Genomic DNA, 115,343 nt, shown 5'->3' on the forward strand with positions numbered 1-115,343 from the left:
TCACGATGTAAATCAAAGACGTATTGTATCTCTTCATTCGAAGCAAATGCTTCTTCGACTACTCCCCTTGAAGCTTCGTATGACTGTGAATAATCCATCCCGCTTTCATTAAGTTCGTCCATAATGTCTGTGTTGTCTACATTCGTCCCAATACCCTTCGCCTCCAGCGACTCAGATAACCGATCACTCACGTTCGTTATATTCACCTCATCATGATGTGCATGGTCTGGATCTGTTACGTCAGGTAAATGCGGGAGAAAGGATTCCCTATTATGCGAATTATAAATGAAAACTACATCGCTATCACCAGTACTAGGGCTTTCTTCTTCTCCTTCTTCAGGTGTTTCAGCCTCGATTGAGTCATCCGCTATCACTGCTTCCCGGTCCTTTAAAACCTCTTCCAATGGTGGGGAAGATTCAATAGATAGGTTTGTGTAATTAGTTCCTTCACCAGCGATAAGTATCTGACTAGCAAATGATGAAAATCCGGGTAATTCATTTCCAAGTAAACTCCTTGGATCATTTGGTTTGATGCTTGTAGCTATTTGAAAAAGGGTGGTTGATATGTTAGGTAACGTCTCACCCTCTGGATAAGCTTGTTTAAAAGCTCTATTTTCCATCCCTATTAAAGATAAAAATATAGAACCATCTATATCGCTTGTCCACTCCGTAATCGTATCAGATGAAAAGCGATAGGCCGGTTGTGCCGTGGTTGATATACCGATAGATACAAACAGAACAACAATACTGATAAGATACATCGCGCTCTTTTTATAAAGTGGGCTTATTCGTTTTTTTCCGCGGTGATTGCTGTCTCCTATAAGCATGGTTCCACCCTTCCTAAAGTCATGAATTAATCACTCTTTAAGTAACTCTATGACATAACTTCAGGAACTAGAACAAAATCTTTCTTTCATAAAATTTTAATAGAGAAGCACCTCTATCTTGTATAAGAAGTTAAATTATCAACATCAACTTTTTCATGTAAAGCTGCATTAATACCGTTTGCGATGACAGTTGCCATATCCTTCATAAATCCATCAACTTCTTTTGGTGTAACCATTAAATTATGTCCAATGGGTGTTAAAACTTCGGTTATAAGCTTTCTTTTTTCTTCTTCTGATAGACCACCTACTACACCAAGGAATGTATTCCTTTTTTCCTCATCAGGCAGGTCATCTTCCGTGAATTTTTTGTTACCAAAAGACAAACTAGCAGGAGCTATCGATTTAGAAGGTTTATCCTTTTCCTTAAATTCTCGGCCAAAATGTTTTAAAAGAAAATCTATCGTATCACTCGTGATCGTCACCGCATCAACGACAGTTGGAACGCCAACTGCCAAAACAGGCACTCCTAAAGTATCCTGACTTAACTCTTTTCGCTTATTCCCTACTCCTGAGCCTGGGTGTATGCCCGAATCAGATAATTGTATGGTCTCATTAACTCTTTCAATGGATCTTGATGCAAGTGCATCAATCGCAATAACAAAATCAGGATTGAATTTCTCTACTATACCGAAAATAATATCACTCGTTTCGAGGCCCGTTACTCCCATCACCCCTGGGGTAACAGCCGCTACAGGACGATACCCTTCCGAAACAGTTTCGTGCTCCATTTTAAACAAATGACTCGTTACCAGAACTTTTTCTGCTGCCATTGGCCCTAGTGCATCTGGAGTTACGTTCCAATTTCCAAGTCCGACTATTAACCCCGTGCTATCTGGAGATATATTATTTTTTTCCATTAACTGTTCCAATTCTTTAGCCAGAATTTTGGCCGCTAATTCTTGTCTGTCTGTATCCTGCTTTTTAACTCCATCTGCATAAATCGTTATATAGGATCCAGGCTTTTTATCAATTAAATCATCCACACCATCTTCTATTTCCACATAAGTTATTTTTATATTATCTTGCTCGCGCTCTTTTACTGTTACACCCTTAATTTGATTTTCTTGTTCTTGTTTTTTCTTTTCTTGTTTATCCTCTGTCTCCACATACATATCTCTAGCTTCAATAGCTAAATCTGTTCTGACTTGATATACTTTTTCTTCGTCTTCCATAATAGAAACATCCCTTCTCACAAGCTTTAATAGTAGAATTGACATTTAAGCGAAAAACATACAAAATCTTAGATTAAAATACATGGATACTTGAAAACACAGTTTTCCTTTGATAAAATATCTCTATCCACAAACAAAATGCAATTAGATTCAATTGTTGCTTTCAATGAGGATAAAATGTACGGTTATAATGCTATAATTACTAGGAGGTGAAATAATGGCTAATATCAAGTCTGCAATAAAACGTGTTGATACAAATAATAAAAAACGTGTAATTAATCAAGCACAAAAGTCAGAAATGCGCACGCAAATTAAACATGTTGAAAAATTAGTTGAAGCTAATGATGTTGAAAATGCTAAACTTGCATTACAAAAAACAATGAAATACATCGATAAAGCTATTCAAAAAGGTGTTATCCACCAAAATAACGGAGATCGCCAAAAATCCCGTTTAGCAAATAAAGTGAGTAATCTTAGCGCATAATAAAAAACGATCCATTTTATAAATAAATGGATCGTTTTTTATTATGCATTTGTTCCCACCGGAGTCACCACTCTTCCTTCACCCGAATCTGGTGAAGCGGTTGGATGTCAAAACACTTGCAACACTTAAAAGCAACAAAGGTTTTCGGTGGGACGAGTAAGCGAGTCCCAATGCTTACGAAAAGAGCCAATAATTATGATGCCTGTACTAAATCGTATAATAATAGTTCAAACGCCAGTTCTTTATCCATCTTCCCTTGTTTCATCGTAGCATCCGCATTCGCCAACTTATCAATAACGTCCTGCAACTTTTCAACTGGAAATTGCTTTTCTCTTTTAAGTGCAATCTTTATGACATATGGATGCGCACTAATCTGTTTCTCTAATTGACGTTGATTATAACCTTTTGCACTTAAAAGTTTCACACGTAAGATTACCCGAAACTGGAATGCTAATAACCCTATCAAAGCTATTGGTTCTTCTTTCATTTTTTCAAGATCCTTGTAAATAGCAATCGCTTTATGTAAATTACGTTCCATAACTGCATCTACAAGTCGTAATGAAGATCCGTTTACTGTATGGGCGATCAAATCCTCAGCAATAGGCTTTGTGATTATGCCATTCTCCCCAACATACATGGCGATTTTCATTAACTCGCTCTCTAATAAATGCAAGTTTGCCGAAAGCTCTGTTTCGAAGACCTCATAAGCATCATCTTCGATTGTAACCTTTAATTGACCAGCAATATTCTTTATCCATTTTGTTAACTCATAATCTTTAATAGGTTCACAAACAGCCACTGTTGCATTTTTCTTAAGTACTTTACTTATTTTTTTACGTTCATCGATTTTTTCATATGGTGCAATGATTACCAAAATCGAATAGTCTACAGGTGACTCTAAATAACGTTGTAAGATATCAAGCTCATGTTCAAAAGGAAGCTTAGTTGGTTTAGCCTTTAAAAATCCAGGATTACTCGCTATTATTAATTTCTTTTCACCAAAAAAAGGATATGTCTCTACATCAGCAATAACTTCCTGAATTGAAATTTCTTCCAGATCGTAAGTGGATAGATTTTCCATGTTATCTGCTAACACTTCTTTTGTAATTTGTTTCTTTAAGTTCTGTATAAAATAATCTTCAGATCCGTATAGTAAAAAAACAGATGACATTTGTTTCTTTTTTACTTGTTGTAACACTTCTAAATACGTCATACTATCCACTCCATTATTATATATAATCAATAGTAAAACGTAATTCGGTGAATAGCAAGGAAAGTATGTAGAGGGAAACCATTACAATTCCCCTCTCTAACATCTATATATAAACGTTTAAATAATAGCCCTAGAAACTACATTTAAACGATATTTGTGTTATTATATTATCCTGTCTAAGAAAAAGTATAGATGTTAAGTCTTTCTAGAAATGGAGAAATAAGATTTTCTAACAAAATTCATCCAAAAGTAGATTTTTTTTTACATTTAATTTATACTGATAATTGTATAGGAGGGATAGATGTGAACGAATTTGAACAAAATCCACAGTCTAAAAACCATGATGTATCTGATTCCATTAAAGGCTTTGCATTCTCATTTATTTTCTTTGTCTTGATCTTTGTGATAGGTGTAGTTGTAAGCGTAGTTGCTCAATAGACACGTACTCAAACACATAATAAACGGTTTAACAAAGAGACTGAACGTTAAGCACAGTCTCTTTTTGTGTTTCACTCAAACCCTGATACCCATATCCTATGGCACATACTTAAAAAACGTTCCTTGTTGATCATTCGTAAACTGATACTGTACAGCTCCATCCTTATCTGTCCGCAATATAGTCATTGCCTCTTCGCTCAGTGTTTCTAAAACTTCCAGCGTTGGATGTCCATATGTGTTATTTTCTCCTACAGCTATCAATGCATAATCAGCACTAATCCTCGATATAAATGTCTCATCTGTTGAAGTATTACTGCCGTGGTGAGCAACCTTCAAGACATCGACAGGTAAAGATTGATATGTCGTAATAATTTCCCTTTCCTCTGCTTTTCCTATCTCTCCAGAAAAAAGCCAGTCTTTTCGTCCAAATTCAGTATACAAAACAAGTGAATTCTCATTAGCAGAATTGTGATCTTTATATGGAGCAAGCACATAAAAGGGGTGATCTTCTACTACTATTATTTCATCACGTTTCGTTTGTTGTATTTGAATATCATGATTTTTCCATAACTCGATTGTATCTCTATCTAACTCATATAGATCACTAATTATTATTTGTTCTACATCCAGGTCCTCAAGCATAAAAGGAACACTTCCGACATGGTCTATATCTTTATGACTTAAGAAGACAGCATCTATATGACTAATGCCTCGTGAATCCAAGTAAGGTTTTATAACTTGTTTATAAGCACGATCAGATGGCTCCATGTCTTCAAAAGAGAAAGTCGCGCCTGCCTCAATAAAAATAACCCCTTGACGATATGGCAGTTCAATAACAAATGCCTCTGCCTGTCCAACATCAAGCATCGTAACCATTCCCACTGGTGAGAAATATGGACGAATAGCTACACAAATAATGAGTATTGTTATTGCGCAACCAAACCTAAAAGCTTGATTCAATTTTCCATGCTGCAATTGATTCATAAATATAAAAAATAAAATATAATAGAAAACTGCCACGATAATTGGCAATGGGCCCATTGTCCATGCAAAATTAGCATACGTATCCATAAATTCAATAAATGTTAGCACGATATTATGTATTTGTACAAACGCTTTATCAAAGAAAAGGACAAAAAAGGATGGAAGTGCTGTTAGTAGTAGTAATATAAACATAAAAGGAATAATAAATAAAGAAAAATAAGGTACAATGATCCAATTTAATAAAATGGATAATGGCTGAAAGGTTGAAAAGTAAGCTAACTGAAGAGGGAGAATCATCATTTGTGCAACAAAACCTATTTGAAGAACCTGCATAACAGAAATGTTTGTATTAGAAATCCATTGTCTGGATAATAACAATCCAAACGTAACAATAAAAGACAACTGAAAGCCTACGTGATACACAATGTATTTATCAACAACGATTAGCAAAAGAAATACGATACTAAACGTATCTGTTACACTGAATTTTAACTTCACCTTATTTAAAATAATAAAAATTAAAACCATTGTGCTAGCCCGCCAGACAGAAGGTTCCCCTCCTGCAATTAACGCATAAACAGGAAGGAAAAGCATCATAATCCATTGCGCTTTTTCCTTCGTAAATAAATTTAACTTAATCAGTGCAAAATAAACCAATGCAACAACTAAACCAATGTGCAAGCCAGAAATCGCCAATATATGTGACAGGCTCCATCTTTGAAATAATTCGATTGTATCATCACTTAACAGAGAGTCGTCCCCTAACACTATAGCAGTTAACCAAGATCCTGTTTCTTTACTTATATTAGCTTCAACCTGTTTTCGTAACATATCACGGATGTTGTATACCAGATGAAGAAATGCAGATCCTTCACATTGTATATCATCTAACGAGTTAAGGATTAATTGATAGGGGATCGCCTGTTTTAATAAATAGTTGCGGTAATCAAATTGACCCGGATTCGTACTTTGGTCGGGAAGTTCCATTTCGCCTTGTATTACACATGTTGCACCATATAGTATATCGGGATAATTTTCTAAGGAAGGAGGTTGACCTTGATTTTCAGGAAAATAAATAACTAATACCTTATTTTCAGAGCGATAATCTTGAAAATGAAAATCAATTTTATTTTGCGTAATCGTAATTGGGCTTTCAATTTTTCCTTTGTGCTGAATCGTTTCTGGAGGTGGTTTTACATTGGCTTCATTAATATCTGGAATGTAAAGTAGAAAAAAAAGAAAGAAGGTTAAGGATAGGAGGATTGGTACTTTCCCTAACCGTTCATCATAAAGTAAATAAAATAACCATATGGAAAAAATAGCAATGAGCCAATAATTATCGAAAAATATGGTAAGAATACTAATTGCAACAGAGATAGCAGTTAAATGCCAATATCCTTTCACTTTATCTAATCACCTTTTATCTGTTTAATTTAAATAACGCTTCTATTTCATTTTTTAGAATGGACAATTCCTGTTCACTATCTTCTGTAATCTCCAGTTTATCAAGTAGCTTTTTCACTAATTCTGCTTTTTCCTGATAATTTGTATCTACTGCCAGATAATTCAATTCCACTTTCTTTGTCTGAACACCAGCTTCTTGAAACAACGCTATTGCATATGCATCGTTTTTATAATCCTCTTTGTAATAAACATTATTTATTCCACTTTGAATGAGCTGTTTACAACATTGCAAGCAGGGAAAGTGAGTTACGTAGAGGTCAGCGTTATCTGTAGGCACACCAAATTTGGCACATTGTAATAAAGCATTTGCTTCTGCATGTACGGTGCGAACACAATGACCATCAACGATATAACAACCATCATCCATACAATGAGTGCTTCCGGAAACACTTCCATTGTAACCACCAGCTATAATACGTTTGTCTCTAACAATTGTGGCACCTACCATTAACCTTGGACACGTGCTGCGCAGCGCTAATAGATGACTTTGTGCCATGAAATATTGATCCCAAGATATTCTCTCCATGTATATTTCCCCCTATTGTATAATTTTCATTTCCCTTCGTTTACATTTCCTGGAATATGTCAATCGACCTATGGCACCTGGATAGCGTCAAGCAAGTTTTCAAGCGTTGTTTCACCAATACCAGAAACTTCAAGTAAATCCTCTGGGGTTTGAAATAAACCGTACTCATCTCTAAAATCGATAATTGCTTGTGCTTTAGAAGGACCGACGCCGTTTAGACTTTCAATCTCTTCTTGTGTTGCGTCATTAATTTTTACCTTTCCTGAATCAGTACTGGTATTATTCCCTTCTTGGGTCTCCTCTCCTTCCATTGGTATGGTAATACTCATTTCGTCTTGTACTTTTTGTGCGAGGTTTACTTGCGATTGATCTGCATCCTCAGTAAATCCACCTGCAATTTGAATAAGGTCATCGACACGATCGTCCGTATCCATTTCATAAACCCCGGGCTTGACTACAGCACCTTTTATATCCACGAATGCTACTGTTTCATTTGGACCTATATCATTATCTTGTTCGGGCCCTTCATCCAAAGTTGGCGTGACTGCATCAAATTCAGTATTGTTTTCTTCACCTCCACCTGCCCTAGTAAAAAATAGGAAAGCTAGAATGATGCCAGCAAGCGCTATAAAAAATGAACTTTTTTTAAGTAAATCAATCAATGGTAAATCACATCCTTTAACGTATTTTCGAGTAATTGCCTCTAAAAGCGATAGAAGACGGTGGCTTAGGTGAGACGCTGAAAGCCTTAGCATGATAAGACTCACCAGGCCCCTAAGGTGTGCTTAGTGTATTTCCTGCAACACTAAGTTGCGACTACACCACATCATAGAGATCTTATGTTAAAAAACAACAAAGACTTTTATACGCATATTCTTTTTAATGATTTTTAATAGGATTGGGTAAATGAAGAGGGTATTCTTATTATATACTAAATTCGACATGATTTTATATAATTCCTTCAAAAAAAATAAAGATCGGGAATTTTGAATTATACCGACCTTTTTTCAGCCAAAAAGAAAATTCTCTCTGAATTATCATCTATATTTTCGTCTATTAACTTAAAATCAGCATATATTTCAACATTTTCAAATCCTGCTGCTACCAATAATTGCTTATAAAATTCAATGGAGTAAGTTCGTTGATGATGATATTCATCAAATCTTTCATACATTTCCCCATCTAAGGAAAAAAATGTTAAATCATGGTACATCTCTCCAGGTTCATCTCCTTCTGAGCAAAACCATATATAGGAAGCATCATCCATAACATCTGCAAATATTTGATTGATATAATGTTGGTCTACGTGGGACAAAGAGTGAACATCAAAAATAAACAAACCACCATCGTTTAATGAATCCGCAGCTCGTTTAAAAACCGACTTTAACTCTTCTTCAGTTGTAATATAATTCATAACATCACAGTAACTAACAACTGCATCGAAATGAATCAGTCCCTCTAACTCTCTCAAATCCTGACATAGCCATTGAATAGAAAGCTTGTCTTTACTAGCCTTATGTTCGGCATAGGTTAGCATTTCTGTAGAATAATCAACACCTGTCATGGAATAGCCAGCCTTGGCCAGCCGTGTAGTGATTTCTCCTGTTCCACAGCCCAAATCTGCTATTTGTTCAATCTTTTTTCCTGATCTTTTAATAGCTGCTTGCGTGAAATTAACCCATTCGTTGTATGGGGCATGCATCATTAGCTTGTCATATACATAAGCCATTTGTTTGTATGCCATTTATTAACCTTCCTCACCGATGTGCAGGGGTACTCTAGCCGCATCTCCCCATAAACGCTCTAAATTATAATAATTTCGTTCGTCCTTATGAAAGATATGACATAAAACATCACCTGTATCAACCAATACCCATCGTCCTTGTTCCATTCCTTCAATACGCCCAACTGGTATATCCCTCTCGTCCATTGCCTGTTTAATCGAACGAGCAATCGCCTGTACTTGTCTTTCCGTGTTACCGTGACAAATGAGAAAATAATCTGCTACTAAGGAAACCTGATTCATATCTAAAGCAATAATGTCCTCTGCTCTTATATCATCACAAGCTTCTGCTGCTATTTGAATAACTTCATTGTTTTCCATTTATAAAATTACCTCCATCTAAACATCTAGTTAAGTCATTATACGCATGAAATGTATCTGGGTATATAGTTGCTTTTTTTTGCATCAGATAATGAATTGAGTTTCGTATCGCCATCAAGCATGCAAACTTCAAGTTTTTTTCAGCCATTTCCCTTACTTCATCAATTCCTGGAAAACTTCTCCCTGGCTCAATGTAATCTGCCAGATAGATGATCCTTTCCATTTTACTCATCTTTGCTCTTCCTGTTGTATGGTATTGAATAGCATCTCGTATTCCGGAATCTTTTATACCAAATTCCTGCTCAACAAGTACCGCTGCAACAGGACCATGCCATAGTTCATGATGATAGAGAAGTAGATCTTTCGACAGTGAACTGCTTGTGATCCTTCTTTCTAACTCATGTAACGGAAATTGTTTCGCATAATCATGGAAAATGGCTGCGAGTTCTGCTTTTTCCTTTGATTCACCGTATAAATCTGCAAGGTGGACCGCAGTCTCTGCAACACGTAATGTATGATCAAAACGTTCTTTGGTTAAGTGTGGTTTTACACGGGCTACTGCTTCACTTATTTCCATACAATTGATTCTCCTTAATATAGCTATAAACAGTATCGGGTATTAAATAATGAACCGTTTTTTTATTGGCTAATCGATTTCTTATTCCTGTTGATGATATATCAATTATTGGCATATCGACCTCAATAATTGGGTAATCCGTTTTTAACTTATAACCTGTTCTTTTAGCACCTACGAATTTTACCAGATTAATGAGGTCATCTATTCTATCCCAGTGCGGTAAGTATTCAACCATATCCGCTCCAATTATAAAATAGAAATCAATCGATGGATATTCAAGGCGTAATGCTGTCATTGTATCGAATGTATATGACTTCCCCAAGCGATCCACTTCTATTGTATTTATTTTAAAAGAATCGTTAGCTTCTATTGCTTGTTCTACCATTCCTATTCGATCTTCTACACTCGTTTTTGCTTCATCCTTATGTGGCGGCGTATAAGATGGAATAAACCATATTTCCTCTAAGCCCAGCGCCAATCGTGTTTCTTCAGCTATTACCAGATGCCCCAAATGTGGGGGATCAAAAGTTCCACCTAAAATACCAACTCGTTTCATATTATTCCCCTTTATGGCAGCCTGATTTGCTTATTCTCTTGAGATTCCTTATACAATACAATTATATTTCCAATAACTTGAGCAACTTCCGCATTTGTTCCCTCAGCTAATTGCTCTGCAACGGTATCTTTGTCTTCTAAACTATTTTGCAGAACATTTACTTTCATTAATTCCCTTTTTTCTAAGGCTTCTTTAATCTGTTGAATCATGTTCTCATTAACACCATCTTTACCCACCTGGAAAATTGGTTTTAATTGATTGGCTTCCGATCGCAAAAATCTTTTTTGTTTTCCTGTTAACATATTATCGTCCTTCCAATTTATGTTTTAATTGTCTGTCCATACTTCCCATAGGTACTTTAAGACCTGTCCATATTTCAAAAGCATATTGAGCTTGATATAAAAGCATCGTGTGACCGTAATGTAATCCGACACCTTTTTCTCCTGCTTCTTTCAAAAGTCTCGTCTCCAGTGGTTGATAAATAATATCACTAACGATACTCGTTTCCTTAAGTTCATTCATTTTAAACACAATATTATCAGGATTTGGTTTCATTCCTACTGATGTTGTTTGAATGATAACATCATAGTTCTTTATCATTTGTTCAGCCTGATCCAATGAAAAAATGTTAGTTGTTGTAGCATCGCTTTTTAATTTCGCTATTTCTGCAGCCTTTTCAGTCGTTCGATTCGTTATATCTATGTTTAAAAATCCAGACTGAACCAACGCATGATAAATACCTCTTGTTGCACCACCAGCACCAATTATAAGAATACGCTTTGCTTTATCCTGGTGGAAATTCGGGAATTTACTCTCTAAGGATCGCATATATCCTATTCCATCCGTATTATAACCGATCCACCTTCCGTTTCGATTAACAACGGTATTAACAGCACCAATCTTTTCTGCACTCTCGTCTATTTCATCTAAAAACGAGATGATTTTTTCTTTATAAGGAACGGTGACATTAAACCCTTGCACATTATCGTTCATTAATTGTTTGACTTTTAATGAAAAGGAATCATCTGGACTAATTTCGAAAGTGGAGTAGTCACCATTTAAATTTGCTTTTTCCAAAAAATGCTCGTGAATCCATGGTGATAGTGAGTGATTTATTGGATAACCAATGAGCGCTAAACGATAATACATAAGAACAAGATCCCCTCTCTTAAAGCAGTGATTTTCTTACCGATACAGCTACACCTTTAGGACTATGCGCAACCACCGTTATATCTTTCCCAGATACACTTACCCAACCCAATCCTGGAAAGACAATGTCTGTTTTATCTCCTGATAGGCGATGCGTATTTTTCGTTAGTTTTGGTACTATTTCCAATGTTTTCTTATTCGGAGGTGACAGCAAACCTCCAACATGATTTTTATATAGGTTATCCGCATTATCTAATTTTGTCCGGTGTATTGGAAGCTGATTTGAGAAATAACATACAAATGATTCTTTTTCTCCTTTAATAAAGTCTAATCTGGCCAAGCCTCCAAAAAATAAGGTCTGCTTACTTTCCAACTGGTAGACGCGTGGCTTGATTTCTTTTTCAGGATTAATCAATTTTAAATCTTGCTCTGAAACATAATGTGCCATCTGTTGTTTATTTACGATACCAGGTGTATCGATTAAGGAAGTTTCATCATCCAATGGAATCTCGATAAAGCCTAATGTTGTACCCGGGAAGTATGATGTTGTGATTACATCACCCATTCCACTTGTTTGCTTTATTAAACGATTAATAAAGGTTGATTTTCCTACATTAGTCGTTCCTACAATATATACATCCTTATTATCTCTATAATTCTCTAATTCAAATGTTAACTCTTCTATACCATCACCATTCATTGATGAGATTAAGAAAACATCCTTCACATTCACTCCTGCTTCTTTAGCAGAAGTTCTCAACCATTGTACAAGTTTTCGCCTATTGGTTGATTTAGGTAATAAATCAACCTTATTCCCTACTAACACAATTGGATTATCACCAATAATACGCGGGAGGCTCTTAATTAAACTTCCATCTACATCAAAAACATCAATAACATGTACAACAAAGCCATTTGTATCTCGGATGCTACTAACCATTTTCAGGAAATCATCATCCGTAATGGAAACGTCTTGTATCTCATTATAATGCTTTAAACGAAAACATCTTTGACACAGTACATCTTCTCTTTCAAGGGATGATTTTGGTGTATAACCAGGTGCTTCCTTATCGGATGTTTGAATAAGCACACCACATCCTTGACAATATATATTACTCAACATTATTCCTCCCAGCTTATTTTTCCTTTTTTACGCATATATTTTAAAATTCTTCGTTCAATTTTACGGTTAATCTTTGTTATTTTACCATCTGTTTGTACAATTGGAACTACTAAAATAGTATGAAAGCCTGCTATATTCCCCCCAAGAACATCTGTTAGTACCTGGTCGCCGATAACTACAACCTCTTCTTTCTTTAACTCCATTTTTCTAGCGACTGTTATAAAGGCCTTACTTAAAGGTTTACGAGCACTAAATACAAATGGGGTATTTAATGGGTCGGAAAAAATTTTAACGCGCTCCTCTTTATTATTGGAAATAATAGTAACTTTAATATTATAATCCTCCATCAATTTAAACCATTGTATTACTTCAGGAGTAGCGTCTTTTACATCCCAAGCCACTAACGTATTATCTAAATCCGTAATAATCCCCTTTATCCCTCTTTCATTTAACGTTGATGGTTGAATATCAAATATACTTTTAACATGTTCATTTGGCAAAAAATTTTTAATCACTATCCATACACCTCATCATTACTCAAATCATTAAGATTCTACGACTTATATTGTATCCTAATCCTATAATAACTTTCTATAATAATAAAGGGAAATTTATTACTATATGATAATCCACGTTAAATTTATACGTTATTTCCCTAACATTTGCAAAAACCGTTCGACAAATTCCTTCATTATTTGCATTGTGGATAACTTTACTCACATATTACAAGCTGATATAAAGGTTTATTCAGGTCATCCGAATTCTTTGTGCACAAGTTATCTACAGGCGCGTGTAGATAACTTGTAGCTTGTTACACGTTACTAATCATGTTAAATTATTAATAACTTAAAAAATAGATCGTATATAAACTTTAATTTATTTGGAGGGCTTTATTTATGAAATATTTGTCAGATGAATTGTTATTGGAATCTTATCATAAAGCAAATGAATTAAGTTTAAGCCCTGATTTTCTATCATTAATCGAAGAAGAAATAAATAGAAGGCATTTATGGTACAAAACTAAATGTAAACGGTCAAGGTCAGGTCAAGTTTAACTGTGTCCATTTAATAGGAAGAAATAAATAACCCCTATCTTTTTTTAAAAAAGATAGGGGTTATTTATTTTTCTCTATGCATTATTATGTTAAATTACTCGTTGTATAATATTTATTAAGCGTTGCTATTCAAGAAAGTATCGCAAATTTATAAGCTAAGGAGTGATCGAACTTATATTTATATAATATGATGATGTTACAAGTACTTTTTTAAATTTATTTACCCCATTTCTACCTATATTAATAGTTATTAAGAGATAGGGAATACTAGATGTGTCAAACATGCACGTCGTTTAATTTTAGGTTATACTTTTAAATAGTATAAAGAGAATCTCAGTAGAGTAAGAAAGTTTTTACGTAACGTAACTGTATTTATAAAGGAGGTATTTTACTTGACGGTTTTACATTGGGCTACAATTGCCCCCTTTTTGTTAGCCATTTTAATTCCATTTTTTTATAAGTATGCAAGGCGAATACATACAGGGTGGTTTGTTCTTATACTCCCCCTCGTTTTGTTTATTTATTTCTTATCCTATATCCCCGTGACATCGTCCGGTGATACAATTATGAATTCAGTACCATGGGTTCCTTCACTTGGGATCTACTTTGATGTTTACGTCGATGGGCTGAGTTTGTTATTTGCACTGCTTATAACAGGAATAGGAACGTTAGTTGTTTTATATTCGATTTATTATTTATCCAAGAAAAATGAAAGGTTAAATAATTTCTACGTTTATTTGTTAATGTTTATGGGAGCGATGCTCGGGGTTGTCTTATCTGATAACCTAATTGTCCTCTACGTATTCTGGGAAGTAACAAGTATTTCTTCTTCTCTACTAATCAGCTATTGGTTCCATCGTGAAAAATCTACGAATGGTGCACAGAAATCCATGTTTATTACTGTATTCGGTGGACTTTCCATGCTTGGTGGTTTCTCATTACTATATGTCATGACGGATACATTTAGTATTCGAGAGATAATTGCAAATGTGGATTTGGTCACAACGAGCAGCCTATTCTTACCAGCAATGATACTTATTTTGCTTGGTGCATTTACAAAATCTGCTCAATTTCCATTTCATATATGGCTCCCGGATGCAATGGAAGCTCCAACTCCAGTAAGTGCCTATTTACATTCAGCTACCATGGTTAAAGCAGGGATCTATCTTGTGGCACGGCTCACTCCTGTATTCGGAGGCAGTGCAGAATGGTTCTGGATTATTTCTCTTGTAGGTATCACGACACTTGTTTGGGGGGCTATTTCAGCCGTTAGGCAAAAAGATCTGAAATCCATTCTAGCCTTCTCGACTGTTAGTCAACTTGGTTTGATTATGACGTTACTTGGACTTGGTTCAGCTTCCCTCTATTTTGATGTCGGTGCTGAAGACACGCTTTACACAACAGCGATCTTGGCAGCTGTTTTCCATTTAATAAATCATGCAACCTTTAAGGGTAGTCTGTTTATGACAGCAGGGATTATTGATCATGAAACCGGCACACGAGATATCCGTAAACTCGGTGGTCTCATGACAATCATGCCGATTACATTTACCATCTCATTAATTGGACTTGCATCAATGGCTGGTTTACCACCATTTAATGGTTTCCTAAGTAAAGAAATGTTCTTTGAAGGAACGGTAAATGCTACACAATTTGGTATATTTAATATGGAAACTTGGGGCATGCTTTTCCCAGTTCTAGCATGGGTTGCAAGTGTACTTACATTTGTTTACTGTGCAATCATGTTCTTTAAGACTTTTACTGGAAAATTCAAGCCGGAGAACTATGACGTTCATGTTCATGAAGCTCCATTTGGCATGCTTATTAGCCCGATTGTTCTTGGTTCATTAGTAGTTATTTTCGGACTGTTTCCGAACTTACTAGCGTATTCGTTGATTGAACCGGCAATGGCATCGATTTTGCCAAACCTTTTAGAGCCTGGTCAGCAATTCGATGTAGGTATTTCTCATTGGCATGGAGTAAACACCGCTCTACTTATGACTATTGGTGTTATTGTTGTAGGAATAGTGATTTATCTGATGATGAAGAAATGGTCAAAACTGCCTTTCTATTTGAAAGAGCGCGATCCATTAAATAGGCTTTACGATAATGGTGTTTCTGGATTAATCAGTGGTTCACAAGCTGTAACACGTGCTCAAATGACTGGTTCACTTAGAGATTACTTTGTCTATATGTGTGGTTTTTCTATATTATTATTGGGTTATACCATGTATCGTTATGATGCGTTTGCAATTGATACAGCAAGTACGTCGTCAATTAGTCCATTTATGTGGATAGTTGCACTTGTATTTATCGGGGCAACCATTTCAATTGCGTTTGTTAATCACCGGATCACTGCAGTTATCGTAATAGGGATTATTGGATTTCTTCTCGCGCTCCTATTTGTTATATTTCGAGCGCCAGATTTAGCTCTTACACAATTATTGGTAGAGACTGTAACAGTTGTCCTGTTTATGCTAGTCTTTTATCATTTGCCGGATCTTCAAAGAAGAACCGCCAAGCTACGTTTTAATATCCTTAATTTGATTATTTCGCTTGGTGTTGGATCACTATTTACAGCTATTGCAGTCAGTTCCTTTGCACTTGGGCAAGATGCAAACTTTGAGTCGATATCCGAATTTTTCATTGAAAATTCCAAGGAATTAGCAGGTGGATATAATATGGTTAACGTAATACTAGTTGATTTCCGTGGACTTGATACATTGCTTGAAGTACTTGTACTTGGTATTGCAGCTCTTGGTGTTGTTACGTTAATTAAACTTCGATTTACAGGGAGGGAAGATGTGTGAAACAAATAAAATCCAATGATGTTATGCTTCGCACTGTAACTAGAGTTGTGACATTTATCATTCTCTCGTTTTCTCTTTATTTATTTTTTGCCGGTCATAATGCCCCTGGTGGCGGCTTTATCGGTGGATTAATGACAGCTAGCGCTTTGTTGCTGATGTATCTTGCATTTGACATGAAAACGTTAAGGAAAGCACTACCGTTTGACTTCACGGCACTAATTTCAATCGGTTTGTTACTTGCCATTGGAACTGGGGTAACGACAATGCTTCTTGGTTATCCATTTTTAACTCAATTTTTTGCTTACTTCCAGCTACCTATAATTGGAGAGACTGAGCTTACGACTGCTCTTCCATTCGATCTTGGTATCTTTCTAGTAGTAGTTGGGATTGCCTTAACGATCACTTTAACAATTGCGGAGGATGATAAGTAATGGAAATACTAATGTCTATCATGATTGGTGTCCTCTTTACGGTTGGTACTTATATGCTTCTTACTAGAAGCTTATTACGTGTTATCCTTGGTACGATGTTAATGTCACACGGGGCAAATCTGCTTCTATTTACTATGGCAGGGCTACAAAGAGGTGTAGCACCGTTGTTGGGTTCAGGAGCTGAGGCTTATGCCGATCCACTACCACAAGCTCTTGTTTTAACAGCAATCGTTATTAGTTTTGGGGTCACTTCATTCCTACTTGTATTAGCCTATCGAACGTATAAGGTGCATAATACGGATGATTTAGACCAATTAAGGGGATCTGTTGATGAATAATATTGTTATACTTCCAATTTTAATCCCATTTATTATTGGAGCAATTTTGATTTTATTTGCAAAAAAACATACCGTGCAGCGTGTGATTAGTGGAGTCACTGCTATTGGTATGCTCGTTATTTCAATTTATCTGGCCATTTATGTTTACCAGAATGGTATTACCACTCTAGAATTAGGAAATTGGTCAGCACCTTTTGGAATCGTACTTGTTGCTGATATGTTTGCAACTCTGATGCTCGTCTTGTCCAGTATCGTTGGTGTTGTATGCTTGTTCTTTGCATATCAAACCATTTCATCCGAACGGGAGAAGTATTATTTCTATCCTTTTTACTTCTTCTTGTTAACAGGTGTAAACGGTGCTTTCTTAACAGGCGATTTATTTAACTTATTTGTCTTTTTTGAAGTGATGTTGATTTCTTCCTATGTTCTTATTGTGATGGGTGGAACGAAATATCAACTCCGTGAATCGGTGAAATATGTAGTTATCAATGTTTTTGCTTCTGCTCTTTTTATTATCGCAATAGCATATATCTATGCTGTTACGGGCACGTTCAATATGGCACATATTGCGGAGCGAGTAGCAGAACTTGAGCAAACTGGTATCTTAAATGTCATTGCAGTACTCTTATTTATTGTCTTTGCAATGAAAGGGGCATTATTTCCTCTTTATTTTTGGCTGCCACGTTCTTACTATGGTCCGCCTGCAGCTATAGCTGCATTGTTTGGTGGCTTACTTACAAAAGTTGGTATCTATGCGATTATTCGTTCATTTACGTTAATATTTATTCATGATCCAACGTTTACTCATAAAGGAATTATCGCAACAATAGCTGGTTTGACAATGTTTTTTGGTGTTCTTGGAGCCGTATCTCAATTTGACTTCAAACGTATCCTTTCCTATCATATAATCAGCCAAGTTGGTTACATGGTTATGGGACTCGGAATTTACACGAGACTTGCAATAGCAGGCGCCATTTTTTACATTGCACATCATATTATTGTTAAGTCTGCTCTCTTTCTGTTTGCGGGAGCAACTCAACGAATTACAGGTACAACAGATCTGAAGCAAATGGGTGGTTTATTAAAGACGCACCCCTATCTTGCTTGGATGTTCTTGATTGGTGCACTGTCTTTAGCAGGAATACCACCATTAAGTGGATTCTTTAGTAAATTTCCGATTATACTATCAGGTTTTGAAGAAGGACAGTATGTTATTTCAGGTGTAGCTCTATTAGTTGGACTGTTAACGCTCTTCTCGATGATCAAGATTTTCAATTATGCTTTCTGGGGAGAACCAAAACACACAGAAGAACAAGCTAACTTCCCTGTCGGTAAGCTATTACTACCAATTGTCCCACTCGTTGCCTTAACTATTATTCTTGGCTTCGCAGCTGAGCCTGTTTTTCAATATTCATTGCAAATTGCAGATCAAATTATGGATCCATCGATTTATATCGAATCTGTTCTTAAGGAGTAGATACAATGGCTTATCAAATCTTATTAAATATTGTAATTGCGGTCATTTGGACATTCTTACAAAATAGCTACACGGGGATTGACTTTCTTGTAGGTTATGTAATAGGGATCTTTATTCTACTTGTCCTACGTCGCTTTTTACTTTTTGACTTCTATTTCAATCGCGTATGGGCGATTATAAAACTGACGTTGCTTTTCATTTATAAGCTATTAGCAGCGAATCTTGATATGATCAAAATAGTACTCAGTCTAAAGCTGGATATTAAACCAGGAATTGTCGCAGTTCCGACAAAACTTGAAACGGAATGGGAATTAACCTTACTCGCATCCCTAATCTCATTAACACCTGGTACCCTATCAATGGATTTCTCAGATGACAATAAAATTATTTATATTCATGCGATAGATGTTCCAGATAAGGAAGCAATGATTAATGAGATTCAAAATTCGTTTGAACATGCAATCATGGAGGTGACAAAATAATGTTTCAAGTAATTCTACAAGTGGTTCTAATTGTTATGTCCATCTCGTTGTTTGTTTGTTTTATACGAACCATCATTGGGCCTACATTACCTGACCGTGTTCTAGCTCTTGATTCATTTGGGATTAACTTAATTGGGTTTGTTGGGATGATTATGTTAGTTCAAGAGACTGTAGCGTATTCTGATGTTGCCCTAGTTCTCAGTATCCTTGCTTTTATCGGAACAATTGCCTTATCCAAATTTATTGAAAGGGGTGTTGTATTTGACCGTGAGTGAAATCATCATAAGTATTTTAGTTCTCATCGGTGGATTCTTAAGCCTCCTAAGTTCAATTGGGTTAATTCGCTTTCGTGACGTGTATGGCAGAGCTCAAGCTGCAACAAAAAGTGCAACGCTCGGAGTCATCTCTATTATGCTTGGCGTATTCCTGTTCTTTCTTGCACAGGGTCAATTTAATGGTAAGATTCTGTTAGTCATTCTGTTTGTTTTCTTAACAGCACCTGTAGCTGCCATGATGATTAGCCGTACCGCTTACTGGAAAGGTGTCCCATTATGGGAACAAAGCATTCAAGATGACTTAAAAGAAGTATACAATAAAAAAAATGAAAATGATGAATCAACATAAGTAAAAAATCGAACCTTGAATAATCCCAAGGTTCGATTTTTTTGATTGCTTAAAGTGAGCACTCAAAAAAGTACCTAATTCGAAACAAGAAGAGTTGGAGCGCAAATAACTTAATTATTTTTTAAGGACAGACACGAAACGTTGCGGTGCATCATAAAGATGTTATATAGACAAAAGCCCATGGAGGTGCATGTGTGTGTCCGGAATATTAAGTATGCTTGCACTACTCATCAAGGAGACCATCTTTTTCGTCTCCTACGTTAAAAACCACGCCTTTCCCCAGCCTTTACCACCAGATGAAGAAGCAAAATACATTGAACAAATGCAACATGGTGATGAAAATGCCCGAAATAAACTCATCGAACATAATTTACGGCTAGTTGCCCACATTGTAAAAAAATTCGAAAATACTGGCGAAGATCTGGAAGATTTGATTTCAATTGGTACAATAGGCTTAATTAAAGGAGTAGAAAGCTTTTCTGTTGATAAAGGAACGAAGCTTGCAACGTATGCTGCACGTTGTATTGAAAATGAAATTCTTATGCATTTACGGGCATTAAAAAAAGTAAAAAAAGATGTCTCCCTACAGGATCCAATTGGCCAGGATAAGGAAGGTAATGAGATTAGTCTGATCGATATTCTGGAAGCAGAGAATGAAAATGTAATTGAATATATTCAATTAAACATGGAGATAGAGAAAATGCAGGAATATTTTTCTATTCTTGACAATCGGGAACGAGAAGTAATCGTTTATCGTTACGGGTTAAATAACTATAAGGAGATGACACAACGAGAAATTGCTAAAAAATTAAACATATCACGAAGCTATGTATCACGAATTGAAAAGAGAGCATTAATGAAAGTATTTCATGAATACTATCGACAAGAGCGAAGAGGGTAAATATGGAGCGCTAATCATGTAGATTAGCGCTCCATATTTTTTAGATCTCTTTTATAATAGACATGATTAGTAAAGAGGCATTTTTCGCTGCCTTTTCTAGGAACTCATCAAATGAAATGGAAGATTGCTTTCCAGCTATATCAGATAAAGCTCGAATAATTACAAATGGTTTATTATATTGATAACAGACCTGTGCGACGGATGCTGCTTCCATTTCGGATGCAATCATCGTAGGGAATTTTTCTTTTACAAAGGCTACGCGAATTGGATCCTCCATAAAGGAGTCACCAGTAGCAATAATCCCTTCTTCATATTGTATATCCAATTCCTTTACCGCAGTTATGGCATTTGTAATTAGATGGGTATCTGCAGCATACATTGCAGGCATACCAGGGACTTGTCCATAGGCATAATCAAATGCAGTCACGTCAACATCATGATGTACAACCTCTGTTGAAATGACAACATCCCCTACTTCAAGGTTCTCAGCAAACCCACCAGCAGAACCTGTATTAATAACATGAGATGGAGAATAGTGTTCGTGCATAATAGTTGTAGCCATTGCTGCATTTACTTTTCCTATACCAGATTTCAATAAAACTACTTGTTTGCCAAGAAGTTTCCCACGTACAAATAAACAATTGGCAACGGTCCTTTCTTCCTTCTCAACCATCTTATCCAGCAATAAGGCAACTTCTTCATCCATCGCTCCGATGATTCCTATTGTCATTTAAATCCTCCTAAATAATAGCAAGCTATAGATCTAATTCATTTAAGACTTCCACTTTTGTTGGCTGCCATCCTTCATTATCCACCCATGATATATAGACACGATAAAACTCTGATAAATCTTCATCTCCAACAGTAGCAACGACTTGTTGATCTCCCCCGTTACCAACCCAATGTGTTCTCATATTACTTTGGTTTAAACCAGTAGCTTCTGAGGCTGCTACATCAATTTCAACACGATCTTGTGAACCATCACTATAATCAGTAGTAGTCTGAGGGCTTTCTTGCTCTGTACCCACCGGATCCCAATTACCTGTATAAGCTTCTATAACGTTATCGTCAGATGGTTCAGCTGGTTCTGTCTCTACATCCTCATCATCTTCACTAGCTTCTTCATTCAATTCATCATCATCATTTTCTTCTACACCTTCAGCAGCTTCATCATTACCATCTGCTGTATCCTCTTCTGGATTTTGTTCTGTGTCTGATCCTGTATCTGGTTCAGTTTCAGTATCTTCATTTTCAGTTGTTTCATTAATGTTGTCCGATTCTTCGTCATTATTACCACCAAAAACCCACATACCTAGTAAAATAATAATCAGAATACCACCAATTATGAGAAGAATAGATATAGATTTTGTGTTTTTTCTGCGTTTCTCATGTTTGTTCAGACGTGAATCATTGTTAAAATCATCCATCTTAATTTCCTCCCTATTTTATGTTTCTATATACTGAACACACACTTATATGTAAAATAGCAATAAAAGCGGAAAATTCTCCGATTTTATTGCTCATTACGAATTAATCAACCTTTACAATTTTTACTTGAATGTCTCCACCGGGTGTTGTCACAGCAACCTCTGTGCCAATTTCATGGCCGAGCAAACTTTTTGCCATTGGTGAATCGTTTGAGATTTTTCCTTCAAATGGATCGGCCTCAGCACTACCTACAATCATATATGTCTCTTCATCTCCATCAGGCAATTCTTTAAATGTTACCGATTTACCTAAAGACACAATATCCGAATTATCATTATCATTTTCAATAATAACAGCATTACGAATCATCTTTTCAACCTGAGAAATTCGTGTCTCAACAAATGATTGCTCATCTTTTGCCGCATCATACTCTGAGTTCTCGGATAAGTCACCAAAATCTCGCGCCTCTTTTATGCGTTCTACAACTTCTTGTCTTTTTTCCGTTTTTAACTGGTGTAACTCCTCTTCCATTTTTTCTTTACCTTCTTGTGTCATATAATAACTTTTCTCTATTGCCATTCCAAAAAACACTCCTTTTTATTCACATAACATACAAAATGAGCAATATTAGCATTTGCTCAGCCTACCAATCCTTCATTTTAAATATTAGAAAAAGATAAATATTATTATTCATTACTATGGCAGATTCCACTTAAATTTTCAATGGTTTTTATAAAATAATTATTATCTGTTTTTCGATAAAATCGTTTCAATTTTCGTGGCCATAATGTCGATTGCCACATGATTTTGTCCGCCTTCTGGAATAATAATATCGGCATAACGCTTAGTCGGTTCGATAAATTGAAGGTGTGAGGGCCGAACATTGTTCAGATATTGATCAATCACGGAATCCAATGTTCTCCCACGTTCTTTGATATCTCTCAAAAGGCGACGAATAATTCGAAGATCAGCATCCGTATCAACAAATACTTTTATGTCCATTAAGTCAATCAACCTTGGATCATCTAATATAAGAATTCCTTCTAAAATAATAACGTCTTTAGGCTCTACTTCTATAACTTTATCAGAGCGTGTATGAATTTTATAATCATATACAGGTTTTTCAATTGCTTGATGATTCATTAATTCATGAAGATGTTTTATTAATAAGTCATTATCAAAGGCGTGTGGATGATCATAATTTGTGTTAAGTCTTTCTTCTAATGGCAAGTGACTCTGATCCTTATAATAATAATCCTGCTCAATAACCAGAATGGTTTCTTCGGAAAAACGTTGCCCTATTGATCTTGTTACCGATGTTTTCCCACTTCCACTTCCACCTGCTACACCGATAACAACTGGCTTATTCCTCATGAAAGTGTTTCCCCTTTCCAGCTATTTTTAAGACTAATAGCCACACCATCACCAATAGGTACGATGGAAGTTGTGAAATCTGGATGTTTTGTGAGCCATTCATTATAGTTTTGGATTTTATTGACCATTTTTTCATGCCGAGAAAGGGCTTGTTTAGGATTAACTACATAGCCTTTAAACAATACATTATCGGATAGAATACAACCTTCTTCTGTTAACATTGGGCTAGCAAGCTCAAAATATCGCTTGTATTGTCCCTTTGCTGCATCAATGAAAATGAAATCGAATGTACTGTTTTCTTCTACCAGTTCATTTATTTTATCTAATGCATCACCATGAATGATTTTAATATTGCTTATCTTATGTTGATTTTTTATATTCACCTTTGCTTGGTGATACCGTGCCTCATCTTTTTCAATGGTCACAATTGATGTATCAGGATATGCTTCAACCATTCGTAATGCAGAATATCCGATAGCTGTGCCAATCTCTAATATTCTAGTCGGTTTTTTTAATTTTATTAATTGCATAACAAAATGCATACCAACTGGTTCCATTATCGGAACATTTTCTTTTTTGGCCTGTTCTTCTAAATCAATAACCCAGTCTTCTTGTTCAGGCAACCTTTTATTTAAATAACTTGTCAGCTGTTCTTCCATATAAATACCTCTTTGCTATTAACAGGAAAAGTATAATCAGGACATACAATTCCTTTTATCATTTATTCGATATATGCTTCTCTATATTCTAAATGTTCTTCGTGTGTTTCTGAATAATATACATTTCCTTCTCCATCATGTAGGAAATACAGGTAATCGGATTCTTCAGGATTAAGTGTTGCTTCCAATGCGCTTTCGGAAAAATTCGAGATTGGCCCTACCGGTAAAGCATCTATCTGATAGGTATTGTATGGTGAGTCAACTTCTAAATCCTCATACAATACGGTTTCCTTATGTTCTCCGAGTGCATATAATACGGTTGGATCCGTTTGTAAGGGCATTTCTTGTTCTAACCGATTATAAAACACGCCAGAAATGAGCTCGCGCTGTTCTTCACTTCCAGTTTCCTTTTCCACTAAAGATGCAAAAGTTAGCGTTTCATGGACATCAAAATCCTGGTTTTCCATTTCATCAAGATAAGGAGAGATAACAGATTCTGTTTGGTTAAGCATTTTTTCTACAACAGATGTAATAGGAGGTTCTTCCTCATGAAATTCATACGTTGATGCAAATAAATAACCTTCAAGCGGGGTTCTAATAGACGACTCCAGAATGTCTTCAGATAAAATAGTTGGATAGGTTTCTATTAACGCTTCAATGTACGCTGAATCATTTACTTGATCTAAAAAATCATCCTTTGTAAAATGCAGGTTTTCTGCATATTCATCTGCTATTTGATCAATCGTGAAACCCTCCGGTATTGTAATCCTATGAATTGGCTCTTGCATGACTCTTCCGCTTTTAAGAGACTCAATTAGTTCATCAGCCGACATAGCTGGTGAAAAGGTATATTCGCCAGCCTGGAAGTCAGACTGATTGTTAAATTGTGCATAAAAACGGAAGATCTGACTACTCTTAATTACGTCATTCTCTTCAAGTATTTCCGCTATAACAGAAGGAGTTGATCCGATGGGTATATCAACTTCTATTTCTTCCTCACTATCAGGATCAACTGGACCGAGTGCAGACTTAATATATAAATATCCCGAAGCTCCACCAACAACAAGGAGAAGAATGAGTGTCATAATTATTATTGCTACGACTTTTCGAACGGTTCTAGCTTCGCCGCTACGCGCAATTAAATTATCTTTGTATTTTCCTAATTTGTTCTTCTTTGACATCATATCCTCCTCTCACCACTCGGTTATTATACTAAAAAACAACTGGATATTCCATTATAATCATATATAGAATAGTAGCTGATGTCTAAGTTGACATCAGCTAGTTCCCTATTTTCTATAATTAAGATTCGTTCTCTTCTTCCGTTAATGTATGCAACATTTCTTCTACCATTTCCCATTCCTCATCAGATTCAATAGGAATTAGGGATAAGTCGTCGTCATCCTTTGTTTGTTCTTCGTAACGAAAGGCGTATACCTCAACTTCTTCTCCATCGTCTTCAGATTTATCCGCAGGAACTAAAGCGATATATGAGTGATTGGTTTCATCTACATCGAACGTAAATAAAACTTCAAATAAATGTTCTTCTCCATTTTCATCTGGAATGATGATCCGCTCTTTTTTCTCTAGTGACATTAAGTCTCACTCCTTTATTTTTGATCGAGATATCCTTGTAATATCATGATTGCAGCCATCTTATCGATAACTTTTTTTCTCTTTTTCCTACTCACATCGGCCTCCAGTAAGACACGCTCAGCTGCAATTGTTGTCAATCGCTCGTCCCACAATATTGTAGGAATTCCGTGGACATCTTCTATATGCTGTGCATACCTTTGAGAAGCTTCACCACGCTCCCCGATTGTATTATTCATGTTTTTAGGCAAGCCTACTATAGCCTTCCCTATTTCATGATCAGCTATAATTTGTTTTAACGATGTATCAGCAGATCCAATATCATTTTCATCCCATTTAATGGTTGTTAACCCTTGTGCAGTCCAACCTAGTGCATCACTTACAGCCACGCCTATCGTTTTAGACCCGACATCTAATCCAATGATTTTCATTTATTCTTCCCTTTGTTTGTCTAAATAAAACTTTACCAGTTCTTCAATCACTTCATCACGTTCAATTTTTCGAATTAAATTCCGAGCATCTTTATGTCTAGGTATATAAGCAGGATCACCTGATAATAAATAACCCACAATTTGGTTAATCGGATTGTACCCTTTCTCTTGCAATGCTGCATGAACAGTAAATAATATCTCTTTAATATCCTGATCAAATGGCTCTTCCGAAAAATTAAATTTCATTGTTTTATCAATTGAACTCATCGTGACACCTCATTCTTAGAATAACTTGGTATTCAATTACTAGTGAGTACCTCTGTTTTCTATGATTTAACTCATATAATTCCATATTATTTCTTTTCCATAGTCCATATTTTACCTTCATTTGATATTCTAACATGTTTATGGAAAATATTATATCTTTTTCTCTTGATAGAACACGGTCCTATTAGTAGTGTTCAAAATAGGGGATAAAAAGTACCGAGTCGGCTAAAGTCGCAGGCGTCCTGCCTGCACCGCCGAAACTAGCACGTCCTGGGACTGCGCGTAAATACTCGCCCCACCGAAAACATATGTGCGTCGAAAGTTCGAGGCGGCGCTTCGAGCAGACGATCTTGCACGCAGGAAAAGTGGTATTCCTTTTCCAAGGAGTGGAGAAACAAGCCAACGAGCTTCTCACGTGTTGTGGTGACTTCGACGTCGACTATTGACGTGTCATTTTTACCGGACTTTTTGAACAACACAACCTCTATTAGTAGTGTTCCTTTTCACTTATATATTGCTTAACAAAAGATAGTGCTTCATTTATTCCTTGTGGGTTCTTGCCACCAGCTTGGGCCATGTCCGGACGTCCACCTCCACCGCCTCCACAAAGCTCTGCTGCTTGTTTGATTAGGTTACCAGCATGGAATCCACGTTCTATTAAATCCTTCGATACACCTGAAGCTAATTGTACCTTTTGATTATTTTCTGTAGCCAATAATATTATTCCGGATCCTAGTTTCTGCTTTATATTATCAACCATGTTTCTTAATTGGTTCATATCCTCCACGTCTACTTTTTGTGCTAGGTATTGCACATCATTTTGGGATTCTACTTGATCCAATATTGAGGAAGTTTCAACGTTTGATAATTTAGCATTCAAGGACTCCTTCTCTTTATTTAACGTTTTTATTTCCTGAAACAAAGCCTCAATTCGTTCTGGGAGCTTTTCTTCATTGGTTTTTACTAATTGTGCTGACTCCTGCAATAGACTCATTTTATTATTTAATAATTCATACGCATGTTTACTTGTACACGCTTCGATTCTTCTAATTCCTGCACCTATTCCTGCTTCAGAAACAATTTTAAATAAACCAATTTCAGATGTGTTTTGAACGTGATTACCGCCACATAATTCAATGCTGTAATCTCCTATTTGCACAACGCGAACGATGTCCCCATATTTTTCTCCAAATAACGCCATTGCACCCATTTCTTTAGCCTCTTCAATTTTTTTATTGTCGATAACAAGTTGTATAGAGGTCCAAATTTTTTCATTTACGATCTGTTCAACTTGCTGTAATTCTTCTTTTGAAATGGCATGAAAATGAGTAAAATCAAAACGCATTCGATCAGGGGTTACAAGCGAACCAGACTGATTAACATGGCTACCAAGAACACCTTTCAATGCTTGATGCAATAAATGTGTAGCCGTGTGATTCTTTACAATGGATGAACGAAATTGTGTATCAACTATTGCCTTTACCGTATCCTTTGCATGTAACGTCCCATCTTTCACCTTTACACGATGAATATGATCCCCTTTGGGTGACTTTTGAACATCCTCAACATAGGCAGATGCATGATCTGTATATATCCATCCCTGATCAGCAACCTGTCCACCACTTTCTGCATAGAAAGGGGTTTCCTTTAACAATAAGAATACGTCACTTCCCGATTGAGCAGATTCTACTTTTTCTTTTCCATTTATCACTGCAGCAATTGTTGTTTCCACTTCTAACTGCTGATAACCAACAAATTCACTATCCACTTCGATTTCACTTAAAATGCCTTCCTGAACTTGCATAGAGTCCACTTTCTGCCGGGCATTCCTAGCTCGTTCACGCTGTTTGTCCATTTCCAACTTGAACCCTTGTTCATCTATTGTAAAACCTTCACGCTCTACATATTCTTCCGTTAATTCTTTTGGAAATCCATATGTATCATACAATCTAAATACATCCACACCCGGGAAAACGGTACTTTTTTTAACTTTCTCTTTTTCCATTATTGAAGTTAAAATTTCCAGTCCGTCATTTAGTGTTTCATGAAAACGCTCCTCTTCCACTTTTACGATATTATTGACCAGCTCTTTCTGCTTTAAAACTTCCGGATAGAAATCCTTCATAATTTCTCCTACCGTGTTGACTAAATTATACATGAAAGAGTTCTCAATACCTATTTCTTTCGCAAAACGAACGGCTCTTCGAAGTAACCTTCTTAGTACATATCCTCTTCCTTCATTCGACGGTACTGCTCCATCTGCAATAGCAAAACTTACGGTACGGATATGATCGGCAATTACTTTAAAAGCTACGTCACTTTCATTTCCAGACCCATAAGTTGTTGTTGCAAATTCCTCTATTTTACGAATGATCGGCATAAACAAATCTGTTTCGAAGTTTGTCGGGACATCCTGGATTACAGAAACGATTCGTTCGAGGCCAAGCCCTGTATCAATATTCTTTTTAGGAAGTGGTGTATACGTATCATCGGGGTTATGGTTAAACTGGGAAAATACTAAGTTCCATATTTCCAAATAACGATCATTTTCACCACCCGGATATAATTCTGGATCGTTTGGGTCGTTCCCATACTTTTCCCCACGGTCATAGAATATTTCCGTATTTGGACCACTTGGCCCTTCACCAATGTCCCAAAAATTTTCTTCTAGTCGAATAATCCGTTCCTTTGGAATGCGTATATCATTCAACCACATGTCGTATGCTTCATCGTCCTCAGGATGTACGGTCACCGCAAGTAACGCTTCATCAAAACCTATCCATTTTTCACTCGTCAAGAACTCCCATGCCCATTCTATCGCTTCTTTTTTAAAATAGTCGCCAATAGAAAAATTGCCAAGCATTTCAAAAAACGTATGGTGTCTTGCTGTGAAGCCTACATTTTCAATATCGTTTGTACGAATTGATTTTTGTGCGTTCACAATTCGAGGATTATCTGGAATCACACGTCCATCGAAATATTTTTTTAATGTTGCTACTCCACTGTTTATCCATAATAATGTCGGATCTTCTTTCGGTACTAATGATGCACTGGGTTCAACACGATGCCCTTTTTCCTTAAAAAAATCAATAAACATTTGTCTTACTTCATCCGATGTTAACTGTTTCATTTATAACCCTCCCATATTCTTATTAACGAGAGCTAAACTGCACTCCCGATTACTTCCAAACTTACAAAACAATAAAAAAATCCCATCTCTGCATCGATGCAGGGACGAGATATCGCGGTACCACCCTAATTATGAACAATTAATTTATCAATAATCATTCATCACTTCATCATGTTAACGGTGTGAAACCGACGGGTATTAACCGTACTCCAGTTTAGCTTTCCATGACTCTGCATTTAGGATTTTTTCCAGCCAAATGATTGAAAATCCCTCTCTTTTAAATCGAACATCATGTACTTAGAACCTTCAGACGCTTTAAATTATAAAGTAACTAATTATTTATCTTAGCGATAGTATAGAAAACTTTAGACTCAATGTCAATCATCACGTTGTCTAATTGCCATCACATGTTTCGTGATTACGTTCATTATTGTTAATAGTGGTACTGCCACAATCATTCCAATTACTCCAAATAACTGTCCACCAAGTAATAACGCAAATATAATGGCTATTGGATGAATATTAATACTTTTCCCAACAATATAGGGAGATAATAGATTACCTTCCATTATTTGGATAGCAAATATAGCAATCAATACAAAAATCACTAATTCCCCAGATGTCGCTAGCGTAATACCTACCACAGGGATTGCTCCAATTATGGGGCCAAAATAGGGAATGATATTTGTCAATCCCATAATAATTGCTAATAGTAGCGCATATTTTATATCTAAATATTGAAAAGCTATCCATGAAGCAAGACTAACAAAGAAACTAACGATTAATTGCCCCCGTATATAAAAACCCAAACTTTCGTCTATTGAATAAACCAACTTGCTTACCTGTACCTGATACTTTTTAGGAATAAATCGTTTGAAATATGATTTTATACTATTATAATCTTTCATGAAATAAAATACGAGTACAGGAATAACGGTTAAAAAAACGATCATATCAAATACTCTTGTAAAGCCTCCAACTAATTTATCCAGTATATTTTCCAGTCCGACTTCCACTCTTGTGATGAGTTGATCTATTTTGTCATGCACCGTCTCAGGTAAAAATGAAGTGTATTCATATATTTGATAAATTAAGCTTTCATACATACGAATAAGAACAGGCAATTGCTCATTTAAATCATGTAATTGATGCATTACAACAGGGTAGACACGATAGATTAAGTAAGCAGCACCACCAAAAAATAGTATGTAAATCATTAGAATGGCTAAACTTCTAGGTATATTATAACTGTTCAATTTTTTAATAACGGGGTAAAGGAGATAGGCAATTAAACAGGAAACAAGAAATGGCGATAGAAGTTGCATTACAAATGAAACAAGAGATCCATAGAGTGGAAAAAGTATAACAAGTAAGTATAAAAATAAAAACACAAAAATACCAATGATAAGCCAATAAAGGAGGCTTATCGCTTTTTTATTTCCAAACATTATTGATCTCCCCTTAGTACATAGATAATGAGGCTTTTGTAACTAAAGGTTATCATTATATTTTTCTTTCTTCTTCAGAAAATAAGTCATTAAGGGAACTTAAAGATCCGTCTGATTCAACTTGATGAATAGTTAATTCATTATTGAAAATTGACATTTCGATAAAACATGTCCAGCAATAATAGTTTTGTGAACCAATTTTGCCTATATCCTTTCCACTACAATTCGGGCATCGTGACATACGTATAACTCCTTAAATAAAGTTTATTACGTTATGCTAACCCTAAAATTAAAATAATATACATTAATTTACATAAAATCGTATGGTGTGATTTCTTTTTCATTAGAATCTTCATTAGAGATGAAGGTAATGGACTCCAGTCTTTCTGTCAATTGTGTCTTCAATGTTGTATATCGTTTATTCGTATCCATTGTGCGTACACCACGCAAGAATGCATTTTCTTCCCCACAAATAATTAAGGACTCTTTGCTTCTCGTAATTCCTGTATACAACAAATTTTTGCGAAGCATTCGATTGTATCCAGAAACAACTGGCAGGATAACAATTGGAAATTCACTACCCTGTGATTTATGGATCGATACGCAATATGCATGCATAATATTCACGTAATCTTTACGCTCATAAACGACTTCCTTACCTTCAAATAAAAGCACTAATTGTTCTACATTTTCTTTATTTTCATCCTCTTCAAATATAGCTGCTACTTCACCTATATCTCCATTATAGACCCCATTTTCTGGTTGATTAACAAGTTGCAGAACTTTATCTCCAACCCTGTACACCACATCATCATTAGCTTTTACTTCTCTCGTTCTTGAAGTCTTTGGATTAATTAGTTGCTGCAATTCTTTATTTATCGAGGTGATTCCAGCCTGGGAACGGTACATTGGTGCAAGCACTTGGATATCTTTTACATCAATTCCCTTGTCTTTAGCTTTAGCAAAAATTTTTGTAATGACGTCTATCAGTTGATATTCGCTGCATGGTATAAAGCTGAAGTCTTTATCATTTTCCAACTGGATATCTGAATCATTTTTAATTTCATGAGCAAGATGAATTATTTTAGAACCTTCTTTTTGCCGATATACTTCATTAAGACTAACAAATGGGATCATTTCACTGCTTAATAAATCCGACAACACTTGACCTGGCCCCACGGATGGGAGTTGGTCTTCATCACCAACAATAAGCACTTGCATATCGTCAGGAATTGCTTTAAACAAACTATTTGCAAGCCAAATATCCACCATAGAAAACTCATCTATAATTAAAAATTTGCCTGCCAATTGGTTATTGTGATTTTTTTCAAATCCATCTTTCCCATCCCAGCCTAATAGACGATGGATTGTTACGGCAGGGAGTCCGGTAGATTCATTTAAACGTTTTGCAGCTCTCCCTGTAGGTGCTGTTAACACAAAAGGAAAATCAGTTTCATTGTCATAATCATCTGGATTGAGCGTCATATCATGAATCGTGGCAAATGCATTAAGAATTCCTTTAATGACCGTAGTTTTACCTGTTCCTGGACCACCTGTAACAATCATAACTTTAGAATGCAGGGATTGATTAATAGCTTCAAATTGATCTTTTCCATAGCTTAATACTTCTTCGTCTTCGATATCGCCAATTATCTTCATTAATTCTGCTAAATTCGTCTCGTTCTCTATCGGTTTTGTCATAATTCTGTCTATATGGGAAGCAAATCCATCTTCTGCGTAATACAGGGATGGGAGATAAACATTTCCATTGTGAATGATAATTTTTTTGCTTCCATTTAATTCATTTAACCTATCCATCATTATTTCATCAGATAAAGAGGTATTGGAAAGCAAATCTAGCATTTGTTTCATACATTGCTTTAGTGGTAAAAAAACATGACCTTCCTGTATACTCTTTTGTAGCACATAAATACATCCAGCACCAATTCGATTTGGGTGTGTGAGCGAGATCCCTCTCTGTTTCGCTATTTCGTCTGCTGTTTGGAAACCAAATCCATCTATGTCAAATACGTACTGATAAGGATCTTTCTCCAAAATGTCAATCGCGGCTTCTTTATATTCTTGATATATTTTTTGCGCCATTTTTAAGCCAATACCATAGTGAGATAGAGAGATTACAATGTGTTCAAATCCCTGGTTTTCCTGGAGACTTTTAACCAATAAGTCAGCCGTTTCCCTTTTTACTCCCGGAACTTCTGTTAATACATCTGTATTATTTAGAATTTTGGATATGGCACTCTCACCCAAATGATCGATAATTCGAGTGGCTGTTTTATTACCAACACCATAAAATAAATCACTGGAAAGGTAGGCGATTAAACCGTCTTTCGTGTCAGGAATAAAGGTTTGGTAGGAATTGACTTTATATTGTAAACCAAATTTAGGATGTTTCTCGAAAACGCCATAGAAATAATAGGTTGTTTGTTCTTGTAAATTAGAAAAATAGCCCTTAGCAGTAATCTCTTTTTCTTTATAATTCTCATTTGTATCCTCGACTTTAATTTTTGAAATCGAAAAATGCTCTTTTTCATTATGAAAAATCGTATAAAGAAGTTTACCTTTTATATATCCATTTTCTTCATTCGATTGCATGTCTAATCCCATCAAAAACAACCTCACTATCTCCTACTTATCGTTTTCACTCATTGCTTCTTCTACGTTTTTCTTGCCATTGGCTGCAAGAAAATGATCTGGCTGTATGCGAAGCGCCTCATCGAAATGATCTAACGCTATTGATAATTGCTCATTAAATAAAGAAATCACGCCCAAATTATAATGGGCATCACTATGATCAGCATTCATTTTTAGAACACTTTCAAAAACGGGTTTAGCATCTGTAATATGGTCGCTTTGCGCTAGAGAAAGTCCATATTGAAATAGGGCTTCCTCATCATCTGGATCAAGTTCCGTTGCTCGCAGGAGATACGGTAAAGCCAATTTAAAATGTTCCTGATGTTGAAATGTCATACCAAGCAGATAATATACATCACTTTCAAGCAAACCTAGATCAATCGCTTTTTGGAAGTTTTCCTGTGCTTTTGGATAGAGTGACTGTTCAAAATACAAATTTCCCAAACCATAATATGCTGTAGCAACATGTTCATCTAATTCGATTGCTTTTTCAAAAAAACGTTGTGCACGTGTAAGGTCATTAATATGAAGTAATAGATTCCCAAAGTTGACATAGCCTACTGGGTCCTCTGGATTTTCTTCAATTATCTCTGTAAAGATGCCTGCTGCTTCTTCAAATTTATTTTCTTTCATATAATTAATTGCCTGCGTATTTTTATCCATACTAATAACTCCTTGCTTAACTAACCTACATAATTAAGCGATTTATTGTCTTTCACTATCTCGTCTATCGTTCCTCCACCCAAACATACTTCACCATCATAAAAAACAACGGCTTGTCCTGGTGTGACAGCTCGCTCTCTTTGAGCAAAGTGTACATAAACTTTTCCATCTTCTAATAGGCTGACTTGTACGTCACTATCCTGTTGACGATAACGGAATTTCGCAGTGCATGTAAAATTGTCTTCTATAAGATCTGGGTTAATCCAATTAACTTCTGTAGCTATTAACCCTTCTGAATATAGCATTTCATTAGAAAATCCTTGCTCTACATATAAAACATTCTCTTTCAGATTCTTACCAACCACAAACCAAGGATCACCTGAACCACCAATTCCAAGTCCTTGTCTTTGACCAAGCGTATAATACATTAAACCATCATGACGACCTTTAACTACACCATCCATTGTAGTCATCTCGCCAGGTTGAGCAGGTAAATATTCACTTAAAAAATCTTTAAAATTACGTTCTCCTATAAAACATATACCGGTACTGTCTTTTTTAGTAGCTGTCACAAGTCCATTTTCCAACGCAATTTCCCTAACCCTTGTTTTTGGTATATCACCTAACGGGAACATTACTTTGGCAAGCACTTCTTCCGATAATTGATTCAGGAAATACGTTTGATCTTTATTATCATCAAACCCACGCAGCATTTCATAGCGGCCATTATTGTTTCTAACTTGGGCATAATGTCCCGTTGCTAAATAATCTGCTCCGAGTGACATGGCATGATCTAGAAACGCTTTAAATTTAATCTCTTTGTTGCATATCACGTCAGGATTTGGCGTTCTTCCTGCTTTATATTCATCTAAAAAGTACGTAAACACTTTGTCCCAATATTGTTTTTCAAAGTTAACGGCATAGTATGGTATATCCAATTGATTACACACCCGTACAACATCATCAAAATCTTCCGTAGCCGTACAAACCCCAAACTCATCGGTATCGTCCCAGTTTTTCATGAATATACCAACCACATCATAACCCTGTTCTTTTAATTGTAATGCAGCTACGGAGGAGTCGACACCTCCACTCATACCAACTACAACGCGGATATCTTTATTGCTTTTCATTTTAAACACTACCTTTTATTAAGTTAATCGATTTACAATTTTTGCAACCCGTCTAGCTGCTTCTTTTACATTTTCCGTTGTATTATATATCCCAAAACTAAAACGAATTGAATTGGTTGTACATTCATTATTTTCACCGAACATTGCGGATAATACATGGGATGGCTCTACAGACCCGGCCGTACATGCACTGCCACTAGAAGCCGCAATACCCTCCAGGTCAAAATTCGTCAGAAGTGTCTCTACATTTGTGCCTGGAAAACTTATATTCACAATCGAAGCTATGGTTGAGTCATAATCCCCGTTTACTTCGAACTTAATATTATTTGTGCTTAATTCAGCAAGAAACTGCTGCTTGTGGTCTTGATAAAGCATGCTTCTTGATTCTTTGTTATCTATTGCCAGTTCAACTGCTTTTTTAAAACCAGCGGCGCCAACAACATTCTCCGTACCAGGGCGACGTTTTCGCTCCTGTTCTCCCCCAAATTGGAGGGCGTTTAATTTAATGTTTTCAGCAGCATATAGGAAGCCAATTCCCTTCGGCCCATTAATTTTGTGAGAAGAGACGGTTAACATGTCTACACCTAACTCATTCACATTAATATCCAATAAACCAAACGCTTGAACTGCATCTGTATGAAAATACGCTTGATGGTCTTTCAATAGTTCACCAATTGCTGTAATCGGTTGGATAACCCCTGTCTCGTTATTAACAAACATTATGGAAACGAGTATGGTTTCCTCTGTTAAAGCTTTCTTAAGGTCTTCCAATGCTATTTTACCATCCGAATAAACGGGTAAATAAGTTACGTCAAATCCCTGTTTCTCTAAATTTTCTACTGTATGCAGTGTTGCATGATGTTCAATTGTTGTTGTAATAATATGATTCCCTTTCGTCCGATTTCCTAACGCAGTACCAATAATTGCCAAGTTATCAGCTTCCGTTCCACCACTGGTGAAAATAATTTCTTTCTCATTCGCATGGATGCTCTTTGCCATAACACGTCTTGACTCATCCAACTGTTGCCTTGCTTTTCGACCAAAAGAATGAACACTAGAGGGATTACCAAACACTTCATGATATATAGGTAACATTGTTTGAATAACTTCTTCATCCATCGGTGTTGTTGCTGCATGATCCATATAGATTTCTTCCATGTTTAAAAATCCTTCCTAATCTAACTAATCTTTAAATATAAAACATATATGCTTCTTGAGGCTCGTTATCATTATAAGAACTTAAATCTTCTAATGTTGTTGTATCAAGCACATCCTTTACAGCATCACGTATTCTCATCCACAATCCCTGCTTTGCCGGCTCCTCATCTTCAATTCCCTCTACGGGCGTAATAGGCCCTTCAAGTACACGAATAATGTCTCCAGCGGTAATCTCCTTAGGATCATTGGCTAATACGTAGCCACCATATGCGCCGCGTACACTTTTGATAAGTCCTGCGTTTCGTAGTGGAGACGCTAACTGTTCCAAGTAATGCTCCGATAAATTATTTTCACGCGCAATCGACTTAAGCGATGTCGGACCATTTCCGTGCTGTTTTGCTAAATCAATCATTATTGTTAAACCGTATCTTCCTTTGGTCGAAATCTTCATTAAAATACACCTCTATTTTTAAATACATTCCATTATCATTACCATTCGTCCATTAATACATGATATTATAGCATGAAACCACTACTTCTTGCATTTTTACCGTTTCACAATTACGCTTAATTAACCAATCTATTATTATAATATAAAGGACGATTAAAATGAAGCAAACACCACTTGCCTTACGAATGAGGCCAGTACATATAGAAGAAATTATTGGACAGACACATCTTGTTGGCGAAGGGAAAATTTTAAATCGAATGGTTTTAGCTGAACGGTTAGCCTCGATGATTTTATTCGGACCACCTGGTACAGGGAAAACTTCAATGGCAATTGCATTAGCAAAAAGTCTGGATATACCTGTCAAAAAACTTAACGCCGTCGCCGATAAAAAGAAGGATATGGAGATCGTTGTGGAAGAAGCGAAAATGATGGGGCAGGTTGTGCTTGTCTTGGACGAGGTTCATCGATTGGATAAAGCAAAACAGGACTTCCTTCTTCCGCACCTTGAGAGTAATTTAGTCACTTTGATAGGTTGTACAACAAGTAACCCTTATCACTCCATTAATCCGGCAATTAGAAGTAGATGCCACTTATTTGAATTGCACCCACTAACTGCCAACGACATCAAAACAGCTGTGAAACGAGCGAAAGAGGACAATGAGCAGGGATTTGGGACAGAAGACATTACGATCACGGAGGAAGCGCTTGATCATTTTGCTAATAGTGCCAATGGAGACATTCGTTCCGCTTTAAACGGCCTTGAATTAGCTGTTTCCTCAACACCTAGTAACCCGGAAAATCAAATCGTTATTAATTTAGATACAGCTGAAGTATGCATGCAAAAGAAAAGCTTTTCCCATGATAAGGGTGGAGATGCTCATTACGATGTATTATCAGCGTTTCAAAAATCGATCCGTGGTAGTGATGTTGATGCCGCACTCCACTATTTAGCTAGATTAATTGAAGCTGGGGATCTGGAAAGCATTAGTCGTCGCATGATTGTAACGGCCTATGAAGATATTGGTCTTGCTAATCCACAAGCTGGACCGCGAGCGCTCGCTGCTGTCGAGGCCGCAGAACGGTTAGGTTTCCCAGAGGCTAGAATTCCATTAGCTGTGACAATTGTTGAATTATGCTTATCACCAAAATCAAATACGGCTTACAAAGCTTTAGACTCAGCATTGTCTGACATTCACAATGGAAAAAGTGGGGACGTGCCTGCACATTTAAAGGATTCGCACTACCAAGGTGCAAAAACATTAGGGAGAGGACTTGACTATCAATATCCGCACAACTATGAAAGCAGCTGGGTGAATCAACAGTATTTACCTGATTCTATAAAATACAAAAACTATTACAATCCTAAAAACTCTGGTAAATTTGAACAAGCTATCAAACAAGTTTATGAAAAAATCCAAAATGATAAAAACAAGAAGGTATAATTCCTATCTCTTCCGGTAACAATAATAGTAAATATATGAAATCTATGTAATTGTTATCGAGAAGGAGTTGAACCTATTGGTTAAAGTAAGACAGGATGCCTGGTCACATGAGGATGACCTATTATTGGCAGAAACGGTACTACGCCACATTAGAGAAGGTAGTACACAACTAAACGCATTCGAGGAAGTTGGGGACAAGTTAAACCGAACGTCAGCCGCTTGCGGTTTTCGTTGGAATGCAGAAGTTCGCATGAAATATGATAATGCTATTGATCTTGCAAAAAGACAACGAAAAGAAAAGAAACGAGCCATGGTGTCAAATATACCGAGGGTGAGGAAACCAGTTATTACACTACCAGAAAACTATGAGGGAGATACTGCTGGTAATGTCGAATTTGGTGAAATCACACCTCCAGCGTCGAAGGAACCATCTATCAATATGGGTATGGTTATTCAATACTTGAAAGAAGTGAAAAAAGACTATTACGCTTCAAACCAATCAAAAGTATCACTTGAACAAACGAAAAAAGAGAATCTTGGTTTAAAAGAACAAATAAATGCCTTGGAAAAGCAACTAGCCCAGACCGAAAGTCAATTATCTACCATCCAGGAAGATTACCAAACATTTATTCAAATCATGGATAGAGCAAGAAAGATGACGGTATTAGATGATCAAGGCTCAAACACAACGCCAGCCTTTCGAATGGATAAAAATGGAAACCTACAACAAATGGCTCAAGGTTCAAACGAACGAGCTCTGTGATAAAAGGTTTCACACTTAAAACGGACTCGGGTTATACACTTTGTTAAAAGCGTATAACCCGAGTCCGTTATCATTAACTTATCTCTTATGTATACAATCAATCCCAATCGTGCCGTCTAATTGTAAGTTTTGATCCCGCTTTAGGCAGGTGGGTGCTTTGCTCTAGGTTTTTTATGCTTCCTCTGTTTAAAAACGAGGCATGCATGCAACCCAGAAACGAGTTAAGCTCCCAAGTATATAGGTGTTCGGTCAAAACACTTTTAATAGACGAACACATCAGGATTGATTGCCTTCTTTCTTTGTAAATTCATCTTAACATAGGAAGTATCTTTTATCAATATTACTTTTCTAATTTGTTAGTTATCTTTTCTATTCACTTGAATAGATAACTCGTCTAATTGTGTATGGACTACTTCACTTGGTGCATCAGTTAATAAATCAGAAGCTGAAGCAGTCTTCGGGAATAAAATGGTGTCACGTAAATTCGTTCTACCTGCCAATAACATAACAATTCGATCTAACCCTAATGCTACCCCTCCATGTGGTGGTGTACCGTATTCCAATGCCTCCAATAGAAACCCAAACTGCTCCTGTGCTTCTTCTTCTGAAAACCCTAATACCTTAAACATTTGATCCTGTAGCTCTTTCTTGTGGATTCTTAAAGAACCCCCACCTAATTCATATCCATTTAGGACAAGGTCATATGCATTTGCACGTACATTGCTTGGATCAGTTTCCAGTTTATCGATATCTGCTTCGACCGGTGATGTGAACGGATGATGGGCAGCGAAATACCTGTCAAGTGATTCGTCATACTCTAAAAGTGGCCAATCTGTTACCCACAAGAAATTATACTTCGACTGATCGATCAACTCTAATTCTTGACCAAGTTTTAAACGTAAAGCACCAAGACTGTCATATACTGTAGACGTCCTACCAGATCCAAATAGCAACAAATCTCCATCGCTTGCAGAGGCATTCCATATTAGTCCAGCCTTTTCTTCATCAGATAAAAATTTAGCTATTGGCCCAGTCAGTTCATCACCATCTACTTTTAGCCATGCAAGACCCTTCGCACCATATATTTTTACAAATTCGGTTAGCTTATCAATATCTTTGCGGGAAAAATTTTTTGCTTGTCCTTTTACATTTAATAAACAAACCTTCCCACCCGATTCTATAGCACCTTGAAATACATTAAAGGTAGAGTTAGCAAGAACTTCTGATACATGAACGAATTCCATGCCAAATCTAGTGTCTGGTTTATCCGAACCAAAGCGATACATTGCCTCATCATAAGGCATTCTTTTTAGTGGTAATGATATATCGACATTCTTGACTTCCTTTAACACTTGTTGCATCATCTTTTCAGTCATTTCCATTATTTCATCACTTGATAAGAAAGATGCTTCGATATCAATTTGTGTAAATTCGGGCTGGCGATCTGCTCGTAAATCTTCGTCTCGAAAACACCGTGCAATTTGATAATACTTTTCAAATCCACCCATCATGATCATCTGTTTAAACAGTTGTGGTGATTGCGGTAATGCATAGAATTCACCTGGATGAACACGACTGGGAACCAGATAATCACGAGCTCCCTCAGGTGTGCTTTTTGTGAGAATTGGTGTTTCCATCTCCAGATATCCATCATGATTTAGAAAGTTTCGGACAGCTTGTGTAATTTTATGGCGAAGCTTAAAAGTCTCCTGCAACGAACTTCTACGTAAATCAATATAACGATATTTCAGACGCAAGTCTTCAGAAACGTCTGTGTCATCCTGAATCTCGAATGGTGGTGTTTTAGCTTTATTTAATAGTGTAATACCTGTTGCCATCACTTCAATTGTCCCTGTCTCCATGACTGGATTAAAGGTTGCTTCATCTCGTTTTAAAACGTTCCCTTTTAGTTCGATAACATATTCCGTACGTACATTCTCAGCTATTTTCAAAGCTTCTTCAGATGCATCAGGATTAAAGACGATTTGCACCACTCCAGATTTATCACGTAGGTCAATAAAAATCAAACCACCTAAATCACGCCGCGTTTGCACCCAACCTTTTAATAAAACCGTTTCGCCTATGTTTCTTTCACTCAGTGTACCAGCTAATATTCGTTCACTCATTGCCTGTTCCTCCTAAAAGCTTCTCTTGCATCGTTTCGACTAACTGTTCCATAGGAATGTCATCTTGTTCTCCAGTCTCCATTGACCTTACCTTAATGGTTTGGTTCTTAACTTCATCTTCACCTAAAATTAATACATACTTTGCTTTATATCGATCTGCCGCTTTAAATTGTGCTTTCATTTTACGGCCTTGATAATCTTTATCTACCTGAATTTTATTTTTTCTTAATTTATGAAGTAGTTTAACCGCTTCTTTTTCCGATTGTTCTCCAACTGCTACAAGAAAGCAGTCTAATTGTTTATCATCGGGGATTTCATTCCCTTCTGCCTCTAGACCCATTAATAAACGTTCGAGTCCCATGCCAAAACCTATTCCTGGGGTTCTGGGGCCGTCAAATTCTTCTACTAATCCATCATACCTACCGCCACCAGCTAACGTCGTAATGGACCCAAATCCTTCTGCTTCACTCATAATTTCAAAAGCAGTGTGATTATAATAATCAAGTCCACGAACCAAGTTTGGGTCAACCACATAATCTATCCCCATAACTGTTAAATAATCCTTTAACGTCTCAAAGTATTGATTTGAATCCTCATTTAAATAATCTAATATAGAAGGTGCCGTTTTCATTGAATAATGGTCTTGATCAGTTTTACAATCCAAAATTCGCAACGGATTCTGTGTCAAACGATTTTGACAATCGTTGCAAAGCTCATCGATATGTGGGGTAAAATGCTCCACTAATGCGTTCCGATGATTATTTCTACTTTCTTTATCACCTAACGTATTAAGAACCAATTTTAATGATGTTAAACCCAACTCTTGATAGCAAGTCATTGCCAGATCAATAACTTCAGCATCTATCGCTGGATCAGCACTTCCTAATACCTCCACACCGAATTGGTTCAATTGACGCATTCTGCCTTTTTGCGGCCTTTCATATCGAAACATATTCATAAAATAATACAATTTGACGGGCTGATTGGGATTACCAAATAGTTTATTTTCCACAAATGCTCGTGCAACCGAAGCCGTCCCCTCTGGTCTGAGTGTTAAGCTTCTTCCACCCTGGTCTTCAAATGTGTACATTTCTTTTTGGACGATATCAGTTGAATCCCCTACTCCACGCTGAAAAACCTCCGTATGTTCAAATAATGGTGTGCGAATTTCTCTAAAATGGAATCGGTCGCACACTTTCTTAATTTGATCTTCAACAAACTGCCATTTTCTAGCGTCTTCCGGTAGAATATCCACCGTACCTCGTGGCGCTTTCATACTCATTTGATTTTCCCCCTCCATACTTTATAATATAAAACTTTTATCACAGTTTAACGGGTAGGTCGACTATACGTCACATCCTGGGACTGTGCGTACATGCTCGTCCCACCGTGAATCATTGGGACTGTGCGTAAATGCTCGCCCCATCGAAAACATTTGTACGTTGTAACCCCCCACGGAATGAAGTTTCACTTTATGTAGTGGTTTTTTAAAGGAAGTGTCTTGTCCACTTTAATCGACCTGTCCGTTAAATTGAGCTAAGATAGAAAAAACCCCCGTCCCCTATTAAAATAAGGGACGAGAGTTAACCCGCGTTGCCACCCTGATTGATGCAATATGTTGCATCCACTCTTCACAGTTAACGCCTGCAAGACGTTTATACCTACTTATTTTTCAGTATAAATCCTTTGGAATGTCTTTCATTGGATCATTATGTGAAAATGTTTACAGCCTAAGACATTCTCTCTCTTCCCATATGTTTTCCAACTACTTTCTCCTTCAACGGCTTTTACTATTTTATTAACTATAGCTTATAGCCTTCCTTATTTGCAAAGGAAGATTATCATCATCGAGACTTTTAAAAATTGGCATTCGCCAAGCAAAGCCAAGATTTTCTCACTAACTTGAATGATTATTATATTAATCTTTACGTGTACGAATGTCAAGTCCGATTAACCTTTTTCTTTAACATTCTTACTTCACCTAACGATATACCTAACTCTTCCGCAATCTCCATGTGATTCGCATGTCCTTCTAATTCCATAAAGCGATGAAAGCTCACGCCGCTCATTTCTTTATTATTTAATGAATTCCACTGCTTTTCTTGAATTCGCAAGTAAGATTTCCTCCTCATTCCTCATGTGATAATAAATATTCCATTGTTAGCTTTGCCTAAAAGCAACATTTTTATTATACTTAGAAAAGGATTATGGTATAGGAAGGAGGAATTTTTTTGCGATTGAAAATGATGATAACTGGTCTAATTAGCATACTTTGCTTACTTATTCTATTGTCAATCCCTACCCATGCAGATGAAGCTGAAATAAACGTGGACAACCTAAATATACGAAGTGGTCCAGGTACAGACTTTGATACAGTTGGACAAGCTGATATTGATCAAGTGTATACGGTCATTAATAAACAGGATGAATGGGTAGAAGTTGAGCTTGATGATGGAACAGGCTGGATTACGACAGAATACATAACATTAAAAAGTGAACCCGAAGATTTCACTGAAATGACAATAACCATCCAACATGACAATACACAATTTCGTAATGGTCCATCTACAGATTATGAGATTATTCATTTCGCTGATACAGGAACTACCTATAATGCAATTGATCAAGATGGCGATTGGTATGAGGTAGAACACGGGGAAGCAAATGCTTTTGTTTTAAAGCAACTAGTGGATGGAGATAAATACAAATCCTCATCTGACTTTACAGGTAAAACGATTGTGATTGATGCAGGACATGGCGGACGTGATGTAGGAGCAATCGGCGCATCTGATACTTATGAAAAGGACTTTACTTATCAAACAGCACAGGAACTAGCTAATGAACTTACCACATTAGGAGCTGAGGTACTACTCACCAGACCATATGATGACTTTATATCACTGGGAAGCAGAGCAAGTTTTGCAAACACCATGGATACGGATGTTTTTTTAAGTCTTCATTACGATAGCATTCCTGAATTACCTAATGTTACTGGTACGGAAACTTTTTACTATCATGACCAAGATGAGGAGTTAGCAGAGTATGTTCAAGAAGAAATTATTAACGAAACAGGCACTAATGATCGCGGCACGAACCAGGAAGATTTGATGGTAATCCGGCAAACCCTTAAACCGTCTATACTATTGGAATTAGGTTTTCTATCCAATACCGAAGAGGAAGAACGCATTGAAACAAATTCATATCAAAAACAAATGGTAACAGGTATTGTAAACGGTCTAAGAAAATACTTTGCGAACGAATAAGTAGTAATGGGTGGCCTTTAGCCATTCCATTACTACTTTTCTTTACTATCCAATATTAGCGTTACTGGCCCTGTGTTGGTGAATTGTACATCCATCTTTTCTCCGAATTCACCGGTTTCAACAGAAATTCCTTGCTCTCTAATTAATAGATTAAATTCTTGGTATAGTTTATTTGCATATTCCGGTTTTGCGGCTCGCATAAAACTAGGTCTTCTCCCCTTTCGTGTGTCACCAAACAATGTGAATTGTGATATTGACAATACACTCCCTGCCACGTCTAGTAAGGAAAGGTTCATCTTTTCATTTTCATCCTCGAAGATACGTAGATGGGTGATCTTATTCACAAGATATTGCACATCCTCAAACTTATCCTCATGCGTCACTCCAAGTAGAACAACCAAGCCGTGTTCCACTTCTCCAACTATTTCTTGATTGACGGTTACGTTTGCATTATTTGCTCGTTGTATAACTGCCTTCATTGATTAATTCCCCTTTTACTCTTAACTATAGGACTTGTCTTTCCTCTTAAGGCTGTTTTTTTAAAGTTTTTGTTTTTGGCAGATAGGAAAATAAAACTTTCCTACTGTATAAGTGCAACTAAGGCACCCACCATTAAATGCTTGGTGAATGCCAAGTTTTCTAAACACAAAATATATAAAAGACGACGTACTGCTGTTTCTATAAGTGTTTGCTATAAACGCCGTTCGGGACCGCTCCGGGCGGATGCTTTCCGCAGGCACGGCCTTGCCCTGGCTAAGGGTCTCACCAGCCGCCCTAAGGTGCGCGAAATGTGTTTTCGTAGCGAATCCCTGCTCTCAACCAGCGTTTGCAAAAGAATTGTCAATGCGTCGTCTTTTACATCAACTGCGAAGTTTAAAAGCAACAAAGGTTTTCGGTGGGACGAGTAAGCGCAGTCCCAGTACTTACGAAAAAACTTAAAATTTATATTGTAAACCGAGTATTATCAATGTACTGTACGCGTAACTGTATAAACTTCTTTAATTTGTTTAATCCGATCAACAATTCTTCTTAAGTGAATGGTATCATGTATAAGAATGGTTATTTGAATGATGGCCATTTTATTTTTATCAGATCGACCATTTACTTGAGTGATATTCGTTTTTGTTTCATTCACTGCTTGCAAGACCTCATTTAATAAGCCCCTACGATCATATCCAGATATTTCTAAATCAACATGATATTGTTTTTTTGCTGCCTGGTTACTTTCCCATTCTACATAGAGGTAACGTTGTTTTGCTTCTTCCGTTTGAGCATTTGGGCAGTCCGTTCTATGAACAGACACACCTCTTCCTTTTGTTATATATCCAACAATTTTATCACCAGGTACTGGATTGCAGCATTTGGATAACCGAACCAGTAAGTTATCGACACCCTCTACTTTAACACCAGAATCTTTTTTATCTAACTTTTTATTATCTTTAACATCGGTTTTAACTACTTCCAGCGTTTCTTCCAGATTATGTCCTTCTTTTCTAGTCTGTCGGATTTTTTCTGTAAGTCGAGTTGCAACCAATGCAGCAGTTAGGCCTTGATAACCAACAGCTGCGTACATATCTTCTTCATTGGTAAAACTAAATCTTTCGTAGACTCGTTGCAGGTTATCCTGTGTCAATACTTCTTTAGGTTCGATGGATAATGCACGTATTTCTTTCTCAATTGCATCTTTACCTTTGATAACATTCTCATCACGACGCTGTTTCTTAAAAAACTGTTTAATCTTGTTTTTCGCTTGTGATGTTTGGGTGATCTTTAACCAATCCTGTGAAGGTCCATAGGAATGTTGGGATGTCATTACATTTACAATATCTCCATTGTTCAATTTGTAATCAAGCGGCTCCATCTTACCATTCACTTTTGAACCAATGGTTTTATTTCCCACTTCTGTATGAATTTTATAAGCAAAATCCAGTGGTACGGATCCAGAAGGAAGTTCAATTACATCGCCTTTAGGTGTAAATACGTACACCGTATCGGAAAACAGGTCAACCTTAAGTGATTCTATAAATTCCTCTGCGTCATTTGTTTCATTTTGCCACTCTAATATTTCTCTGAACCACGTTAGCTTTTCCTCGAATGACTGTTTATTATTGTTAACTTGACGTCCTTCTTTATATGCCCAATGTGCTGCAATTCCATATTCGGCAATTTCATGCATTTCTTTCGTTCGTATCTGTACTTCCAGTGGATCACCTTTTGGCCCAATGACTGTTGTATGCAGTGATTGATAGAGATTTGGTTTAGGCATCGCGATGTAATCCTTAAACCGTCCCGGCATTGGTTTCCAGCAGGTATGGATAATTCCTAAAACGGCATAACAATCCTTAATACTGTTGACAATAATTCGAACTGCTAGTAAATCATAAATTTCGTTAAATTGTTTATTTTGCTTTATCATTTTCCGGTAAATACTATATAAATGCTTTGGTCTCCCAGACATATCGGCTTCAACATTAACATCTTTAAGCTGATTTGAAACCTCACTCATTACTTCTTCAATATAAGATTCACGCTGTTCCCTTTTTTGTTTCATTAATTGCACAATACGATAATATTGCTGCGGATTTAAGTACCTTAAAGCTGTATCTTCCAATTCCCATTTTATTGCTGATATACCTAAACGATGTGCTAATGGGGAAAATATCTCCAGCGTTTCATTGGAAATACGTCGTTGTTTCTCTGGGCTTAAATGTTTTAGTGTCCGCATATTATGCAAGCGATCTGCAAGCTTGATTAGGATGACGCGAATATCTTTCGCCATCGCAACAAACATTTTTCGGTGGTTCTCTGCCTGTAGCGCTTCCTTTGATTTATATTTAATTTTACCCAACTTTGTTACGCCATCAACTAGCATCGCTACTTCCGCGTTAAATGCATCTTCCAACTCCTGGAGAGTTATAGCTGTATCTTCAATAACATCATGCAATAAACCGCCAGCAATTGTTTCTGCATCCATGCCCAACTCAACTAAAATTCCAGCTATTTGAACCGGATGAATAATATAAGGCTCGCCAGATTTCCGGTATTGGTCTTTGTGAGCATCTGCTGCAAATTCATAGGCGCGACGAATAAACGTAGTTTCGTCTTCCGTTAAAAACTGGCGAGCTTCGCTTATAATATCTTCTATTGTTAAAATATCGTCTTTTGCCATTTAATCACCTTTATTCATTGCTTGAGATCATAGAATTAAAATTGATACTTTTAACGTATTAAATAGTTTCAATTATATGCTTTTTCTTACGCTATGTCCATCTATTATCGATTTTAAAGCTAATAAATGTATAAGAATAGGTCTGACGATACAATTAGCCTCGTCAGACCTATAGATAATAGTTAATAACTCATTAATTTCATGACGTCATACCCTTTAAGATTTTTCATTCCATCAAGGTAGCTAAGTTCGATTATAAATGCACACCCCACTACAATACCGCCAAGTTCTTCAACTAATTGAATTGTTGCTTCTATTGTACCACCAGTTGCAAGTAAATCATCAGTTATTAATACGCGTTGCCCTGGTTTGATTGCGTCTTTATGTATAGTTAAGACGTTACTACCATATTCCAACCCGTAATCTACTTTAATTACTTCGCGAGGTAGTTTCCCTTCTTTTCTTACTGGTGCAAAACCTACCTCTAATGCATAGGAAACGGGACAGCCAATAATAAAGCCACGAGCTTCCGGACCAACAACAATGTCTATTTCTTTTTCCTGAGCATATGCTACAATTTCGTCTACCGCAGACTTAAATGCTTTCCCATTATCCATTAACGGCGTAATATCCTTAAATTGAATTCCTTCTTTTGGCCAATCTTCTACTATTTTAACATATTGTTTATAATCCATGGGTTAGCTCCTCCTCGGGACTTTCCAAATAGCTCATGCAATCTGCGAACCATTGTTTTAATTCCTGATAGTTTGAATAGTATAATGTTTTTTCTATATCTGCTTTTAGTAAACGTTCTTGGTATAAACGCGAATCTTGTAGATCTCTTTTTACAGGGTTTGAGTTTATCTCAATAACTCCATTTTCTATCTTAACAAATCCTAGTTCAAAAAACACTTTTGATATAAAGATTATATTATCTTTATTCCATCCTTTCGCTTTCATGATAGTCGTTAACTCCTGTTTTAAGTCTACTTTTTTTCTTTTTTGAATAAATGCATAGAACCATTTAAATTCTTCTCTGGATGGAAAAGCTTTCAAATACGCACTATCTTCCACATAATAACATGCGTGTATATTGACAGGCTTCGTTGCTTTGATAATTTCTCTCAAGTGATTTAAATCCATCGGTAAATCAAAAATATATAATACATCCACTTCTTGTACGGTACTAAGCGTAGAATTGTATGAAATCTGCTCAGACATTGAAGATAGTTGGTCCGTATGATTACTGATGATTAAATTTCTATTGTTCCTTTCATATGACGAGATATCAACATGCTTCTTGCCACGATGATCAAACAATTGCCATTCCTCAATTTTCATATCACGCATTATAATTTGTGGTTTTTTATTCCCATTCCATTCATTTATTCCTAACTCACCTACAATGGAAATGGGTGTTTGTGGTGAAATATGAGTGTATAGATCTCCCATGCCAAACCCAATGCCTTCAAGTGATTTATTGTCTTGTTTAAATTGAAGTTTAAGATGGTTTTTCAGGCTTCCGATTTGACGCGCATCATGAGGAATTTCCTTTATTTGAAAGGCAGGTTTTGGATTTTTCATTCCAAACGGTGCCAACTGATCAATTTCACTAACCAGTTCTTCGTTAATTTCAGGAATCGTAAGTGATTTACTTATTTCAACCACCTGTTTAAAATCCTCTTCAGAAAGCTGTTCGTTAATAAGTCTATTTAGTTCGTTTTGTATCAACTTCATGTTATCCAAGGGGATTGACATACCTGCTGCTTGGGAATGTCCACCAAAATTCGTGAAATAATCCCGGATTTTCATACAATTTTGGAAAAGGTCAAACGCAGGAATACTTCTTGCAGAACCTTTTAGCTGAGAGGTCTCAGGCTTTACAACCAGTACAATCGCTGGTCGGTCATACTTTCGAACAAGTTTTGACGCAACAATACCAAGGACACCTTCATTCCATCCTTCTTTTGCAACAATAATAACATCTTGTTTTTCATCCGTTTCTACCATTTCTTCTGCTTCTTTCACTATATCGTTAACAATCTTTTGTCTTTCCTGATTTATACGATGGATCTCTTCGGCTATTTCATCTGCCTCATCCTGATCCTCTGTCATCAACAACTGAACTGCTAGATCTGCATTTTGCAACCTTCCAACTGCATTTATTCTTGGACCTATTGAGAATCCAACATCCTCTTCGCTAACGTTTCCTTCTATTTCACTTACGCGTTTTAAAGATATAAGTCCGGGGTTAATTGTTGATGTAAGGGAGCGTAATCCATAATAAGCCAAGATTCTATTCTCATCGACTAATGGAACCAAGTCGGCGATGGTTCCGATTGCAGTAAATCCTAAAAGGTGCTCTGGAAAATAGCCGAGTAATTGTTCAGAAAACTTAAAAGCTATACCAACTCCAGCCAGATCTTTAAATAAATAATCAGGTGAACATTTCGGATGAATAATCGCATAAGCATCTGGTAGTTCCTGTACTTCATGGTGGTCTGTAATGATTAAGTCAATACCTAATTCTTTCGCTACAGCAGCCTCATGGACAGCAGCTATTCCAGTGTCAACTGTAATGATTAAGCGAAATCCATTTCTGTATGCTTCGTGAAACGCTTCTTCATTCGGTCCATAACCTTCTGTGAATCGATTTGGTATATAATAATCACAATCCGCACCAAGTTCTACCAATGCTTTTAATAGAACGGTCGTTGAACTTACACCATCAGCATCATAGTCTCCGTACACCAGAATCTTTTCTTGATCTGCTATTGCTCTATGTACACGCTCAGTAGCTTTATCGATAGAATCAAGACTTGACGGGCTTTGTAAATCATCTATATCAGGTGATAGGAACGTTGAAGCTGACTCTGTTGTGGTAATACCTCTTTGTACTAGTAGTTCTTTTAAAACGGGGGATAAACTACGTAAATTATCCGTCCCTTGTAATGTATTATCCTGTATGGTATTAAATTTCCAATTTGCCTTACTCTTTATCATTATTTCACCCCTGACTAATCTATTATACTAGACTGAGACAGGGGTGGCAATTAGAATTATTTTTTATTATTTTCGTTTTTTTCATTTGAAGAATCTTCTTCAGGATCTATTTCCAGTAGATCGTTTTCTTGAAGTTTCGTGCTCATTTTTTTATTTTCAACTTGCAGCTTTTTAACTTCGCGTTGCAATTGATACATTTTCAAGACACCAACAGATGCAGTAATAATTCCACCCATCAATACGGAGAACAATATAATCAATATTAGCGGGGACTCGCCACTCCAAAATAAATAATTAACTTCAACTGGATCCACATTTGTTACGGCGAACACCGCTATAATAATCACGAAAATAATAGCCAGAATAACGTATGACTGTCCTCTCATACTATTCAAACCCTCCTTCCTTATATTCAATATAAGTTACCGTACCCTTTTTATTCTGTAGTTAAGCATGCCCCCTTGTTACAACTCGTCTCGTAACAAGGGGGCAAGAAATTATACTTGTGGTCCTTCCACCTTTTCTTTCTTTGTGAAATCCACAGGCCTTTTCTTAATCATTTTCCCACGCCACACTAACCAAAGTTGCGCTGCAATAAATAAGGAAGAATAAGCACCTGCTAATAAGCCCACTGCTAAAGCAATTGCGAATCCTGTAATTGATTCGGCTCCCAAAAACAAGAAGGCTAAGACAGCAGTCAATGTTGTGAGCGTTGTATTAATACTTCTCGTTAATGATTGTACGATACTTCTATTTACAATCGTAGCAAGTTCTTTATAGGTTGTTATTTGTTTTCTCTTCTTACGTAGATTCTCTCTAATTCGATCAAAGATTACGATTGTGTCATTTATGGAATAACCTACAATTGTGAGTACAGCCGCTACTATCGTTACATCAAATTCTATTCGGGTAAAACTAAACACGGCCATCATGATAAACACATTATGCAATAATGTAATAATCGCTGTAATAGCAAAAAACAGTTCAAACCGTATTGCTACGTATAACACCATACCCACAAAGGCTATTGACATTGCGTATACAGCATTCTTAACAAGCTCTTCCCCAACGATAGGTGATACAACACTCACACTTGGCTGTATACCATACCTTTCATCAAAAAACTGCTGGACCTCAGCTACTTTTTCTTCTGAAAGCACTGTATCAAAACGCGTAACTGCGATGTCATTATTATCACCTGAAAGTACAATTGATTCCGCCACTAAGTCTAGAGATTCAAACCCTTCTTGTACTTCTTCGGTTGTTAGGCTATTATCAGATACCACTTCAACACGCGAGCCGCTTGAGAAATCGACTCCTGGGTTTAATTGAAACAATGAAAGTGATATTCCACCCAGTACCAAAATTGCGATTGATGCTTTTAAAAATTTCTTCCGATGTTTTACAACATTCAATTCACGATTAAAGATCGTTGGTTCTACTTCATTTTTATCAGCAATATCCCTAATTTCCTCTTTTTTCACACCAAACCAGCCTGTACGCTTTGATAAAAAGCGGCTCTTTACCCATAAACCTAGTAAGAGTCTTGTACCAAATACTGCAGTAAGGAAACTAACTAAGATACTGATTATTAACATCGTTGCAAACCCTTGTACAGAGCTTGTACCGAAGATGAATAGAATGGATGCAGCTAATAAGGTTGTAATATTAGCATCAATTATGGTTGATAAAGAGTTTTTTGTTCCAGCTTTAAATGAAGCCATAACCGATTTACCTGTTCGTAGTTCTTCTTTAATTCTCTCAAACGTTATAATATTAGCATCCACAGCCATACCCACACCTAAAATTAAGGCAGCAATTCCAGGAAGTGTCAGCACACCGTTCATTAACGTAAAGATTAATAAAACTAAATAGATATAAACACTTAAATTTATAGCCGCAATTAATCCAGGAAAACGATAGATGGCCATTACAAGTAAAAAGACTGTCCCTATCCCTATAAACCCAGCGAACACTGTTTTATTTAATGCTTCTTCACCAAACTGTGCTCCAACCGAATTTGAGTATAGTTCCGTCATATTAACAGGTAAAGAGCCCGAATTAATGACATCGGCTAATTGTTGAGCAGATTCCACTGTAAAGTTACCAGTAATTTGTACATTGGTTGTATTTAAAGTCTCTGTCACCCGTGGAGCAGATACAAATTTAGGGTCTTCCTTCATTACTTCTTCCTCATAAGAATCCCCTTCTTCGTAATCCATCCAAATTACCAAATGGTTATCCGGCACTCCCTTTTCTCTAATTTGCGTGGTTACTTCACCAAATTTAGAAGCATCTTGTAATTGCAAGGTTACAATTGGTGAATTTGTTGTCTGATCGAAATCCTGTGTTGCACTTCCTTCATTTACATCTGATCCATCTAACAGCTCATTATCATCTACATCACGGAAGGAAAGCCTGGCAGATGTTGCCAACATTTCTCTGGCTTCTGTTTGATTTTCAACCCCAGCCAACTGAACACGTATCCTATCTTCCCCTTCAATATCTATGTTTGCTTCACTGATACCGAGACGATTAACACGATCATTTAAAGTTTGTACCGTTCCTTCTAATAAATCCCTTGACACATCTTGGCTTTCATCCACTGGTTCAATCTCATACAAGACTTCAAATCCACCCTGCAGATCCAGCCCTAAATTTATATCTTTTGTAAGTCCTATAACCGTTGTTCCAATCGTTCCCAGTAGTACTAGTACGATCAGAAAAAAGGCAATTATTCTGCCTCTCATCTTCATCCGCCATTTCCTCCCTTAGTCGCACGGGTAATATGTATGTAATTTCCTCACGATTCCACTTCATCTCCACCTGTTAAAGCCGAAATAGAAGCCATTAAATCATCATCCTGATATGCATTTACGGTCAAGTAACTTAAATAAATATTCGACCCAAGGTGAAAAACATCCTGCACGATTTCATGTAGTCGTTTATTTGGATTACCTTTCCAGACCTTTTGCACAAGACAATTCCAAATATCTTCCTCTGTTGCTTTTGAATATCCCATTACACGAAACTCATTCACTTTACTATCCAAAGCAGGTTTAACAAACGGTTTCCACTCATTAATTGTTTGTTCCATATCCACGATAAATCCCCCTATATCTGGAGTATATTTTTCTTCTTGTCATGCTTGGACTAAATACTTGCATATATATCATTGTATATGAAATTTTATTTTTTGAGAAGGCAGGTCTTAGGTAATGACCAAACAAACTTTTCTACAAGGTGCATTGATTTTAATTTTTGCTGGCATGATTACCAGATTTTTAGGGTTTATTAACCGATTAGTCGTTGCCAGGATGATGGGTGAAGAAGGTGTTGGCCTCTATATGATGGCCTTGCCAACCCTCTTTCTAGTCATGACGCTTACCCAGCTGGGGTTGCCTGTCGCTATTGCAAAACGTGTAGCTGAAGCTGAAGCAAACAATGACCAGGTTAAAATCAAAAAAATATTAATCGTATCTTTAATTATAACAGGAATATCCAGTATCGTGTTTACAATTGGCATGGTTCTGGCAGCGCCATTTATTGCTACAACCTTGTTGACAGATGATCGTACATTATTTCCTTTATTAGCCATAAGTCCAATTGTCCCTATTGTAGCTATTTCTTCCGTACTTCGTGGTTACTTCCAGGGAAAACAAAATATGAAACCACAAAGCTATGCGCAAGTAATTGAACAAATTGTCCGTATTACATGTGTGGCTATTTTTATCAATCTATTATTACCTTTTGGCGTTGAATACGCTGCTGCGGGTGCAATGTTTAGTATCATACTTGGTGAATTTGTTTCCTTACTATATATGATAAATAGGTTCAAGCGAAAGAGAACAATGAGGATAAGGCCACGTTTTTTTGCGTACCTAAACTCAAGCAAAGATACCGTAAAAGAGTTATTCTCGATTGCACTCCCTAGTACTGGTAGCCGTTTGATCAGCTCTTTTTCCAACTTTCTTGAACCAATATTAGTTGCACAAAGTTTAGCCATTGCAGGGATTTCTACCTCGATGGCTACCAAACAATACGGTGAGTTGACTGGATATGTACTCCCATTATTATTTCTACCTACATTTATCACCCAGTCTTTATCTATCGCACTCGTACCCTCTATTTCGGAGGCAGCTGCAAATAGGGATAGAAAGTTAATTCACTACCGAATTCATCAATCTATTCGCATTTCTTTTGCATCAGGTGCTATTGCTACAATAGTGTTATCGCTTTTTGCTGTACCAATATTAACATATATGTATGGCACTGGTAATGCAAGTAGGTTTTTGACTTTTATGGCTCCTTTCTTTATCTTACTGTATATTCAAGCGCCTTTACAAGCTGCCTTGCAAGCCCTTGATTTGGCTAAGCCTGCAATGTGGAATAGTTTGATCGGTGCAGGATGTAAGTTCATTGTGCTCGTATTTTTAGCTTCTAATGCTAAGTTTGGGATTATGGGCGTTGCGGTTGCGATGTCAGTCGGCGTTGTACTAGTTACACTATTACATTTAGTTGCATTACAAAAAGAAATCGGTTTCTTCCTCCCTTTTAAAGACATTAGTAAAATGATTGCCTTAATCTTCATGACATGGGGTATGGGAAGTATATTTAAAAATTTATACGAAAATATGAATCCAAATATTATAATTTTTATTCTATTACTATTTCTATTAACATGTGTTTATATTGTATTTTTATTTTTATTACGATTTATTACGAAAGAAGAATTGAAACAGATACCTATTATTCAAAAATTCGTTTAAAAAGGCTATTTTCTAAATGAGTGGGACTGCGGTTACTCGTCCCACCGAAAAGAATTGTCACTACATCGTCTTTTGTATCAATTGCGATGATTTAAAAGCAACAATACTTGCGAAAAGAGTTTTTAAAAAAAGGTGGCACTTATTATTTCATAATAAGTGCCACCTTTTTTTAGGTTTGTCCAATATATGGCAATAAATAACGTAAATATACATAGATAGAAGAAATAATCATCGATAATAAAACAAATGGAACCCCGTATAACATAAAACGTATAAACGGTATCTTTTGATTCTCCCCCTCTGCCAATCCTGCAACCACGACATTAGAAGAAGCTCCAACTAGTGTTGCGTTTCCGCCTAAACATGCTCCTAATGCAAGCGACCACCAAATAGGATCTAAATTCACCATTCCATAACTTTCAAATTCTTGAACTACTGGAATCATTGCTGCTACAAAAGGGATATTATCAACAATACCCGAAAAAATTCCTGAAACCCATAAAATTAACAAAGCTGTACTTGCATAGTCTCCATCTGTTGAGAGAATAATTCCTCTGGCGATTTCATCGATGACCCCTACCTCCCTTAATCCTCCTACCAATGTAAAAAGACCAATAAAGAAAAATAATGTCACCCATTCTACCTTAGCAAAAATATGTTCAGTGAATAATTCTTTCTCTGTTAACAGCATTAGCAAAATTGCCCCGGATAAAGCAATTACCGTCATTTCCATATGTAGGAATGAGTGTAATAGAAAACCGGTAATTGTCATTAATAAAACAGTAATGGATTTGTAAAGCATAGGTGATTTTATGAGATGTTCTTGTGCATCAATTTGCAGCAATTCATCGACATTTGTTTCCAAATTTCGTAATGAGTTACGGAAAAGAAAGTATATAACCACGAGCATCACCATGTACATAATTAACGCCAGTGGAGCTAAATGGATGATAAATGATAAAAACGTAAGATGTTCCACAGCTTGACCTATCATAATGTTCGGTGGATCCCCAATTAAAGTCGCTGCCCCCCCTATGTTCGAGCTAAAAATAATAGTAAGTAAAAAGGGGAACGATGGCAATTCCAACATCTTTGTTATTTTTAGCATAATTGGTACAAATATTAAAACAGTTGTAACATTATCCAGTAATGCTGATCCGATTGCCGTTAAGATACTTGCTCCGATCAGTAATGGCAAAGGGGAACCTCGAACTTTTTGCGCAAAACGAATGGCAATAAAACTAAATAGACCTGTTTTTTCAGTAATTGAAATAAGCACCATCATAGAAAATAATAACGCTATGGTATTCCAATCAATATAACTCATAAAAACATCATCTATTGTATAAATACCCGTAAGTAATAAAAGTGTTCCACCTGAAAGTGCCACAACAGCTCTATTTATTCGATCCGTCATAATAAAGAAATAACTAACTAGAAAGATAATTGTCGCAAGAATGATATCCATTACACACCTTCTTTCAACTAAAATAGCTTTTATAAATATATATGCAGTAAAAATCAAAATATTTTTCGTCTATTTTATAAATGAATGAATAAAATAGTGTAAATGGACAAACATGAAGGGGGGATTTTTCATGAAAACAAATCAGTTCACCGCCTTAATGTATGGGTGGATCGTTGTATTTGGCTTAATTCTTATTGCAAGTCTAATTCTGGCAGCATTGCTTAGCTTCACAACTTTTGATGAGCCTACAATAACCTGGGTTACACTAATTATCGGAATCATTTCATTGCTTCTCGGTGGTATTACAGCAGGAGTTAAAGGAAAATCAAAAGGTTGGGTAATTGGGGCCACAGTCGGCTTAGGGTTTTCATTTTTTATCTTTTTAGTGCAATATCTAGGCTACCAGCAACTATTTTCCTTGGAGCAATCCATACATCATATTGGCTATATTGCGGCTGCACTTTTCGGTGGTGTAATTGGAGTCAATGTCGTAGATACTGCGGATGAATAATTTTTCGGTGTGGGTTTTACTTCCATGAAAATAAATCATTTTCATCATTATTGGTGAAGTTTCCATTCATGATTGGCTACCCGTTAAACTACGATACTGAACAAAAGCGCAAGCGCCCGTTTAGCAACGTACAAACTGGACCACTTCGCAATGAGATAAAGGAAACATGCCCCTTCATAGGGGTATGCCGACGTTGGGAGCAAAGCCCGGTTTTAGTTGGCCTTCCTTAAGCCAAGTGAGTCGATGTTGACTTTCACCACAAGGGTATAAGTGCGACTTTACTTCTGCCTACGCCTCCGGCTTGGCAATCAGTAAGTCTTCTTTATCGTAGTGGAGGAGTGTGAAGTTTGATAGTTGCTGGGCGCTGGAGCTGGACGTGGCTATTCCAGTGTATAAGTTATCCACAGCTTTTAAATTCTATAGTTTACTATGCAATAAAAAAGAAGTTAATACAAAATGTATTAACTTCTTTTTTATTTATTGCTTAACTTCTCGAATTGCTGAACGGTCATATGTAAGCTTGATACCGTCATTGGATGCGATAACTACTGTATCTTCATCAATCGCATGAATTACACCATGAAAGCCACCAATCGTTATAACAGAATTACCTTTTTGTAGATCTGATTGCATTTGTCTTACTTGCTTCTGTTTCTTTTGTTGCGGACGAATTAACAAGAAGTAAAATATAACGAACATTAAAATTATCGGTGATAATGATAATAACATTTCCATTTCGTTTTTCCCCCCCTTTCACTTTTTCTTTCCCTTTAAAAGTTCTTTGCATTCGGCTTATTGAAACCATATTGTTCAAAGAATTCTTCTTTAAAGTCACCAAGCCGATCTTCGCTTATCGAAATTCGTACTTGCTCCATTAATTTTAACAGAAAATACAAGTTATGATAAGTAGTAAGTCTGAAACCAAATGTTTCATTACATTTTATTAAATGACGAATGTATGCACGGGAATAATTTTTACATACATTACAATCACAATTTTTATCAATCGGACCAAAATCACGGGCATACTTTGCATTCCTTACAACTAAACGACCGCTTGATGTCATGCATGTTCCATTGCGTGCAATCCTGGTCGGTAATACACAATCAAACATATCTACTCCACGAATTGCCCCGTCTATTAAAGAGTCGGGTGAACCAACCCCCATCAAATAGCGTGGTTTATTCGTCGGCATTAACGGTGTGGTAGATTCAAGCACACGATTCATTACATCTTTTGGCTCACCTACGGAAAGACCACCAATTGCATAGCCCGGTAAATCCAAGCTAGCTAAATCCATCGCACTTTGTTTTCTTAGTTCTTCATACTCGCCACCCTGAATAATTCCAAATAAACCTTGATCACCAGGCCGGCTGTGAGCTTCTAGAGATCTCTCTGCCCAGCGTGAGGTTCTTTCTACAGATGCTTTCATATAATCATATGTGGCAGGATATGGTGGGCATTCATCAAAAGCCATCATGATATCTGACCCGAGTGCATTTTGTATGTGCATCGCCTTTTCTGGTGATAAAAACAGCTTTTCTCCATTTATATGGTTACGAAAATGAACGCCTTCTTCCTTTATTTCACGCAGGTCACTTAAACTAAATACCTGGAAACCACCTGAATCTGTAAGAATAGCTCTATCCCAGTTCATAAATTTATGCAGACCACCTGCTTCCTGTATGATATCATGACCTGGGCGCAACCATAAATGATACGTGTTAGAAAGAATAATATTCGCATTCATTTCCCTTAATTCTTCTGGGCTCATTGTTTTAACGGTTGCCATTGTTCCCACTGGCATAAATGCAGGTGTATCGAACGATCCATGTGGAGTATGAACCCGTCCAAGCCTTGCACCTGTTTGTTTACATGTTTTAATAAATTCATATGTTATAGGTGTCATTATATTCGTTCCTCTACTATAAAATTAACATCGCATCTCCAAAGCTGAAAAATCGATAACGCTCTATTACAGCTTCATTATATGCTTTAAGCGTCGTCTCTTTATCCGTTAAAGCACTAACAAGCATAATTAAGGTAGACTTTGGTAGATGGAAATTTGTAATTAATCCATCAATTGCCTGAAATTTGTATGGTGGATAGATAAATATATCCGTCCAACCGCTTGTTTCCACAAACTCTCCCTTATTATCCTGGATAATGGTCTCAAGCGTCCTCGTTGAAGTTGTACCAACAGAAATAATTCTTCCGTTATTCTGCTTCACATTTGTTAGCAATTCGGCAGTTTCTTTTGACATCTGATAAAATTCAGCATGCATTTTATGATCATCAATATGATCCACGCTTACTGGCCGAAATGTACCAAGACCAACATGTAACGTAATAAAAGCAATTTTCACTCCAATTGATTGAATCTCATCTAACAATTCATTTGTAAAATGTAATCCTGCTGTTGGCGCTGCAGCAGAGCCTTCTTCTCTTGCAAAAACAGTCTGATACCGCTCTTTTTCCGGCAGCTGTTCTTTTATATACGGAGGTAGTGGCATTTCTCCAAGTCCATCCAGAACTTCATAAAAAATTCCTTCATAGGAAAACTTAAAAATACGACCACCATGATCTTTAAATCCAGTGCAAACTGCTTTCAGCTTACCCTCACCAAAACTAATTTCTGTTCCAAGTTTAACTTTTTTTGCTGGTTTTGCTAATACTTCCCAATGATCTTCTTCTATTTGGTGAAGCAACAATATTTCCACATTTGCTCCAGTATCTTTTTTTACTCCGTAAAGTCTTGCAGGTAAGACACGGGTATCATTTAGGACGAGGCAATCCCCTTTTTTAAAATACCCTTTAATATCTGTAAAATGTTTATGGTTTACGTCCTTCGTATCTCGGTTTAAAACGAGCATACGAGAAGCTGTTCGATCCCATAATGGGGTCTGCGCGATCAATTCTTCTGGTAAATCAAAATCAAAATCTTCTATATTCATGGTGAATCTCCTTATTTAAAGTAAACCTGCATCTAGTGGGTTCTCTAACGAAACCTTCCAATTATAAAAAAGATCAGTGTCAATACAATGCTTACAACGATCGATGTCATGATCGGAAAATGAAAGGAAAAATTTCCTCTTCTAAAGCTAATATCCCCTGGCAGCCTACCAATGAATGTCCAAATAATACCGATGATCAGAAAAACAATACCTAGAATGATAAAAAGTTTTCCAATAGACATTATGTATCATCCACTTTCATTCCAAAGTGCTCATATGCTTTTGAAGTTACCACTCTTCCCCTTGGTGTACGCTGAATAAATCCGATTTGTAATAAATATGGTTCGTATACATCTTCAATCGTTTGAGATTCCTCACCAATCGTTGCGGCAATTGTATCTAAACCAACTGGACGGCCTTGAAAGCTTTCCATGATCCCTTTTAGAAGCTTATGATCCATATGGTCAAGTCCTACATCATCAACTTGAAGCATCTCCAATGCAAGGTTAGTTGTTTTTAAGCTAATTTCAGTTTCCCCTTTAACTTGCGATATATCACGAATTCGCTTTAGTAATCGATTTGCGATACGCGGTGTCCCTCGCGACCTTCGAGCTACTTCGGCTGCGGCAATATCTGTAATTGTTGTTTGAAAAATAGATGCTGTTCTTTCTACAATCAGTTGTAAATCTTCAGGTTCGTAAAATTCCAACCTACTTAAGACTCCGAAACGGTCCCGAAGTGGTGCTGACAAAAGACCTGCCCTTGTGGTAGCACCTACTAATGTAAATGGTGGTAGATCAATTCGAACCGACCTAGCACTTGGCCCCGTTCCAATTACAATATCAAGAAAGAAATCCTCCATTGCAGGATATAGAACTTCCTCTACCGCTCTAGGGAGTCGATGAATCTCATCGATAAATAACACATCACCAGGTTCTAGTGAGGAAAGAATCGCAGCCAAATCACCAGCACGTTCAATAGCAGGCCCAGAGGTCGTACGAAAATGAACACCCATCTCATTTGCAATTATCGCTGCTAATGTGGTTTTGCCAAGCCCAGGTGGCCCATACAATAATACATGATCAAGCGGCTCTTCACGCATTTTAGCGGCTTGAATAAATATACTTAAATTTTCTTTTATTTTATGTTGACCAATATATTGATTCAGTGTTGTGGGCCGGAGGCTATACTCAATCGATGATTCTTCGTCCTGTAATTCTCCTGCAACCATGCGCTCCTCCATCATTATCCCCCCTTATTAACTTTTCATTAATAATGCTAGTGCCTTACGAATAATTTCATCTGTATTTGTACTATTTTCTTTTTGCAATTCAGGAATAACAGCTTTAATTTCTCGCTCTGTATAACCTAGCGCCTTCAATGCTTCCTGCGCTTCCATTAATTGCTCTGTTCCATTTGTTTCCCTGCCTTCATGCGTGTCTGTTTGATTCGATATAGTTAGCATGGCGGTCAATTTACCTTTCAAATCCAAAATAATCTGTCTTGCTGTTTTTTTGCCAACGCCTGGAAAGCTTGTTAGAAACTTGTCGTCTTCTCGTTCAATAGCAGAAACAAATTCATCTACATCAACAGAAGCTAATATCGCTAAGGCGCCTTTAGGGCCAATTCCAGATACCAATATTAGTTTTGTGAAGAGATACTTTTCATCTTCATTTTTAAAGCCATACAACACTTGTATATCTTCTCTTACATAGTGATAGGTATTAATCTGTACTTCCTTATTTAATGAGGACTGGAACACGAAAGGATTTGCGCAAACTATCTCATAACCAACACCATGAACCTCTACCACAACTGAATCCTCTTGTATATATGTAAGATTTCCCCTTATATATGCTATCATACAACCTTCTCCTTTACATTCCTACCCTATTTTACCACACCTATAGAGCATTTAAAAAACTTCTATTTCCTAATACGAAATAGAAGTTTTTAATTAACTCGATTCCTCTAAGTTGTGATAAATATCCTGGACGTCTTCACTTTCCTCTAATGCTTCAATTAAATTCAACATCTTTTCTTCGTCGTCTTCAGCTAAACGATTATAGGTTTGAGGAATAAAGGTGACTTCGCTGTCCTCAATTGTGTATCCGCCTTTGGTTAGATGGTCCACAACTTCTTGAAAAGCTTCTGGAGTTGTGTAAATCTCATATGCACCATCTTGCGTAACAATATCTTCAGCTCCTGCCTCAATTGCTTCCAACGTCATTTCATCCTCGTCAATTGCATCGCCTTCATTCACAATAACGATGTATCCTTTTCGATCAAACATAAATAATACACTGCCATTTTCACCTAAATTACCATCATTCTTCTTAAATGCACTTCTGACTTCTGATGCAGTACGGTTTTTATTATCGGTTAGTGCATTCACAACAACAGCAACTCCCCCTGGTCCATAACCTTCATAGGTGATCTCTTCATAACCTGCTCCATTCAAGTTACCTGTTGCTTTATTAATATTTCGTTCAATGTTTTCATTTGGCATGTTGTCCGCCTTAGCCTTATCAATTGCAGTTCTCAATGTAGGGTTCATACCTGGATCTCCACCATCCTGTTTCGCTGCAATATAGATTTCTTTCGCATGACGCATGAATGTTTTACCTCGTTTAGCATCCTGTGCGTTTTTTCTTCTCTGTATATTTTTCCACTTAGAATGACCAGCCATCGGACATTCTCCTCTCTAGGATTTTCTTCCTTACTATATCAAATATATGCATATAGACAAAAGAAAAACCTTTGCATGCAAAGGTTTTAATCATTCCTATGAAAAAAATCAGCAATATAATCTTCTACATCATAATAATTCTCTTCGCTTCCAGACCTAGCATTTAAATTTTTCCTTTGCTCCCAGTAGACTTGATCTGTATATAGAACAATTTCTTTATCGGGCATCATTTCACTAATATCAGTTTCAAGTGATTCCGTTATATTGTGTTTAACATATTTTTCTTTTAATTTAACTGCTACAACTACGCGGTCGTCTAATGTAGTAACTTGGGCTTGAACAACATCGTTTCGATTTTTCAATTCAGTAGCGAGCCTTTCTGTTTCTTCATTTGTATATGGATCAGAGTAACCTCCGCTATAATCCGAAGCATTAACCCCTTCTTGATTACTCTGTCGATAACCACCTTGTTCGCCAATTGTTTGGCCGCGTTTGTCTAACCTGTTTGCTTGTTCCCCTTCAGTCTCGTAATGCATTGGAGAAGTATTTAAATTTTCCTCTGTATCTTGCGTGTTCTCATCCGTATTGCCACATGCCACCATAAAAATAGTCAATAACAGTAAAGGTATTAAGATCTTCTGATACATAAAAAAACCTCCCTTATAACTAGTTTGTTTAAGAGAGGTTTTTTTACACAGTTAATTTAAGGTAATCATTTACTTCTGTTAAATTGAGGTAGTGGATCTCGTTTATGTGCTGAGCTCTTGTGCAAATTCTCGATAATTTTTTTATCTTCCTCAGGGATCTTTTCACCTTTCAAATATGCATCAATTTTGGCATACGTTGTACCTATCTCATCTTCGTCCGTTTGCCCTTCCCATAAATCTGCACTAGCTACTTTGTTAACCAGTTTATCTGGAACGCCTAAATATGCTGCCATGTCTCGTACTTCTTGTTTCGTGTACTCAACGAGTGGCAAAATATCAGCTCCTCCGTCACCGTATTTGGTGAAATAGCCTATATACCATTCAGCAGCATTGTCTGTTCCAACAACTAAATAATTATAATTTGCTGCTAAAGCGTATAACGTACTCATACGTAATCTGGCTCTAAGATTAGCCCCTGCTAACTGATCACTATCAACATTAAATTGATCTTTTTCATTTAACTTAGATGTAATTTGTGAATACATATCATCATGAGTTTGGGTTAGGTCGACGGTAATGGAGTCAATTCCAACGTTTTTTATAACGTTTTTGGCATCATCGATATCAGATGATTTCGTTTGAATCGGCAACATTACTCCTAATGAATCATCAGGAAACGCCCGTTTCATGAGATGCGCAGCAACTGCGGAGTCAATTCCACCACTTACACCTACTACTAAACCGTTTACACCTGCATTCTTTACTGTCTGCTGCAACCACTGTACAATCTGATCTACTTCTTTTTCCATTACTATCGCTCCTTTAACAATCATGAATCTTCTTTTAGTTTAGCATTAGTTTAGCGTTTTTCACAAAATCCTGTCGTTTCACCCATGTTTTTTCCATTTGAGATAAATAATGAGAGGGTGAAGATACAGGTTTCTTGTACAGGAAGTGTAACCATTCTCTTAGTATATCACTCGGAATAAAGACCGCATACAACCATGGTTTAATTTCGCTATCTTGGACCATCTTAAAGGATAGAAGTTTTTCTGGATCCCACCTTAAATAGGGAAGAAATCGTTGGCCTAGTTGGATATAATCATACAAAGGGGTGGTGCATTGTAATAAATCAAAATCAATTAGATACGTTCTTTTGTCTGTTTTATTTCTTAGAAAGTTATGAGACGCTACATCTCCATGTATCCACCTCCCTTGATTTTTAGCTTTTCTTTCATATTCTTCCCACGGAAATTGAGTTACAAACCGCAAATGAGTGACTGTTGTTTGTACTATATCCTTATATAGATTTTCAAAACCATTTTCTTTGAAAATGGAGGATGTCTTCTTAAATAATAATAGTCGCTGATACCATCGAATGAACAACAACTCTTTTGTTAAGGGTTTTTCTAAATGAATCCCTTGTGCTCTATAATGGAATTCCTGCAGACTCGTTACCACTTGTTTTCGATCCTCTGTACTATTATAGTCTAATTTCTTCCCTTGAATAAATGGAGAAATTGTCCAATAATAATTATTCATACTTATTATTTTTCTGCCATTTGGATAGCCTTGAAAAGGAATAACGTTGGACTTTCCAATTCCGGTAAAGAAATCCCATTGCTGTTCAACACTGTCTTTTTTATTATGTCTTTTCAATAAAAATTCCTCACCGTCAGTCGTTTGAATATAGAAAACGGTAAAATTTATACAAAAAAGATCGTGAATAGACAATCCTCCCTCTTTAAACAAAAAAGAAGAGAGACGATCTTTAACTTCGTCTCTTTGTGTAAGATTGGGATTATTCATTTAAATCAGGATCCTCATCTTCTCTGTAATGAGGTGTTGAAAATTCCGGATAAGCTGGTGGCGTTGGATATGGATGATTATCCATTGTACCGTGGTTGCCAAAATGTGGTGGATACATGTTATTTGGTGGCACTTGTTGTTGTGGCATGGATTGCGGCATTTTTTCTGGCATTTTCGGCGGCATTTGTTGTGGCATGGATTGTTGCGAATTAAAATCCGGTTGGTAATGCTGAAATTCATCTCCAAATGGCATCATTTGGTGGTGCTGGGATGGGACGCGTTTATTGCAACCACAATCCTCCTTTTGCATGGGAGGACCTGCCATTTGGAAAGATGGGTCTGGATGTACCATTGGATGCTGCGGCGGACCGTAAGCTTCTGGCAACGCCCCCATGGCAGGAAACGGAATGGGTGGGTAATAAGGATGCACAACATGACAACACATTGGAAGCATATGCATTGGTTGAGGTTGTGGCTCTGGTAACATTTGTGGTTTAATATGTTCTTTTTCTTTTATAGGTAATTCTTCTTGTGGCTTCGTATATTGTGGCATTTTTGGAAAATTGACGGTTGTATGGTGGTGGAACTTCTGCTGCATTACAGGCATTTGTTGTTTATCCTTTTCGATTAGCATTGGTTTTTCTTTTGGAATTGGCATCGGTTTTTCTTGTTCGATTGGCATTTGCTTTTCTTTTGAAATCGGCATCGGTTTTTCCTTTGAAATTGGCATTTGTGGTAATGGCTGGACTGGAATTTCCGGTTTTAATGCTTTTGGCTTTGCTTTATCGTCTTCTGTAATAACCGGCATTTTTTTTGGAGTAGTGTCTTTGTACGGATGCTGCGTGTCTGGTTTCTGTTTCACTGTTTTTGATGAACCGGGGATCTTCACCTTCATACCTGGCATGATCATGTCTGGACTGGAGAATTGCGAATTAAGTTGTTTAACCTCCTCGAAATCCACTCCGTAATCTTTAGATATTTCCCACAATGTATCGCCTTTTTGAACAATGTGTATTTTCAAAACAAATCAAACTCCTCTCATTTCTGTAACTGGGCTAATTACTCTATATCAACATATGCAAGAAATTGAGAAAAGTTGAGACTTAATTTTAAAAACCGTTAATCTCAAAAAAGAAACTAACGGTTAAAACGATACACAGACCAATGTTTGAATGGTTAGTAGTACAGTATTCTATGCTTAAATATTCATATGATAAACGGGGTATGTCCCTAATATATTGACTTGACATCCCAGTGCTTCTAATTCTGCCTTCACACCAGGAAAAAGGACATCATCGAACGGTTGATCAACATCCACGATAAAGAAATAATTTCCCAGCCCTGTTTTCGTTGGCCTTGATTCAATTTTTGATAAGTTCATTTTCCGCCATGCGAAAGCTGATAAAACTTGATGTAATGCACCTGAATGATCGCTAGGTAAGGTAATTAAAAGGGTCGTTTTATCGGACTGCACAGGATGTTTAATAGCCATCTGCTGTTTATCCTTTGTTAATACAACAAAGCGCGTATGATTATTTGAATAATCATGAATGTTTTCTGCAGCTATTTTCAATCCATACTCCTCGGCTGCCAACTTATTTCCGATAGCAGCTACGGAACTACTACTTTCACCTACCATTTCAGCTGCCTTCCCTGTTGAAGCTGCAAAATGAATCGTTGAACTTGCTAAATGCTGATGTATATACTGATGACATTGTGCTATAGCATGACTATGAGAATGAACTTCTGTAATTTCAGAGAGTTCACCCGAAAATGCAGGATGTACAAGTAAATGTTGCTGTATTGGAACTACTATTTCCGCCATTATAGGTAACCTTACTTTATGGACAAGGTAATCTACCGTTAATTGCACCGTCCCCTCTATCGCGTTTTCCAATGGAACTACACCAATATCTATTTGATTTTGATCAACAGCATCTATACATTCAGGTATCGTATCAAAGCTTTGTTTATTTTCCCCATTAAAAGCAGTATCCACTGCTAACTTTGTAAATGTCCCCTTAGGACCTAAATATCCTATTGTAGTCAACTATCTTCTCTCCCTATTGTAACCAATAATTTATCTATTTATATAAATGTTGGTTTTATTCAATAAATTCAAATTCAAAATCCAATAATCGAATGGTGTCTCCATCATTCGCTCCCCGCTTTCGTAATTCTTCGTCAACACCCATACCACGTAATTGCCTTGAAAAACGCTGAACAGCTTCATCTCTTGCGAAATCAGTCATTTTAAATAGTTTCTCAATTTTTTCACCTGATAGAACAAACGCACCATCCGGATCACGCGATATTTGGAATGGGGCATCTTCTACTTGATAACGATAGACAACCTTTTCCTCTGTAGGCTGTATTTCGGTTGCTACTTTTGGAATCTCGTCCAATGTGTCTGCAATTGCAAATAAGATATCTCGTAAACCTTCTTTTGTAAGTGCTGATATCTTATAAATTGGTAAATCTTCTCCTAATTGTTCTTTAAAGTCCTGTAAATTTTCTTCAGCACCAGGCATATCCATCTTATTTGCTGCAATAATTTGTGGTCTATCCATTAATTTTGGATCGTATTCTTTCAATTCCTGATTAATCTTCACATAATCATCATATGGATCTCTTTCTTCTATTTTAGCCATATCAACGACATGAACAATTACTCTTGTCCGCTCAATATGACGAAGAAAACGATGGCCTAACCCAACGCCCTCATGAGCACCTTCAATTAATCCAGGCAAATCTGCCATTACAAAACTTCGTTGGTCACTTGTATCCACCACGCCAAGATTAGGGGCTAAAGTTGTAAAATGATAATCTGCAATTTTAGGCTTAGCGGCACTAACGACAGATATAAAGGTCGATTTTCCTACGCTAGGAAATCCTACAAGTCCTACATCTGCCAATAATTTCAATTCTACTTTAATATTCTTTTCCTGACCAGGCTCGCCGTTTTCGGCCATATCCGGCGCAGGATTACGTGGTGTAGCAAAACGCGAATTTCCACGGCCACCACGGCCACCTTTAACGATAACAGCCTGTTGTTCATGGGTTGTTAAGTCTGCTATCACTTCATCTGTTTCTTCATCTATGACAGTAGTTCCTGGAGGCACTGGAATAATCAAAGATGTAGCATTTTTACCATGCTGATTTTTACTCATCCCATTTTCGCCACGTTTACCTTTAAACTGACGATTATAGCGAAAATCCATTAATGTGTTAAGCCCTTCATCAACCTCAAAAATTATGTCAGCCCCATTACCAGCGTCACCGCCAGCAGGGCCACCTTTTGGAACATATTTCTCACGACGATATGCTACGAGCCCATTACCACCGTCACCAGCCTTCACATATACGCTTACCTGATCTACAAACATAATTGTTCACCTCATACCTTACATGGAATCGAAAATTCACATAATATACCACTTGTTATTTCGTTTACATGTACTGTTTTATTTTGCTCCATCTGATCTAGATTTAGTTTCAGACGATCTCCTTCATCAATGAAAAGACTAACTTTTATTTGTGAAGATTTTTTAATTTCATTAAGCTCCAGCGTTAGATCATATAACTCTGTATCATCAGTTGCTTTAACAAGGCTCGTTATAACATCCTGACACTGTTCTACCAACTGCTTATCTATACGTCGCAAATCTATATTGTCTGTATGTATTTGATAGGTTATGCGTAAATTCATGTAGGTGGTATTAAAACGAATCAGCCATAAAATAAACATAGGTGCATTTAAGCTCATTAATTTACGTTCCTCATTATAATGATCCATACTCTCTTTTAATTTAGCCTCTGCTTTTTCTGCTTTCCCTATACTTAAATAGCCTTGTACAATTTGCAAATGGTTCATTAAATCATGTCTATAATATTGTAAGACTTCTAAAGTTTGCTCACTTTCCATGTGTCTCCCCCCGTTAGAGTATAGCAGAAAAAAAGAGAAACTTCATGCCGTCACTTAAATTTTTCTGCAGATAGGACATTAGCCTAAAAGCTTAACGCATGCCACGTTTTCTAAGAAACAAGAAAACTCCAACCACTATGTTGGTTGGAGTGTTATAAATCATTACTTAAGCTTCTTGAGCTTCTGGATAGACACTTACCTTTTTACGATCACGGCCGTAACGTTCGAATTTCACAACACCATTTACCTTAGAGAAAAGTGTATCATCCTTACCGATGCCCACGTTTTCACCTGGATATATTTTTGTACCACGTTGACGGTATAAAATGGATCCACCAGTTACAGCTTGGCCATCAGCACGTTTTGCACCAAGTCGTTTAGATTCGGAATCGCGTCCGTTTTTTGTACTACCTGCACCTTTTTTCTGAGCGAAAAATTGTAAATCTAGACGTAACATTGATTTGCACCTCCTTATTTATTTCGTATCCTCATAAACTGATTATATTCCATTTCAATTGACTGTAATGAAATTAGCATTCCTTCAAATAAGAGCTGAACATTATCCATTGTTGCTTTTTCCAACGAACGGGGAAGGCTAACATAAAGATAGCCACCTTCATCTCCCTGTTCTATGTTCAGGTCTGCTTCACATAATTGCATTACAGCATTAACTGCTCCAATGGACACAGCTGAAACACCTGCACATACTAAATCGTATCCATATGGCCCACTCTCAGCATGTCCAGTCAATTCAAATGCTGTAATTTCATTATTTGATCGATATACAGTTACATGAATCATAATTGAATATCCTTTTATAGGTTAATTTTATCAATTACTAATTTCGTATATGGTTGACGATGACCCTGCTTACGAGAATAGTTTTTCTTAGGCTTGTATTTGAATACAGTAAGTTTTTTCTGACGACCATGCTTTTCAACTTTTGCAGTTACAGACGCACCTTCAACATATGGTGCCCCTACTTTCACATCGTCTCCACCTACGAAAAGAACATTTTCAAATGTAACAGAATCGTTTGAATCTGTATCAACTTTTTCTACGTAGATTTCCTGACCTTCAGTTACTTTTACTTGTTTACCGCCTGTTTCAATGATTGCGTACATACATTGCACCTCCTTAATTAACTCAGACTCGCCATGCAGGTACCCTTTACGAGTTTATGACCTGATCTGCGCGGTTGTAGCACTGGTGCTACGATTTATTAACGTATTTTATATTACATGGTATCCAGCTATTTGTCAATATTAGGTGGAACATTTCTAGGAAATATAGTAGACAAGTTCACCGATGGTTTTATTATAATGCTTCCCATGAAAAAACAGGAGCAAACAATCACCCTCGTCAATAGATTGTCGCTTGTTATTTGGGCCTGTAATGTAAATGGAATGCTTATTATCACGTCTGAAATAACCAAGTACATCCTTTAACGGTGTTTCAGATTCCACAAGGATGGGGCTTACAGCTGTAACAGCTGTATTTCCTTCATAACGGTTTAATAAAAAGCGCATGAAAACATAATACCGGTTTTTCCATTCCGATCTGTTTTCCATAAAAAGAAATAGCATAATGAAAAACGCACTTAATGTAAATGGAAAAAAGATTAGTTGAAAGAGTATGATGACTAAACACGCTGCCATTGAAAATAGAATAACCCAATAATATGCTTTCTTATATGGTGAAAATGCAGATAAGCATAAAAATAAAAGCTTTCCGCCATCCAACGGCCAGATCGGTAATAAATTAAATAGAAGGATTACGGTATTATAATAAAAAATTAATTCCAGTACAGAAGAAGGAACGAAACCAACCGGCGTCAATAAAAATAAAAGAAAATATATAATTAAATGTTGAAATGGGCCGGCAATAGTAACAAGGGCTTCTTCCCGAATCGGTTTATTCCCATGCTCTTGTGTATCCATGACACCACCAAACACCCATAGCATAATTCCTTTAATTCGCCAATTAAACACCTTAGCTACGATATAATGACCAAGTTCATGAAACAATACAATGGATAAAATGATAGCTAATTCCATAAATGTACCTGTGACAAAAGAGATAACCAAAAACACCATTAATACTGGATGAATATGGACTTTAGGCACATAATCACGGAGCATCGTCAACTTGGATCACCTGTACCGGATCAATGTAGTCGTTTTCTTGTTCAATCGAAAAATAAACCGTATCGTTAGCTGTGGTTGGTGTGAACTGACCTATTCTTTGGTTACTTCTTACAAATTGGTATAAATGTACATCAACATCACTTAGGTACCCATAGGTTGATTCACTCCCATCTGGATGTTGAACTACTATTGTATTATTTGTTTCCTGATCATTTCCTGCAAAAATAATTACACCATCACGTAATGCTGATACGTCCGATGTTTCTTCTGGTGCTATCATGATTCCAGTACCATTAACCTGAAACGTTTCCGTTACGCTCCCGCTTACTGGCAATGCTAATGAATCATCATCGCTAATAGCGACTTCTTGATTCTGTTGTTGTGGATTAAGAGCTAATGGAGCACCAAACGCTTCCTGATACCATAGATTCACTTTAGCAAAAGGAAATTCCTGTGTCAGTGCAGTGCTTGTCCATTCTTTTGGCTTATGTAGCCAACCTGCGTCTGTCTGTCCCAGCAAAGCAACACCAAAAAAAAGCATGACAGACAACGTACCTTTTAAAATCATACCAGAAGCAACTTTACTTTTCGTATTCGATTCAAATGCAGCATCTGAAAAGCTAGGAAAGTAACCATGCTTTTCTTCCTCTTGAGGGAAAGGCGGAAATAGTTGTTTCTTCGATTCTTCTTTCGTAGTCAAACCACGCGTTTTCTTACGTTTTTCAATTGATTGACGGACTTTTTTAACCCCTTTATTCATTAGCCTCACATTCCTTCTCATACATTTATATAATTCTATGAGAAAGCGGTTCAGTATATGAATTTAAAAGATGTAATGAAGGGTTATTTCATTACATCTTTTATTGACCCTGTATTTATTTTATATAGTAAGCATTATGATCGAACGCCAAAAAACTTTTTCATTTTCTTAAATACACCCTTTTCATCCTCCAACGATTGTAAAGGGACTGTTTCACCTAAAATTCTCCTGGCAATATTTCGATAAGCAATAGATGCTTTTGAGCTAGAATGTAAGGCAACTGGTTCTCCGTTATTGGATGCTTTAATAACTTCATCATCATCTGTAACAATTCCCATAAGGTCAATAGAAAGTACTTGAACAATTTCATCCACTTCTAGCATATCTCCACTCTTCATCATATGACTTCGTATTCGATTAATCGTTAAGCTTGGTGGATCCATATCCTCTTTTTCCAGTAAGCCGATAATCCGATCAGCGTCTCTGACACTAGATTTCTCTGGTGTTGTCACAACAATGGCTCTATCCGCTGCGACTACTGCATTTTGAAAACCTTGTTCAATACCTGCTGGACAATCGATAATAATATAATCGTATTCTTGTTTCAATTCTGTCACGATTTTAGTCATGCCCTCCGTTGTAAGAGATAATTTATCACTCGTTTGTGCTGCAGGTAATAACGATAAATAGTCAAAACGTTTATCCTTAATAAGAGCTTGCTTTAAATTGCATCGTTCTTCTATAACATCCACTATATCAAAAATGATACGGTTTTCCAGTCCCATGACTACATCAAGATTCCTTAGACCAATATCTGTATCTATTAAACATACTTTTTTCTCCATGAGTGCCAAGGCGGTACCGATATTTGCCGTTGTTGTCGTTTTACCAACGCCACCTTTTCCGGAAGTAATGACGATTGCCTCACCCATTTTGTATCCTCCTTTCGAATCCAGTTATTTCTTTTCTCTTATGTGCAAGTACATGTATTCGATCAACAATAATTTTATCCTGACCTTCATCAATAAGGCCACACTCCATATACACACCCTCCGATTCATAATCAGGTGCCCTGCTAATATAATCGGCGATTCGGAGTTGGTTTGGTTTCATGTAAGATGCGGCTATGAAAGCATTACCATCTCCCTCTGCCCCTGCATGAGCGATGCCATACAAACTTCCCATCACATAAATATTCCCTGTTGAAATAACTGTTCCACCAGGATTTACGTCCCCAATCAACAAGAGATCTCCATTAACACTGAGAACTTGTCCAGATCTAACAATCCGATTAAAAGATTTGATTTCAGTTTCTTCTTTCCATAAAAGTGCATCATGCCTGCGAATAACATCTGATTCAAAAGCATGTATGGTGAATCGATTTTCTTCATTTATTATATTTCTTAATTGTTCTTTTTGCTCTTCTTGTAAATAACGATCTCCTGATTTCACGGTTACCGAAACGGTTGGTTCATCGTCTTTGGGGCGACTTGCCTCGATTTTTTCGGTAAGTTCATGAATAGCATCGCTAAATGAACATGACTCATCTATAAATAATGTGAGTCCATTCCTTGTACCTTTTATAGTTACAAATTGTTTCTTATCAAGCAATGTTAATCACCTCATTAAAAGTCCCTCAAACCTCATCATTTCAGAATGATTTCTTTCCAGATAATTGTTCTTTCCCCCAGCTGGCGAACGGTTTCATTAAAACCGGATATAAGAATACCAGAAATAGAAGGTTAGCTAATATAGTTGGTACTAATCGACTCATTAAATAATCCGCCCACAGCATATCTACAAGTCCTACTGTTGAATAGATCATATTAATTGATAGATCTGCCAACGTTATTCCAATAACTGCCAGTAATAGTGTTACTAAAATATTTCCATGAAGCAATTTTCTTAGTCCCTGAATAATATAGATGACAAATGCGTATGAAAACATGTAAACTCCAAGTATTCCCGTGTACACAATGTCAATTAACAAACCAAAAATGAACGCATATAACACCGAGTAATAGGTATATTCTCTGTCATAAAAAACGGATATAAATAGTAAAATTACAAGTACCCAGTGTGGAACTATTAATAAATCACTCATTATTAAACCTGCAGGTAAAAGCTCTAGAGCAACACCTTCCAATATAAGAAACAAGAAGAGGAGAAAAGGTAGGTATAAGCGTTTCATTACCCATCCCCCTCATCTTCCAGTGCTCTGTCCACAACAATAACCTGATTTATATCATACATATTAGCAGCTGGTTCTACTAACGCTGTCCGCGTCAATCCGTATTGGTCTGGAACAACGTCTTTAACTGTACCGATCGGTAACCCAGCAGGAAAGACCCCGCCCATACCTGATGATACAACTAACTCCCCTTCTTCAAGTTCATCATCCGATTCTTCAATGATTCTGAATAAAAGTGAATCTGTTTCTTCATCAAATCCCTCTATCATTCCATTTATATCCTGCTCTTCTTCACGGGAAATGGTTGCAGAAATTCGATTAAGCTGATCAAAACCGGATAGCAATTGAACAGTCGAAGTAAATTCATTCGTAGACTGTATTTTCCCAACCATTCCTTCAGCTGTAATAACTGCCATATTTCTTGCTACTCCATCTTGTTGGCCCTTATCAATCGTGATCTGTTCAACCCAACGCTCGGGTGAACGGGAAATTACGGTTGCTTGAATCGGATCATAATCCCTGATAGAATCTGTAACATCCAACGTATTTCGCAGCTCTTCATTCTCTTCTTTGATTTCTTGTACTTCATAAATAAGACTTTTATACTCGGATAATTGTTCTTTTAATAATTGATTCTCATTGTACGTATTTCTTACGTCATCAATGTTTGTAAAAACATTTGTGACGAAGTTAACGGGCGTATAAATAACAGTTTGCGCCCAACCAACTGTATCATTTATAAATTTTTCAACCGTACTAAGGTCTTCTCTTTCTCTTAATGAAAATCCAATTAAAGAAACAAGAACAATAAACCCTATTAAAAGAATAAATAATTGTCTCTTACGAAAAAATGACATAAAAACACCTACTTAATCAATCGATGGACGAGAGGATACATTTGGGTGGGACCGAAAATGCTGAATGTATTCTAATGATTTACCTGTTCCAATTGCCACACCATCCAGTGGATTTTCTGTCACAAAAACAGGCATCTTCGTCGCATCACTTATGACATGATCTAAATTTCTTAAGAGCGCTGCGCCTCCAGATAAAACTATACCGCGATCCATAATATCTGCAGATAATTCAGGTGGCGTTTTTTCTAACGTGTTTTTAACTGCTTCTACTATTGAATCAACTGTATCTTTTAGCGAATCGGCTATTTCCTGTGCTGTTACCGATATTGTTTTCGGTAACCCAGTTAGTAGATCACGTCCACGTATCTCCAACTCTTCGTCCACTGTAATCCCGCCGGCAGAACCAACATCCATTTTAATGGATTCAGCGGATCTCTCACCTATCATCAAGTTATAATGTTTACGAATATATTGGATGATGGAATCGTCCATATTGTCACCAGCTGTACGTATGGATCGGCTAGTCACTATTCCGCCTAATGAAATAACCGCGACTTCTGTCGTCCCACCACCGATATCAACAATCATGCTACCTGTTGGCTCCCATACAGGTAAACCAGCACCAATCGCAGCAGCAAAAGGCTCGGCAATTGGAAATGCATCTTTTGCACCTGCTTGTTTCGTAGCATCAATAACCGCACGTTCCTCTACCATAGTAATTCCTGATGGCACACAGATCATGACGTCCGGTTTCCTCGCAAGAAAAGAACGATTCTTCATTGCTTTTTGAAAATAATATTTCATCATTACTGCGGTTGTATCGTAATCTGCAATAACGCCATCTTTCATTGGTCGAACAACAGAGATATTCCCTGGCGTTCTACCAATCATCTTTCGCGCTGAACCTCCTACTGCTTCTACATCACCGGTTTTAGTGTTTTTGGCTACTACTGTAGGCTCTCGTACAACGACACCTTTACTTTTAACAAAAACCAGTGTGTTTGCAGTACCTAAGTCTATTCCTAAATCTTGTGATAAACTAAATCTTCCCAAAAAAAATCTTCCTTTCCCAGTTACAATTCGTTTATTATATGTAGCTTTACTATATCGATGAATTTCAAGTGATGCGATAAACATCCATTTCTATTTTGTCATGTTATGAATTATAAGTGAAATCCTACATCTTTGCTAACAATTTAATAAGCGCCACTTTCAACGAAAAATCGAAAAATGGCGCTACATTATAGCTCGTCTATATAATTATACGAAAAAAATAGTAAAATAGATAGTGTTAGAGGTATCCTTTTTCTTTTAAAGATACAAATTTTCTATCTCCAATAATTAAATGATCCAAAAGTTCTATGCCAATCATTTTTCCTGACTCAACTAAACGTCTTGTAACATGGATATCTTCTTGGGAAGGTGCTGGGTCGCCAGAAGGGTGATTATGTGCGACAACAATCGAAGCTGCTGATCGTTTTACCGCTTCACGAAAAACCTCCCTAGGGTGTACGATGGAGGCATTTAGACTACCAATGAAAATAGTTTGTCTGTGGATAATTTGATTTTTTGTGTTTAGAAAAAGAACAACAAAATGCTCTTGGTTTAAGCTACGCATCTCCTCCATTACATAATCTGCACCGTCTTCTGGTGACCTTATAACATAACGATCATTGGGGCGATACTGATTCATTCGTTTACCAAGCTCTATAGCAGCCAGCATTAACACCCCTTTAGCTGTTCCGATTCCTTTTATTGCAATTAACTCCTCAATTGTAGCGTCATTAAGCAATTTCAAGCCTTCGAAATGCATTAATACACGATTAGATAAGGCCATTACCGATTCTTCCTTTGTTCCACTTCCAAGCAAGATGGCGAGTAATTCCTGATTTGATAAATGACTGGAACCTAATTTTAACAGACGTTCTCTTGGACGATCTTCTTTAGGAACATCCTTAATCATAATAGATGAAACTGACATTATTTACCCTCCTTAACTAAGCTATATCTATCTTATAGCGTTAAACAAAGGGAAACAAATCACTAAAATCAGGTTTTAAAGTACATTTCATCCTCCAAATTTCAAACATCCCTAGTTGAAGATTCAATTATGCATGTATCATTCATTCACGAAATGAAAAATTAGTATTTAACAATTTAAAGTTATGTTTAATTTATCACTCGATCATATTGGTACCACATATTTAATAAAATGTTTTGGGCTTTTGATCCCTCTGCCTGTTCCATTTCATCCAAAAAACTAGATATACTTTCATTTAAAGAAGCGAGTCTATCCGTTTCTTCGGGGTAATTTTCTACTAAACCTTCCCATTCGTCTACTATAAATATTTCTTCATTCTCCAATGAACCTAAAGCTTCATGCCAATTTTCTTCAAAAGCCTGCAACCATTCAGCCTCCTCTTCTATAAGTTCGACTTCCCTCTCCGCTGTATTCCATTCTTTACCAAAAACTTCAAATCCTTCTTCTGCTGTTATATCGTTTGCAAATTGCTTTGCTTGATCATCCGTATTTGCTAATCCTACTAGAAGAAAATATTGATCATTTACTTCCCAAATAAGGCTGTGTAACCCTGCTTGATCATAGTTTTCTACCCACTCATCAGCATTTTCCATTTCCGAAAAAACGCCACCTTGTAACACATATGCATCGATAGATCCATTTGAAAAAGTAGATAGGCCAGCTTCGGTATTATTACCGTTATCTTCATTATCCACACCGGCAACAGGCAAGTTATTATTACCTTGTGCTATATCGCTTTCGATACCAACAAACATTCGCAACATAATGATACCTAAAATCGAACCAATCACAACTGCAGAGCTGATAGCTAACATTACTGGTTTGAATGGCTTTAATTTTATTTTCTTATTAAATGATTTTTTTTGATTATTATTCGTTTCAGTTTGTCTAGCAAATATGGGAACTGGATCATCTCCAGCATTTTGTAGGGTTGCTGCTTGTTCGCTATCAAATGGTTTATGATCTTTATAGTTTTCATCATCCCATGCGTTTTTTGTATATTTGTTATCCACTTACTTCCCCTCCATCGCTAGATTTATTCTACTCTAGCATAGTAGAGGTAAAAAGTAAGACGAATATTGTCACACTACTAAAAAAATCGTTCTACAGAATATTCTTTTCTTCTCATTCACGAAGATACTTTCTTACCATAGCAATAAAATGTAAAGATCCAGTTATGAAATACGCGTGCTTCTTATTCTGCAACATCATGTCTATAGCATCTTTCCAATTTGTAACTGCATGTTTGTCTAAAACATTTGTCGCTTCGTATAATACATCTGCTCGTGCTGCACGAGGATGGTCAAATGAAGTTAATGTAATAGAAGAAAATTCATTGCTAAACTGCTTTAACATTGTTTCAAGTTCCTTGTCCTTAAAGCCTGCGAATAAAAGATGCTTCTCTTTATCATTATAATTTTCTGCAACAGTTTGTAGAAAAACTTTAATTCCTGCTGGATTATGCGCACCATCCAATATCATCACAGGATTACGCTTAACAAGTTCGAATCTACCTGGAATCTGTGTACAGCTTATTGCTGCTATTGCCTTTTTAAAATCGATAGAGTAGCCATGTTCCCTTAATTTTTTCAAAGCCATATAAGCAATTGATGCGTTTTTTATTTGATGTTCGCCCTGCATCTGAATAGAGGTCTCAATAGGTGTAAAATCAGCACCTAGTTGATCAAGCGTTGTCTCATGGATCTGCGCCTCTTCTTTCATAACATGTAACGCTTCTTTATCCATATCACCAATGATTACGGGGGCTTTATTTTTTATTATACCTGCTTTCTGATAAGCAATCTCTGCTGATGTATCCCCTAAAAAAGCAGTATGATCTCTTGAAACATTTGTTATAATAGATAAAATAGGTTGAAAGCAATTGGTGGTATCCTCACGCCCGCCCATACCAGTTTCAATAAGTGCAATATTTGTATTTCTTGAGAAATAGAGGAATGCTAATACGGTAAGAATTTCAAATTCAGTTGGCGCATCCCCTTCTTCATCTAACTGCATAATGGCAGGGTGAGCATCATTACATAATGTCAGAAATTCCTCTTCGTTCATGGAGCTATTGTTTATAAATATATGACCGGTTAATCCAGTGAAGCTAGGTGACGTAAACACACCAACTTGATAGCCATTAGCCATTAAAGCATTTTTAATAAAATGAACGGTAGAACCTTTCCCATTTGTGCCAGCAACGTGTATCGCATGCATCTTTTTCTGTGGATTATGTAACAAATTTAGTAATGCGTTTATTCTTTCTAATCCCGGTTTTATACCTAACCTTTTCCTTTCTTCAAAAAACACTTCGATTTGTTGGAAATTCTTAAACATATAGTCACCCCTTTTCAATAATATACTGTCAGTTTTACATAACCTTTGCTTTTCTTATACTAAAATCTCTTTAGAAATGATAAACTTCATATATAATAAAATAGTATAGCAGAAAGGATATCATCAAATGAAGCTTCAAGGTTGGATTATATATAATGGAAGCTTACCTGGTACTAAATTTTTAGATTTTGCGGAGTGGATACAAGCAGCTGCAGCCAGGAAATATAGCCAGACAACTATTTATAAAAATAATGAGTTGTTATCTTTTCTAAGTACCGATCTATTGAAACTTTTAAAAGAAGATATGAATTCTTTGCCAGATTATGTCGTATTTGCAGACAAGGATATCTATTTAGCAAACCAACTCGAATCACTTGGCGTTCGGGTATTTAATCGTGCAGAAGTAATCCAAAATAGTGATGATAAAATCGCTAGCTATCAGCAACTAGCCAGACAGAACCTACCTATTCCTAAAACAATCGTAGCCCCAAAGGTTTTTACCAATGTACAGGTGGACACCGATAGTGTCAATCTGGCTATCGATCAACTAGGATTTCCAATGATTATTAAAGAAGCTTTTGGCTCGTTTGGAGAACAAGTTTATTTAATACATACAAAAGAGGAATTAGTGACATGCGTACAAGCATTACAAGGTAAAGCATTTATGTTCCAGGAGTTTGTTTCATCTAGTTATGGGAAAGATATTCGCCTTCATGTTGTAGGTGACCAAGTGGTAGCAGGTATGAAACGACAAGCTGCAAATGATTTCCGAGCCAATGTCTCTTCCGGCGCAACGATGGAAGCTTATGACCCAACAGATGAAGAGAGGAAATTAGCTATTTCAGCTGCAAAAGCATTAGGTGCTGATTTTGCAGGTGTGGATTTATTATTTGGTCCAAATAATCGCCCCATTATCTGTGAAATAAATTCAAATGCGCATATTCGAAACATGTATGACTGTACGGGAATAAATGTAGCGGATTTTATTATCGACTATATTCTTGATACGATTAACAAAAATTGAGGTGAGCACATGAAGCATGGATGGTTAATATACGCAGAAGCTAATGTTGAAGAAAATAGATCCTATATTAATTGGATGATTGCAGAAGCGCAGATGCAGAACGTATCACTTGAACTTGTTATAAGAGAACAATTAATAATCGGTATTGAAAACCAAGAGCGAACAATCAAAGTGGATAATAAAGAAGTACATAAACCAGACTTTGCTATCATCCGTCTAATTGAACCCTTGCTGAACCTTCATCTGGAAACATGTGGCATTACTGTTTTTAACTCATCTTCTATTTCAAGTATTTGCAATAATAAAGCTCTAACTCATCACCATATCATCGACCAGGATATTCCAATGGTTGACACTATATTTGCTCAGAAAGATACGGTATCACAAACGCCACCCATGCCCTATCCCTTTATCATAAAAGAAACATCTGGTAGGGGTGGTAAACAGGTTTATTATATACAAGATAAACAAGACTGGTTAAATCGTATTTCAAGTATTGCTACAAACGACATCATTATTCAAGCCTGTAACGTACAACTCGGAAAAGATTTACGCGTGTTTGTGATAGGAAAAGAGATCATTGGTGCTGTGTTACGTGAAAGCACCGATGATTTCCGATCTAATTTTAAACTTGGTGGCTCTGCCCGCATGTATCAACTTCATGCACATGAACGTTCAATCATTTCTAAAATCATTCGCTCTTTTCATTTTGATATGGTTGGTATTGATTTTTTAATCGGCTTAAATGGGGAACTACTTTTTAATGAAATCGAGGACGTTGTCGGATCACGAACGCTAAGCACGGTTAGTGACCTGAACATCTTAGAAAAATATATCACACACATTACGGATAAATTAAAAAGTGGAATTTCAACGGATAATTGAAATTCCACTTTTGTTCTTGCATAGGAATCTATAGAATTTAAACGCTGTGGATAACTTATATACTGGAATAGCCACGTCCAGCTCCAGCGCCCAGCAACTATCAAACTTCACACTCCTCCACTACGATAAAGAAGACTTACTGATTGCCAAGCCGGCAGGCGTAGGCAGAAGTAAAGTCGCACTTATACCCTTGTGGTGAAAGTCAACATCTACTCACTTCGTTCGTCGTGTTTCCTTTATCTCATAGCGGAGTGCTCCAATTTGTACGTTGCTAAACGGGCGCTTGCGCTTTTGTTCTTATCCTTTTAATTCTGCCAAACGTGCTTTCACTTTCGAGTGTTTTTCTAGATAATCCTGTTCTTTTTGTTTTTCTGCATCAACAACCTCTTGAGGTGCTTTTTTTACAAATCCTTCATTTGCCAGTTTTTTCTGTACACGCTCCACTTCTTTATTCCATTTCACAACCTCTTTTTCCAACCGCTCTATTTCCTTTTCAAAGTCAATTAACCCTTCGAGTGGTAAATATATTTCAGCGCCTGTTACTACAGCTGACATTGCCTTTTCTGGAATATCTAATTCAGAGGCTATCGTTAATTCACTTGGATTACAGAATCGTTCCAAGTAGTCCTTATTATTCTTGAGTTCTTGTACAATCTCCTCGTTTTCAGCTTGTATTAACAATTTGATTTGTTTAGACATCGGTGTATCTACTTCTGCACGAATATTACGAACGGATTTAATTATCGATACAAGCCGTTTCATTTCTGTTGAAGCTGTCTCGTCATGAAACGCATTTTTTACTTCCGGCCAGCTAGCAACTGTAATCGATTCTCCTTGATGCGGCAATTGCTGCCAAATTTCTTCGGTAATAAATGGCATATACGGATGCAACATACGCATGGTTTGATCCAGAACATAGGCGAGCACGGAACGCGTTGTGTTCTTTTTTGCTTCATCTTCGCCGTTTAATGGTAGTTTTGCCATTTCGATATACCAATCGCATAGCTCATCCCATATGAAATTATATAGATACCGACCCGCTTCACCGAACTCGTATTTATTTGTGTTTTTTGTAACATGATCGATCGTTTCATTTAGGCGAGTTAAAATCCATTTATCTGCTAATGTCTTCTCCCCTGATAAATCGATATCCTCATAGGTGAATCCTTCCATATTCATTAGCGAGAAACGGGAAGCATTCCATACTTTATTAGCAAAATTCCAAGTAGATTCCACCTTTTCCCAATGGAAGCGTAAATCCTGACCAGGAGTGGAACCTGTTAATAGGAAATAACGTAGGGAGTCAGCCCCGTATTTATCAATAACATCCATTGGATCAACACCGTTCCCTAATGATTTACTCATTTTACGTCCATCTGCATCACGGATTAATCCATGGATAAGTACATCCTTAAACGGTCTCTCTTTTGTAAATTCCTTCGATTGAAAGATCATTCGCGCTACCCAGAAAAAAATGATGTCATAGCCCGTTACCAATACGTCGGTTGGAAAATAACGCTTAAAATCATCGCTTTGCTCATCCGGCCAGCCCATTGTTGAAAAAGGCCATAAAGCAGAGGAAAACCATGTATCTAAGACATCTTCATCCTGTTCCCAATTCTCACTATCACTGGGTGCTTCTTTTCCTACATAGATCTCTTTTGTCTCTTTGTGATACCAAGCTGGGATACGATGCCCCCACCATAGCTGACGAGAGATCACCCAATCACGAATATTTTCCATCCAGTGTAAATACGTTCTTTCAAAACGATCTGGCACAAAATTCACTTTTTCTTCACCATTCTGAAGGTTGATTGCTTCGTCTGCCAGTGGCTGCATATTAACAAACCATTGTGTCGATAAATATGGTTCAACAACGGCACCACTTCGTTCAGAATGTCCAACCTGATGTGTGTGATCTTCTATTTTAAATAATACATCCTGGTCCTGAAGGTCTTTAACAATTTGCTCGCGGCATTCAAAACGGTCAAGTCCTTCATATTTACCAGCATTTTCATTCATTGAACCGTCTTCATGCATCACTAAAATCCGCTTCAAGCCATGACGGTTTCCAATTTCAAAATCATTTGGATCATGTGCTGGTGTTATTTTGACCGCACCAGATCCTAACTCCATATCAACATATTCATCCGCAACAATTTTAATCTCACGACCAACAATCGGTAATATAACCGTCTTACCTATTAAATGCTTATAACGGTCATCTGTGGGATGAACAGCAACTGCCGTATCACCTAACATCGTTTCTGGTCGTGTTGTAGCGACTTCAATCATTTCGTCACTGTCTTTTATTTTATATTGCATATGATAAAACTTCCCATGCAGTTCCTCATAAATCACTTCGATATCAGAAAGGGCAGTACGTGTCTTCGGATCCCAGTTTATGATATATTCCCCGCGATAAATATATCCTTTTTCATATAGCTTAACGAATACCTCTTTTACAGCACCGGATAACCCATCATCCAATGTAAACCTTTCCCTTGAATAATCAAGTCCTAGGCCTAATTTTTCCCATTGTGAACGAATGAAATCTGCATATTCCTCTTTCCATTCCCAGGCTGTCTCCATGAATTTCTCGCGACCTAACACATGTCGGTTAGTCCCCTGTTCTTTTAACTTTTCCTCTACTTTGGACTGTGTAGCAATACCTGCGTGATCCATACCAGGTAACCATAATACATCATATCCTTGCATTCGTTTCATTCTAGAAATCGTATCTTGCATTGTCGTATCCCATGCGTGTCCCAAATGCAGCCTGCCAGTTACATTTGGCGGTGGAATAACAATGGTATAGGGTTCTTTCTCCTGATCACCTGTTGCTTCAAAATATTTGCCTTTTAACCAAAATTGATAACGGTCTTTTTCAACAGCCTGTGGATTATATTTTGAAGGAAGTGATGTGTTTTGATCGTTATTCATACTGAAAATCCTCCTTGTTTCTTAATTGAATTCAAAAATACCCTCCTCATCCTTAATAAAGGACGAAAAGGGTATTTCCGTGGTACCACCTTTGTTTACAAATAAAAAAAATCCATTTGCACACTCAATTAATGGATAACGGCCAATAACCGACATCCTCCTACTACTAAGCGCGAAACTTATGTTTCGGAGAAGTTGCATCAAGGGTGACCTTCCAAAATAGGCATTCCTGGGAAACGTTTCAGCTATTGGTTTCCTTCTCTTTAGGTGCTATTTTGTACTCTTCCCTATCATCGCATTTTATTTGTTGATCGACTAAGGACGATACTATTTTCGAACATCCTCTAATTATTACTTTTATTTTATCCATAATGGTGTGCTTCGTCAACTATTACTCATGATTTTGCACAAAACAGGTGTCTATTTACATATTATATAACGAATTAATCGATCGGCTACCCCATCCTTATAGGGTAAAAGCCTTCGTTTTTAACAAAAAAGCTGTTTTCTAAAAGATGTTGTTTTTAACACAAAAGATATAAAAGACGACGTAGTGAACATTCTTTTGCAAACGCTAGTTGAGATCAAGGATTCGCTACGGAAACACATTTCGCTTTCCGCGGGCGGCTGGTGAGCCTCCTTGCCCCGGCAAGGGGTATGCCAACGTTGCCCGCAAAGGGCGATTTTAGTTGGCCTTCATCATTTAACGCACTGTGGGGTCTCACCTAGGCCTTTCTCCCGCAGGAGTCTTCATGTGTTTCCTCCGCTGGGTGTTCCGGTTACTGCCGCTAAATTGCATTAGTAATCAATATTCAAAACATCCAACCGCCTCACCAGTTCGGGTGAGGGAAGGGCGGTGACTCCTGCGGGAACAATGGTTTTCGGTGGGGCGAGCATTTACGCGCAGCCCCAGCACGTGTCCGAAGACCCCGCAGAGTGGTTTTCTCGAGGAGGCTGAGGCCGTGCCCGCGGAAAGCATCCGCCCGGAGCGATCCCGAACGGCGTTTATAGCAAATACTTATAGCAAACAGCAGTTACGCCGTCTTTTATTTCAACTGCGAAGATTGAAAGCAACAATTATTTTCGGTGGGGCGAGTAACCGCAGTCCCAACACTTTCGAGAAGAACCTTAACAAATGACATCTATAAACACATTTTAGTTCTAACTATACAAGTAAGAGAGGTGATTAAGTTGGCGCGTTATTATCGTTTTAGACTACCACCATGGGCTAGAACTTGTATTATTGTTATTGAGCAAGCAACATTACCCATTTTGATTTTTCAATTAATCCGCACAATGATATTTCCAACGTCATTAGACGTTTTTTTACTAGGGGTTTTAGTAACTTTATTTATAGCTTTTTATTTAAAATGGATTTAGCTTTCAAGGTCATCCATGGAAAACGTTTCATATTCCGCTTCCACAAATTTTGACCATTGTAAGCCAAATAAAATTTGGCGGTACGCATGCTGTAAGTTTATAACTTGATTAACCATTGAATCCTTCGAACCGTTCGTCACATACTGTTGAATTAGTTTGACGTAGTCCGATGGATTTAATAAATGAATTGTAAGTAAATATAATTCGTTTTGGCTCAGTTTATTTTCATTGTAATAGGTAGAGAACTGCTCCATGAAAAGGTTTATAGGTTGATCGTAAAATGAAACTTCTTGTTTAAAAAACAACGCTAAATCTACTACTGCATTGTCGAAAAAAGAATTCTCCCAATTTATTAGATGCGTATTACGTGTATGTGAAAAATTTAAATTTCCGTGACACAAACTATAATTCCAAGTTATCTCTTGTTCTTGTTCCTCAATAAACTGGTCAATTCGTCTATTGATTTCTTTTAATGCAAATTCTATATCACGATAGTGTGTACAAACCAATAATTCAAATGGTGACATATATCTGTTCTGTTCAAACTGCTCGACAAACTTAAGCAAGTCTCGTTGTGTTATCTCACAAAAACGTTTGTATGTATTAAAATCGCTTGTTAAATTTCCGGTGGATATCGATTGTGACTGTTTTGTTTTGGCATGAACAGTTCCTATGCTTTTATAAAAGTAATCAATTACCTGGCTACTACTCTTTGTTTGTTCTGTTTCTATCCAGGGGGTTAAATAGAAGATCGTTTGATCCATTTCTACGTACAGGTTACCATTCTTCGTTAAATATACTGGTAAAACAGTAGAAACCTGCTTGGAGAATGCTAGATGATATACATTCTCCCAATTTGACACAGATTCTTTGGATAGTAAACTACTTTTCAACGCATAATCACCTTGTCCATCACTTACTCGAATTAATCGATCTGTTACGTGTTCTATATTTAATGGATGAATAGCATAAGCATTTAACACTTTTTTAATTATTTCCATTCATTTCACCACCTGGATAGGAAAAATTAGATACCCCTTGAAAACGTATACCAAGGGGCGTAAATTAATTACCTATTAATATCTGGAATATATAGCATTTCACCTTCTACCACTGCATAATTATCATCTATCTGATTTTGTTTCATTAATTGTAACGCAGTAATATCATAGCGCTCGGCAATCGTTTCTATCGTATCTTGACTTTGTACGATGCAAAGCCTCATCTGTGTATACTGTTCTTCTTCTGTACCTCTGAACATATCAGATAAATAACTTACATTCTCAAGCTTCTCGGAGCGACTTTCCGTGCTTTCTTCATAATAAAATTCAGAGGATGATTCAGATTCGAAAACAGAAGGGGGTGGATTAGGGTTTTCTGACATATCTATTGAACTAGACTCCTCTTCCTGAGAAGAAATAGTATCAAAGAATTCCTTTAATGTTTGTGATTTTTTGGATTTCCAACGTTCACTCTCCATCGGCTCTTGTTCCTCTATAGATAATTCAGGAACATGCTCTGGATGCTCTGGCTCTATAGCGCTAGGTGATTCTATTTCCTTCTTTTCTTTAATCTCAAACTGAAAGGCCTCATCGATCGGTTCTGTCACTTCTTCCTGCTCTTCCTCTTCTTCACGAACCTCTGTCGCTTGGCTATTAATCCCATCAATTTCAATGGTGGAATATAACTTCAATTGACTTTTATCAGGTATCTCATAATCAAATGATTCAATACTTACGGTTACATCGTTTAAATCAGTTACACGGTATGATGGAACAGAAATTTCAACAGGGAATCGGTGGGAAAATCTTGCTGAGTCATCTTCCGTATCGATCACACTTTCTACATAACGATGAGATTGAAAATTATCTAAATCACTAAAATCATTATCTTCTTCTGAATCCACCACCTTTTGATATTCACCGTTCAACTCAATTACTCCTCGAATTGAAATGTACTCATTAAAAGATTGAATAGATATTTCTGGATCTAATGAAATTCCTCTCATTTCTGCAACTTCCTGTCCCTTTTCAAAATAGAGAGATTCATTTAACTCGAAGCTGAATACTGATTGGTCATTCGACAAAGTACTTCCTCCCTTCAACATGATCGTTTTACTTCATATGTCTTAAGAATTATATGAGTGAAAATGGAAAGATATGCTTATATAGTAAAAAAAGCTACTCCGACTAGGAAGTAGCTTTTAAACCTTCATTTATTTTTCAATTTTAGAAAATGCATTTCGTACTGCCTGAATCGTTTTATCGATGTCCTCATCTGTATGTGCCGTTGACAGAAACAATCCTTCAAACTGAGACGGTGGCAAGAATATACCTTCTTCAATCATTGCCCTATAGTATTGAGCGAAATAATCAAGATTAGACTTCTGAGCTGTTTCAAAATCTACAACAGCTTCATCTGTGAAGAAAACACCAACCATTGATCCTGCCCGATTAATTTGCAGTGGTAATTGAAAATCATTTGCAGCTTGCTTGAAGCCTTCGATTAGCTTATCCACTTGCTGATTTACTTCCTTATACGAATCTTCAGTTAAGGCATTTAAGGTCTCATAGCCAGCAGTCATTGCTAATGGGTTCCCGGACAATGTCCCTGCTTGATAAATAGAGCCAGTTGGAGCGATATTTTCCATAATGTCACGTTTACCACCATAAGCACCTACTGGAAGTCCACCACCGATTACTTTTCCTAGACAGGTCAGGTCTGGAGTGACACCAAAATACCCTTGCGCACAATTAAAGCCTACACGGAACCCTGTCATCACCTCATCAAAAATTAATAAGGTACCATTATCTTCCGTAATGTTTCGTAAATCCTGTAAGAAATTATTCTCTGGTGGGACAACTCCCATATTACCAGAAACAGGCTCAACAATCACTGCTGCAATATCATCACCATATTGTTCAAAGGCATAACGTACACTTTCTACATCATTATATGGAACTGTTATTGTATTTTTAGCAATAGATTCCGGAACGCCTGGACTATCTGGTAATCCTAATGTGGCCACACCTGATCCTGCCTTAATTAGCAATGAATCCCCATGCCCATGATAATTACCTTCAAATTTTAAAATTTTATTTCTTCCTGTATAACCCCTGGCAACACGTAATGCACTCATCGTTGCCTCTGTTCCGGAGTTCACCATTCGTACCATTTCGATTGAAGGGACACGTTCAATGACCAGTTCTGCAAGTTTATTTTCCAGAGTAGTTGACGTACCAAAGCTTGTCCCATTTGCAACTGCTTCTTGCAACTTTGTGACAACACGATTATGGGCGTGCCCTAAAATAAGTGGCCCCCAACTTAACACATAATCAATATATTCATTCCCATCAATATCAACTATCTGTGACCCTTTCCCATACTCCATAAAAATTGGTGACATACCTACTGATTTAAATGCACGGACTGGTGAATTCACACCACCAGGCATCAAATCAACCGCTTCCTTATATGCATCTACAGAGTTATCAAAACTTTTCACGATTCATCACCCTAACTGCAAATTTATTTGTTCTACTATTGATTCAACCATTTTGCTACATCTTTTGCAAAATATGTGATGATAAGATCTGCGCCTGCACGTTTCATGGCGGTTAACTTCTCCATTACCAACTCTTGCTCGTTAATCCAGCCATTCAATGCTGCAGCCTTCACCATCGAATACTCTCCACTAACATTATAAGCAACTACTGGGGCGTTAGATTTATTTTTTACGTCTCGTACAATATCAAGGTAAGTCATGGCAGGTTTTACGATCAGAAAGTCTGCGCCCTCTTCCATATCTGATTCAGCTTCACGTAATGCTTCTAAGCGATTTGCTGGATCCATTTGATAGGTTTTACGATCACCAAATTGTGGTGTACTATCAGCAGCATCCCTAAAAGGGCCATAAAACGCTGATGCGTATTTTACTGCATAGGACATAATCGGAATGTTCGTATACCCAGCCTCATCTAGCGCTTGACGGATAAACGTTACAAATCCGTCCATCATATTTGATGGTGCAATGATATCTGCACCTGCTTGTGCTTGTGATACAGCTGTTTTAGCTAATAGTTTAAGTGATGCATCATTATCAACATCACCGTTATGAATAACTCCACAATGACCATGTGACGTGTATTCACATAAACACGTATCTGCGACCACGAGTATTTCTGGATATTCTTTTTTGATGGCTCGTGTTGCTTCCTGGACCATACCATCTTCGATAAAAGCACCAGTCCCTTGCTCATCCTTTTCTTTAGGTACACCAAAAAGTAATATTGCTTTAATTCCCAGTTCATTGATCTCTTTTAATTCTTCATTTAATCGGTCAAGTGAGACTTGGAATACACCAGGCATGGATGGAACTTCCTGTTTAATATTTTCACCTTCAATAATAAACATTGGATAAATTAAATCTTCTGTTCGCACGTGGTTTTCACGGGTTAAAGACCGCATGGAACCTGATGACCTTAACCTTCGATGCCGCTTAAAATCCTGATTTGTTGTCATTATCATAATCCCTTCTGAGCGATAAATTCACTGATACATGTCAACATGCCATCTATTGTAAATTCTTCTGCTGTTATAATTGTAGTAAAACCTAATTCACGCGCTCGCATTTCGGTTGTCGTACCGATACATACACACACTTCATTACCTGAGTGTACCATCGTCATTTCAGTAAATGCTTCAACTGTTGAGGGGCTTGTAAATGTTATAAAGTCGATATCATAATCCCTTGAAACGGCATTTAAACGCTCCGTCATTTGATAATTATAGGTTATTTCATAAACTTCCATCGAGTCATAAGCAACTCCATGCTTTGAAAATTCTACAGGAATAACATCTCTTGAACGATTTCCCCGCACAAGTAATATCGGATTATCAACTGTATATCTATTTAAGAATTCACTTGCCATTACAGTAGCGTTATACGTCGTCGGTATAAAATCTGCTGTGAATCCATAAGTTTTTAGTACATTGCCCGTTTTATGACCAACAACAGCAAGCTTTTTATCTTTTAAAACTCCAGTATCTATTTGATACTCGCTTGCTAACTGAAAAAAATAATGAACACCGTTCGTACTTGTAAAAAATATCCACTCATACATGGTTAAATCCTGAAAAAACCGTCTATTATCCGTATGATTTTTACCTGTAAGTTTCAAAAGAGGAACTTCTATTGGTTTTCCGCCATACTTCAATACCTTTTCTGTAAACTCATTAGCTTGCCTTGCTTCTCTAGTTATCAGGATTTTCTTCCCATGTAATGAATTCGGCATTACTGATCAAGCTCCTCTTTCACTCGATCTATAATCTCTTTTCCACCCCGGTCAATCATTTTATTCGCAGCTTCTTCACCCACAGATTCAGGGTCTGTACCCCGAGCTACTTCTTTAAGAATCTCTTCCCCGTCTGGTGTACCTACTAATGTTGTCAAAACAATTTCCTGTCCTTCTAAATAAGCATAGCCCCCAATTGGAACCGAGCATCCACCCTCTAGCAGATGAAGAAACGTTCTTTCCGCTTTAACCGTTTTCGTTGTTCGATCATCGTTAATCCTTGCTAATATTTCACGTAGCTCATGGTCATCCTCACGGCATTCTATCGCTAATGCACCCTGACCGACTGCTGGCACACAAACATCTGGTTCGAGATATTCGGTTATAAGATCTTCACTTAAACCAACGCGTTTTAAGCCGGATACAGCCAAAATAATTGCATCATAATCTTCTTCGTCGAGTTTACGTAAACGCGTTTCAATGTTTCCCCGAATCCATTTAATTGAAACATCAGGTCTTTCTGCTGAGATTTGAGCCCCTCGCCGCAAGCTGCTTGTACCTACTATCGCTCCGCTAGGTAAATCTTTTAAGGCTACATTATTTTTTGCAATATAAGCATCGCGATGATCCTCTCTGATTGGAATGGATGTGATCACCAGACCTTCAGGCATCTCTGACGGCATATCCTTCATGCTATGTACAGCTAGGTCAATCTCATGATCATAAATAGCTTTTTCAATTTCTTTAACAAATAGACCTTTGCCACCTACTTTGGACAATGTAACATCCAGAATACGATCACCTTTGGTTGAAATCTGATGTACTTCAAATTCGTTTTGAACACCTGCAGCTTGTAACGCATCTATTACCCAATCCGTTTGCGTTAACGCTAAATTACTTTTTCTTGACCCTACCGCTATTTTACGCATCTAAAAAACCTCCAATAGTAAATCACCATACACGAAATGACGAACCAAAACGAAATAACCAGAATGCTATAAAGCAAAACCTCATTCAGTAAGGTGTCTCCCTCACTGAATGCTTACTAATCTACATACTGCTTAATCTTTCTATCATTGGAAATGCAATTTTATTATCTGTTTTTTCATCTTTGTTTAGTCTTGTAAGTGTATTATTATTTTTTGCTTGTTTATTCAATTCAGCCTTTACTTCTTCTTCAATGCCAAATATATCCACAAACAGATCTAACGATTCCTCTGCTTTGTCCCTTGCAGCTAATTCTTTTGCTTGTGTAACGGGTTCTTTTAATAATTGATTAATAATGCTTTTCGTATGCTTATTTAATACTTTTTTCTCACGTACTGTTAAGTCTGGTATTTTTCGTTCAATACTTTGCATGGTTTCAGCTTGAATGGATAGAGCTTTTTGACGCAAACCAGAAATGATGGGGACAACTCCTAATGTCTTCACCCACTCTTTAAAAGCAACGATTTCCGCTTCAAGCAAAATTTCTACTTCTTCTGCTGCAGCTTTTCGAGACTCTAAATTTCCATCAACAATATGCTGTAAATCATCTATATCACGTAAAAAGACATTCTCTATCTCACTTATCTTCGGATCAAGGTCTCGTGGCACAGCGATATCGACCAAAAGTAATGGGCTTTCGTTTCGTTCCTTTTGTATTGGTTCTAACATTTCCTTTGTTAATAATACAGAATCTGAACCAGTCGAACTTATAAGAATATCTGCATGCTTTAAAACATCTGCTAAATCATCTGCATGTGCAGGCTTTGCATCGAATTTTGCAGCTAACTCCTCTGCTTTTTCAAATGTTCGGTTTAGAACTGTAATATCTGTTGCACCTGAACCTTGAAGATTTTTTGCAGCCAATTCTCCCATTTTTCCAGCACCTAATATTACAACATGTTTATCCTTTAGATTACCAAATATCTTTTTAGCCAGTTCAACTGCAGCAAAACTTACCGAAACCGCATGTGAACCGATTTCAGTATCCTTTTGTACTCGTTTTCCAAACGTAATAGCCTGTTTAAAAAGTTCATTAAAGATCGTTCCGGTCGTATCCATGCTTTGTGATGTTAAAAATGATTTCTTAACTTGACCTAAAATTTGTGTTTCCCCTAAAATCATTGAATCAAGACCGGTAGAAACACGAAACAAATGTTCAAATGCACCATCATCTTCCGTAATTCTTAAGTAAGAAGAAAAATCCTCCTTCTCAATTTCAAACCAGTCTGATAAAAATTGTTTTATATAATAACGACCTGTATGAAGTTGATCAACCACTGCGTATATCTCTGTACGATTACATGTAGAAATAATCACATTTTCCAAAATACTCTTTTGCGCCTTTAGTGCTGTCATGGCATCATGAAGAGATTGTTCTGAAAATGTGAACCTTTCCCTAATTTCTACAGGGGCTGTTTTGTAATTGAATCCAACTTTTAGAATATGCACTTTATCTACCCCCAATAAAACTTTAGGAATATGTTCAATAGAACATACCTTTAAAAAACGTATTAATGTATATTATATCACATTATACGGTTCACTTTTTTTGAAATTGTGAACAGATTCTGAAACAATGTGATAAGATCAAACGTATATATAATATGAACTCGAGGGTACTTTATCATAACAGTATATAATTAGCAAGAAATCACGTTACTGTAGACTAGAGGTGTATCAATGAAGAAAAAAAATTCGCTTGCCGCTTACATATTAATCGGCATTGGTATATTTTTTCTACTAAGGCAGTTAAGAATTCCAATTTTGACTGACTTTTACTCATTACCTACGCTACTAATAATTATAGGCTTATCACTAATTATTTATAGCTATAATTCGAAGAAATATCAAAATTTGTTTATTGGTACGATTATTTTAGGGATCGGTATTCATATTCACGGCTTAAATCACTATCGTTTTTGGATAGATCATTGGGCTATTTACCTTCTCATTATCGGCATTGCATTTCTCATTCGTTATCTGCAAACAAAGGATGGACTATTTGCTGGCATTGTGCTCATAGGCCTTTCGATTCTTTTAATTTTTTCAATTGAACTTCCTGAATGGCTTGCATGGGTCTACGTAGTAATTGATTATATAGAAGATTACTGGCCAATAGCCATTATTATTATTGGAATTTATTTATTAAAGAAGAAAAAATAACCGTAGTTATGAAAAGACTCTCTGCAGGAAACATATTGTTTTCAACAGAGAGCTTTTTTTGCATAGGAAACTATAGAATTTAAATACTAGGATAACTTATATACTTAAATAGCCACGTCCAGCTCCAGCGCCCAGCAACTATCAAATCTTTACGGTGGGGCGAGCATTTAGCGCAGCCCCAAACTTCACACTCCTCCACTACGATAAAGAAGACTTACTGATTGCCAAGCCGGAGGCGTAGGCAGAAGTAAAGTCGCACTTATGCCCTGTGGGTGAAAAGAAGACTTGCCGATTGGCTCTGCCAGAGGCTTAGGCGCACTTATACCCTTGTGGTGAAAGCCGGCATCGACTCCCTAGGCTTAAGGAAGGCCGACTAAAACCGGGCTTGCGCTCAGGCGTCGGCATACCTCTATGAAGGGGCATGTTTCCTTTTCGCTTTCCAAGCATAAGATTCACTTTGACTTTCGCCACTACTGGCGATAAGTCAAGTTCATCTAATCTCATTGCGGCAGTGGAAGTTCAACTAAAACCGCCACTTTGCGTGGCAACGTTGAACCACCCGCATCGCTGAGCGCAGTTTGTACGTTGCTAAACGGGTACTTGCGCTTTTGTTATAAATATGTTCTAAGAAGTCTCCAAGCTTCGTCCTTCCCTTCAGCAGTTTCTGATGAAAAAGGAAGGACATAATCTTCTGGATCCACTTCTAAGGTCTCTTTCGTACGTTTCAGATACTGAGTCCGCTTACTCTTCGGAATCTTATCCATTTTCGTAGCAACTACAAGAACGGGAAGCTCAAAGTGTTTTAAAAACTCATACATTTGAATATCATCTTGAGTCGGTTCGTGACGGACATCCGTGATTAATACGGTTATCTTTAACGTATCCCTACTTTGAAAATACTCTTCCATCATGCCTCCCCATTTTTCTCGCTCTTTTTTCGATACCTTAGCATACCCATAACCCGGAACATCGACAAAGTAAAAGGCATTATTCAATTTATAAAAATTTAATGTTTGTGTCTTTCCAGGCGTAGATGAAGTCCTTGCTAAGTTTTTGCGATTAATCAGCTTATTAATAAATGATGATTTACCAACATTAGAACGGCCGGCTAACGCTATTTCTGGAAGTCGGTCATTTGGATATTGCTTACTACTTACTGCGCTAATCACAATCTCTGCATTATTTACTTTCATGATTTTCACCCACCAGTGCATGATCTAACACTTGATCCAAATGGGCTGCTTTTATAAACGTTAGATCATTTCGTACGCTTTCTGGTATATCATCAATATCTTTTACATTCTCATCTGGTATGATAATCGTGGTAATTCCAGCCCGGTGAGCACTCAGCGATTTTTCTTTCAAACCACCGATTGGCAGCACACGTCCTCGTAGAGTTATTTCACCAGTCATACCTACCTCTTTCTTAACTGCTCTTCCTGTTAAAGCTGATACAAGAGCAGTAGCCATTGTTATACCTGCTGATGGCCCGTCTTTAGGTGTCGCTCCTTCAGGAACGTGAATATGAATATCGTATGTTTCATGAAAATCAGAAGCAATGTTTAATTCATCCGCCCGTGAGCGAATATAGCTAAATGCAGCTTGGGCAGATTCTTGCATAACATCGCCGAGTTTTCCTGTTAACGTCAGTTTTCCTTTGCCAGGATAGTGTGAAACTTCTATCGACAATGTATCTCCGCCAGCTGCCGTATATGCCAGGCCTGTAGCTGTTCCGATTTGATTCTCCTGCTCCATTAGCCCATAACGGTAAAGTGGCTTGCCAAGTAATTCTTCCAAATTTTTCTCCGTTACGATTACCCGTTTCTTTTCATCAGAAATGATTTGTTTAGCAGCCTTTCTACACAGTGTGGCAAGCTGTCTCTCAAGGTTTCTAACTCCAGCTTCACGCGTATACTTACGAATTAGTTTTAATAATCCATCATCACGGATTTGCATGTTTGCTTTTTTTAATCCATTCTCTTTTAACTGCTTGTTCAATAAATGTTCTTTGGCAATATGCAGTTTTTCTACTTCCGTGTAACCAGCTATTGAAATAAGTTCCATACGATCTAATAATGGGCCTGGGATATTCGTAACATAGTTCGCCGTTGCAACAAATAACACATTGGATAAGTCGTAGTTCTCTTCAATAAAGTGGTCACTGTACGTGTGATTTTGTTCCGGATCCAGCACTTCAAGCATTGCTGATGAAGGATCACCACGAAAATCGTTTGACATTTTATCGATCTCATCCAATAAAAACACTGGATTAATCGTTTCTGCTTTTTTCATTCCCTGTATGATTCTACCTGGCATTGCACCAATATACGTTCGGCGATGTCCTTTTATCTCAGCTTCATCCCGAACACCACCTAAAGAAGTTCTAACAAAGTTTCTATTTATCGAACGCGCAATGGACTTCGCTAAGGATGTTTTCCCCACTCCTGGAGGGCCTACAAGACAAAGAATAGGACCCTTAATAGAGTTTGTTAGCTTTTGCACGGCTAAATATTCTAGTATCCGTTCCTTAACCTTCTCTAGACCGTAATGATCCTCATCAAGTATTGTTTCCGCATTATCAATTTCAATTGTATCTGTTGTTTTCTTCGTCCAAGGTAATGCCAGCAGCCAATCTAAATAATTACGAATAACCGAGCTTTCCGCAGAACTTTGTGGGACTTTCTCATACCTACCTAATTCCTTTTTAGCCACCTCTTTAATCGAATCCGGCATATCCGACAACTCTATTTTTTCACTCAATTGTCCAACTTCACTGGTTTTACCTTCTTTTTCACCTAGTTCTTTTTGGATAGCTTTCAATTGCTCGCGCAAGTAATATTCTTTTTGTGTTTTTTCCATGGAACTTTTTACACGCTTGCCAATCTTTTGTTCTAAATCCAGTACTTTTTGCTCATTGGAGATCGTCTGAATTAAATGTTGGAGCCTTTCCTTGATATCTATCATCTCCAATAAAGTCTGCTTATCTTTAATTTTTAAAGATAAATGAGATGTAATAATATCAGACAACCTTCCAGCTTCGTCAATATCAGAAACCGTTGCAAAGGTTTCCTGTGTTATTTTTTTAGAAATTTTTATGTATTGCTCAAACTGATCTAATAACGTACGCATTAAAGCCTCTTCTTCATTTGCTTCTTCTGCATGTACATCTTCTAATTTTTCAATTTCTACTTCAAACGCTTCATTATCCGTGTCCATAAATTGTACAATTTCCCCGCGATGTATCCCTTCAACCAAAACACGAATGGTTCCATTTGGAAGTTTTAGCATTTGTTTTACTTTTGCCAAGGTTCCGATCTGATAAACGTCTTTGGTTTCTGGTTCTTCCAAACTGACTTTCTTTTGAGCTGCAAGAAATATGGTTTGATCACCCATCATCGCTTTTTCCAATGCTGCAACAGACTTATCTCTTCCTACATCAAGGTGAATAACCATCGATGGAAATACAAGTAATCCGCGTAATGGAAGGAGGGGGAGTTGGATCGTGTCTTTTATCATTATATGTACCTCCGTCTTATGTAATATCTTTATGCTTGCATATATCTTTAAAGTTTATAGAAGAACGATGCATTTGTAAATCTATAAAGTAAAACTTCATTCAGTCAAGTTTTCGGCGCACAAATGTTTTCGATGAGTAATAGTATGGCGCCCTCAATCTTGTTCCTTAAAGCTTATATAGGCAGTAAAGCTGTGGTAACACTTCAATTTTTAAATAATTAAACTTAGTATTACCTCATTTTTCGGCGTTAATCGTAAAAGTGAAAAAAACTGACTAGGTACATAACTCTCTGTGGATAAGGAGCTATATGCCTAGTCAGTCTCAGATTTTTACTTGTTTCTTTTACTTAGGCGCTTTCTCTCGGAAGTGTGTTATCTCCTTCTTTTACAGTCCCGTCCTTAAGCACAAGCTTAGGGCTACCATTTTCTTCTTTTACCGTGCTTTTCGTTATAACACATTTTTCTATATCATCTCTTGACGGTAATTCATACATTACGTCGAGCATGATACTTTCAATAATGGAGCGTAAGCCACGTGCACCTGTTTTACGCTCAATTGCTTTTTTAGCCACTTCAACAAGCGCTTCTTCCTCAAACTCCAATTCTACGTCATCCATTTGGAATAACTTCTCATATTGCTTCACAAGTGCATTTTTCGGTTTCGTTAATATTTGAACTAATGCATGTTCATCTAAAGGCTCCAAACTTCCTACAACTGGAATTCTCCCTATAAATTCTGGAATTAAGCCATAACTCAGAAGATCCTCTGGTAATACTTTTTGCAATAATTGTCCGACACCAAGATCTTGGCCCTTATCATTTGATCCACCAAATCCAATTACGGTTTGACCAAGACGACGTTTAACAATTTGGTCAATACCATCAAAGGCACCACCAACAATGAATAAAACATTCGACGTGTCAATTTGAATGAATTCCTGATGTGGATGCTTACGTCCTCCCTGTGGCGGAACACTAGCTACAGTACCTTCAATGATTTTAAGTAGTGCCTGTTGTACACCTTCACCTGATACATCACGCGTAATAGATGGATTTTCAGATTTACGTGCCACTTTATCAATTTCATCAATATAAATAATACCTTTTTCTGCTTTTTCAACATCATAATCAGCTGCTTGAATCAATTTCAGAAGAATATTTTCTACATCTTCACCAACATATCCAGCTTCTGTTAAGGAGGTCGCATCTGCCATAGCAAATGGAACATTAATGATTCTGGCAAGCGTTTGAGCTAGAAGTGTTTTACCACTACCTGTTGGTCCAAGCATTGAAATGTTACTCTTTCCAATTTCCACATCATCTGCAGCACTAGTTGAATTCACACGTTTATAATGATTGTAAACAGCTACAGACATATTCTTCTTAGCTTTCCCCTGACCAATAACATAATCATCTAGCGTTTCCATTATCTCTTTTGGCTTTGGAATTTCTTTCATTTCTGTTTCTTCTTCTGTACCTAATTCTTCATCTACAATTTCTGTGCAAAGTTCTATACATTCATCACATATATAAACGCCCGGCCCGGCAACTAATTTACGTACTTGATCCTGACTCTTTCCACAAAATGAACATTTTAATTGCCCTTTTTCTTCATTAAACTTACGCATATAATTTCACCCCTAAAAGTTTAAATCTACTCCTAAACCCTATATTTTAGGATTCAACTTTAAAGTCATCATATCAGATCAAAATTAAAAAACAAAACAAATACACTTCTCATGACTCTAAATTCATTAAAGCTATAATGGCTTAAAAGTCAAACCTTACTACACCTACTATATGTTACTTCCCAAAATAAAGTCGTTAAGTTAGATATTAAAATAGGTAAAACACTAACAAGATGCGACGTAGCGCATCTTGTTAGTATTTTCCTAATGTGTAAATACACTTATTACTATTGTTCTACAGGCTTACTTTGCTCTACCAAGAAGTCAATTGCTTTTCTAAACTTAAGATCATCTTTGATAGCATCTGAATTTCCACCAAGCATTTGTTTTAATTGCTCTTTTTCTACTCCATACATACCAGCCATGTTCTCAAGCTCTGCATCTACATCTTCTTCCGTTGCTTCAAGGTTTTCTTCATTAACAATCGCTTCTAATGTTAGGTTTGTCTTTACTCTCTTTTCAGCATCTTCTCTCATTTGCTCTTTTAATGCATTTTCGTCCTGACCAGAAAATTGAGCATACATTTCCATTGTCATTCCTTGTTGTTGAAGACGCTGTTCAAATTCTTTTACCATTTGATCAAGCTCCGTTTCTACCATTGCTTCAGGTACATCTACTTCAGCATTGTTAGAAGCTTGTTCCAATAACGATTCTCGTTTTTCATTTTCAGCATTCTGTTCTTTTTGCTCTTCAAGTTCAACTTTTTTCTTTTTCTTCAATTCATCAAGTGTTTCCACTTCTTCATCAACATCTTTTGCAAATTCATCATCCAATTCCGGTAGTTCTTTATACTTCACTTCATGAATTTTTACTTCGAATGCAGCTGCTTTACCAGCTAGGTCTTCTGCATGATATTCTTCAGGGAATGTTAATTCAACGCGAACGTCTTCTCCCGTTTCTTTACCTATTAATTGTTCTTCAAACCCTGGAATGAATTGTCCGGAACCAATTTCAAGTGAATGGTTTTCTCCTTTTCCACCGTCAAACGCTTCTCCGTCCATGAATCCTTCAAAGTCCATTACTACTGTGTCGCCTTCTTCAATAGCACCTTCTTCTTTTACAACTAGCTCAACATGCTCGTTAAGCAAGGTCGTTATGGATTCTTCAACTTCTTCATCCGTCACTTCTACAGATTGGCTTTCAACTTCCAATCCCTTGTATTCTCCAAGAGTAGCTTCTGGTTTCACGTTTACATTAGCAGTGAAAACCAAGTCTTTACCTCGTTCAATCGTTTCTATATCCACTTCTGGCTGTTCAATTGGTTGAATCGCCGTTTCTTCAATTGCCTTCCCATAAGCACCTTGAAGAACAAGGTCTACCGCGTCTTGGTATAATGATTCAACACCAAAGCGATTTTCAAATATTTTACGTGGTATCTTCCCTTTACGGAATCCTGGAAGTTCCATATCCTTTGAAACTTTTTTAAATGCTTGATCTAATGCAGTTTCAAATTCATCTGCCGTTACTCCAAATGTTAATACTCCTGTATTTCCTTCTTGCTTTTCCCAATTTGCTACCATGAAATATTCCCTCCAAAAATCTATTATCTTCATTCATTTTTCATATTCATTATTAGCATATAATGACACATTTACAACGAACTAATTATAACATAAACGCAACGCCTTTCAAGCATTTATGGTCATGTGCTTATTTAATCTTCTATCATACTCATATACAGCGTTTCACATGCCTTTATTTCTTCCGTGTAATGTATAATGATATCACTTCGTCGTTCTCCCTTTTTTATATGTATATCTACATATTCCTGCCCTATATGCTTTAAAGCTTCTGCGATATGCACAACGTCATCATTTGGTGGCATTATTGGATATCGTACATAAGCATATCGATAGAGAATTTGTTTTAATAGGATAAATAATGATGGATCTTTTTGTTCTAATTCACTTATTTGTAACAACGTTTGCTTTACTATGCTATGTGATGCAATGTCCAAAATGTTTGCAGGTACGACACGTATTTGTGAATCTAATTTATGTATGTCCACTTCATATGTAATTTCTTGATCTTGTAACCATTGAAACATTGCTGTTTTCGTTACGGGATGAACTTTTTCATTCATCAAGTATTTGATGATATCACTACTAGACTGGGCCTTCGTTTTTCTTAAATTTTGGATAATACGCCATTGTTCAACATGCTTATTATCATCAATTGCCTGGTTAAGCTCATCTAAATATACAGTAGTCTTCTCCATAGTTACATCATTCTTCATTTGGTCGCTCATATCATACAGTTGCTGAAATTGTTCTTTTATAACAGCTGGCAAGTCTTCATTTCTTAAGTCTTGTTCAACTTGTTCCATTAATAACTCGTACTGGTTTGTTTGAAACAATATGGTTAGATAAATATGTACGTAATGATAATAATTTTCATCTTTGATGTTTAATAACGCTTCACACATGTCTTGAGCTTCGCCATGCCTCTCTAACTCCATTAAACAAATTAACTTAGCAATAATTATTTCATGATTATTAACTTGGTAACTTAATAATTTATTTAGTTTTAATAGGGCTGTTTCATATTTCTTTTCCTTTAGTGCTTGTAAGCTTTCTTCTTCCAATGTTTTTTTCCATTTCGGAAAAAGTATAACATTATCGAATTCTGATTCATTTTCCATCTATTCTCCTCCTTCCTGATTTAGATATTATTTTTCATATCTAATTGGATATATATCCCCTTAATCTTATCATATTGAACTTAAATTAAATAGAAAAGGAGAAACCTATTTCAAAATTAGGTTTCTCCCTGATGATGTCCCAGGCAGGATTCGAACCTGCGACCCACAGCTTAGAAGGCTGTTGCTCTATCCTACTGAGCTACTGGGACATAATATGTATGGAGCGGGTGATGGGAATCGAACCCACATCATCAGCTTGGAAGGCTGAGGTTTTACCACTAAACTACACCCGCTTAGAATCAAGGTACTAGTACTTAAATATGTTTCATCATTCTTTTATTTAGGATTTTAACGGACAAGAATCATTATATGCATTTAAAGATATTTTGTCAATACTTTTTTATAAAAAATGGAAAAGCTTATCATATAGTTTCTTCACTATGATGACAAGCTTCTATTTTTTATATGGTTGCACGGTGTGATAAATCTTCGATGACTTCTCCATCAATTGTATAGAAAGTAACGATAACGTCAATTTGACTTTCCCATTCTAATATTGCATAGGTCTTTTCCGATCTTTTCTTTGGTAGTCGAATACTACCAGGATTGATAAATAGACGGTTACCTACTTGCTCAACTCCAGCTATATGAGTATGCCCAAAGCAGACGACACTGGCATCTACTTCTTCCGCCCGGTATGCTAATGTCAATAAGTTCGCTTTAACATCATAAAGATGACCGTGTGTCACATAAAAGTTAACGTCATTAATTGTCGGATTCTGTTCCTCAGGAAGCCGGGAATCATGATCGGTATTTCCCCCCACTTTCAAGAAACCGTCCAACTCTGGTGCGTCCATATCTAGTTCAGAATCTCCACAATGAATCATGTTTTTTAGTTGATGACGTTTTTTTATCTCTGCAACTTCATTCGTTAATCCATGGCTATCACTTAAAATTAGAACCTTCGTCATCTGAATATCCCTCCTCCATCGTTTTTTATAAATTCGTCCAGCTCCACAATTGCATTTTTTCGATGACTGATACTATTCTTCTCATTATCTGAAAGCTGAGCCATTGTACATGTATAGTTTTTTGGAATAAAAACAGGATCGTAGCCAAATCCATTATCTCCTATTGCAAAAAAAGCAATGCTTCCTTCACAATCCCCTTTGCGAAATATTGTTTTTTGACCTGGCACAGCAACAGCGAGAACACATACAAACCTTGCCGTTCTTTCCTCGGTTGGTATATTTTCTAATTCGCCCAATACCTTCTCTATGTTTTTCTGATCATTTTTCATTCCTGAATACCTCGCAGAAAAAACACCAGGCCTACCACCTAATGCATCAATAATTAGTCCTGAATCATCAGCCAGTACAGGGATGGACAATCTATCTGAAAGTTGCTCAGCTTTCAATGCAGCATTCTCTTCAAATGTTGTACCAGTTTCCTCTACTTCAGGAATTTCTTCCGTTAAATCCAATAAAGAAATAGCTTGTATTCCATACCCGATAAAAAGATCTTTAAACTCCTTAGCCTTACCAGCGTTCCGAGTCGCTATTATTATTTTTTTCATGACCATTCTCCTATGTAACTGTTTCACCGATTCGGTCTGATAGCGCACCAATCGTTTCTTTTTGATACTCCGTAACCTTTTCTATTCCCTCATTCGCAAGTTGGAGCATGGTTAGCAACTGACTCTGAGAAAATGTTGCTTCTTCACCTGTTCCCTGGATTTCAACAAATTCACCAGCCCCTGTCATAACAATGTTCATATCAACATCAGCTTGGGAATCCTCTTGATAATTTAAGTCGAGAATTTCCTTTCCGTCCGATAATACACCAACGGAGATTGCACTTAAATAATCTATAACAGGCATTTTGCTAATGGTTCCCTTAGTCAATAATTTACCAAAAGCCAATACAACTGCTACAAATGCCCCTGTAATAGAAGCAGTCCTTGTCCCGCCGTCAGCCTGAATAACATCACAATCTACCCAAACTGTTCGCTCTCCAATTTTGTCTAAATCAACAACTGATCGTAGCGCTCTTCCAATTAAACGTTGTATTTCCATTGTTCTTCCACTAACTTTTCCTTTGGAAGACTCCCTTATATTTCTTTGTTCCGTTGCTCTGGGAAGCATCGCATATTCTGCCGTAATCCACCCCTTCCCTTTACCACGCATAAATGGAGGAACCTTATCTTCAATACTAGCATTACAAATAACTTTGGTGTCTCCTACCTCTATTAAAACAGACCCTTCTGGGTGACTGATATAATCAGGCGTGATTTTTACTGGTCGTATATGATTTACTTGTCGCTGATCATTTCTCATCAATGAACTCCTCCTTATTTGACCTTAGCTTAACATATTATTAACCAAAGAAACACGTAATTATCCACCTTAGAAAACTTAGCATTCATTAAGCCTTCAGGTGGATTGTCAAAGCTTATGTAGAAAGAAGGTTTTTCTTTCTTATCTGCAAAAAAAAGAGGCTGTCATGCATAGCCCCTTAGATTAAAGCTTTTCACTTGGTAAAAATGATTGTCCTGTAACGGGTTCGTCGTACGTTTCCCCGTTTTCGTTAACCAACTGATCCATATTTTCCACCTTTACATCTACTGCGTCTACAGATTGTTGTCCTGTTAACGTTCGTACTATAGTCTCCATTACTTCATCTGAAATCATCGCTTGTTCAGTATCTGTTAGCACATCTTCACTAAAGACTAATTCTAGTACGCCATCTTCTAATGTTGGTGTATCTGTCAATTCTGTCTGTGCATTAAATACATGGGTTACATTTGTATTTAATCCCGGCCCCTGAATCATTTCTTCAACAATGGAACCAAACATTTCATCATTATCGCTATTAACATACTGTGTAACAGGTACATAATACCGGTTCTCATTGTGTTCTGTCGGATAATGTATCGTAACAGCATTGCTACTGACCAAATCCAGTGTATCTGTTCCAGTAATATTTATTCCATTTGCCCTGGAGTATCCCTCTCTAATCGGCGTTCCATTTACTGGCATTTCTTCTTGCGGATGACCATTGATCATTAATTGCATTTTTTGCACATTATCAAATTGTGTCAGTGTATATGTCATCGACTCGAGTATATTTAATTCATTCTCAGCTTCGTAATTTTCAAATTCCTCAGATAAATCAACCACAATGGTACCATCTTCTTGTAAATTTAAGCCCAATACTTCTGTTCCTTCAGGAAGTACAGCTTGAAATCCATTTGGCAACATCGAAGTTACTGGTCCACCTTTTACTAAATACTCGACTACTTGAGTCGCTACTTCCTTAGAACCAGGACTTGGTAATTCTAACGTTTGGGATGCAACCATTCCGTTTGAGTCAAGTAAATACAACTCTCGTGGATTTGTTTCATCTGCAATCCCTCCTGTCTCCTCTTCATTTACATCTGATTCATCATCTTCAACTGCCTCTGTATCCTCAGTTGTTACTTCTTCTTCTAGATTATCCACTGCCTCTGCATCTTGAGGTGGATCCATTTCCTCGAGTGATTGTTCCCCTTGAAAACACCCTGTTAGTATAATGAAGAAGATTAAAGCCCCTGTCAAAAGTATTCCGCGCTTCAGCATGTCATTCCCCCCTATGATGGTATGTACTACTATATATACGAGCCCAAAATAAAAATAGACCAACCAAAACGAAATTTTAAACAAAAAATCAGAACCTTGAATAGATCAAGAATTCTGATTTACTAAAGCCGCGCTTTTTTTATTTTCACCATTTGTGAATCTGATTGTTGAAAAAGACTCTCTGATATTTTAACAAAAATCTCCATTTCACCTGTTGTATAAAATTGATGAACGGGAACTTGACCGTTTTTGTTTAATAAATGATGAACCTCCAATATGGTACTTGTTTCTCTAGCCGTTTCTTCACTTGAGGAAATGACGGTCACATGATTGCCGATTACCGCTTGAATTGTATCTTTTATCAATGGATAATGTGTACACCCAAGGATTAAGGTATCCATATGATTTTTAATTTTCATTGGATGTAACGTATCTTCTGCAACTTTTAGAGCTTGGTCCCCACTCAATACACCTTGCTCAATCATTGGAACAAATAAAGGACATGCTAAAGCATTCACATGGATATCCGCTTTAATTTGTTTCAAAGCGTTCGTATAAGCCTCACTTCTAATTGTACCCTCGGTTCCAATTACACCAACATGATTATTTTTTGTGAACTTGATTGCAGCACGTGCACCTGGTTGAATCACACCAATAACAGGAATATCTAATTTTTGCTGCAGATCTGTTAACGTAAATGCTGTAGCAGTATTACAAGCCACGACCAACATTTTAATATTCTTTTTCAGCAAAAAATCCACCAGTTCCCATGTGAATTTCTGCACTTCTTCTTTTGACCTTGGACCATAAGGACATCTAGCCGTATCGCCAAGATATATTAACTTTTCTTTAGGTAGTTGACGCATCAACTCGTGTGCCACAGTTAAGCCACCAACACCTGAATCAATAACTCCGATTGGTCGATCCAAACTTATCGCCTCTTCTATGCTGTTATTTTTCATTTACCATTTTCATTTGCTCATGTAAAAAATCTAATAACTCGCTTAATGTTTCTGTTTGATCAGCAGAAAAATTTTCTAAAACCTCACCTAAATACTCTTGGCGTTTATCAATCACTTCATGAACGATTCTCTTTCCTTTATCTAAAACATGAATTCTAACTACACGTCTATCTTTTGAGTCACGAACTCTTTCAACCAGTTCATTTCTTTCCATTCGATCTACTAAATCAGTTGTTGTACTAAAAGCTAAACTTATTCTATTTGATAGCTCACCAATTGTTAAATCGCCTTCTTCTAACAGAAATTGTACAGCAACAAATTGTGGAGATGTGATCGGGTAATTATTTAATATTTTACGACCATTTTGTTTTACAATACCTGCAATATAACGAAGTCTTTTTTCTACATCTATAATGGCCTCAGTTGGTGCATCGTTATTCAAAAGATCCCCCCTTATAACTTTCCTAAAGCTATGAAATTAGTTTAACATACCCGCCATGAAATTTGTCAGATTGAAGCAAATGATGGTATTTTTTCTTTGTTCGGTATTTTTCAGGGAAGACTCCTATTATTATACCAAAAAGACCAACTAATTTTACTGAAATATGCTCACCTGCAAATAATAAATTTCCTTTTGAAATAGTAAGCACTATTTTTTCAAATGATTCATAAGCTATTGTGACTAAATAATTTCCCTTCATTCTGCATCTCTATGACAGCAAGGAGGGGTTAACATTTGGAGGACAACAACTATAAACCGAAGCAATTATTAACAAAACGCGAGAAAGAAGTATTCGAACTCTTGGTTCAGGACAAAACAACAAAAGAAATTGCCCAAGATTTATTTATATCTGAAAAAACTGTTCGTAACCACATTTCAAATGCTATGCAGAAATTAGGAGTTAAGGGGCGATCGCAAGCAGTAGTGGAGCTTCTTCGCATGGGGGAATTAAAGCTCTAAAAAAAACCGGCTTTCCTAATGGAAAGTCGGTTTTTTTAGCAGTTAAACGTATATGCATATTCTCTTTCTGCATGGGCGCCATTTTGAGCACGCGTTTATAGCATTCTATGTATGCTCTAGACCTGTAACAATTCTTCTTTCATAGAATCAGTGAGTGAAATTGGATTACCTGTTTTTGGCTCAACGTACACTAACCTCCCACGGCCAGTTAGACTCACCTGTTCATCTTTATCCAAGGCCATGTAATGGATATCAATTGATGTACTACCAACGTAATTAGCCTTTACAAATAAATTTATATAATCATCAAAAAACATTTGCTTATGATAATCACATTGCAAATCTGCCACTACTGGTATTGAGGTATCTTCTTGTTTTATATCATCGAATACGCTCATTGATTTTAAAAATTCAATACGAGCTTCTTCAAAGTATATAAAAGGGGATACATTATTGACATGACCAAACATATCTGTTTCAGAGAACCTTATTTTAATGGGTATAAAAAACGAGAATTCCGAGCGCCACTTCTCCATGTCTTTTATATATGAAATCGATTTCAAGCCAACTCGTTCTCCTTTCTATTCTATAAATCTTATAAAAAAATGGCCCTTACCATATATTGGAAAGGGCCATGGTTTTTAGATAATTAGTGTGCATTATCACTGCCGAAGAAATTTTTAAATGCTTGAATATTTGTATCACGATTCATGGCAGCAATAGAAGTTGTTAATGGGATTCCTTTTGGACAAACCTGTACACAGTTTTGAGCATTTCCACAACCGTCTATTCCACCTTCTTCCATCAAACCTTCTAATCTCTCACTAGCATTCATTTCACCTGTTGGATGTGCATTAAACAGACGTACTTGTGAAAGAGCTGCTGGTCCGATAAAGTCTGATTTATCGTTAACATTTGGACAAGCTTCTAAACAAACACCACAACTCATACATTTTGAAAGTTCATAAGCCCATTGACGTTTTTTCTCTGGCATACGAGGGCCAGGACCTAAATCATAGGTACCATCAATTGGAATCCAAGCTTTTACTTGTTTTAATGCATCAAACATTCCTTCACGATCCACAATTAAATCACGAACAACTGGAAACGTATCCATAGGAGCTAAACGTATTGGTTGTTCTAAATCATCCACTAGGGCTGCGCAAGATTGTGATGCGGTACCATTAATAACCATTGAACAAGCACCACACACTTCTTCCAAACAGCTCATATCCCAATAGACTGGAGCTGTCTTTTTTCCATTAGCATTAATAGGATTTTGTTGGATCTCCATTAAACCAGAAATAACATTCATGTTTGGACGATACGGAACGTTAAAAGTTTCTTCATAAGGAGCCGATTCTGCGTCATCTTGCCTTGTTATGATAAAGCTTACTGTTTGTTCTTCAACCATTTTTACTTACTCCCCTCACTTTTATTTAGAATAGTCACGCTTACGAGGTGGAATTAACGAAGTATCCACTGCCTCATAACTTATGACGGGCGTTTCGGTTTCACGGTCAAAATCCGCTATCGTCGTTTTCAACCATTCTTCATCATTACGATCAGGAAATTCTGGCTTATAGTGCGCCCCGCGACTTTCATTACGGTTGTATGCTCCGATGGTAATAACTCGGGCTAAATGAAGCATGTTCTTTAATTGTCGAGTAAACATAACACCCTGATTACTCCATCGGGATGTATCATTTATACCAATATTCTCCCAGCGTTCTAATAGCTCGCTTATCTTTTTGTCTGTTTGAAGAAGTTTTTCATTGTCACGTACTACCGTAACATTATCCGTCATCAATTCTCCAAGCTCTTTGTGAAGACGATAGGCGTTTTCTTCACCTTCCATATTTATTAGCTTTTCAAATTTGTCTTTTTCTTCTTGTTCTCTTGCTTCAAATAATTCAGGTGGAAGATCATCAACATGTTTTTCTAATCCATCAACATATTTAATAGCACTTGGACCTGCTACATTACCACCGTGAATGGCAGACAATAGGGAGTTAGCACCTAAACGATTTCCACCATGCTGTGAATAATCGCACTCACCAGCTGCAAATATTCCAGGAATATTTGTCATTTGATCGTAATCAACCCATAATCCACCCATTGAATAATGAACAGCCGGGAAAATTTTCATTGGTACTTTTCGCGGATCCTCTCCAACGAATTTTTCGTAAATTTCAATGATCCCACCAAGTTTAACATCTAATTCTTTTGGGTCTTTATGTGATAAATCAAGGTAAACCATATTTTCGCCGTTTATTCCAAGTTTCTGATTCACACAAACATCAAAAATTTCACGCGTTGCAATATCACGAGGTACCAAGTTACCATATGCTGGATATTTCTCCTCTAGGAAGTACCATGGCTCTCCATCTTTATATGTCCATACTCTGCCGCCTTCACCACGTGCTGATTCACTCATTAGACGCAACTTGTCATCACCTGGTATTGCTGTTGGATGAATTTGAATAAATTCTCCGTTGGCGTACTTAGCTCCTTGCTGGTATAGTGCGCTTGCAGCAGAACCTGTATTAATCATGGAGTTTGTTGATTTACCAAATATGATACCAGGTCCGCCCGTAGCGATAATAGTTGCATCTGAAGGAAAGGATTTGATTTCATGTGTTTTAATATCCTGACCTACAATACCTCTCGCTACACCTTCATCATCTATAATTGCACCGAGAAATTCCCAGCTTTCATACTTTGTCACTAGACCTTCTACTTCATAGCGACGAACTTGTTCATCCAGAGCGTAGAGCAATTGCTGTCCTGTAGTTGCTCCTGCATATGCTGTCCGGTGGTGTTGAGTACCACCGAAACGTCGAAAGTCAAGCAGCCCTTCAGGTGTGCGGTTGAACATAACCCCCATCCGGTCCAACATATGTATGATACTTGGCGCTGCATCAGCCATAGCTTTTACAGGTGGTTGGTTCGCTAGGAAGTCCCCACCATAGACTGAGTCATAAAAATGAATATCAGGTGAGTCACCTTCTCCTTTTGTATCTACTGCACCATTTATACCACCTTGAGCACATACAGAGTGAGAACGTTTTACAGGTACGATAGAGAAAAGTTCTACATTCACGCCTGCTTCAGCTGCTTTTATTGTAGCCATTAATCCGGCAAGACCACCACCGACAACAGCAATTTTTCGATTACTCATTGTTTACTACTCACTCCTTCTCTAAATATTATACCCCAAATGCAAATGTGATCAATGTTCTGATTCCTAGATAACTCAAGCCTAGGAATACTACTAGTGTTACATATGTAGTAATCTTTTGGGATTTTGGTGATTGTGTAATACCCCAAGTTACTAAAAAGCTCCATAATCCGTTTGCAAAATGGAATGTTGTCGAAAGAACACCGACTACGTAGAACCAAAACATAAATGTGTTTGTTAAGATTCCTTCCATAAGACTATAATCCAAATCTGCATTTCCCAATCCGATTTGAACACGTGTCTCCCAAACATGCCATACAATAAATATTAATGTAACAATACCAGTGAAACGTTGCAGGTAGAATAGCCAATTACGGAAAAAGCCGTATTTTCTTGTATTGTTTTTTGCTTCAAATACAATATAAACCCCTAAAATTGCATGAAACAAAATTGGCAAATAAATGACGAAAGTTTCTAATAACAATACAAATGGAAGCCCTGCCATAACACCCGCGGCTTGATTGAAACTGTCCTCCCCATACACAGCAAAGTGGTTCACAATTAGATGCTGAATCAAGAAGATTCCAATAGGAACGACTCCTAACAGTGAGTGTAATCTTCTGAAATAAAAATCACGATTTCCTGCCATGTGTTACCCCCCTTATCTACATTAAATAATTCTCTTTTGCACAACATCTAACAATTTAAGGATAAAATTACCTCATTACTATATTGTCTCTGCTTTGTACAAATTGTGACATATATATTGTACTTCTAACTATTATAAGCGTCAAGAAAACAGATTAATTTTTAATTTATAACACTGATTAAAATTAAATAATAAGGATACTTGCGTATTGTTCTATTTATATAGATAATAATACTAGTAAACTATCTAAGGAACGGGATTACTATTTTATTGCATATAGAAAGGATGGCATTCATGACACAAAAACAGAAACCACTTCTTGTCTCGCAACTCGACGAATTACATACAGCTGGAGCTGGGTATGATATATTGCGCTATATTAGTTTACCTGAAGTATTAGGAACACAATCCGATACACTCTTATATTTTATGGGAAGAAATCTAGCTAGAAAATTTGATATAAAAGCTTTAGAAGACATTTATTATATTTTCGAAAAATTAGGTTGGGGTAATTTAGATTTAATTAAAGAGAAAAGAAAAGAACTTACTTTTCATCTAATGGCAGATTCCGTTGCACAACGATTAAGTGCCTCATTTGAAACAGATTTTCGATTGGAAGGTGGATTCCTTGCAGAATCCATTCAAATGATAAGGGAAGAAAAAGAATGTGAATGTGTTGAAAAAATCAATTACAAAATTCACCAAATAGAGTTTACAGTAATATACACAGACTAGACTTAGTGTTAAAAGCAACAATATTTACGAAGAGCCTTTATTAAAACGAAAAATCTACCTGCAGTTCTTGTACAATCGAACTGCAGGCTTTTTATTCACCCTTTGATAAATGCGTCATCAGGTTTTCAGCTGCATTCTTAGGAATACCTAACTTTGTCAACTCGATTAAGGAAGCATTCCTTATTTCTTCGATTGATTTAAAATGTGTTAATAATAATTTTCTTCTCTTTTCTCCTATTCCTGGAATTTTATCTAATTCAGATTGGAATAAATTCTTACCGCGTAATTGACGGTGAAACGTAATAGCAAACCTGTGTACTTCGTCCTGTATTCGCTGTACTAAATAAAATTCCTGAGACTGCCTGGATAAAGGAATCACTGTTGGAGGAACCCCGTATAATAGTTCACTCGTCTTATGTTTTTCGTCTTTTGACAACCCACATAAAGGGATATCCAAACCTAATTCATTCTCTAAGACGTCTAAAGCGGCACTCATTTGTCCTTTTCCACCATCAACCATTATTAAATCGGGTAAAGGAAGACCTTCTTTTAACACTCTTTTATATCGTCTCCTGATAACTTCTCTCATTGTTTCATAATCATCAGGGCCTTCTACATCTTTAATTTTATACTTACGGTATTCTTTTTTATTTGGTCGTCCGTCTATAAAAGCAACCATAGCAGAAACGGGATCCGTTCCCTGAATATTTGAATTATCGAAGGCTTCAATTCGATGTGGTATTTCAATGTTGAGAATTTCACCCAGTTGTTCAACAGCAAGAATCGTTTTCGCTTCATCTCGCTCAATTAAGGAAAACTTCTCTTTCAAAGCAATTTCTGCATTCTTCATTGCTAGTTCAACCAATTCTTTTTTTCGCCCTCTATACGGTGTATGAACATCCGTTTCGAGTAATTCTTTCACTAACTCATCATTGGTTCCAATTGGCAACAATATTTGCTTTGGTTTAAGATGGTGCTGATGGAGATAGAATCGACCAATGTAACTAATGAAAGACTCCTCTGGATCATCAAAAAACGGAAATACTGCTACATCCCGTTCAATCAAATTTCCCTGCCTGACAAAGAAGGTTTGTATACACATCCATCCTTTATCATAACTATATCCGAAAATATCCCTGTCCGCACGATCCGTTAATGTCATCTTTTGTTGTTCCATTACGACCTCAATGTGTTGAATCTGATCTCGCATTTCTTTTGCTCGCTCAAAATTGAGGTGTTCACTCGCCTCATACATTTTATTACTAATATCATTTTTTATAGATTTATATCCGCCATGTAAAAAAGAAGTAATCTTCTGTGCGATTGTTTTATATTCCTCCACAGATGGCGGACTTTCACTACACGCCAGACACTGACCCATATGGTAATAAAGACAAGGTCTACCACGCGGATTATTACATTTCCTTAACGGATACAATCGATCGAGAAGTCTTTTCGTTTCCCTTGCCGCAATCACATTTGGGTATGGCCCAAAATATTTTCCTTTATCTTTTTTTATATTACGCGTAACTAATAATCGTGGATGTCTTTCCGTTGTTATTTTCAAATAAGGATATGTCTTGTCATCCTTTAACATCACATTATACTTCGGGTCGTATTTTTTAATTAAGTTCATTTCCAGAATTAGAGCTTCGATTTCTGATGTTGTGACAATATATTCAAAATCATCAATTTCCTGGACTAAACGTTGGGTTTTATGATCATTTGCACCTGTAAAATAGGATCTGACACGGTTTTTCAAACGTTTGGACTTTCCTACATATATAACCGTGTTATGTTTATCTTTCATTAAATAACAACCTGACAGTCCTGGGAGAACTGCTAATTTTTCACTTATGGATGGATTCATTATATGCTTCATTCCTTAAATTTAAACGATTCTAATAAAGACAATCCCTTGTTATCATGCAACAAGGGATTGAAATTATGGTTCGTATCTAATTTATTTATTACGCATGTTTGTTTATTAAATCAACAAGTGCTTCTTTAGGTTGAAAGCCGATAACTTGATCTACAACATTACCATCTTTAAATAGTAATAATGTCGGGATACTCATCACGCCATATTTACCAGCTGTTTCTTGGTTTTCGTCTACATCAAGTTTAACGATTTGGACTTTTTCTTCCATTTCGCCATCAATTTCTTCCAATACAGGTGCAATCATTTTACAAGGTCCACACCATGGCGCCCAAAAGTCTGCTAACACTAACCCTTCAGAAGTTTCCTTTGTGAAATCTTGATCTGATACATGTACGATAGCCATTCATTATTCCTCCTTCTTCAAAATCTTGTTGTAAGTATATCATCGATATTATCTGCATGCTAATACAATGCTTATACATTGTAAAATGTTCTATTATTTACTTGGCTCTTCGCCAAAATATATAGTTGACAAACTAGGTGTAATTGTGAATTATAGTGCCCGCTGCGGAAAAACACTACGCTTTCCGTGGGCTTGAGCTCAGCCTTCGACGCACAGGACGTGCTAGTGCAGGTGTTGCGACAGGACGTCGCGAACTTAACCTGCCTCGGAAAAAAGAAGTTCGCTTATTTCCTGCGACTGCACTTTCCCATAGGAGTCTCCGTTTTTTTCCTCCGCTAGCTAGTCTCATTATCATATTTATTCACTAATATCAAC

117 protein-coding genes, 2 tRNA genes, 1 other RNA gene and 3 other annotated features (1 of these 123 only partly in view) are annotated in these 115,343 nt (G+C 36.9%); of the genes, 22 read left to right on the forward strand and 98 right to left on the reverse strand.

Translation table 11 applies throughout. The features are described 5' to 3' along the window. Both spoIIP and gpr read right to left on the reverse strand, forming a co-directional pair. On the reverse strand, nucleotides 1-827 hold the 5' portion of the coding sequence (spoIIP, locus tag OLD84_RS11175; protein ID WP_209461945.1) for a stage II sporulation protein P. The gene continues 349 nt to the left of window position 1, outside the view; only the first 827 of its 1,176 coding nucleotides appear in the window; the start codon lies at nucleotides 825-827; the stop codon falls past the left edge of the window. Between the two features lie 113 nt (nucleotides 828-940). Continuing rightward, a complete protein-coding gene (gene gpr / locus OLD84_RS11180) occupies nucleotides 941-2,059 on the reverse strand; it encodes a GPR endopeptidase (RefSeq protein WP_209461946.1) in 1,119 nt (372 codons plus the stop codon). A 217-nt stretch (nucleotides 2,060-2,276) separates the two neighbouring features. Between gpr and rpsT the strand changes: the two genes are divergently transcribed. Continuing rightward, nucleotides 2,277-2,543, forward strand: a complete 267-nt coding sequence (gene rpsT, locus OLD84_RS11185; RefSeq protein WP_209461947.1) for a 30S ribosomal protein S20 — start codon at nucleotides 2,277-2,279, stop codon at nucleotides 2,541-2,543. Nucleotides 2,544-2,736: 193 nt separating this feature from the next. On the opposite strand, the gene holA is transcribed toward rpsT, so the two are convergent. Then, a complete protein-coding gene (gene holA / locus OLD84_RS11190) occupies nucleotides 2,737-3,756 on the reverse strand; it encodes a DNA polymerase III subunit delta (RefSeq protein ID WP_209461948.1) in 1,020 nt (339 codons plus the stop codon). Nucleotides 3,757-4,059: 303 nt separating this feature from the next. Here holA and OLD84_RS11195 point away from each other — a divergent pair, with 303 nt between their 5' ends. Further along, complete coding sequence (locus tag OLD84_RS11195; RefSeq protein ID WP_209461949.1) at nucleotides 4,060-4,194, forward strand: YqzM family protein; 135 nt, start codon at nucleotides 4,060-4,062, stop codon at nucleotides 4,192-4,194. Between the two features lie 96 nt (nucleotides 4,195-4,290). On the opposite strand, the gene OLD84_RS11200 is transcribed toward OLD84_RS11195, so the two are convergent. The 11 genes from OLD84_RS11200 to OLD84_RS11250 all read right to left on the reverse strand — a co-directional run bounded on the left by OLD84_RS11200 (nucleotide 4,291) and on the right by OLD84_RS11250 (nucleotide 13,192). Continuing rightward, nucleotides 4,291-6,582, reverse strand: coding sequence for a DNA internalization-related competence protein ComEC/Rec2 (locus tag OLD84_RS11200; protein WP_209461950.1), 2,292 nt, complete (start codon nucleotides 6,580-6,582; stop codon nucleotides 4,291-4,293). Between the two features lie 16 nt (nucleotides 6,583-6,598). Beyond that, complete coding sequence (locus tag OLD84_RS11205) at nucleotides 6,599-7,168, reverse strand: ComE operon protein 2 (protein WP_209461951.1); 570 nt, start codon at nucleotides 7,166-7,168, stop codon at nucleotides 6,599-6,601. Nucleotides 7,169-7,236: 68 nt separating this feature from the next. Then, on the reverse strand, nucleotides 7,237-7,830 hold the full coding sequence (locus tag OLD84_RS11210) for a helix-hairpin-helix domain-containing protein (protein ID WP_209461952.1): 594 nt from the start codon (nucleotides 7,828-7,830) through the stop codon (nucleotides 7,237-7,239). 329 nt (nucleotides 7,831-8,159) lie between these two features. Continuing rightward, the gene (locus OLD84_RS11215) at nucleotides 8,160-8,912 is read right to left on the reverse strand and encodes a class I SAM-dependent DNA methyltransferase (RefSeq protein WP_209461953.1); all 753 of its coding nucleotides are present in this window, start codon (nucleotides 8,910-8,912) and stop codon (nucleotides 8,160-8,162) included. Between the two features lie 3 nt (nucleotides 8,913-8,915). Further along, a complete protein-coding gene (gene rsfS / locus OLD84_RS11220) occupies nucleotides 8,916-9,272 on the reverse strand; it encodes a ribosome silencing factor (protein ID WP_209461954.1) in 357 nt (118 codons plus the stop codon). Further along, the gene (gene yqeK / locus OLD84_RS11225) at nucleotides 9,259-9,849 is read right to left on the reverse strand and encodes a bis(5'-nucleosyl)-tetraphosphatase (symmetrical) YqeK (RefSeq protein WP_209461955.1); all 591 of its coding nucleotides are present in this window, start codon (nucleotides 9,847-9,849) and stop codon (nucleotides 9,259-9,261) included. Before yqeK ends, rsfS begins: the two co-directional genes overlap by 14 nt. Beyond that, a complete protein-coding gene (locus OLD84_RS11230) occupies nucleotides 9,836-10,405 on the reverse strand; it encodes a nicotinate-nucleotide adenylyltransferase (RefSeq protein WP_209461956.1) in 570 nt (189 codons plus the stop codon). The genes yqeK and OLD84_RS11230 overlap by 14 nt, the downstream gene beginning before the upstream one ends. An 11-nt stretch (nucleotides 10,406-10,416) precedes the next feature. Continuing rightward, nucleotides 10,417-10,707 carry a ribosome assembly RNA-binding protein YhbY gene (yhbY, locus tag OLD84_RS11235; RefSeq protein WP_209461957.1) on the reverse strand — a complete coding sequence of 97 codons (291 nt, stop codon included), beginning with the start codon at nucleotides 10,705-10,707 and terminating at the stop codon, nucleotides 10,417-10,419. Nucleotide 10,708: 1 nt separating this feature from the next. Next, nucleotides 10,709-11,554, reverse strand: a complete 846-nt coding sequence (gene aroE / locus OLD84_RS11240) for a shikimate dehydrogenase (RefSeq protein ID WP_209461958.1) — start codon at nucleotides 11,552-11,554, stop codon at nucleotides 10,709-10,711. A 19-nt stretch (nucleotides 11,555-11,573) separates the two neighbouring features. Beyond that, nucleotides 11,574-12,674 carry a ribosome biogenesis GTPase YqeH gene (yqeH, locus tag OLD84_RS11245; RefSeq protein WP_209462156.1) on the reverse strand — a complete coding sequence of 367 codons (1,101 nt, stop codon included), beginning with the start codon at nucleotides 12,672-12,674 and terminating at the stop codon, nucleotides 11,574-11,576. 2 nt (nucleotides 12,675-12,676) lie between these two features. Further along, nucleotides 12,677-13,192: a YqeG family HAD IIIA-type phosphatase gene (locus tag OLD84_RS11250; protein WP_209461959.1), complete on the reverse strand. Its 516-nt coding sequence runs from the start codon at nucleotides 13,190-13,192 to the stop codon at nucleotides 12,677-12,679. Between the two features lie 381 nt (nucleotides 13,193-13,573). Between OLD84_RS11250 and sda the strand changes: the two genes are divergently transcribed. From sda to sigK, 9 genes are all read left to right on the forward strand, one after another. Then, entirely contained in the window at nucleotides 13,574-13,732 is a 159-nt protein-coding gene (gene sda / locus OLD84_RS11255) for a sporulation histidine kinase inhibitor Sda (RefSeq protein WP_209461960.1), read from the forward strand. Nucleotides 13,733-14,124: 392 nt separating this feature from the next. After that, the gene (locus OLD84_RS11260) at nucleotides 14,125-16,542 is read left to right on the forward strand and encodes a Na+/H+ antiporter subunit A (RefSeq protein WP_209461961.1); all 2,418 of its coding nucleotides are present in this window, start codon (nucleotides 14,125-14,127) and stop codon (nucleotides 16,540-16,542) included. Further along, nucleotides 16,539-16,973, forward strand: a complete 435-nt coding sequence (locus OLD84_RS11265) for a Na(+)/H(+) antiporter subunit B (protein ID WP_209461962.1) — start codon at nucleotides 16,539-16,541, stop codon at nucleotides 16,971-16,973. Before OLD84_RS11260 ends, OLD84_RS11265 begins: the two co-directional genes overlap by 4 nt. Continuing rightward, nucleotides 16,973-17,311: a Na(+)/H(+) antiporter subunit C gene (locus OLD84_RS11270; RefSeq protein WP_209461963.1), complete on the forward strand. Its 339-nt coding sequence runs from the start codon at nucleotides 16,973-16,975 to the stop codon at nucleotides 17,309-17,311. The genes OLD84_RS11265 and OLD84_RS11270 overlap by 1 nt, the downstream gene beginning before the upstream one ends. Next, complete coding sequence (locus OLD84_RS11275) at nucleotides 17,304-18,788, forward strand: Na+/H+ antiporter subunit D (protein ID WP_209461964.1); 1,485 nt, start codon at nucleotides 17,304-17,306, stop codon at nucleotides 18,786-18,788. Before OLD84_RS11270 ends, OLD84_RS11275 begins: the two co-directional genes overlap by 8 nt. Before the next feature lie 5 nt (nucleotides 18,789-18,793). Further along, a complete protein-coding gene (locus OLD84_RS11280; RefSeq protein ID WP_209461965.1) occupies nucleotides 18,794-19,270 on the forward strand; it encodes a Na+/H+ antiporter subunit E in 477 nt (158 codons plus the stop codon). Further along, nucleotides 19,270-19,545, forward strand: a complete 276-nt coding sequence (locus tag OLD84_RS11285; protein ID WP_209461966.1) for a Na(+)/H(+) antiporter subunit F1 — start codon at nucleotides 19,270-19,272, stop codon at nucleotides 19,543-19,545. The genes OLD84_RS11280 and OLD84_RS11285 overlap by 1 nt, the downstream gene beginning before the upstream one ends. Next, complete coding sequence (mnhG, locus tag OLD84_RS11290; RefSeq protein WP_209461967.1) at nucleotides 19,532-19,894, forward strand: monovalent cation/H(+) antiporter subunit G; 363 nt, start codon at nucleotides 19,532-19,534, stop codon at nucleotides 19,892-19,894. The genes OLD84_RS11285 and mnhG overlap by 14 nt, the downstream gene beginning before the upstream one ends. Nucleotides 19,895-20,090: 196 nt before the next feature. Then, the gene (sigK, locus tag OLD84_RS11295) at nucleotides 20,091-20,795 is read left to right on the forward strand and encodes an RNA polymerase sporulation sigma factor SigK (protein WP_209461968.1); all 705 of its coding nucleotides are present in this window, start codon (nucleotides 20,091-20,093) and stop codon (nucleotides 20,793-20,795) included. A 40-nt stretch (nucleotides 20,796-20,835) separates the two neighbouring features. Here the strand turns inward: sigK and mtnN are convergent, their stop codons facing one another. From mtnN to cymR, 17 genes are all read right to left on the reverse strand, one after another. Next, nucleotides 20,836-21,525 (reverse strand): 5'-methylthioadenosine/S-adenosylhomocysteine nucleosidase, encoded by a 690-nt coding sequence (mtnN, locus tag OLD84_RS11300; protein ID WP_209461969.1) that lies wholly within the window; start codon nucleotides 21,523-21,525, stop codon nucleotides 20,836-20,838. 25 nt (nucleotides 21,526-21,550) lie between these two features. After that, nucleotides 21,551-22,222, reverse strand: coding sequence for a YrrS family protein (locus OLD84_RS11305; RefSeq protein ID WP_209461970.1), 672 nt, complete (start codon nucleotides 22,220-22,222; stop codon nucleotides 21,551-21,553). A 103-nt stretch (nucleotides 22,223-22,325) separates the two neighbouring features. Beyond that, nucleotides 22,326-22,802 carry a transcription elongation factor GreA gene (greA, locus tag OLD84_RS11310; protein ID WP_209461971.1) on the reverse strand — a complete coding sequence of 159 codons (477 nt, stop codon included), beginning with the start codon at nucleotides 22,800-22,802 and terminating at the stop codon, nucleotides 22,326-22,328. A 165-nt stretch (nucleotides 22,803-22,967) separates the two neighbouring features. Next, nucleotides 22,968-23,597, reverse strand: a complete 630-nt coding sequence (gene udk / locus OLD84_RS11315) for a uridine kinase (RefSeq protein ID WP_209461972.1) — start codon at nucleotides 23,595-23,597, stop codon at nucleotides 22,968-22,970. Next, a complete protein-coding gene (locus tag OLD84_RS11320; protein WP_209461973.1) occupies nucleotides 23,594-24,256 on the reverse strand; it encodes an O-methyltransferase in 663 nt (220 codons plus the stop codon). The genes udk and OLD84_RS11320 overlap by 4 nt, the downstream gene beginning before the upstream one ends. Before the next feature lie 62 nt (nucleotides 24,257-24,318). Next, entirely contained in the window at nucleotides 24,319-25,440 is a 1,122-nt protein-coding gene (mltG, locus tag OLD84_RS11325; protein ID WP_319961080.1) for an endolytic transglycosylase MltG, read from the reverse strand. 118 nt (nucleotides 25,441-25,558) lie between these two features. Beyond that, complete coding sequence (locus OLD84_RS11330) at nucleotides 25,559-25,852, reverse strand: DUF1292 domain-containing protein (RefSeq protein WP_209461974.1); 294 nt, start codon at nucleotides 25,850-25,852, stop codon at nucleotides 25,559-25,561. Between the two features lie 14 nt (nucleotides 25,853-25,866). Continuing rightward, on the reverse strand, nucleotides 25,867-26,280 hold the full coding sequence (ruvX, locus tag OLD84_RS11335) for a Holliday junction resolvase RuvX (RefSeq protein ID WP_209461975.1): 414 nt from the start codon (nucleotides 26,278-26,280) through the stop codon (nucleotides 25,867-25,869). After that, on the reverse strand, nucleotides 26,281-26,547 hold the full coding sequence (locus OLD84_RS11340; protein WP_209461976.1) for an IreB family regulatory phosphoprotein: 267 nt from the start codon (nucleotides 26,545-26,547) through the stop codon (nucleotides 26,281-26,283). It lies immediately after the preceding gene. A 487-nt stretch (nucleotides 26,548-27,034) separates the two neighbouring features. Continuing rightward, nucleotides 27,035-29,677 (reverse strand): alanine--tRNA ligase, encoded by a 2,643-nt coding sequence (gene alaS / locus OLD84_RS11345; protein ID WP_209461977.1) that lies wholly within the window; start codon nucleotides 29,675-29,677, stop codon nucleotides 27,035-27,037. 377 nt (nucleotides 29,678-30,054) lie between these two features. Then, complete coding sequence (locus OLD84_RS11350; protein WP_209461978.1) at nucleotides 30,055-31,125, reverse strand: AI-2E family transporter; 1,071 nt, start codon at nucleotides 31,123-31,125, stop codon at nucleotides 30,055-30,057. 55 nt (nucleotides 31,126-31,180) lie between these two features. Then, the gene (locus OLD84_RS11355; RefSeq protein WP_245301471.1) at nucleotides 31,181-31,366 is read right to left on the reverse strand and encodes a hypothetical protein; all 186 of its coding nucleotides are present in this window, start codon (nucleotides 31,364-31,366) and stop codon (nucleotides 31,181-31,183) included. A gap of 68 nt (nucleotides 31,367-31,434) precedes the next feature. Then, nucleotides 31,435-33,750 carry an SF1B family DNA helicase RecD2 gene (gene recD2 / locus OLD84_RS11360; protein ID WP_209461979.1) on the reverse strand — a complete coding sequence of 772 codons (2,316 nt, stop codon included), beginning with the start codon at nucleotides 33,748-33,750 and terminating at the stop codon, nucleotides 31,435-31,437. 21 nt (nucleotides 33,751-33,771) lie between these two features. Next, nucleotides 33,772-34,440, reverse strand: coding sequence for a tetratricopeptide repeat protein (locus OLD84_RS11365; protein ID WP_209461980.1), 669 nt, complete (start codon nucleotides 34,438-34,440; stop codon nucleotides 33,772-33,774). 20 nt (nucleotides 34,441-34,460) lie between these two features. Continuing rightward, a complete protein-coding gene (gene mnmA / locus OLD84_RS11370) occupies nucleotides 34,461-35,573 on the reverse strand; it encodes a tRNA 2-thiouridine(34) synthase MnmA (protein ID WP_209461981.1) in 1,113 nt (370 codons plus the stop codon). Nucleotides 35,574-35,591: 18 nt separating this feature from the next. Further along, nucleotides 35,592-36,731, reverse strand: coding sequence for a cysteine desulfurase family protein (locus tag OLD84_RS11375; RefSeq protein WP_209461982.1), 1,140 nt, complete (start codon nucleotides 36,729-36,731; stop codon nucleotides 35,592-35,594). Nucleotides 36,732-36,762: 31 nt separating this feature from the next. Then, nucleotides 36,763-37,182 (reverse strand): cysteine metabolism transcriptional regulator CymR, encoded by a 420-nt coding sequence (gene cymR / locus OLD84_RS11380; RefSeq protein WP_209461983.1) that lies wholly within the window; start codon nucleotides 37,180-37,182, stop codon nucleotides 36,763-36,765. 158 nt (nucleotides 37,183-37,340) lie between these two features. On the opposite strand from cymR, the gene OLD84_RS11385 reads away from it, so the two are divergent. Next, nucleotides 37,341-38,624 carry a replication-associated recombination protein A gene (locus tag OLD84_RS11385; protein ID WP_209461984.1) on the forward strand — a complete coding sequence of 428 codons (1,284 nt, stop codon included), beginning with the start codon at nucleotides 37,341-37,343 and terminating at the stop codon, nucleotides 38,622-38,624. A gap of 76 nt (nucleotides 38,625-38,700) precedes the next feature. Next, nucleotides 38,701-39,387 carry an RsfA family transcriptional regulator gene (locus OLD84_RS11390; RefSeq protein ID WP_209461985.1) on the forward strand — a complete coding sequence of 229 codons (687 nt, stop codon included), beginning with the start codon at nucleotides 38,701-38,703 and terminating at the stop codon, nucleotides 39,385-39,387. Between the two features lie 96 nt (nucleotides 39,388-39,483). On the opposite strand, the gene ssrS is transcribed toward OLD84_RS11390, so the two are convergent. The 4 genes from ssrS to OLD84_RS11410 all read right to left on the reverse strand — a co-directional run bounded on the left by ssrS (nucleotide 39,484) and on the right by OLD84_RS11410 (nucleotide 43,627). Continuing rightward, nucleotides 39,484-39,673, reverse strand: a non-coding RNA gene (ssrS, locus tag OLD84_RS11395) — 6S RNA. A gap of 70 nt (nucleotides 39,674-39,743) precedes the next feature. Beyond that, on the reverse strand, nucleotides 39,744-41,513 hold the full coding sequence (aspS, locus tag OLD84_RS11400) for an aspartate--tRNA ligase (RefSeq protein WP_209461986.1): 1,770 nt from the start codon (nucleotides 41,511-41,513) through the stop codon (nucleotides 39,744-39,746). Then, the gene (hisS, locus tag OLD84_RS11405) at nucleotides 41,506-42,795 is read right to left on the reverse strand and encodes a histidine--tRNA ligase (protein WP_209461987.1); all 1,290 of its coding nucleotides are present in this window, start codon (nucleotides 42,793-42,795) and stop codon (nucleotides 41,506-41,508) included. The genes aspS and hisS overlap by 8 nt, the downstream gene beginning before the upstream one ends. Before the next feature lie 287 nt (nucleotides 42,796-43,082). Beyond that, nucleotides 43,083-43,303, reverse strand: a binding site (T-box leader). A gap of 150 nt (nucleotides 43,304-43,453) precedes the next feature. Then, complete coding sequence (locus OLD84_RS11410) at nucleotides 43,454-43,627, reverse strand: hypothetical protein (protein WP_209461988.1); 174 nt, start codon at nucleotides 43,625-43,627, stop codon at nucleotides 43,454-43,456. A 117-nt stretch (nucleotides 43,628-43,744) separates the two neighbouring features. Here OLD84_RS11410 and OLD84_RS11415 point away from each other — a divergent pair, with 117 nt between their 5' ends. Continuing rightward, nucleotides 43,745-44,776 (forward strand): N-acetylmuramoyl-L-alanine amidase family protein, encoded by a 1,032-nt coding sequence (locus tag OLD84_RS11415; RefSeq protein WP_209461989.1) that lies wholly within the window; start codon nucleotides 43,745-43,747, stop codon nucleotides 44,774-44,776. 32 nt (nucleotides 44,777-44,808) lie between these two features. Here OLD84_RS11415 and dtd read toward each other — a convergent pair whose 3' ends face one another. The 7 genes from dtd to OLD84_RS11450 all read right to left on the reverse strand — a co-directional run bounded on the left by dtd (nucleotide 44,809) and on the right by OLD84_RS11450 (nucleotide 54,045). Further along, entirely contained in the window at nucleotides 44,809-45,255 is a 447-nt protein-coding gene (gene dtd, locus OLD84_RS11420; protein WP_209461990.1) for a D-aminoacyl-tRNA deacylase, read from the reverse strand. Nucleotides 45,256-45,740: 485 nt separating this feature from the next. After that, complete coding sequence (locus OLD84_RS11425) at nucleotides 45,741-47,945, reverse strand: RelA/SpoT family protein (RefSeq protein ID WP_209461991.1); 2,205 nt, start codon at nucleotides 47,943-47,945, stop codon at nucleotides 45,741-45,743. A 182-nt stretch (nucleotides 47,946-48,127) separates the two neighbouring features. After that, entirely contained in the window at nucleotides 48,128-48,640 is a 513-nt protein-coding gene (locus OLD84_RS11430; RefSeq protein WP_209461992.1) for an adenine phosphoribosyltransferase, read from the reverse strand. Then, complete coding sequence (recJ, locus tag OLD84_RS11435) at nucleotides 48,630-50,948, reverse strand: single-stranded-DNA-specific exonuclease RecJ (protein ID WP_209461993.1); 2,319 nt, start codon at nucleotides 50,946-50,948, stop codon at nucleotides 48,630-48,632. The genes OLD84_RS11430 and recJ overlap by 11 nt, the downstream gene beginning before the upstream one ends. Nucleotides 50,949-51,004: 56 nt before the next feature. Continuing rightward, entirely contained in the window at nucleotides 51,005-51,334 is a 330-nt protein-coding gene (locus OLD84_RS11440) for a LapA family protein (protein ID WP_209461994.1), read from the reverse strand. Between the two features lie 111 nt (nucleotides 51,335-51,445). Further along, the gene (secDF, locus tag OLD84_RS11445; RefSeq protein ID WP_209461995.1) at nucleotides 51,446-53,704 is read right to left on the reverse strand and encodes a protein translocase subunit SecDF; all 2,259 of its coding nucleotides are present in this window, start codon (nucleotides 53,702-53,704) and stop codon (nucleotides 51,446-51,448) included. A gap of 47 nt (nucleotides 53,705-53,751) precedes the next feature. Continuing rightward, the gene (locus tag OLD84_RS11450) at nucleotides 53,752-54,045 is read right to left on the reverse strand and encodes a post-transcriptional regulator (protein ID WP_245301480.1); all 294 of its coding nucleotides are present in this window, start codon (nucleotides 54,043-54,045) and stop codon (nucleotides 53,752-53,754) included. A 121-nt stretch (nucleotides 54,046-54,166) separates the two neighbouring features. On the opposite strand from OLD84_RS11450, the gene spoVB reads away from it, so the two are divergent. Next, on the forward strand, nucleotides 54,167-55,717 hold the full coding sequence (gene spoVB / locus OLD84_RS11455) for a stage V sporulation protein B (RefSeq protein ID WP_209461997.1): 1,551 nt from the start codon (nucleotides 54,167-54,169) through the stop codon (nucleotides 55,715-55,717). A gap of 169 nt (nucleotides 55,718-55,886) precedes the next feature. Here the strand turns inward: spoVB and OLD84_RS11460 are convergent, their stop codons facing one another. Continuing rightward, entirely contained in the window at nucleotides 55,887-57,185 is a 1,299-nt protein-coding gene (locus tag OLD84_RS11460; protein ID WP_209461998.1) for an ArsB/NhaD family transporter, read from the reverse strand. Nucleotides 57,186-57,315: 130 nt separating this feature from the next. On the opposite strand from OLD84_RS11460, the gene OLD84_RS11465 reads away from it, so the two are divergent. Beyond that, a complete protein-coding gene (locus OLD84_RS11465) occupies nucleotides 57,316-57,696 on the forward strand; it encodes a TIGR04086 family membrane protein (protein ID WP_209461999.1) in 381 nt (126 codons plus the stop codon). A gap of 477 nt (nucleotides 57,697-58,173) precedes the next feature. Here OLD84_RS11465 and yajC read toward each other — a convergent pair whose 3' ends face one another. The 27 genes from yajC to OLD84_RS11600 form a co-directional block, all read right to left on the reverse strand. After that, nucleotides 58,174-58,431, reverse strand: a complete 258-nt coding sequence (gene yajC / locus OLD84_RS11470) for a preprotein translocase subunit YajC (protein ID WP_209462000.1) — start codon at nucleotides 58,429-58,431, stop codon at nucleotides 58,174-58,176. Nucleotides 58,432-58,466: 35 nt separating this feature from the next. Further along, nucleotides 58,467-59,606 (reverse strand): tRNA guanosine(34) transglycosylase Tgt, encoded by a 1,140-nt coding sequence (gene tgt / locus OLD84_RS11475; protein ID WP_209462001.1) that lies wholly within the window; start codon nucleotides 59,604-59,606, stop codon nucleotides 58,467-58,469. A 16-nt stretch (nucleotides 59,607-59,622) separates the two neighbouring features. Beyond that, nucleotides 59,623-60,651 carry a tRNA preQ1(34) S-adenosylmethionine ribosyltransferase-isomerase QueA gene (gene queA / locus OLD84_RS11480; protein WP_209462002.1) on the reverse strand — a complete coding sequence of 343 codons (1,029 nt, stop codon included), beginning with the start codon at nucleotides 60,649-60,651 and terminating at the stop codon, nucleotides 59,623-59,625. Nucleotides 60,652-60,695: 44 nt separating this feature from the next. Next, complete coding sequence (locus tag OLD84_RS11485; RefSeq protein WP_209462003.1) at nucleotides 60,696-60,893, reverse strand: DUF2905 domain-containing protein; 198 nt, start codon at nucleotides 60,891-60,893, stop codon at nucleotides 60,696-60,698. Next, entirely contained in the window at nucleotides 60,893-61,894 is a 1,002-nt protein-coding gene (ruvB, locus tag OLD84_RS11490) for a Holliday junction branch migration DNA helicase RuvB (protein WP_209462158.1), read from the reverse strand. The genes OLD84_RS11485 and ruvB overlap by 1 nt, the downstream gene beginning before the upstream one ends. A gap of 15 nt (nucleotides 61,895-61,909) precedes the next feature. Then, nucleotides 61,910-62,515 carry a Holliday junction branch migration protein RuvA gene (ruvA, locus tag OLD84_RS11495; protein WP_209462004.1) on the reverse strand — a complete coding sequence of 202 codons (606 nt, stop codon included), beginning with the start codon at nucleotides 62,513-62,515 and terminating at the stop codon, nucleotides 61,910-61,912. Nucleotides 62,516-62,608: 93 nt separating this feature from the next. Continuing rightward, entirely contained in the window at nucleotides 62,609-63,340 is a 732-nt protein-coding gene (locus OLD84_RS11500; protein ID WP_209462005.1) for a YebC/PmpR family DNA-binding transcriptional regulator, read from the reverse strand. 86 nt (nucleotides 63,341-63,426) lie between these two features. After that, complete coding sequence (locus tag OLD84_RS11505; protein WP_209462006.1) at nucleotides 63,427-63,987, reverse strand: YhcN/YlaJ family sporulation lipoprotein; 561 nt, start codon at nucleotides 63,985-63,987, stop codon at nucleotides 63,427-63,429. A 65-nt stretch (nucleotides 63,988-64,052) separates the two neighbouring features. After that, nucleotides 64,053-64,796 (reverse strand): NAD(+) synthase, encoded by a 744-nt coding sequence (gene nadE, locus OLD84_RS11510; protein ID WP_209462007.1) that lies wholly within the window; start codon nucleotides 64,794-64,796, stop codon nucleotides 64,053-64,055. A 34-nt stretch (nucleotides 64,797-64,830) separates the two neighbouring features. Next, complete coding sequence (locus OLD84_RS11515) at nucleotides 64,831-65,796, reverse strand: phosphotransferase (protein WP_209462008.1); 966 nt, start codon at nucleotides 65,794-65,796, stop codon at nucleotides 64,831-64,833. After that, the gene (gene safA, locus OLD84_RS11520) at nucleotides 65,789-66,817 is read right to left on the reverse strand and encodes a SafA/ExsA family spore coat assembly protein (RefSeq protein ID WP_209462009.1); all 1,029 of its coding nucleotides are present in this window, start codon (nucleotides 66,815-66,817) and stop codon (nucleotides 65,789-65,791) included. Before safA ends, OLD84_RS11515 begins: the two co-directional genes overlap by 8 nt. 177 nt (nucleotides 66,818-66,994) lie before the next feature. Further along, nucleotides 66,995-67,846 (reverse strand): prephenate dehydratase, encoded by an 852-nt coding sequence (gene pheA, locus OLD84_RS11525; RefSeq protein WP_209462010.1) that lies wholly within the window; start codon nucleotides 67,844-67,846, stop codon nucleotides 66,995-66,997. Between the two features lie 55 nt (nucleotides 67,847-67,901). After that, nucleotides 67,902-69,182 (reverse strand): GTPase ObgE, encoded by a 1,281-nt coding sequence (gene obgE, locus OLD84_RS11530; protein WP_209462011.1) that lies wholly within the window; start codon nucleotides 69,180-69,182, stop codon nucleotides 67,902-67,904. An 11-nt stretch (nucleotides 69,183-69,193) separates the two neighbouring features. Beyond that, entirely contained in the window at nucleotides 69,194-69,721 is a 528-nt protein-coding gene (locus OLD84_RS11535) for a Spo0B domain-containing protein (protein WP_209462012.1), read from the reverse strand. A 166-nt stretch (nucleotides 69,722-69,887) separates the two neighbouring features. Continuing rightward, nucleotides 69,888-70,178 carry a 50S ribosomal protein L27 gene (gene rpmA / locus OLD84_RS11540; RefSeq protein WP_209462013.1) on the reverse strand — a complete coding sequence of 97 codons (291 nt, stop codon included), beginning with the start codon at nucleotides 70,176-70,178 and terminating at the stop codon, nucleotides 69,888-69,890. Between the two features lie 14 nt (nucleotides 70,179-70,192). Continuing rightward, a complete protein-coding gene (locus OLD84_RS11545) occupies nucleotides 70,193-70,522 on the reverse strand; it encodes a ribosomal-processing cysteine protease Prp (RefSeq protein WP_209462014.1) in 330 nt (109 codons plus the stop codon). 14 nt (nucleotides 70,523-70,536) lie between these two features. Continuing rightward, on the reverse strand, nucleotides 70,537-70,845 hold the full coding sequence (gene rplU / locus OLD84_RS11550; protein ID WP_209462015.1) for a 50S ribosomal protein L21: 309 nt from the start codon (nucleotides 70,843-70,845) through the stop codon (nucleotides 70,537-70,539). A gap of 14 nt (nucleotides 70,846-70,859) precedes the next feature. Then, nucleotides 70,860-70,931: a sequence feature (ribosomal protein L21 leader region), on the reverse strand. Nucleotides 70,932-71,001: 70 nt separating this feature from the next. Continuing rightward, nucleotides 71,002-71,862 (reverse strand): M50 family metallopeptidase, encoded by an 861-nt coding sequence (locus OLD84_RS11555; RefSeq protein ID WP_209462159.1) that lies wholly within the window; start codon nucleotides 71,860-71,862, stop codon nucleotides 71,002-71,004. Continuing rightward, entirely contained in the window at nucleotides 71,852-72,628 is a 777-nt protein-coding gene (locus OLD84_RS11560; protein ID WP_209462016.1) for a M23 family metallopeptidase, read from the reverse strand. The genes OLD84_RS11555 and OLD84_RS11560 overlap by 11 nt, the downstream gene beginning before the upstream one ends. 134 nt (nucleotides 72,629-72,762) lie before the next feature. Beyond that, the gene (gene minD, locus OLD84_RS11565; protein WP_209462017.1) at nucleotides 72,763-73,560 is read right to left on the reverse strand and encodes a septum site-determining protein MinD; all 798 of its coding nucleotides are present in this window, start codon (nucleotides 73,558-73,560) and stop codon (nucleotides 72,763-72,765) included. Continuing rightward, nucleotides 73,553-74,239: a septum site-determining protein MinC gene (gene minC, locus OLD84_RS11570; protein ID WP_209462018.1), complete on the reverse strand. Its 687-nt coding sequence runs from the start codon at nucleotides 74,237-74,239 to the stop codon at nucleotides 73,553-73,555. Before minC ends, minD begins: the two co-directional genes overlap by 8 nt. 40 nt (nucleotides 74,240-74,279) lie before the next feature. Beyond that, complete coding sequence (gene mreD, locus OLD84_RS11575) at nucleotides 74,280-74,819, reverse strand: rod shape-determining protein MreD (RefSeq protein ID WP_209462019.1); 540 nt, start codon at nucleotides 74,817-74,819, stop codon at nucleotides 74,280-74,282. After that, nucleotides 74,819-75,676, reverse strand: coding sequence for a rod shape-determining protein MreC (gene mreC, locus OLD84_RS11580; RefSeq protein ID WP_209462020.1), 858 nt, complete (start codon nucleotides 75,674-75,676; stop codon nucleotides 74,819-74,821). The genes mreD and mreC overlap by 1 nt, the downstream gene beginning before the upstream one ends. 12 nt (nucleotides 75,677-75,688) lie before the next feature. Then, complete coding sequence (locus OLD84_RS11585) at nucleotides 75,689-76,729, reverse strand: rod shape-determining protein (protein ID WP_245301472.1); 1,041 nt, start codon at nucleotides 76,727-76,729, stop codon at nucleotides 75,689-75,691. Between the two features lie 238 nt (nucleotides 76,730-76,967). Next, nucleotides 76,968-77,657 (reverse strand): RadC family protein, encoded by a 690-nt coding sequence (gene radC, locus OLD84_RS11590; RefSeq protein ID WP_209462022.1) that lies wholly within the window; start codon nucleotides 77,655-77,657, stop codon nucleotides 76,968-76,970. Nucleotides 77,658-77,845: 188 nt separating this feature from the next. Further along, the gene (locus tag OLD84_RS11595; RefSeq protein WP_209462023.1) at nucleotides 77,846-78,730 is read right to left on the reverse strand and encodes a hypothetical protein; all 885 of its coding nucleotides are present in this window, start codon (nucleotides 78,728-78,730) and stop codon (nucleotides 77,846-77,848) included. Nucleotides 78,731-78,842: 112 nt separating this feature from the next. After that, the gene (locus tag OLD84_RS11600) at nucleotides 78,843-80,057 is read right to left on the reverse strand and encodes a bifunctional folylpolyglutamate synthase/dihydrofolate synthase (RefSeq protein ID WP_209462024.1); all 1,215 of its coding nucleotides are present in this window, start codon (nucleotides 80,055-80,057) and stop codon (nucleotides 78,843-78,845) included. 127 nt (nucleotides 80,058-80,184) lie between these two features. Here OLD84_RS11600 and OLD84_RS11605 point away from each other — a divergent pair, with 127 nt between their 5' ends. Then, nucleotides 80,185-81,081 carry an ATP-grasp domain-containing protein gene (locus OLD84_RS11605; RefSeq protein WP_209462025.1) on the forward strand — a complete coding sequence of 299 codons (897 nt, stop codon included), beginning with the start codon at nucleotides 80,185-80,187 and terminating at the stop codon, nucleotides 81,079-81,081. A 9-nt stretch (nucleotides 81,082-81,090) separates the two neighbouring features. Then, nucleotides 81,091-81,966: an ATP-grasp domain-containing protein gene (locus OLD84_RS11610; RefSeq protein ID WP_209462026.1), complete on the forward strand. Its 876-nt coding sequence runs from the start codon at nucleotides 81,091-81,093 to the stop codon at nucleotides 81,964-81,966. 297 nt (nucleotides 81,967-82,263) lie between these two features. Here the strand turns inward: OLD84_RS11610 and OLD84_RS11615 are convergent, their stop codons facing one another. Further along, nucleotides 82,264-84,909, reverse strand: a complete 2,646-nt coding sequence (locus tag OLD84_RS11615; RefSeq protein WP_209462027.1) for a valine--tRNA ligase — start codon at nucleotides 84,907-84,909, stop codon at nucleotides 82,264-82,266. Nucleotides 84,910-84,964: 55 nt separating this feature from the next. Then, nucleotides 84,965-85,212 (reverse strand) — a binding site (T-box leader). An 888-nt stretch (nucleotides 85,213-86,100) separates the two neighbouring features. Here OLD84_RS11615 and OLD84_RS11620 point away from each other — a divergent pair. Beyond that, complete coding sequence (locus OLD84_RS11620; protein ID WP_245301473.1) at nucleotides 86,101-86,289, forward strand: hypothetical protein; 189 nt, start codon at nucleotides 86,101-86,103, stop codon at nucleotides 86,287-86,289. Here the strand turns inward: OLD84_RS11620 and OLD84_RS11625 are convergent. The 7 genes from OLD84_RS11625 to hemA form a co-directional block, all read right to left on the reverse strand. Next, nucleotides 86,286-87,290: a protein kinase family protein gene (locus OLD84_RS11625; protein ID WP_209462028.1), complete on the reverse strand. Its 1,005-nt coding sequence runs from the start codon at nucleotides 87,288-87,290 to the stop codon at nucleotides 86,286-86,288. The two genes, OLD84_RS11620 and OLD84_RS11625, sit on opposite strands and share 4 nt — an antisense overlap. Nucleotides 87,291-87,358: 68 nt before the next feature. Continuing rightward, entirely contained in the window at nucleotides 87,359-88,375 is a 1,017-nt protein-coding gene (spoVID, locus tag OLD84_RS11630; RefSeq protein WP_245301474.1) for a stage VI sporulation protein D, read from the reverse strand. 129 nt (nucleotides 88,376-88,504) lie between these two features. Then, nucleotides 88,505-89,794, reverse strand: a complete 1,290-nt coding sequence (gene hemL, locus OLD84_RS11635; protein WP_209462030.1) for a glutamate-1-semialdehyde 2,1-aminomutase — start codon at nucleotides 89,792-89,794, stop codon at nucleotides 88,505-88,507. A gap of 35 nt (nucleotides 89,795-89,829) precedes the next feature. Then, nucleotides 89,830-90,810, reverse strand: a complete 981-nt coding sequence (hemB, locus tag OLD84_RS11640; RefSeq protein ID WP_209462031.1) for a porphobilinogen synthase — start codon at nucleotides 90,808-90,810, stop codon at nucleotides 89,830-89,832. Nucleotides 90,811-90,812: 2 nt separating this feature from the next. Then, the gene (locus OLD84_RS11645; RefSeq protein WP_209462032.1) at nucleotides 90,813-91,583 is read right to left on the reverse strand and encodes a uroporphyrinogen-III synthase; all 771 of its coding nucleotides are present in this window, start codon (nucleotides 91,581-91,583) and stop codon (nucleotides 90,813-90,815) included. Beyond that, the gene (gene hemC / locus OLD84_RS11650) at nucleotides 91,583-92,512 is read right to left on the reverse strand and encodes a hydroxymethylbilane synthase (protein WP_209462033.1); all 930 of its coding nucleotides are present in this window, start codon (nucleotides 92,510-92,512) and stop codon (nucleotides 91,583-91,585) included. Before hemC ends, OLD84_RS11645 begins: the two co-directional genes overlap by 1 nt. A 121-nt stretch (nucleotides 92,513-92,633) precedes the next feature. Beyond that, nucleotides 92,634-94,019, reverse strand: a complete 1,386-nt coding sequence (hemA, locus tag OLD84_RS11655) for a glutamyl-tRNA reductase (RefSeq protein ID WP_209462034.1) — start codon at nucleotides 94,017-94,019, stop codon at nucleotides 92,634-92,636. Nucleotides 94,020-94,250: 231 nt separating this feature from the next. Between hemA and OLD84_RS11660 the strand changes: the two genes are divergently transcribed. Next, nucleotides 94,251-94,733, forward strand: coding sequence for a LiaI-LiaF-like domain-containing protein (locus tag OLD84_RS11660; RefSeq protein WP_209462035.1), 483 nt, complete (start codon nucleotides 94,251-94,253; stop codon nucleotides 94,731-94,733). A gap of 611 nt (nucleotides 94,734-95,344) precedes the next feature. Here the strand turns inward: OLD84_RS11660 and yihA are convergent. From yihA to OLD84_RS11730, 14 genes are all read right to left on the reverse strand, one after another. Beyond that, nucleotides 95,345-95,926, reverse strand: coding sequence for a ribosome biogenesis GTP-binding protein YihA/YsxC (yihA, locus tag OLD84_RS11665; protein ID WP_209462036.1), 582 nt, complete (start codon nucleotides 95,924-95,926; stop codon nucleotides 95,345-95,347). Continuing rightward, nucleotides 95,913-98,249, reverse strand: coding sequence for an endopeptidase La (gene lon, locus OLD84_RS11670; RefSeq protein WP_209462037.1), 2,337 nt, complete (start codon nucleotides 98,247-98,249; stop codon nucleotides 95,913-95,915). Before lon ends, yihA begins: the two co-directional genes overlap by 14 nt. Before the next feature lie 347 nt (nucleotides 98,250-98,596). After that, nucleotides 98,597-99,877: an ATP-dependent protease ATP-binding subunit ClpX gene (clpX, locus tag OLD84_RS11675; RefSeq protein WP_209462038.1), complete on the reverse strand. Its 1,281-nt coding sequence runs from the start codon at nucleotides 99,875-99,877 to the stop codon at nucleotides 98,597-98,599. 287 nt (nucleotides 99,878-100,164) lie between these two features. Beyond that, entirely contained in the window at nucleotides 100,165-101,457 is a 1,293-nt protein-coding gene (gene tig / locus OLD84_RS11680; RefSeq protein WP_209462039.1) for a trigger factor, read from the reverse strand. Between the two features lie 134 nt (nucleotides 101,458-101,591). Then, entirely contained in the window at nucleotides 101,592-102,578 is a 987-nt protein-coding gene (locus OLD84_RS11685; protein WP_209462040.1) for a tetratricopeptide repeat protein, read from the reverse strand. Nucleotides 102,579-102,713: 135 nt separating this feature from the next. Beyond that, nucleotides 102,714-102,787: transfer RNA gene (locus OLD84_RS11690), tRNA-Arg, on the reverse strand. 10 nt (nucleotides 102,788-102,797) lie between these two features. After that, nucleotides 102,798-102,871, reverse strand: a tRNA-Gly gene (locus OLD84_RS11695). A gap of 168 nt (nucleotides 102,872-103,039) precedes the next feature. Beyond that, nucleotides 103,040-103,549 (reverse strand): metallophosphoesterase family protein, encoded by a 510-nt coding sequence (locus tag OLD84_RS11700; RefSeq protein WP_209462041.1) that lies wholly within the window; start codon nucleotides 103,547-103,549, stop codon nucleotides 103,040-103,042. Continuing rightward, nucleotides 103,546-104,154 (reverse strand): XTP/dITP diphosphatase, encoded by a 609-nt coding sequence (locus OLD84_RS11705; RefSeq protein WP_209462042.1) that lies wholly within the window; start codon nucleotides 104,152-104,154, stop codon nucleotides 103,546-103,548. The genes OLD84_RS11700 and OLD84_RS11705 overlap by 4 nt, the downstream gene beginning before the upstream one ends. 10 nt (nucleotides 104,155-104,164) lie before the next feature. Then, on the reverse strand, nucleotides 104,165-104,914 hold the full coding sequence (gene rph, locus OLD84_RS11710) for a ribonuclease PH (RefSeq protein WP_209462043.1): 750 nt from the start codon (nucleotides 104,912-104,914) through the stop codon (nucleotides 104,165-104,167). A gap of 183 nt (nucleotides 104,915-105,097) precedes the next feature. Next, nucleotides 105,098-106,195: a GerMN domain-containing protein gene (locus tag OLD84_RS11715; RefSeq protein WP_209462044.1), complete on the reverse strand. Its 1,098-nt coding sequence runs from the start codon at nucleotides 106,193-106,195 to the stop codon at nucleotides 105,098-105,100. A 122-nt stretch (nucleotides 106,196-106,317) separates the two neighbouring features. Next, a complete protein-coding gene (gene racE / locus OLD84_RS11720) occupies nucleotides 106,318-107,124 on the reverse strand; it encodes a glutamate racemase (RefSeq protein ID WP_209462160.1) in 807 nt (268 codons plus the stop codon). A 22-nt stretch (nucleotides 107,125-107,146) separates the two neighbouring features. Continuing rightward, a complete protein-coding gene (locus OLD84_RS11725; protein WP_209462045.1) occupies nucleotides 107,147-107,599 on the reverse strand; it encodes a MarR family winged helix-turn-helix transcriptional regulator in 453 nt (150 codons plus the stop codon). 28 nt (nucleotides 107,600-107,627) lie between these two features. Then, complete coding sequence (locus OLD84_RS11730) at nucleotides 107,628-107,858, reverse strand: hypothetical protein (RefSeq protein WP_209462046.1); 231 nt, start codon at nucleotides 107,856-107,858, stop codon at nucleotides 107,628-107,630. A gap of 35 nt (nucleotides 107,859-107,893) precedes the next feature. Here OLD84_RS11730 and OLD84_RS11735 point away from each other — a divergent pair, with 35 nt between their 5' ends. Further along, a complete protein-coding gene (locus OLD84_RS11735; RefSeq protein WP_209462047.1) occupies nucleotides 107,894-108,118 on the forward strand; it encodes a helix-turn-helix domain-containing protein in 225 nt (74 codons plus the stop codon). Nucleotides 108,119-108,234: 116 nt separating this feature from the next. Here OLD84_RS11735 and OLD84_RS11740 read toward each other — a convergent pair whose 3' ends face one another. The 4 genes from OLD84_RS11740 to OLD84_RS11755 all read right to left on the reverse strand — a co-directional run bounded on the left by OLD84_RS11740 (nucleotide 108,235) and on the right by OLD84_RS11755 (nucleotide 111,948). Beyond that, nucleotides 108,235-108,681 carry an acyl-CoA thioesterase gene (locus OLD84_RS11740; protein ID WP_209462048.1) on the reverse strand — a complete coding sequence of 149 codons (447 nt, stop codon included), beginning with the start codon at nucleotides 108,679-108,681 and terminating at the stop codon, nucleotides 108,235-108,237. A gap of 86 nt (nucleotides 108,682-108,767) precedes the next feature. Then, nucleotides 108,768-109,532, reverse strand: a complete 765-nt coding sequence (gene sdhB / locus OLD84_RS11745) for a succinate dehydrogenase iron-sulfur subunit (protein WP_209462049.1) — start codon at nucleotides 109,530-109,532, stop codon at nucleotides 108,768-108,770. Between the two features lie 21 nt (nucleotides 109,533-109,553). Beyond that, the gene (gene sdhA / locus OLD84_RS11750) at nucleotides 109,554-111,299 is read right to left on the reverse strand and encodes a succinate dehydrogenase flavoprotein subunit (RefSeq protein ID WP_209462050.1); all 1,746 of its coding nucleotides are present in this window, start codon (nucleotides 111,297-111,299) and stop codon (nucleotides 109,554-109,556) included. Between the two features lie 28 nt (nucleotides 111,300-111,327). Beyond that, a complete protein-coding gene (locus OLD84_RS11755) occupies nucleotides 111,328-111,948 on the reverse strand; it encodes a succinate dehydrogenase cytochrome b558 subunit (RefSeq protein WP_209462051.1) in 621 nt (206 codons plus the stop codon). 294 nt (nucleotides 111,949-112,242) lie between these two features. Between OLD84_RS11755 and OLD84_RS11760 the strand changes: the two genes are divergently transcribed. Beyond that, nucleotides 112,243-112,683, forward strand: a complete 441-nt coding sequence (locus OLD84_RS11760; RefSeq protein ID WP_209462052.1) for a DUF2507 domain-containing protein — start codon at nucleotides 112,243-112,245, stop codon at nucleotides 112,681-112,683. Nucleotides 112,684-112,774: 91 nt separating this feature from the next. Here OLD84_RS11760 and uvrC read toward each other — a convergent pair whose 3' ends face one another. Both uvrC and trxA read right to left on the reverse strand, forming a co-directional pair. Continuing rightward, nucleotides 112,775-114,553 carry an excinuclease ABC subunit UvrC gene (gene uvrC, locus OLD84_RS11765; RefSeq protein ID WP_209462053.1) on the reverse strand — a complete coding sequence of 593 codons (1,779 nt, stop codon included), beginning with the start codon at nucleotides 114,551-114,553 and terminating at the stop codon, nucleotides 112,775-112,777. 100 nt (nucleotides 114,554-114,653) lie between these two features. Further along, nucleotides 114,654-114,968, reverse strand: a complete 315-nt coding sequence (gene trxA / locus OLD84_RS11770; protein WP_209462054.1) for a thioredoxin — start codon at nucleotides 114,966-114,968, stop codon at nucleotides 114,654-114,656. Between the last annotated feature and the right edge of the window lie 375 nt (nucleotides 114,969-115,343).

The organism is Virgibacillus natechei (genome assembly GCF_026013645.1).
Taxonomy (GTDB): Bacteria; Bacillota; Bacilli; order Bacillales; family Amphibacillaceae; genus Virgibacillus_L; species Virgibacillus_L natechei.

Coding starts and splice junctions, on each gene's coding strand:
- OLD84_RS11545 (WP_209462014.1), bottom strand. CDS start 70,522: ATGATTCATGTAACTGTATATCGATCAAATAATGAAATTACAGCATTT.
- rplU (WP_209462015.1), bottom strand. CDS start 70,845: ATGTACGCAATCATTGAAACAGGCGGTAAACAAGTAAAAGTAACTGAA.
- aspS (WP_209461986.1), bottom strand. CDS start 41,513: ATGAGTGAACGAATATTAGCTGGTACACTGAGTGAAAGAAACATAGGC.
- OLD84_RS11700 (WP_209462041.1), bottom strand. CDS start 103,549: ATGACGAAGGTTCTAATTTTAAGTGATAGCCATGGATTAACGAATGAA.
- OLD84_RS11440 (WP_209461994.1), bottom strand. CDS start 51,334: ATGAGAGGACAGTCATACGTTATTCTGGCTATTATTTTCGTGATTATT.
- holA (WP_209461948.1), bottom strand. CDS start 3,756: ATGACGTATTTAGAAGTGTTACAACAAGTAAAAAAGAAACAAATGTCA.
- recJ (WP_209461993.1), bottom strand. CDS start 50,948: ATGATAAAGAGTAAGGCAAATTGGAAATTTAATACCATACAGGATAAT.
- OLD84_RS11340 (WP_209461976.1), bottom strand. CDS start 26,547: ATGAGTTCAATTGATAAAACAATGAAATTTAATTTTTCGGAAGAGCCA.
- OLD84_RS11320 (WP_209461973.1), bottom strand. CDS start 24,256: ATGGAAGAACAGCTGACAAGTTATTTAAATAAAAGGTTGCCTGAACAA.
- OLD84_RS11230 (WP_209461956.1), bottom strand. CDS start 10,405: ATGAAACGAGTTGGTATTTTAGGTGGAACTTTTGATCCCCCACATTTG.
- OLD84_RS11465 (WP_209461999.1), top strand. CDS start 57,316: ATGAAAACAAATCAGTTCACCGCCTTAATGTATGGGTGGATCGTTGTA.
- secDF (WP_209461995.1), bottom strand. CDS start 53,704: ATGAAGATGAGAGGCAGAATAATTGCCTTTTTTCTGATCGTACTAGTA.
- OLD84_RS11625 (WP_209462028.1), bottom strand. CDS start 87,290: ATGGAAATAATTAAAAAAGTGTTAAATGCTTATGCTATTCATCCATTA.
- OLD84_RS11385 (WP_209461984.1), top strand. CDS start 37,341: ATGAAGCAAACACCACTTGCCTTACGAATGAGGCCAGTACATATAGAA.
- udk (WP_209461972.1), bottom strand. CDS start 23,597: ATGAGGAATAAGCCAGTTGTTATCGGTGTAGCAGGTGGAAGTGGAAGT.
- OLD84_RS11610 (WP_209462026.1), top strand. CDS start 81,091: ATGAAGCATGGATGGTTAATATACGCAGAAGCTAATGTTGAAGAAAAT.
- OLD84_RS11685 (WP_209462040.1), bottom strand. CDS start 102,578: ATGGAAAATGAATCAGAATTCGATAATGTTATACTTTTTCCGAAATGG.
- aroE (WP_209461958.1), bottom strand. CDS start 11,554: ATGTATTATCGTTTAGCGCTCATTGGTTATCCAATAAATCACTCACTA.
- hemB (WP_209462031.1), bottom strand. CDS start 90,810: ATGACAACAAATCAGGATTTTAAGCGGCATCGAAGGTTAAGGTCATCA.
- minD (WP_209462017.1), bottom strand. CDS start 73,560: ATGGGTGAGGCAATCGTCATTACTTCCGGAAAAGGTGGCGTTGGTAAA.
- OLD84_RS11535 (WP_209462012.1), bottom strand. CDS start 69,721: ATGGAAAGTGAGCAAACTTTAGAAGTCTTACAATATTATAGACATGAT.
- OLD84_RS11460 (WP_209461998.1), bottom strand. CDS start 57,185: ATGGATATCATTCTTGCGACAATTATCTTTCTAGTTAGTTATTTCTTT.
- yajC (WP_209462000.1), bottom strand. CDS start 58,431: ATGGAAATGTTATTATCATTATCACCGATAATTTTAATGTTCGTTATA.
- OLD84_RS11605 (WP_209462025.1), top strand. CDS start 80,185: ATGAAGCTTCAAGGTTGGATTATATATAATGGAAGCTTACCTGGTACT.
- alaS (WP_209461977.1), bottom strand. CDS start 29,677: ATGAAACAGTTAACATCGGATGAAGTAAGACAAATGTTTATTGATTTT.
- OLD84_RS11600 (WP_209462024.1), bottom strand. CDS start 80,057: ATGTTTAAGAATTTCCAACAAATCGAAGTGTTTTTTGAAGAAAGGAAA.
- OLD84_RS11730 (WP_209462046.1), bottom strand. CDS start 107,858: ATGAAGGGAAATTATTTAGTCACAATAGCTTATGAATCATTTGAAAAA.
- OLD84_RS11205 (WP_209461951.1), bottom strand. CDS start 7,168: ATGGAGAGAATATCTTGGGATCAATATTTCATGGCACAAAGTCATCTA.
- nadE (WP_209462007.1), bottom strand. CDS start 64,796: ATGGAAAAAGAAGTAGATCAGATTGTACAGTGGTTGCAGCAGACAGTA.
- sdhB (WP_209462049.1), bottom strand. CDS start 109,532: ATGGTTGAAGAACAAACAGTAAGCTTTATCATAACAAGGCAAGATGAC.
- OLD84_RS11280 (WP_209461965.1), top strand. CDS start 18,794: ATGGCTTATCAAATCTTATTAAATATTGTAATTGCGGTCATTTGGACA.
- OLD84_RS11375 (WP_209461982.1), bottom strand. CDS start 36,731: ATGGAAGAAATCTATATGGATCATGCAGCAACAACACCGATGGATGAA.
- OLD84_RS11505 (WP_209462006.1), bottom strand. CDS start 63,987: ATGTATCAGAAGATCTTAATACCTTTACTGTTATTGACTATTTTTATG.
- ruvX (WP_209461975.1), bottom strand. CDS start 26,280: ATGAAAATCATTGGATTAGATGTCGGGTCTAAAACGATAGGCGTGGCT.
- OLD84_RS11275 (WP_209461964.1), top strand. CDS start 17,304: ATGAATAATATTGTTATACTTCCAATTTTAATCCCATTTATTATTGGA.
- yihA (WP_209462036.1), bottom strand. CDS start 95,926: ATGAAAGTAAATAATGCAGAGATTGTGATTAGCGCAGTAAGTAGTAAG.
- OLD84_RS11485 (WP_209462003.1), bottom strand. CDS start 60,893: ATGTCTATTGGAAAACTTTTTATCATTCTAGGTATTGTTTTTCTGATC.
- mtnN (WP_209461969.1), bottom strand. CDS start 21,525: ATGACAATAGGAATCATCGGAGCGATGGATGAAGAAGTTGCCTTATTG.
- sdhA (WP_209462050.1), bottom strand. CDS start 111,299: ATGAGTAATCGAAAAATTGCTGTTGTCGGTGGTGGTCTTGCCGGATTA.
- queA (WP_209462002.1), bottom strand. CDS start 60,651: ATGAATATAGAAGATTTTGATTTTGATTTACCAGAAGAATTGATCGCG.
- OLD84_RS11355 (WP_245301471.1), bottom strand. CDS start 31,366: ATGTCACGATGCCCGAATTGTAGTGGAAAGGATATAGGCAAAATTGGT.
- trxA (WP_209462054.1), bottom strand. CDS start 114,968: ATGGCTATCGTACATGTATCAGATCAAGATTTCACAAAGGAAACTTCT.
- uvrC (WP_209462053.1), bottom strand. CDS start 114,553: ATGAATCCATCCATAAGTGAAAAATTAGCAGTTCTCCCAGGACTGTCA.
- OLD84_RS11285 (WP_209461966.1), top strand. CDS start 19,270: ATGTTTCAAGTAATTCTACAAGTGGTTCTAATTGTTATGTCCATCTCG.
- OLD84_RS11365 (WP_209461980.1), bottom strand. CDS start 34,440: ATGGATAAAAATACGCAGGCAATTAATTATATGAAAGAAAATAAATTT.
- OLD84_RS11555 (WP_209462159.1), bottom strand. CDS start 71,862: ATGCTCCGTGATTATGTGCCTAAAGTCCATATTCATCCAGTATTAATG.
- OLD84_RS11500 (WP_209462005.1), bottom strand. CDS start 63,340: ATGGCTGGTCATTCTAAGTGGAAAAATATACAGAGAAGAAAAAACGCA.
- hemC (WP_209462033.1), bottom strand. CDS start 92,512: ATGCGTAAAATAGCGGTAGGGTCAAGAAAAAGTAATTTAGCGTTAACG.
- mreD (WP_209462019.1), bottom strand. CDS start 74,819: ATGAAACGCTTATACCTACCTTTTCTCCTCTTCTTGTTTCTTATATTG.
- clpX (WP_209462038.1), bottom strand. CDS start 99,877: ATGCGTAAGTTTAATGAAGAAAAAGGGCAATTAAAATGTTCATTTTGT.
- OLD84_RS11305 (WP_209461970.1), bottom strand. CDS start 22,222: ATGGATGATTTTAACAATGATTCACGTCTGAACAAACATGAGAAACGC.
- OLD84_RS11660 (WP_209462035.1), top strand. CDS start 94,251: ATGAAGAAAAAAAATTCGCTTGCCGCTTACATATTAATCGGCATTGGT.
- rpmA (WP_209462013.1), bottom strand. CDS start 70,178: ATGTTACGTCTAGATTTACAATTTTTCGCTCAGAAAAAAGGTGCAGGT.
- tig (WP_209462039.1), bottom strand. CDS start 101,457: ATGGTAGCAAATTGGGAAAAGCAAGAAGGAAATACAGGAGTATTAACA.
- OLD84_RS11515 (WP_209462008.1), bottom strand. CDS start 65,796: ATGAATAATCCCAATCTTACACAAAGAGACGAAGTTAAAGATCGTCTC.
- OLD84_RS11705 (WP_209462042.1), bottom strand. CDS start 104,154: ATGAAAAAAATAATAATAGCGACTCGGAACGCTGGTAAGGCTAAGGAG.
- radC (WP_209462022.1), bottom strand. CDS start 77,657: ATGTCAGTTTCATCTATTATGATTAAGGATGTTCCTAAAGAAGATCGT.
- cymR (WP_209461983.1), bottom strand. CDS start 37,182: ATGAAGATTTCGACCAAAGGAAGATACGGTTTAACAATAATGATTGAT.
- OLD84_RS11715 (WP_209462044.1), bottom strand. CDS start 106,195: ATGCTGAAGCGCGGAATACTTTTGACAGGGGCTTTAATCTTCTTCATT.
- OLD84_RS11760 (WP_209462052.1), top strand. CDS start 112,243: ATGACACAAAAACAGAAACCACTTCTTGTCTCGCAACTCGACGAATTA.
- lon (WP_209462037.1), bottom strand. CDS start 98,249: ATGATAAAAGACACGATCCAACTCCCCCTCCTTCCATTACGCGGATTA.
- OLD84_RS11215 (WP_209461953.1), bottom strand. CDS start 8,912: ATGGCATACAAACAAATGGCTTATGTATATGACAAGCTAATGATGCAT.
- mnmA (WP_209461981.1), bottom strand. CDS start 35,573: ATGAAAAGCAATAAAGATATCCGCGTTGTAGTTGGTATGAGTGGAGGT.
- OLD84_RS11350 (WP_209461978.1), bottom strand. CDS start 31,125: ATGTTTGGAAATAAAAAAGCGATAAGCCTCCTTTATTGGCTTATCATT.
- sda (WP_209461960.1), top strand. CDS start 13,574: ATGAAATATTTGTCAGATGAATTGTTATTGGAATCTTATCATAAAGCA.
- dtd (WP_209461990.1), bottom strand. CDS start 45,255: ATGAAGGCAGTTATACAACGAGCAAATAATGCAAACGTAACCGTCAAT.
- ruvB (WP_209462158.1), bottom strand. CDS start 61,894: ATGGAGGAGCGCATGGTTGCAGGAGAATTACAGGACGAAGAATCATCG.
- OLD84_RS11645 (WP_209462032.1), bottom strand. CDS start 91,583: ATGCCGAATTCATTACATGGGAAGAAAATCCTGATAACTAGAGAAGCA.
- OLD84_RS11755 (WP_209462051.1), bottom strand. CDS start 111,948: ATGGCAGGAAATCGTGATTTTTATTTCAGAAGATTACACTCACTGTTA.
- OLD84_RS11330 (WP_209461974.1), bottom strand. CDS start 25,852: ATGTCACTAGAGAAAAAAGAGCGGATCATCATTCCAGATGAAAATGGA.
- OLD84_RS11425 (WP_209461991.1), bottom strand. CDS start 47,945: ATGGCAAAAGACGATATTTTAACAATAGAAGATATTATAAGCGAAGCT.
- OLD84_RS11560 (WP_209462016.1), bottom strand. CDS start 72,628: ATGAATAAAGGGGTTAAAAAAGTCCGTCAATCAATTGAAAAACGTAAG.
- OLD84_RS11615 (WP_209462027.1), bottom strand. CDS start 84,909: ATGAATAACGATCAAAACACATCACTTCCTTCAAAATATAATCCACAG.
- recD2 (WP_209461979.1), bottom strand. CDS start 33,750: ATGGGATTAGACATGCAATCGAATGAAGAAAATGGATATATAAAAGGT.
- OLD84_RS11430 (WP_209461992.1), bottom strand. CDS start 48,640: ATGGATTATAAACAATATGTTAAAATAGTAGAAGATTGGCCAAAAGAA.
- hisS (WP_209461987.1), bottom strand. CDS start 42,795: ATGAGTATGAAAGCGCCACGAGGTACGGTGGATATTCTACCGGAAGAC.
- rph (WP_209462043.1), bottom strand. CDS start 104,914: ATGAGAAATGATCAGCGACAAGTAAATCATATACGACCAGTAAAAATC.
- OLD84_RS11270 (WP_209461963.1), top strand. CDS start 16,973: ATGGAAATACTAATGTCTATCATGATTGGTGTCCTCTTTACGGTTGGT.
- OLD84_RS11450 (WP_245301480.1), bottom strand. CDS start 54,045: ATGGAACAAACAATTAATGAGTGGAAACCGTTTGTTAAACCTGCTTTG.
- tgt (WP_209462001.1), bottom strand. CDS start 59,606: ATGACACCTATAACATATGAATTTATTAAAACATGTAAACAAACAGGT.
- yqeK (WP_209461955.1), bottom strand. CDS start 9,849: ATGGAAATAAGTGAAGCAGTAGCCCGTGTAAAACCACACTTAACCAAA.
- mreC (WP_209462020.1), bottom strand. CDS start 75,676: ATGTCATTTTTTCGTAAGAGACAATTATTTATTCTTTTAATAGGGTTT.
- yhbY (WP_209461957.1), bottom strand. CDS start 10,707: ATGTTAACAGGAAAACAAAAAAGATTTTTGCGATCGGAAGCCAATCAA.
- spoVB (WP_209461997.1), top strand. CDS start 54,167: ATGACCAAACAAACTTTTCTACAAGGTGCATTGATTTTAATTTTTGCT.
- obgE (WP_209462011.1), bottom strand. CDS start 69,182: ATGTTTGTAGATCAGGTAAGCGTATATGTGAAGGCTGGTGACGGTGGT.
- mltG (WP_319961080.1), bottom strand. CDS start 25,440: ATGATGTCAAAGAAGAACAAATTAGGAAAATACAAAGATAATTTAATT.
- rsfS (WP_209461954.1), bottom strand. CDS start 9,272: ATGGAAAACAATGAAGTTATTCAAATAGCAGCAGAAGCTTGTGATGAT.
- greA (WP_209461971.1), bottom strand. CDS start 22,802: ATGGCAATAGAGAAAAGTTATTATATGACACAAGAAGGTAAAGAAAAA.
- ruvA (WP_209462004.1), bottom strand. CDS start 62,515: ATGATAGCATATATAAGGGGAAATCTTACATATATACAAGAGGATTCA.
- rpsT (WP_209461947.1), top strand. CDS start 2,277: ATGGCTAATATCAAGTCTGCAATAAAACGTGTTGATACAAATAATAAA.
- gpr (WP_209461946.1), bottom strand. CDS start 2,059: ATGGAAGACGAAGAAAAAGTATATCAAGTCAGAACAGATTTAGCTATT.